82 protein-coding genes (2 of these 82 only partly in view) are annotated in these 115,343 nt (G+C 44.7%); 20 read left to right on the forward strand and 62 right to left on the reverse strand.

What is annotated here, in order from left to right:
• The 6 genes from MHI12_RS22415 to MHI12_RS22440 all read right to left on the reverse strand — a co-directional run.
• Window positions 1-982, reverse strand: partial view of a beta-galactosidase gene (locus tag MHI12_RS22415; protein ID WP_405170373.1) — the start only. The gene continues 2,057 nt to the left of window position 1, outside the view; 982 of the gene's 3,039 nt are visible here — the first part of the coding sequence; it begins with the start codon at window positions 980-982; its stop codon lies off the left edge, out of view.
• A gap of 362 nt (window positions 983-1,344) precedes the next feature.
• Entirely contained in the window at window positions 1,345-2,841 is a 1,497-nt protein-coding gene (locus MHI12_RS22420; protein WP_405170374.1) for a glycoside hydrolase family 30 protein, read from the reverse strand.
• 91 nt (window positions 2,842-2,932) lie between these two features.
• Window positions 2,933-3,778, reverse strand: a complete 846-nt coding sequence (locus tag MHI12_RS22425) for a carbohydrate ABC transporter permease (protein ID WP_017687022.1) — start codon at window positions 3,776-3,778, stop codon at window positions 2,933-2,935.
• Window positions 3,771-4,658 carry a carbohydrate ABC transporter permease gene (locus MHI12_RS22430; protein WP_036668619.1) on the reverse strand — a complete coding sequence of 296 codons (888 nt, stop codon included), beginning with the start codon at window positions 4,656-4,658 and terminating at the stop codon, window positions 3,771-3,773. Before MHI12_RS22430 ends, MHI12_RS22425 begins: the two co-directional genes overlap by 8 nt.
• 101 nt (window positions 4,659-4,759) lie before the next feature.
• Window positions 4,760-6,031 carry a sugar ABC transporter substrate-binding protein gene (locus tag MHI12_RS22435; RefSeq protein ID WP_091027983.1) on the reverse strand — a complete coding sequence of 424 codons (1,272 nt, stop codon included), beginning with the start codon at window positions 6,029-6,031 and terminating at the stop codon, window positions 4,760-4,762.
• Between the two features lie 180 nt (window positions 6,032-6,211).
• Window positions 6,212-7,240, reverse strand: coding sequence for a LacI family DNA-binding transcriptional regulator (locus MHI12_RS22440; protein ID WP_405170375.1), 1,029 nt, complete (start codon window positions 7,238-7,240; stop codon window positions 6,212-6,214).
• A gap of 287 nt (window positions 7,241-7,527) precedes the next feature.
• On the opposite strand from MHI12_RS22440, the gene MHI12_RS22445 reads away from it, so the two are divergent.
• Window positions 7,528-7,890, forward strand: coding sequence for an iron-sulfur cluster biosynthesis family protein (locus MHI12_RS22445; protein ID WP_017687018.1), 363 nt, complete (start codon window positions 7,528-7,530; stop codon window positions 7,888-7,890).
• Between the two features lie 374 nt (window positions 7,891-8,264).
• Window positions 8,265-8,690 carry a hypothetical protein gene (locus MHI12_RS22450; RefSeq protein ID WP_146117046.1) on the forward strand — a complete coding sequence of 142 codons (426 nt, stop codon included), beginning with the start codon at window positions 8,265-8,267 and terminating at the stop codon, window positions 8,688-8,690.
• Between the two features lie 83 nt (window positions 8,691-8,773).
• Here the strand turns inward: MHI12_RS22450 and MHI12_RS22455 are convergent, their stop codons facing one another.
• On the reverse strand, window positions 8,774-9,199 hold the full coding sequence (locus MHI12_RS22455; protein WP_405170376.1) for a hypothetical protein: 426 nt from the start codon (window positions 9,197-9,199) through the stop codon (window positions 8,774-8,776).
• A 114-nt stretch (window positions 9,200-9,313) separates the two neighbouring features.
• Window positions 9,314-9,784 (reverse strand): NUDIX domain-containing protein, encoded by a 471-nt coding sequence (locus tag MHI12_RS22460; RefSeq protein WP_405170377.1) that lies wholly within the window; start codon window positions 9,782-9,784, stop codon window positions 9,314-9,316.
• A 528-nt stretch (window positions 9,785-10,312) separates the two neighbouring features.
• On the opposite strand from MHI12_RS22460, the gene MHI12_RS22465 reads away from it, so the two are divergent.
• Window positions 10,313-10,891, forward strand: a complete 579-nt coding sequence (locus MHI12_RS22465; RefSeq protein ID WP_405170378.1) for a hypothetical protein — start codon at window positions 10,313-10,315, stop codon at window positions 10,889-10,891.
• Window positions 10,892-11,051: 160 nt separating this feature from the next.
• Here MHI12_RS22465 and MHI12_RS22470 read toward each other — a convergent pair whose 3' ends face one another.
• The 5 genes from MHI12_RS22470 to MHI12_RS22490 all read right to left on the reverse strand — a co-directional run bounded on the left by MHI12_RS22470 (window position 11,052) and on the right by MHI12_RS22490 (window position 13,976).
• Window positions 11,052-11,255: a hypothetical protein gene (locus MHI12_RS22470; protein WP_047843932.1), complete on the reverse strand. Its 204-nt coding sequence runs from the start codon at window positions 11,253-11,255 to the stop codon at window positions 11,052-11,054.
• A 72-nt stretch (window positions 11,256-11,327) separates the two neighbouring features.
• A complete protein-coding gene (locus MHI12_RS22475; protein ID WP_405170379.1) occupies window positions 11,328-11,861 on the reverse strand; it encodes a hypothetical protein in 534 nt (177 codons plus the stop codon).
• Window positions 11,862-11,946: 85 nt separating this feature from the next.
• Entirely contained in the window at window positions 11,947-12,459 is a 513-nt protein-coding gene (locus MHI12_RS22480; protein WP_405170380.1) for a pilus assembly protein, read from the reverse strand.
• Between the two features lie 238 nt (window positions 12,460-12,697).
• Window positions 12,698-13,342 carry a hypothetical protein gene (locus MHI12_RS22485; protein ID WP_405170381.1) on the reverse strand — a complete coding sequence of 215 codons (645 nt, stop codon included), beginning with the start codon at window positions 13,340-13,342 and terminating at the stop codon, window positions 12,698-12,700.
• A 157-nt stretch (window positions 13,343-13,499) separates the two neighbouring features.
• Window positions 13,500-13,976: a hypothetical protein gene (locus tag MHI12_RS22490; protein WP_405170382.1), complete on the reverse strand. Its 477-nt coding sequence runs from the start codon at window positions 13,974-13,976 to the stop codon at window positions 13,500-13,502.
• Between the two features lie 218 nt (window positions 13,977-14,194).
• Here MHI12_RS22490 and MHI12_RS22495 point away from each other — a divergent pair, with 218 nt between their 5' ends.
• The 7 genes from MHI12_RS22495 to MHI12_RS22525 all read left to right on the forward strand — a co-directional run bounded on the left by MHI12_RS22495 (window position 14,195) and on the right by MHI12_RS22525 (window position 20,800).
• A complete protein-coding gene (locus MHI12_RS22495; protein ID WP_405170383.1) occupies window positions 14,195-15,874 on the forward strand; it encodes a PucR family transcriptional regulator in 1,680 nt (559 codons plus the stop codon).
• A gap of 241 nt (window positions 15,875-16,115) precedes the next feature.
• A complete protein-coding gene (locus MHI12_RS22500; RefSeq protein ID WP_124115811.1) occupies window positions 16,116-16,892 on the forward strand; it encodes an ABC transporter ATP-binding protein in 777 nt (258 codons plus the stop codon).
• Window positions 16,892-17,758 (forward strand): ABC transporter permease, encoded by an 867-nt coding sequence (locus tag MHI12_RS22505; protein WP_347397636.1) that lies wholly within the window; start codon window positions 16,892-16,894, stop codon window positions 17,756-17,758. The genes MHI12_RS22500 and MHI12_RS22505 overlap by 1 nt, the downstream gene beginning before the upstream one ends.
• Window positions 17,759-17,792: 34 nt before the next feature.
• Window positions 17,793-18,824: an ABC transporter substrate-binding protein gene (locus MHI12_RS22510; RefSeq protein ID WP_405170384.1), complete on the forward strand. Its 1,032-nt coding sequence runs from the start codon at window positions 17,793-17,795 to the stop codon at window positions 18,822-18,824.
• A gap of 11 nt (window positions 18,825-18,835) precedes the next feature.
• Window positions 18,836-19,021, forward strand: coding sequence for a hypothetical protein (locus MHI12_RS22515; RefSeq protein WP_405170385.1), 186 nt, complete (start codon window positions 18,836-18,838; stop codon window positions 19,019-19,021).
• A complete protein-coding gene (locus tag MHI12_RS22520; protein WP_405170386.1) occupies window positions 19,018-20,394 on the forward strand; it encodes an amidase in 1,377 nt (458 codons plus the stop codon). Before MHI12_RS22515 ends, MHI12_RS22520 begins: the two co-directional genes overlap by 4 nt.
• A gap of 19 nt (window positions 20,395-20,413) precedes the next feature.
• A complete protein-coding gene (locus tag MHI12_RS22525; RefSeq protein WP_100529182.1) occupies window positions 20,414-20,800 on the forward strand; it encodes a RidA family protein in 387 nt (128 codons plus the stop codon).
• 99 nt (window positions 20,801-20,899) lie between these two features.
• Here MHI12_RS22525 and MHI12_RS22530 read toward each other — a convergent pair whose 3' ends face one another.
• Window positions 20,900-22,957: a methyl-accepting chemotaxis protein gene (locus tag MHI12_RS22530; protein ID WP_405170387.1), complete on the reverse strand. Its 2,058-nt coding sequence runs from the start codon at window positions 22,955-22,957 to the stop codon at window positions 20,900-20,902.
• A 276-nt stretch (window positions 22,958-23,233) separates the two neighbouring features.
• Here MHI12_RS22530 and MHI12_RS22535 point away from each other — a divergent pair, with 276 nt between their 5' ends.
• Window positions 23,234-23,659 (forward strand): hypothetical protein, encoded by a 426-nt coding sequence (locus MHI12_RS22535; RefSeq protein WP_405170388.1) that lies wholly within the window; start codon window positions 23,234-23,236, stop codon window positions 23,657-23,659.
• A 151-nt stretch (window positions 23,660-23,810) separates the two neighbouring features.
• Here MHI12_RS22535 and MHI12_RS22540 read toward each other — a convergent pair whose 3' ends face one another.
• The 5 genes from MHI12_RS22540 to MHI12_RS22560 all read right to left on the reverse strand — a co-directional run bounded on the left by MHI12_RS22540 (window position 23,811) and on the right by MHI12_RS22560 (window position 30,144).
• Window positions 23,811-24,974, reverse strand: coding sequence for an iron-containing alcohol dehydrogenase (locus MHI12_RS22540; RefSeq protein WP_405170389.1), 1,164 nt, complete (start codon window positions 24,972-24,974; stop codon window positions 23,811-23,813).
• Window positions 24,975-25,238: 264 nt separating this feature from the next.
• The gene (locus MHI12_RS22545) at window positions 25,239-26,117 is read right to left on the reverse strand and encodes an amidohydrolase family protein (RefSeq protein ID WP_405170390.1); all 879 of its coding nucleotides are present in this window, start codon (window positions 26,115-26,117) and stop codon (window positions 25,239-25,241) included.
• Window positions 26,104-29,271 (reverse strand): GNAT family N-acetyltransferase, encoded by a 3,168-nt coding sequence (locus MHI12_RS22550; RefSeq protein WP_405170391.1) that lies wholly within the window; start codon window positions 29,269-29,271, stop codon window positions 26,104-26,106. The genes MHI12_RS22545 and MHI12_RS22550 overlap by 14 nt, the downstream gene beginning before the upstream one ends.
• A 238-nt stretch (window positions 29,272-29,509) precedes the next feature.
• Complete coding sequence (locus tag MHI12_RS22555; RefSeq protein WP_405170392.1) at window positions 29,510-29,845, reverse strand: type II toxin-antitoxin system PemK/MazF family toxin; 336 nt, start codon at window positions 29,843-29,845, stop codon at window positions 29,510-29,512.
• Window positions 29,842-30,144 carry an AbrB/MazE/SpoVT family DNA-binding domain-containing protein gene (locus tag MHI12_RS22560; RefSeq protein ID WP_017687001.1) on the reverse strand — a complete coding sequence of 101 codons (303 nt, stop codon included), beginning with the start codon at window positions 30,142-30,144 and terminating at the stop codon, window positions 29,842-29,844. Before MHI12_RS22560 ends, MHI12_RS22555 begins: the two co-directional genes overlap by 4 nt.
• Before the next feature lie 396 nt (window positions 30,145-30,540).
• Between MHI12_RS22560 and MHI12_RS22565 the strand changes: the two genes are divergently transcribed.
• Window positions 30,541-31,146, forward strand: coding sequence for a DedA family protein (locus MHI12_RS22565; RefSeq protein WP_405170393.1), 606 nt, complete (start codon window positions 30,541-30,543; stop codon window positions 31,144-31,146).
• Window positions 31,147-31,351: 205 nt separating this feature from the next.
• Here the strand turns inward: MHI12_RS22565 and MHI12_RS22570 are convergent, their stop codons facing one another.
• The 6 genes from MHI12_RS22570 to MHI12_RS22595 all read right to left on the reverse strand — a co-directional run bounded on the left by MHI12_RS22570 (window position 31,352) and on the right by MHI12_RS22595 (window position 37,791).
• Window positions 31,352-32,176, reverse strand: a complete 825-nt coding sequence (locus MHI12_RS22570) for a DUF2971 domain-containing protein (RefSeq protein WP_405170394.1) — start codon at window positions 32,174-32,176, stop codon at window positions 31,352-31,354.
• Window positions 32,177-32,383: 207 nt separating this feature from the next.
• Window positions 32,384-33,583, reverse strand: a complete 1,200-nt coding sequence (locus MHI12_RS22575; RefSeq protein ID WP_405173037.1) for an MFS transporter — start codon at window positions 33,581-33,583, stop codon at window positions 32,384-32,386.
• A 307-nt stretch (window positions 33,584-33,890) separates the two neighbouring features.
• Window positions 33,891-34,928 (reverse strand): ROK family protein, encoded by a 1,038-nt coding sequence (locus MHI12_RS22580; protein ID WP_405170395.1) that lies wholly within the window; start codon window positions 34,926-34,928, stop codon window positions 33,891-33,893.
• Window positions 34,929-35,128: 200 nt separating this feature from the next.
• On the reverse strand, window positions 35,129-35,398 hold the full coding sequence (locus tag MHI12_RS22585) for a hypothetical protein (RefSeq protein WP_405170396.1): 270 nt from the start codon (window positions 35,396-35,398) through the stop codon (window positions 35,129-35,131).
• Window positions 35,399-35,483: 85 nt separating this feature from the next.
• A complete protein-coding gene (locus MHI12_RS22590; RefSeq protein ID WP_405170397.1) occupies window positions 35,484-36,410 on the reverse strand; it encodes a DUF4435 domain-containing protein in 927 nt (308 codons plus the stop codon).
• Complete coding sequence (locus MHI12_RS22595) at window positions 36,403-37,791, reverse strand: AAA family ATPase (protein WP_405170398.1); 1,389 nt, start codon at window positions 37,789-37,791, stop codon at window positions 36,403-36,405. The genes MHI12_RS22590 and MHI12_RS22595 overlap by 8 nt, the downstream gene beginning before the upstream one ends.
• A gap of 256 nt (window positions 37,792-38,047) precedes the next feature.
• Here MHI12_RS22595 and MHI12_RS22600 point away from each other — a divergent pair, with 256 nt between their 5' ends.
• Window positions 38,048-38,659, forward strand: coding sequence for a TetR/AcrR family transcriptional regulator (locus MHI12_RS22600; protein ID WP_301878187.1), 612 nt, complete (start codon window positions 38,048-38,050; stop codon window positions 38,657-38,659).
• Between the two features lie 382 nt (window positions 38,660-39,041).
• A complete protein-coding gene (locus tag MHI12_RS22605; RefSeq protein ID WP_405170399.1) occupies window positions 39,042-40,364 on the forward strand; it encodes an amidohydrolase family protein in 1,323 nt (440 codons plus the stop codon).
• Window positions 40,365-40,390: 26 nt separating this feature from the next.
• On the opposite strand, the gene MHI12_RS22610 is transcribed toward MHI12_RS22605, so the two are convergent.
• The gene (locus tag MHI12_RS22610; RefSeq protein ID WP_405170400.1) at window positions 40,391-40,648 is read right to left on the reverse strand and encodes a type II toxin-antitoxin system HicB family antitoxin; all 258 of its coding nucleotides are present in this window, start codon (window positions 40,646-40,648) and stop codon (window positions 40,391-40,393) included.
• A 120-nt stretch (window positions 40,649-40,768) separates the two neighbouring features.
• Window positions 40,769-41,362 (reverse strand): YdeI family protein, encoded by a 594-nt coding sequence (locus MHI12_RS22615; protein WP_315370892.1) that lies wholly within the window; start codon window positions 41,360-41,362, stop codon window positions 40,769-40,771.
• 261 nt (window positions 41,363-41,623) lie between these two features.
• Between MHI12_RS22615 and MHI12_RS22620 the strand changes: the two genes are divergently transcribed.
• Together MHI12_RS22620 and yidD are read left to right on the forward strand one after the other, a co-directional pair.
• A complete protein-coding gene (locus MHI12_RS22620; protein WP_405170401.1) occupies window positions 41,624-41,845 on the forward strand; it encodes a hypothetical protein in 222 nt (73 codons plus the stop codon).
• Window positions 41,846-42,140: 295 nt separating this feature from the next.
• On the forward strand, window positions 42,141-42,368 hold the full coding sequence (gene yidD, locus MHI12_RS22625; RefSeq protein WP_405173038.1) for a membrane protein insertion efficiency factor YidD: 228 nt from the start codon (window positions 42,141-42,143) through the stop codon (window positions 42,366-42,368).
• Window positions 42,369-42,410: 42 nt separating this feature from the next.
• Here yidD and MHI12_RS22630 read toward each other — a convergent pair whose 3' ends face one another.
• The 4 genes from MHI12_RS22630 to MHI12_RS22645 form a co-directional block, all read right to left on the reverse strand.
• Window positions 42,411-42,887 carry an EVE domain-containing protein gene (locus MHI12_RS22630; RefSeq protein ID WP_405170402.1) on the reverse strand — a complete coding sequence of 159 codons (477 nt, stop codon included), beginning with the start codon at window positions 42,885-42,887 and terminating at the stop codon, window positions 42,411-42,413.
• 26 nt (window positions 42,888-42,913) lie between these two features.
• Window positions 42,914-43,450 carry a DinB family protein gene (locus MHI12_RS22635; RefSeq protein ID WP_405170403.1) on the reverse strand — a complete coding sequence of 179 codons (537 nt, stop codon included), beginning with the start codon at window positions 43,448-43,450 and terminating at the stop codon, window positions 42,914-42,916.
• 67 nt (window positions 43,451-43,517) lie between these two features.
• Window positions 43,518-44,465: a helix-turn-helix transcriptional regulator gene (locus MHI12_RS22640; RefSeq protein WP_405170404.1), complete on the reverse strand. Its 948-nt coding sequence runs from the start codon at window positions 44,463-44,465 to the stop codon at window positions 43,518-43,520.
• Window positions 44,466-44,667: 202 nt separating this feature from the next.
• Window positions 44,668-48,207, reverse strand: a complete 3,540-nt coding sequence (locus MHI12_RS22645) for an S-layer homology domain-containing protein (RefSeq protein WP_405170405.1) — start codon at window positions 48,205-48,207, stop codon at window positions 44,668-44,670.
• Between the two features lie 610 nt (window positions 48,208-48,817).
• Between MHI12_RS22645 and MHI12_RS22650 the strand changes: the two genes are divergently transcribed.
• The gene (locus MHI12_RS22650; RefSeq protein ID WP_405170406.1) at window positions 48,818-49,777 is read left to right on the forward strand and encodes a hypothetical protein; all 960 of its coding nucleotides are present in this window, start codon (window positions 48,818-48,820) and stop codon (window positions 49,775-49,777) included.
• Between the two features lie 13 nt (window positions 49,778-49,790).
• On the forward strand, window positions 49,791-50,135 hold the full coding sequence (locus MHI12_RS22655) for a hypothetical protein (protein ID WP_405170407.1): 345 nt from the start codon (window positions 49,791-49,793) through the stop codon (window positions 50,133-50,135).
• Window positions 50,136-50,265: 130 nt separating this feature from the next.
• Here the strand turns inward: MHI12_RS22655 and MHI12_RS22660 are convergent, their stop codons facing one another.
• Window positions 50,266-50,727 (reverse strand): MarR family winged helix-turn-helix transcriptional regulator, encoded by a 462-nt coding sequence (locus MHI12_RS22660; RefSeq protein ID WP_405170408.1) that lies wholly within the window; start codon window positions 50,725-50,727, stop codon window positions 50,266-50,268.
• A 136-nt stretch (window positions 50,728-50,863) separates the two neighbouring features.
• Between MHI12_RS22660 and MHI12_RS22665 the strand changes: the two genes are divergently transcribed.
• On the forward strand, window positions 50,864-51,742 hold the full coding sequence (locus MHI12_RS22665; protein WP_405170409.1) for an SDR family NAD(P)-dependent oxidoreductase: 879 nt from the start codon (window positions 50,864-50,866) through the stop codon (window positions 51,740-51,742).
• A gap of 71 nt (window positions 51,743-51,813) precedes the next feature.
• Here MHI12_RS22665 and MHI12_RS22670 read toward each other — a convergent pair whose 3' ends face one another.
• From MHI12_RS22670 to MHI12_RS22800, 27 genes are all read right to left on the reverse strand, one after another.
• The gene (locus tag MHI12_RS22670; protein WP_405170410.1) at window positions 51,814-52,641 is read right to left on the reverse strand and encodes a sugar phosphate isomerase/epimerase family protein; all 828 of its coding nucleotides are present in this window, start codon (window positions 52,639-52,641) and stop codon (window positions 51,814-51,816) included.
• Between the two features lie 146 nt (window positions 52,642-52,787).
• Window positions 52,788-54,110, reverse strand: a complete 1,323-nt coding sequence (locus MHI12_RS22675) for an LLM class flavin-dependent oxidoreductase (protein WP_405170411.1) — start codon at window positions 54,108-54,110, stop codon at window positions 52,788-52,790.
• A gap of 71 nt (window positions 54,111-54,181) precedes the next feature.
• A complete protein-coding gene (locus tag MHI12_RS22680; protein WP_405170412.1) occupies window positions 54,182-55,414 on the reverse strand; it encodes an MFS transporter in 1,233 nt (410 codons plus the stop codon).
• A gap of 153 nt (window positions 55,415-55,567) precedes the next feature.
• Entirely contained in the window at window positions 55,568-56,593 is a 1,026-nt protein-coding gene (locus MHI12_RS22685) for a hypothetical protein (RefSeq protein ID WP_405170413.1), read from the reverse strand.
• A complete protein-coding gene (locus tag MHI12_RS22690; protein ID WP_405170414.1) occupies window positions 56,586-60,269 on the reverse strand; it encodes an amino acid adenylation domain-containing protein in 3,684 nt (1,227 codons plus the stop codon). The genes MHI12_RS22685 and MHI12_RS22690 overlap by 8 nt, the downstream gene beginning before the upstream one ends.
• A gap of 37 nt (window positions 60,270-60,306) precedes the next feature.
• The gene (locus MHI12_RS22695; RefSeq protein ID WP_047843969.1) at window positions 60,307-61,179 is read right to left on the reverse strand and encodes an ABC transporter permease; all 873 of its coding nucleotides are present in this window, start codon (window positions 61,177-61,179) and stop codon (window positions 60,307-60,309) included.
• The gene (locus tag MHI12_RS22700; protein WP_017686951.1) at window positions 61,176-62,156 is read right to left on the reverse strand and encodes an ABC transporter ATP-binding protein; all 981 of its coding nucleotides are present in this window, start codon (window positions 62,154-62,156) and stop codon (window positions 61,176-61,178) included. Before MHI12_RS22700 ends, MHI12_RS22695 begins: the two co-directional genes overlap by 4 nt.
• 87 nt (window positions 62,157-62,243) lie before the next feature.
• Window positions 62,244-63,518 carry an ACP S-malonyltransferase gene (gene fabD / locus MHI12_RS22705; protein WP_341008482.1) on the reverse strand — a complete coding sequence of 425 codons (1,275 nt, stop codon included), beginning with the start codon at window positions 63,516-63,518 and terminating at the stop codon, window positions 62,244-62,246.
• 30 nt (window positions 63,519-63,548) lie between these two features.
• Window positions 63,549-64,619: an HAD-IIIC family phosphatase gene (locus tag MHI12_RS22710; protein WP_405170415.1), complete on the reverse strand. Its 1,071-nt coding sequence runs from the start codon at window positions 64,617-64,619 to the stop codon at window positions 63,549-63,551.
• A gap of 58 nt (window positions 64,620-64,677) precedes the next feature.
• On the reverse strand, window positions 64,678-64,911 hold the full coding sequence (locus MHI12_RS22715; RefSeq protein ID WP_017686948.1) for an acyl carrier protein: 234 nt from the start codon (window positions 64,909-64,911) through the stop codon (window positions 64,678-64,680).
• A 35-nt stretch (window positions 64,912-64,946) separates the two neighbouring features.
• Complete coding sequence (locus MHI12_RS22720) at window positions 64,947-65,798, reverse strand: 3-hydroxyacyl-CoA dehydrogenase family protein (RefSeq protein ID WP_192133323.1); 852 nt, start codon at window positions 65,796-65,798, stop codon at window positions 64,947-64,949.
• A gap of 27 nt (window positions 65,799-65,825) precedes the next feature.
• Window positions 65,826-74,792: an SDR family NAD(P)-dependent oxidoreductase gene (locus MHI12_RS22725; RefSeq protein WP_405170416.1), complete on the reverse strand. Its 8,967-nt coding sequence runs from the start codon at window positions 74,790-74,792 to the stop codon at window positions 65,826-65,828.
• Between the two features lie 4 nt (window positions 74,793-74,796).
• The gene (locus MHI12_RS22730) at window positions 74,797-82,542 is read right to left on the reverse strand and encodes an SDR family NAD(P)-dependent oxidoreductase (protein ID WP_405170417.1); all 7,746 of its coding nucleotides are present in this window, start codon (window positions 82,540-82,542) and stop codon (window positions 74,797-74,799) included.
• Between the two features lie 28 nt (window positions 82,543-82,570).
• Window positions 82,571-94,513: an amino acid adenylation domain-containing protein gene (locus MHI12_RS22735; protein WP_405170418.1), complete on the reverse strand. Its 11,943-nt coding sequence runs from the start codon at window positions 94,511-94,513 to the stop codon at window positions 82,571-82,573.
• Between the two features lie 13 nt (window positions 94,514-94,526).
• Window positions 94,527-98,375, reverse strand: a complete 3,849-nt coding sequence (locus MHI12_RS22740; protein ID WP_405170419.1) for an SDR family NAD(P)-dependent oxidoreductase — start codon at window positions 98,373-98,375, stop codon at window positions 94,527-94,529.
• Window positions 98,376-98,395: 20 nt separating this feature from the next.
• The gene (locus MHI12_RS22745) at window positions 98,396-100,960 is read right to left on the reverse strand and encodes an AMP-binding protein (protein ID WP_405170420.1); all 2,565 of its coding nucleotides are present in this window, start codon (window positions 100,958-100,960) and stop codon (window positions 98,396-98,398) included.
• A 23-nt stretch (window positions 100,961-100,983) separates the two neighbouring features.
• Window positions 100,984-101,691 (reverse strand): thioesterase II family protein, encoded by a 708-nt coding sequence (locus MHI12_RS22750; protein ID WP_211082604.1) that lies wholly within the window; start codon window positions 101,689-101,691, stop codon window positions 100,984-100,986.
• Between the two features lie 88 nt (window positions 101,692-101,779).
• Window positions 101,780-102,586: an AraC family transcriptional regulator gene (locus tag MHI12_RS22755; protein ID WP_192133308.1), complete on the reverse strand. Its 807-nt coding sequence runs from the start codon at window positions 102,584-102,586 to the stop codon at window positions 101,780-101,782.
• A gap of 74 nt (window positions 102,587-102,660) precedes the next feature.
• Window positions 102,661-103,467, reverse strand: coding sequence for a phosphotransferase family protein (locus MHI12_RS22760; protein ID WP_047843976.1), 807 nt, complete (start codon window positions 103,465-103,467; stop codon window positions 102,661-102,663).
• Window positions 103,468-103,610: 143 nt separating this feature from the next.
• On the reverse strand, window positions 103,611-104,807 hold the full coding sequence (locus MHI12_RS22765; RefSeq protein ID WP_047843977.1) for an acyl-CoA dehydrogenase family protein: 1,197 nt from the start codon (window positions 104,805-104,807) through the stop codon (window positions 103,611-103,613).
• A gap of 92 nt (window positions 104,808-104,899) precedes the next feature.
• Window positions 104,900-105,181, reverse strand: a complete 282-nt coding sequence (locus MHI12_RS22770) for an acyl carrier protein (RefSeq protein WP_076252870.1) — start codon at window positions 105,179-105,181, stop codon at window positions 104,900-104,902.
• Window positions 105,182-105,456: 275 nt separating this feature from the next.
• Window positions 105,457-105,894: a GNAT family N-acetyltransferase gene (locus MHI12_RS22775; protein ID WP_405170421.1), complete on the reverse strand. Its 438-nt coding sequence runs from the start codon at window positions 105,892-105,894 to the stop codon at window positions 105,457-105,459.
• 242 nt (window positions 105,895-106,136) lie between these two features.
• Complete coding sequence (locus MHI12_RS22780; RefSeq protein ID WP_341008496.1) at window positions 106,137-107,036, reverse strand: ROK family protein; 900 nt, start codon at window positions 107,034-107,036, stop codon at window positions 106,137-106,139.
• A 28-nt stretch (window positions 107,037-107,064) separates the two neighbouring features.
• Window positions 107,065-108,537, reverse strand: a complete 1,473-nt coding sequence (locus MHI12_RS22785) for a glycoside hydrolase family 32 protein (RefSeq protein ID WP_405170422.1) — start codon at window positions 108,535-108,537, stop codon at window positions 107,065-107,067.
• 25 nt (window positions 108,538-108,562) lie between these two features.
• A complete protein-coding gene (locus MHI12_RS22790; protein WP_405170423.1) occupies window positions 108,563-110,170 on the reverse strand; it encodes an ABC transporter substrate-binding protein in 1,608 nt (535 codons plus the stop codon).
• Window positions 110,171-110,225: 55 nt separating this feature from the next.
• Window positions 110,226-111,107, reverse strand: coding sequence for a carbohydrate ABC transporter permease (locus MHI12_RS22795; RefSeq protein ID WP_036617174.1), 882 nt, complete (start codon window positions 111,105-111,107; stop codon window positions 110,226-110,228).
• Between the two features lie 16 nt (window positions 111,108-111,123).
• Window positions 111,124-111,984, reverse strand: coding sequence for a sugar ABC transporter permease (locus tag MHI12_RS22800; protein WP_223200008.1), 861 nt, complete (start codon window positions 111,982-111,984; stop codon window positions 111,124-111,126).
• Between the two features lie 540 nt (window positions 111,985-112,524).
• On the opposite strand from MHI12_RS22800, the gene MHI12_RS22805 reads away from it, so the two are divergent.
• A complete protein-coding gene (locus MHI12_RS22805) occupies window positions 112,525-113,601 on the forward strand; it encodes a LacI family DNA-binding transcriptional regulator (protein WP_405170424.1) in 1,077 nt (358 codons plus the stop codon).
• 119 nt (window positions 113,602-113,720) lie between these two features.
• Here MHI12_RS22805 and MHI12_RS22810 read toward each other — a convergent pair whose 3' ends face one another.
• From MHI12_RS22810 to MHI12_RS22820, 3 genes are all read right to left on the reverse strand, one after another.
• Window positions 113,721-114,539 carry a purine-nucleoside phosphorylase gene (locus MHI12_RS22810; RefSeq protein WP_036617166.1) on the reverse strand — a complete coding sequence of 273 codons (819 nt, stop codon included), beginning with the start codon at window positions 114,537-114,539 and terminating at the stop codon, window positions 113,721-113,723.
• A gap of 166 nt (window positions 114,540-114,705) precedes the next feature.
• Entirely contained in the window at window positions 114,706-114,876 is a 171-nt protein-coding gene (locus MHI12_RS22815) for a hypothetical protein (protein WP_017686928.1), read from the reverse strand.
• Between the two features lie 203 nt (window positions 114,877-115,079).
• Window positions 115,080-115,343, reverse strand: the end of a protein-coding gene (locus MHI12_RS22820) for an endo-1,4-beta-xylanase (RefSeq protein WP_405170425.1). It continues 738 nt past the right edge of the window; 264 of the gene's 1,002 nt are visible here — the last part of the coding sequence; the start codon falls outside the window, past its right edge; the stop codon is at window positions 115,080-115,082.

The following is a 115,343-nucleotide window of genomic DNA, read 5'->3' on the forward strand; positions in this document are numbered from 1 at the left end:
CATATTCGTTCAGGGGTGCATCATAGTCATAGGACGTAATCATAAAGATGTCACTGCTACCCATCGTTCTGCCGCCATATCCACCAAAGTTCGTGCCACCATAGAACATGTAGTGACTGATTCCGGTATACCCGGCACGCAGAATCTCCATAATACGTCTCTCCAGCAAAGGTGCTGTCTTCTGAATAGCCGAAGGCCCTCCCCAATTCTCGAACCATCCGGTCCAGAATTCCGTGACCATCTTCGGGGTGTCCGGCTGTTTGACTCGAAGTTTCTCATAATGCCCGTCAGCACCTGACCAGAAATTAGCCCCTTCAATCGTGCCTTCCGCCCCGCCAACGCAAGTGATCAGCGTAGCGTCAATGCCACGTTGCAACAATCCATCCCTCAGCGTATTCATATGGTCACTTGCAGCAGCGTCATCCATCAGATACCCGTATTCATTCTCCACCTGCACGAGAATGACCGTACCCCCGGCGGATAACTGGCGCTCCCGAATAATCGGCACAATCCGGTCAAAGTACAGGTTCACATAGTGCAGATACGTCTCATTATTTTCCCGGAATTTCACGCCGTCCTTCGTACTAAGCCAGTATGGAAAACCGCCAAAATCCCATTCCGCACAGATAAACGGACCTGGACGCGCAATGACCCACATGCCCAGTTCTGCACACAAATCTAGAAATTCTCCGCAATCGTTGTCCCCTTCAAAGGACCACTGTCCTTCTTCCGGTTCATGCACATTCCATGCAAAGTAGGTGTCGATGCAGTTCATACCTGCCAGCTTCGCCTTCAGCAGAACCTCACGCCATTCCTCCTTTGGCATACGGAAATAATGGATCGTGGCACTGTTCAGAAATACACGCTCTCCGTTTAGGAAAAAGCTGCGTGCATCATATGTCAATTCAGATAGAACACCGTTCTCAGCCCTGGCGATGTTCTTCTCCTGTTCCTGTAGCAAAAGGGATGCTTTCTCTGTCAAAGTTATCCCCTCCTTCTCTTTATTTATATAAATTGAACTAAAGATTATTTACACTGCACACTTCGATGACAGAACAATCTTCCGATCGCTGTTATCCCCAGATTTTTTGATTTCCTTTTCTCAAAGGGGAAAATCCGGGGATAGTGTATGCTTCCGATGTAGCTTTCTTGCAGAAAGCTTGTAGGCGACCGCTCCGCTTCTTCAGGTTTTTTCTGTCCTCTCCGTTCGGTGTAAATGTTTAGTTCAATTTATATAGGTTCATATGTCCTGTAACTCTTTTAAAATATAAGGCGAAAAATCCGTTGAACTAAAAGACAATCTACACCAGCACTACGATGACAAAATCCTTCCGAGTGCTGCTATCAGTTCCCCTGCAACGTCACGCCTTCCAGTACAACCGTTGTGATGGAATTGTCGGCCGTAGGCACTTCAAGTCCGTTGGCATACACCGGAATGTCTTCAAGCTGTTCCATGTTCCGATCCGGTGAAGTCTGATAGACCTGCGCAGTGGCTGATTTTCCATACGTATACCCTTCCAGTTCAAAAGCCGTTGTTCCCGCTGACAGTTCATTACGAATCACCAGCACCAGTCTCTGACGTTCCGCGTCATAGGCAGCCAGTGTGCGTCCACCATCCGTTGGAATAATCGTCGCGCCGGGACGAATGAACTTTGTGAACTGGGCCATACCATAATACTGTTTGGTCATTTCATACTGCTCTTCTCCGTTAAAGTTGGCATGAATGAAGCCCCAGTTATTATTGGCGCCTTCATCTTCAACGGCCTGCCAGTATACCCAGGCGGATGGCTGCATGATTTTTAGATCAAACATGATTCGCTCCGCCAACTCTTGCACCGAGGCCATATCCTCATGACTATGCGGCTCGCTGCCGCCGGTTCCGTACTCGGACATCCACAGCTTCTTGCCATGGCGTTCTGCCAGCGTGCGCAGCTCTTCCATTTTGCTACCATTATAGGAGTGGGTATTAATCTGCTGGATTACGTCCAGCGTGTCCTGATCATAAAGGTTGAAATTAAACACCGTCTCATCAATGCTGTTATCGTCCGCTGCACTAATGACGGTTCCATCCAGTCCTTTGCTCTTCAACGATGCAGCAACTTTTTTGATAATCTCGGCCTGTTTCTCATTCGTAAAATGACTGCCTTCCTGCATATTGCCCTTCTTCCACCAATCAGAGGAAGGTTCATTGAGCGGATTCAGTGTGCGGAAAGTGATCCCCCACTCGTCCCGATAATGCTTCACAACTTCGGTCAGATAGTCGGCAAATGCATCATACTGATCATCACGCAGATTATTGCTGCCATCCACGGCTCCGGTCACCGATCCACTGATCGTCATCCAGTAAGGTGGTGAATTGGAGAATGCTTCAGCAATGTTCACACCTCGCTCCATCGAGCCTTGTAATACAGCCCGCTGACCTGCATCAGCCTCCCAATCCCACTCTCCAGGTTCAGGCTGGAAGCCAGGTACATCCCCGCCGGGACGAAGGGCTTTCATCTCCGGATTTTCCTCACCGCCAATATTGTAACGAACGATGTTCAGACCTAATCCTTTCTCCGGATCAAAGACCAGATCCATCACTTCACTCACCTTCGCCTGATCCTTCCATCCGCCCAGATCGTTGGCCCACCAGGCAAGTGACGTGCCCCAGCCTTCAAAATGATCATAGGACTGATCCAGCTTCAGACGTACCGGTTCCTCTTGAAATACAAGCGTTTTGGATGATTCATTGGCAAAATGATTGATAACAATTCCTCCTCCTGCCAGCAGGGCAATCAGGGCTACACCCATGAGGATATAGCTCCGTTTGCCCCTGCTGCGTTGTTCTTTATGCGCCATGGGCTATACAATCCTTTCTCCATGTACGTTGATTATTCCGTTGACCTTGAACGTCAGGTTCAGTACATACACTAACTACAGATACCTTCTGTTACTTGATTCCGCTGCTTCCGCCGCTAATGTTGGCTTCATAGACATAACGTTGTCCGAACAGATATACCAACACCATCGGAATGGTGAGGAACAGGGAAGCGATCATCACAAGGTTCCATGGTGGCATCTGCCCACCACCTACCGTAGTCAACAGCTGCACCCCAAGTGCCAGCGGCATTTTCTCCGGATCATTGATATAGATGAGCGGCCCCATGAAGTTCCCCCAGTTATAGGAGAATGAGAAGATCGCAATAGCCGCAAGTATCGGATAAGTCAGTGGCATGATGATCTTCCAGTAGATTCCCGGGTGCCCCATACCGTCGATCATGGCGGCTTCATCCAGTGATTTTGGAATACTCATAACGAACTGCCGAATCAGGAATACGTTGAACGCTCCGGCGAAGAAGCTCGGTACGATCAGTGGGTAAAATGTATTAATCCAGTCCAAGTGACGGAAGATGATAAACTGCGGTACCATCGTCACCTCACCCGGAATCATCATCGTACTGAGCAACACAATAAACAGGAAACGGCTGCCTTTTGCCTTGATTCGGGCAAAGCCGTAGGATACGATCGAAGCTGATAATACCGATCCGACAATCGTAAAGACGGTAATGATGACCGAGTTTTTGAGATACGTGCCAAGATTGTTATTCGTGAAGATGGTATAAAAGTTCGACCATTGGAACTCCATTGGTACGAAGGTAAAGGCTGATTTGACGGTTGTTGCGTCACTTGCCAGTGCAATGGAGATCATGTACAGGAAAGGCGAAGCAAGCAACACCCCGACCAGAATCAGAAAAATATAGGATATCGTCTTCTCCACAGTCGATGGATTACTCATTGGCTTTTCCCTCCTCGTAGTGCACCCATAGCGCCGATGAACGGAATACAACGAGTGTCAACGCCATGATGATGATGAATAGTACCCAGGCAATCGCCGATGCATATCCCATTTTGTAGAATTGGAACGCATTCTGGAACAAATACGGAACAACCATCTGACTTGAATTGTCAGGTCCGCCGGCAGTGACGATGAATACCTGCGCGAAGGTCTGGAGCGCTCCAATCATGCCAGTCACGAGATTGAAGAAAATGACGGGAGTCAGCATTGGGAATGTAATATGGAAGAACGATTGTGTACTTTTCGCCCCATCGATGGCAGCAGCCTCGTACAGCTCCTGTGGAATGCCTTTCATCCCTGCAAGCAGCAATACCACGCCACCACCCACGCCCCATAAAGACATGAGAATCAATGCAGGCTTAACCCAGTTCGGATCAAGAAGCCAGGCGGGACCCTGAATACCGAAGATCGCAAGTGCCTGGTTAATCAATCCTTCAGTCGGCGCAAGCAAGTGGATGAAGAGCAATGAACTCGCAACCACTGGAACAACGGAAGGCAGATAGAACAGAATACGGAAGAAGGTGATCCCTTTGATTTTCTTGTTGAGGTAATATGCAATCCAGAGCGAGATCGACATGCCCAGCGGAATGGATATTAGCGCATAGAAGAATGTATTGCCGACGGATTTCCAGAAGATCGGATCATCGGTCAGTAGTGTTTTGTAATTGTCGATACCGATGAATTCAGGGGACTGGAACAGATCCCAATTCGTGAAGCTCATATAGATGGAAAACAGGATCGGACCCAGGGTCAGCCCCAGAAACCCGATCAGCCAAGGCGAGATGAAGATGTAGAACCATTTCCCGTCCTTTTTTCTCACGTTAAGCCCTCCCATGACGCAGAGAGCAGATGAAACCCGCATTCACGCCGATTCCACCTGTCCTGCTGTCGCTGCTATTTGTGCATGTTCAGAAAAAACCTCTATTTGTAGAGTCTTTCCAGTCCACTCTGAATTTCGGTTACGGTATCATCAAGCGAGGCTTTGTTGTTGAAGTACACACCCAGCTTATCGTTAATGAGCTTCATCATTTCGTTCCATTGCGGATTGAACGGTTCTGCATAGATCGTCGATTCACTGAACGCAGCCATGTTGATTTTTTTGCCGCCATATTCAGCATTGAGGAATTCATCACTGGACAGACCCGCTTTGGTTGCAGGAGCATCCTGACCGGCTTTGACCATTGGCATCTGTGCTTCCGGTGTGGTCAGTGCTTCGATGACTTTGAAAGCTTCTTCCTTGTGTTTGGAAGCGTTGGTAATCGTTAACCCGTTAAAGAATGCGTTCGTTTCGCCCCATACCGGAGAGATATCCCAATTAATGCCTTCCACCTTGGCAAGTGAACCGATGTTCCAGAACCCTGTCGTTTCCATAGCGATCTTGCCTTGAGCGAACAACGGATCGGCTCCGATATTCCCCATGTCGGCAATCTCGGTTGGCGTTGGTCCCGCACCGTGTGTGAAGGTCAGGTCATTCATGAATTGTAATGCTTTACGCACAGGCTCTGTATTGAAGGTTGGTTTGCCGCTCTCATCGAACAGTGAGCCACCGTTCTGGTAGATCAGCTGCATCCATTGCGGCCACCAGCTACCCGGGTAGTAACCCCATTGAACCGTTTTGCCGTTCTCCTTCACCGTCAGCTTCTGAGCTGCTGCCATCAGATCGTCCTGCGTCCAATCTTTGGTTGGGTATTCCACCCCAGCCTTGTCAAACAGATCTTTGTTATAAAAGAGGACCATTGCGCCTGCCCGATCCGGCAAACCAAATTGTTTGCCATCATACTTCATCAGGTTTGCGATATCATCGGAATAACGCTCAGACATGTTCACATTGTTCGCCTGAATCATGTCATCCAGCGGTATAATCTGATTCTTGGAGGCGTAAGCCTGATAGTTCTCGGCAATCATCATGATGTCCGGTGCCGTTCCCCCGGCGATCATGGTCTGTACTTTCTGGTCATAATCCCCTGCAACCACGTTCAGCTTCACGTTAATATCGGGATACGTCTGTTTCACAATGTCGAGTCGTTCCTGATAAATCTTCTTCTCATCCTCCGAGCCCCAGATCGTCATGCTCAAATCAACCTTGCCACCGGACTCGCCGGAAGAACCGTTTTTACTCCCGCTGCTACAGGCTGTCAGACCCATTACCATGACCAGCATCAATAACGAAATGACCTTTAGACTTCTTCTCATACGTTACGCCCCCTTGATATAATGAATGGATGACTACACTGAAACCCGTTTCATGAAATGGGTTTCATTAAGCTGAAACATAAAACCCGTTCCACTTTATGAAAGGGGTTTCATTCACGCACTCATTATATTTCACCCTTCGAGGAAATGTCAACGCTTTCTTTTCCAATTACAGGCCCTTTATCTTGCAGCAGGTCCTGTACTTTGACGCACAATCAGCTCCGGTTGCAGAATGATCTGCTTCTTCGGTTTGCCTTGGTTAATCAGCTCATGAAGCACATCCACAGCCTGTTTGCCAAGCTGATACGTGTTCTGGGATACGGTTGTCAGTTCCGGTATAACGGCACTGGCGAGCGGTGTATCATCATAACCCACAATGGATATGTCCCTCGGAATCGAGAGCCCATGCTCAATCGTTGACTTAATGGCACCAATCGCTGTATTGTCATTGACGCAGATGACTGCGGTTGGCGGATTGTCACGATCCAGCAGTTTGGACATCTCCCGTTTGCCGTCGTCGATGGAGAAGCTACCGAGCAGTTGCCGTTCTTTTGGTATTTCGAGCCCATGTTCCCGAAGTTTCTTCTGCACAGCTCTGACCTTGACCATGGTGGTGGACAACTCTTTCAGACCGCCAACAAAGGCGATATCGCGATGCCCCAGTTCAAGCAAATGCTCAGCTGCAAGGGCTGCCCCTGCACCCTCATCCGTGTACACCCGGTGGAACCCGCCTTTGGCAATATTGCCATTGACCAGCACGATTGGCATACGTTTGCCCATATCAATCAATTCCTGAGCCATGTCATCTGGACAGACCTGCATGTTGATTCGCCCGCCGAGAAAAATAATCCCGTCTACCCGCTTCTCTCGCAGGATGGACAAATATTCAGATTCCCTGCTGTAGTCGCCTGCGGTATTACACAGAAAGAAGGTATATCCCAATCCGCGAGCCTCATTCTCCGCGCCCCAGAACACTTCCGGGAAGAAAGGATTCGTAATGTCAGGCAGGATGATGGCAATGGTGCCCGTCTCTTTCTTGATCAGACTGCGCGCCTGCGCATTGGGCTGAAACTGGTGTTTTTCGATGATGGACATAATCTTCTCTCGGGTGCTTGCACGCACAGGTGCCGTATCATTCAGTACCCGGGAGACCGTCGCTACAGATACATTTGCTTCTTTGGCGATGTCGTATATGGTGATCGGTGTCATAGCGGAACCTTCCTTTTTCTCTAATTTTCCCTATTTTCCCTGCTTATCATACCAGATAAGGAATGGCGATGAAATGGGTTTCATTGACGGGCGAATGATTTCACACTGAACCCATAGAAATTCCGGGTATAACATTCATACGTAAATTGGTCGTTGCATTACGTATTAGCGTCAATATATACAGGACATGTTTGCTTTTCTTTATTTCACCTTCTAATCTGCGTTTATGGTCCATATATTAAATTGTAAGCGAATTCATTGGAGATTAGAGGAGTGTGAACAACGTCATGATCATTCAAGTCAGTCCGCTGGCAGAAGCAAGACTTACTGAAAAGCTGGGAGATCGACCAGGCTATTTCAAATTGTTTTATGATACCGATGGATGCGGTTGTGACGGAATTGCGGTACTTCTGATCTTGAACGAACCGGATAGCGATGATGTTACCGTAGAAGCGGGGTCGCTTCCCTTTGTAATCAACAAACAGCAGCAGATTTACTTTGAACCCTCTCTGCGTCTGCAATCCGAGCACAGTTTCCCTTCGTTTCGATTGAGTAGCGATTCCATGATCTATGGCAGTAACGTCAAAGTCCATGATTTACGAGATACCGCAGACGTAGCCCCACAGCCCACTGGATGGTTTGTACGATAAACGTTTAATATGCACTATAATCAAAACCTCCCAAGCCCAGATGTCATGCGGGACGGGAGGTTTTTTATCAATTTTAATGAGTTCATTAGGCATTATGTTCGTAAACATTTCATATTCGTGCAGTGCCTCTGTACCTCTGCTGCTCTATTTCCGAATATTTTTCGGGACAAAAGACGTGAAAGTTTGATTAATTAATATAGACTTTAGTTTAATACAAATAATTACAAGCAAACCGTATACTTAGATAACTACATATGAATTTGGGAGATACACAAAACGGAATACCTAATTTAAAGATATAAGTCTAGTTATACCAAAAACACGGTTAGAACATTGTATCCGTTTAGAAGTGTCTAGGAGGAAAATTGAAACTTATGAAGTTACCCACAATCCTGAACGTAGTCCGCATCTTGTTGAGTATTAAAGTTATATACCTTATTGTTTCTTTCAGTGTATTTCTCTATATTTTCAGTCAAAATCCTGAAGCCTTCGCCGGTTATCAAGTGAACGGCAATGATCTGATTAATTTCTCTAATGAAATTACTGGGAGAATCATATTTTTGATCATTCCTAGTTTGCTTGCTATCATTTGCATCACCAAACGACAATTCAGATCGACTGTTACGTTCCTGAGTATCGCTTTATTTATCGGACTACTGAATGAAGGACTATTAACTGGACTTATTCAACTATTCGCCTTGTTAGTTGTGCTCTTACATCGACCAAGTAAGATATTTTTAAAGCGCCAGGATTCAAATGACACAGAGACACAATATATCGCCAAGAAGAGCCTGACTTAAACGTCAGGCTCTCTTTGTTTTGGTTTTTCACAAACAAATCCATTAAGCGTAATTATCTACCCGACAACTCAATGTAACTAAAATTACTTCACAAGAATTTCAATTGGATTCATGTTTAATGAGATATCCCCGGTCACATCCACAAAGAGATTTTGTTTCCCTTTTTTGGTTACCCTAAATTCATCTTTAACCTCAACCACTTGACCTGATTTAAATTCAGTTACATATCCCACATCCGTATAATTACGCTCCTCGTCACTACCGGAAAAGAAAAAACGAATGATAGGTTTTCCATGGGTTATTTCAACAGGTTTAATACCTGTATATTTTAATGTTCCTTTTACTTTCAGTGCCTCACCCGTACTTATAACAGTTGGTGTTGTTACTTCAAGAACGAAATCAGATGCTACTACACGTTCAGTAATTGTATCTTTATTTTTTTCTTTTGGTGAACACCCCACAAATATTGTGGATATCACTAATACCAACATTAAGATGTTATTACTCATTTTAATAATTTCATCTCACCTCTCTCATACTCTAACGAATGATGTATAGAAAGGGTTGCTCAAATTGTTCCTTAATTTCCCTTAAATATTGTTTACTGTTAGTTCAATCATGTATCACACGAATTCAATTAACTTCCTATCTATTTCCGCGATATCACCAATCTCCGATGTACCATCCCAAAGGATAATTGAAGAAGCTTCATCGTTTTCAACAAAATCATCAAGTTGGCACAATTCACCCATGAACAGAGCTCCATACTCCGTCCGCTCGGTTCCATGAAAACTTGGCTGGAGTCTAAACTTCATTAGCCCTTTGAATTCAGCCGAATCCATATTTTGATTGGTTTCCTCAAACAATTCTCTAATTACACATTGCTCCGCATTCTCTCCAGCTTCAATAATACCACCTGGAAGTTCCCAGTTGTTTCTCCACTTATTATGCATGAATAGATACTTTCCTTGGTACTTCACCACAATTAGAGCATGTGTTAGTGGAGCATCCAGTGTGCTTGTAATGACCTTATCGTACTCGATACGAATAAATTCCAAAAAAATGTTACCTCTTGAATCTGTCATGATTGCCATTTTTACTCCTCCATTTCTTTTGTAACCAAAATAAAAAACGCGCTAGACCTAAGTCCTGCGCGTCATATATCACAGGATGGGAAGCGCGAATAGCGTTAACCCATCCCAATTTTTTTAGGAATGGATTAACGCTTTTCATGATGGTGAGATTGTTTTAATTCTTGAATTAACATCGGCCATTCTCCTAATCATCAATATATGGAAATAATACCCACTGTAGTACTTTAGAGTCAAGTATATAATTTCGCTCATTTACCAATAACGTAACCTTGCCATTAGTTGAACAAAAGCAGCCAATCACATTGATCAGCTGCTTTCTTTGGATTATTGAGCTATCGTTTCCAATTAGCTTATCAAGCTTCAAAGCTTTACCAACTTTCGTCTGATAAAGTATTGAACTTTGATTCATGGTCTCTCTGTGCGCCGTTTTGAAATTTGATGTGAGAGAAGAAGGGAATAAGTAGAATAATATTGAACAACTACATAATCATTAGAATAATTGATGAACATATAAATGAGGTTGGCAAAATGAATAATGATAGCAACTGGACAGTTTTATTTATTGGTGGAGCATCAGGAATAGGTAAATCAAGTATTGCTTATGAGATTGCTCGATATTTTGGTGTGAATGTCTTGGAAGTAGATGATGTTCACCTATCTGTAAAAACAGTTACAACTAAGGAGCATTTTCCTGTAATTCATTATTCGGATTCTGATATAGATGGGAAATACTTTGGAGTTGACGGCACGGTAAACTGGCTGATTGATGTCAGCAAAGAAATGGTTCCAGTATTAAAAGAGCTTGCAAACCGGCATATTGAAGATAAATTACCTATCATTATTGAAGGCGATTTTATCTATCCCGAGTTAACATTATCTTTTGATAAAAAACAGGTGAAATCAATATTTGTACATGAATCAGATAAAAATCAAATAGTGCAGAATTATCTAGCAAGAGAAGGTGGCGAATTACAACATGATAGAGCTGAAGTAAGTATTTCGTATGGAGAATGGATAGCAGATACCTGTAAGAGAAATGGAATTGAATTGATTGAATCAAGACCTTGGAATACTGCTTTAAACAGAGCCATAAAGTGTTTATTGTAATACGGACATTAGGATAATTTGCTTCTTGTAGGCCTATGGGGAATTAATGGCACTTTTTGAACTAACCTGCCCGTTAGTTGAATGAAAGCAGCCCATCAAATTTTTCGGCTGCTTTCTTTGTTTTATTGAGCTAACGTTTCCCGCTAGCTTAAAAGTAATTTCACTTTTTTAATTGAGTCATCTTTTTAAGGAGTACCGCGGTGCAAACAGATATAACACTGGCTAAGTATAAAAGAGCATATGCTATGGCAGCATAATATGTAAGTTCAGCTTCAATATCGGAGCTTGTAAGAAGCAGAATAATGGAAAAGCCAACAACAAAAACTACAGTACCTAACAGAACATTTTTAATTCCTTCTTTCACATACTCACCTCCCAGGGATTTTTGACAGTTCCGGCCTGCTATTTTAGCGTTTATAATTTTTCCTCCCTTAGGCTATTCTCGATTGTTATCTAGCCCTTTCCCAAAACAAGTCTTTTGGTTGTATGATTCGAAAAATTCGGAATGAATATCCCGGGTTTTAATAGTGAGTAGATATCCATTTATCGTGTTAGTAATCATTTCAATTTCAGATACATTGTATGAAGTTATATCCATTTTCGAAATGATAACTTGCTTACTAAGCACTTTTGATAAAGAAGAGGTAATTTGTTTCTTTACATCGTCATTTAAACTTTCAAACTGGAGTACAAGGTTTTCAAGGTCATCCTTGCTATCTTTCATCAAACTGTGGGATTGGATAGCACTATGCTTTGGAGATGAAGACTTGATAGCATAAATCTCAATGATGTCATCCATATTAAATTTAAAGTTTTTACCTTCTTCTGTTTCAACAACTAGGTAGCCTTCCTTTAATCCTTTAGCAACACCACGGAAAAATTCATCTCGATTATTCACTTTGAATACTACAGAATGTTGTTCTCTAACTGTCATCTCAATAAATTCTCTCTTATTCATCATATTATGCAATGTGTTCCCCTCCCTTTTAAAGATAAAGTATTCTATATGAGATAGTATGTTATTCCATTGTCCTTACACTAACCTGCCCGTTAGTTCAATAAGTTAGATCAACAGTATCGTCCGGGTCTGAACCAGCTGATCCCCATACTCCCCCTTCAACGCGATAACCGCCACCACTCCATTGAAGCAAGTAGCCTCCAGTATTCATATCTTGGGTGAAACCTTCTTTACTATTTATCCAATCAAAAGATTCCCCGGCAGCAATCGTTCTAGCGAAATACACTTTACTAGTATCTAAGTGCGTCAAACTAACATTGACTTCATGGCTACTATTGTTTTTCATAAGCAGTTTTATATGTACAAATTCCGGATTTACGGAAAAGGGTTGCTGTACCGTTGCGCCTCCAGAAGCAATAAAGTGGGAGGGTTTGCTCTCTTGTTCGCTTAAAGACTTAGAAAGGGTTGTACTTTCGGACTTGCTTGATAATACACCAGTTTTTGGATTAAACATATTCTCTTGAGTTTGACTTGTTGAATCACAGGCAGTTATGGTCGCTGTTGTTAAAGCTAATGCTACAACAGTAAAAAATAGTCTCTTTTTCTTCATTACTTCATTCCTCGTATTCTTTTATTAGTTATGCTAAAACCTATAGAATTTCCTCGTTATTAACAACGCTATCAATCAATAAAAGTTACACCTTTAATTCGTAAGATGGCATTGAGTTAACCTGCCTTTAGCTGAACAAAAGCAGCCGATCAGGTTGATCGGCTACTTTCTGAGGTTTATTGAGCTATCGTATTTCTTTAACGTAACAACTGACGACTGATATAATTTGACACTTCAGTCATCGAAAACCGAAATGCTTTTCAACTTCCAATAACATCTGATCTTTATTGGACTGAGATGTTCTCATAAACCATTTTAATTGATACTGCTCTGCTTGTTGCAGGTAATGATTCGATGCTCTAACCACCGTGTTTAATGTTTCGTCCCGTGCACGTTGCGGATCTGATAAACTAGGGAACACATCCTCCATGCCTCTCAGATGATCTCGATCCAGATACTCCGCTCGAATTAGGTCATCTTCTGCAAACATATAAACAATTCGGTTGGGGTCAACAATCTCCCTTAGATAAGCAGGTTCCATAAAAGTATCTACTACGATTGGCTTCTCTTTCCCCATCTGTAACAAATCCAAAATAACAAACTCAACGCTTTCATCAAACACTGAATTCAACCAGTGACTTCTATCGTTCCCACGCCCTAAAAAGAACCATTCCCAATCAATGAAGTGTCGCAAAATTGCTGGATGATCCTGCGGATTAGCCTTTTTTTGATAATCGAAAGTGTGGTCATCTGAGGAATAATAATTAATATCCCATTTTGAAGAAAGTAACTTTGTCATCGTGCTCTTTCCACCGCAAGGGCCTCCGCATATCCAATAAACGTGATCTAAATATTGTCTTAATAGTCGGTCTGAAATTTTCATTTTCTGAACATCTCCTAGTATAAGATTATTTTCTTATTAGGGAGAACGTCTCTTCTTGTTTGCATTACATGTCCAGGTCGCTGGCATTGCTACACCACCTTTCCGAGCTTAATTGTCTGATAAATTTATTCCTCGGAATCACTTTTCACAATCACAACTAATGATCTGTATACTGCCAAGCGTGAATCGGTGTACCTTTAGTGACTTCACCTGTCACTGTATTGATTTCTAGTGGCTCAACTAAAACCTTCCATCCATTTTCGCTTTTAAAAATTTTATACGGGAGTGGTGGTGACTGTTCGTAGTCTTGTCCTGCATACTTTTGAACCACATAAAGTTGAACTTCATCCTTGTTGGTTTGTCTGCTTTCCACAATTTCATACCCTGTAGTTGGATTAGTTTTAAGATCCTTTACATATCCTTCTTCACGACTTTTCTCATCCAAATAATTGGTATCTTCAGAATAGAACATCATTCCCTCTACATCCTTAGCAATGTAAGCCTGAAAGTACTCCGTTGCTGCTTCCATCGGAGTTTGGGCTACAACTCTTTCTGCAGTAGTAGTCGATGCTACTAAAATAGAACCAGCAACAACACCAGCAAGTAAAAGCGATACTATTCTTTTTCCTTTCATTGATTGAGAACTCCTTTTTAGTGATAGAGTTGGTAATAGTGATCAAATTTTCTTTAGATCTACTTAGTATAACGCATTGAATTATTGGAAAGTTTTTATATTTATGAGAAATTTGTTTACATCTATCTTTTAGCCTCTTTATCCAAACTCTTCTTTACGCCCACCTAACTTAATGTTAGATTTTATAACATATCATTATGAAAGCGAGTGGGTTGAAGATGGATCTGCAACAGTTATTGACTATCCCCATTCTCTACAAAGCAAAGGTTATTGCCGGGCATCGCGGACTAGATCGCTTGGTGCAATCGATTAATATTATGGACGCACCAGATATTGTCCAATTCCTGAAGCCGGGAGATATGCTGCTGACCAACGGTTATATCCTCAAAGACCGCCCAGATGCTCATCTTGGATTCATTACAGACATGCATGCCATTGGTTGTGCAGCGCTTGCTGTCAAGACACAGCGTTTCTCTCTTGAGTTATCTCCGCAACTGCTTGAGACGGCCGACAAGCTGGGCTTCCCAATCATCGAGCTGTCTGAGATAGACAATACACTTGGTGAAATATTTCAACATTCAATCAGTGCCATCCTTCAGAACAAAACCCATGAGCTCCACTACGCCTTATCTATTCACAAGCAATTTTCCACGATGGTGATGCAGGGAAAAGGCATACCATCCATCGTAGATACGTTGTCTCAGTTGCTATCCTCACCTGTACTTCTGCTTGGTTCGAAGAAGCAGATTACGGCAAGCTCCCATTATGCACAACAGATGGATCACCAGTCTCTCGCCGCGCCCTTACTGACTTTTATAGATGAGCACCCTTCCTTCCATACCGCAATCTCGATCTGCCTGCTTACTGCTGATAAATATCGACATGCCGAGCTTCATCCCATCTTCACGGATCGGCACGAGGGTTATTTGATCGCACTATACGACAGTTCCACAAGCTCTAAGCTCTCCACTCTAGCACTGGAACAAGCGGTCAATGTGATCGGTCTGGAGTTAACCAAGAAGCAAGCCGTCAAGGAGCGCTCCCGCCGTTACAAAAATGAATATTTCTCCGATCTCATTCAGGGCTTCATTCGTTCGGAACAAGAAGCGCTGCATCGCGGCAAGAAATATGGGCTGCAAGCCAAAGGAAGTTCTGTTCTGATCATCGCCAAAAAGGATGAATCCTTAGCGGGCATACCTAAGCAGAACTCTACTCCCTCCGGGGAAGAGCGGTTCATCTCGGAACGAGACGCTAATTACGAGTTGATTAAACAGGAATTCGCCAGATTGGATCTTTCCTTTGTCATGTTCACTAAGAACGACCAGTTCGGCATACTTGTCTTTTTGGCCGAAACGTCTTGGGACGAACACACCGTTGTTCAGCAGCTTGAACGGATGGCGAGCAATCTGTATACAGAGTCGCAGCTCAGCCTATCCTTCGGAATAGGTAATCCCTACACCAATGTATTGGATATTGGACTCTCCTATAAGGAGGCAGTCAAGGCGCTCCAATCCGGTTATCAGATGCGTAAGACACGCTTCGCTCATTCCTATCAAACCATGGATATAAGCCGTCTGCTGCGCATGATCCCCCACGATGAGATGATGCAGTTCCATCAAGAAACCTTTAAGCCCTTCAACGACCGAGATGCAAACGAGCGTAACGAGCTTATGAAAACCTTGTCCTCCTTCTATGAGAATCATTGCCAGATCGTCGATACAGCGAAAGAGCTGTTCGTACATCGCAATACAGTGATCTACAGATTGGAAAAATGCGAGAAACTGACCGGCAGGAACATTAAGGACCCGATGGAGAGCCTGCGCTTCCGACTTGCCTTCGCGCTTGAGTCCCTTTTGAATGTTAATCCAGCTCCTAGTGAAGCTAATCATACGTCTTAAACCGAGAATGTGTCATGTATAATGACACGTTCTTTTGTTTTCTTCTCATATTCAATTCATGTTCAATCTTCATTTGTGCATTTTAACTGATTTAATTCTATTTTTATGTTCAGAGTAACTAATGACAATTATGCAAACAGTCTATATGATTAGGAATATATTCATTAATGTCATGTTAATTAACATCAATTCACATCAAGAAACGAACTACCATCAGGCTGTAGGAAAGGGGCTACCTATCATGGCTATACAGATACAAGGCGTATCCAAATCATTTGTCAGTGCAACCGGAGAAGATATTCAGGTCCTGGCTGAGGTTTCGATGCAAATCAAGAAACAGGAATTCTTCAGTATCGTGGGACCGAGCGGTTGCGGCAAGAGCACGATTTTCAACATTATCGCAGGTCTGCTTAAGCCAACAAATGGCAAGGTTATCGTCTGTGGCGAAGAGATCGATCAGACCACCGGGCATGTCGGTTATATGATGCAGAAGGACCTCTTACTTCCTTGGAGAAGCATCCTGGACAATGTCACGTTAGGCTTGGAAGTGAAGGGGATGTCCAAAAAGGATCGCAGCGATATTGCCATGGATTATCTGGATCGTTATGGCCTGGCTTCATTCGCAGAAGCCTATCCCTCCACCCTATCAGGCGGTATGCGCCAACGTGTAGCCCTCATTCGTACCCTCGTTACCCAGCCCGATATTATATTACTGGACGAACCCTTCTCCGCACTTGATTATCAGACCAGACTCATTCTGGAAGATGAAATCTTGTCTATCCTAAAATCCGAGGGCAAGACAGGCGTCCTGATAACGCATGACATTGAGGAAGCCATCGCCATCTCCGACCGCATTGCCGTTATGAGTAAAAGGCCAACAACCGTGAAACAGGTCTACGATATTGGTCTCGCTTCGCAGTATGGCTCAGCACTGAAAGCCCGCTCCGACCAGAAGTTCAAGCAGTATTTTGAATCGATCTGGTCAGAGCTTGATATCCAAATGGGGAGGATCAGCTAATGAAGAGCACATCACCTGAAATTACCCTTGCCGGAAAACCTGCTGGAGTTGCGAAGAGCAAACGCAGACAATCTACCTTCTCCAAAGAATGGCTGATGACGATGCTGTGGCGGTTCATTATTGTAGCGGTCATCCTGGTGATCTGGGAATCCGCCGTTCGTCTGAAACTGGTTAACGGTTTCCTCATGGGATCACCAAGCGCCATTCTTGATGCCGCCATCACGATGGCCAGCTCAGGGCAGCTGCTTACAGACGCATTTGCAACGGTGAATGCCACCGTTATCGGCTTCGTAGCCGGTAGCTTAATCGGCTCATTGGCAGGACTGCTCATGTGGTATTCCAAGTCCGTCGCCCGTGTGCTTGATCCATTCATCGTAGCTATGAACGGTATTCCGAAGATTGCACTCGCTCCCATGATTATCATCTGGTTTGGCTCAGGCATCTTCTCCAAGATTGCTCTGGCCTCCGTCGCCACATTTATTGTAGCGCTGTTATCCGCCTACCAAGCGACTCATCAAATCGACGAATCCCAGATTAATCTGATGAAATCCTTCGGTGCAAAGAAATCACAAATTTTCCGCAAAATTATCGTTCCGTCCTCCCTACCATGGATCATCTCCGCCTTCCGCATCAATATCGGGTTGGCACTGGTGTCTGTTGTAGGTGGAGAATTCATCTCTTCAGATAAAGGACTCGGACATATGGTATTCGTCGAAGGTAACCTGTTCAACCTTCCGGCCGTATGGGTCGGCGTATTCATGCTTATGCTGGTCGCAATGCTCCTCTACACCTGTGTCGGGTATCTCGAATCCCGTCTCCTACCATGGAATGACAACAAGACCAGCAGCAAATCCACATCTGTATAGCTGACCTACAACGATTAAAGGGGACTGATGACTAATGCGTACATTCAAAAAGATAGCTATTCTAGCAGCGATGACACTTCTATTGACTACACTGCTCAGCGGGTGTGGCAGCAATGCCACAACACCTGCTAACGGCGCAGGTGCATCTAATAGCGAGGGGCAAGCAAATACACAGGTGGACAAAATTATGGTGTCCGAGGTGTATCACAACCTGCTCTACCTTCCCTTGTATGTAGCGAATAACCAAGGATTCCTAGAGGAGAATCGTATTGAGCTATCTTCCATCCGTGCTGCCGGAAGCGGTCCAACAGCATTGTCTTCGGTGATCTCAGGTGAGTCCGCGTTCTCCTTCCACGGTCCTGAGCATGTCGCATTTGCTAATGCAAAGGGCGGAGATGCTCGCTCACTGGTCCTTCTATCCGGCAGTGCTCCAGTATGGGCAGTTGCACGAGAAGGAGTAACCGTGAATTCGACAGCGGATTTCAAAGGTAAAACCATCGTTGTGGGCTTGGCACCTACAAGCTCGAACAGCTTACTGAGGAAACTGTTCGCTGACAATAACATCGATATTGACAAGGATGTGACGATCACTGAGGTCCAAAATGGCTCCGAGCTTGGTGCTGTATTAGCCGGCAAAGCCGACATTGCTATCGTTTACGAGCCGCAGCTGGATCAAGGCATTGCAGAAGGGCTGCATATTGTCCATGATTTCACGAAGGATTATCCTGACTTCGCTTTTGCAACGATGAATACAACTGCAAGCTTCATTGAAAAGAATCCTGATCTCACTCAGCGCTTTGTCACCTCTATTGAGCAAGCCCTGGATTACATTCAATCGAATCCTGAAGGCGCAAAAGCAGTTGCCGTGAAGGAATTCCCGAATCTGGACAAAAACGTCGTGGAGCAAGCGGTACAACGCATGATCGATAGCAAGGTATACCCTGCGGTGGGACTCATCAATGAATCAGCATTCGAGACCGCAATCGATATGCAGCGCTTCATCGGCAATCTGAAGGAAGACCTCGCTTACGAGGACATTATCGATTCAAGCTTCACCACCAAATAGAGAGAGAAAGGGTGATTACTCTGAACCAGGACGACTATCTCACACACCGCCGTACAGAAAGCGCCAAATATGCGGACGGAGTTATTACAAGCGAGGAACTTGCCCTATTTACAGCGGACTTGGAGCTGATTCGAAGCTTCAAGTTGCCAGAAGAAGTAGGTCCCAATCCCCCGCATAGGAGAGTGCCTCTGCGATGATTACGAAACCACTGAACGAGCTGACCATTGCTGAAGCCGCAAAATTGATTAAAAACAAGTTGATATCTCCTGTAGAGCTTACGAAATCCTATTTGAATCGCATTGAGAAAATAGAGCCTGCTGTGCAAGCCTTCGTTACAGTCACCGCCGAACAGGCTTTGCAGGCCGCAAGAGAGTCTGAGCGCAAGCTGATGAATGGCGAATATCTCGGTCCTCTGCACGGCATTCCCTATGGAGCCAAAGACATTATCCATACCGCTGGCATACGCACCTCGGCTGGATCAAGTACTTTTCCAGACTTCGTACCCGGAACGAATGCAACTGTCATTAATAAGTTGCAAGCTGCAGGCGCTATCCTGCTCGGCAAGACAACAACGACGGAATACGCCTTCCAAGGAGGAGAACCGCCAACCCGCAACCCGTGGAATCTAGAACATACCCCGGGCGGTTCCAGCTCCGGCTCTGCCGCTGCTGTAGCGGCTGGCATGGCTTCCTTCACACTCGGAACACAGACCTTTGGATCTCTGCTTAGACCCGCAGCTTACAACGGATTAACCTGTATGAAACCCACTTACGGCAGGGTTAGCCGTAATGGTGTCATCACAGCCAGTTGGAGCCTGGATCATATTGGCGCCTTCACTCGATCTGCACAAGATAACGCAATCGTTCTGGAAGCAATGGCCGGGCAAGATGAGCTGGACTCCTTCACGCTTCCTTATGGCAAGCCAGACTTAACAAGTGCTCTTGAGCATCCTATTTCAGGAATGGTGATCGGTCTGCCGAGCAACTTCTTCCAGACTGATGAACCGGCGATCTTGTTAGCAGTGGAGTCGGCAATCGCTATACTTGAGAAGCTGGGTATGCAATGGAAGAAAGTTGACCTGCCTTCTTATATGGAAGAGACCGTTGCTGCTCATCGTACGGTAATGCGGGCAGAAGCTGCCGCCTTCCATCAGGAACGCTTCGCGGAAGCCTCTGATCGTTACGGTCACACGATGCGGGAGCAGCTTGAACTCGGTTACCAGACGAGTGCCGTCGATTATTTGCAGGCACAACGCATTCGAACGATATTCCGGAGCGAGATGATGATGCTTTTCGATGAAGTGGATGTGTTATTGACTCCATCAACACCATATGTAGCTCCACATGGATACAAGACAGGCAGCCCGATTTTCAACGGACCGTTTACCAATACAGGTCTACCGTCCATCACCGTACCCATCGGGTTCGATACCACCTCAGGGAAGCCATTACCTATCGGCATGCAGCTTGCCGGTCCACACATGAGAGAAGACCGCTTGTTGTCCATCACTCATCATTATCAGCAGGCTACGAATTGGCATCAGTTAACACCAAATATACACACTCATTAGGAAAGGAATGACAGCTACGATGTCTACCATCATACATGCAAGTGCAGCACCCAAGTTCCCGCTTCCTTTCTCCCATGCTGTCCGCGCAGGAGATTTGGTCTACGTTGCAGGTCAGGTAGGCGTTGATCCACAGACGCTTGAGCCCATTGGCGGCATTAAGGAGCAGACTGAGCAGTGCATTCGTAATATTGAGGTGATCCTTCAAGAAGCCGGACTTACACTCGATCATATTGTGAAGGTAACCACTCATCTGGCCCGAGTCGAGGATCAGCCCGAATACAACGAAGTGTATGCGCGAATGATTAAGCAGCCCTATCCCGCCCGTATTACCGTATTCAGCGGGTTAGGCCCTTATTTAATTGAAATGGAAGTGCTGGCGTATGCGCCTTCCATTCGAGGAGAGTAACACACCACCAAAGAGCACCTGTAGCCATAGATGGGCACAGGTGCTCTTTTTGTCTAGAAACCCGGTTCTCTTTTGAGAAACGGGTTTCTTTTCGTATTCCTATTTTGTTTTGAAGCGAGATGATTCCTCGGCAAGTTGTTTGGTCAGTTCATCAATTCTCTGCACCATATCTGTCAAATGTTCCGTCATGCCGGACTGTTCCTGCATTGTTGCTGTGACTTCCTCAACAGAAGCCGACACCTCTTCACCGGAAGCAGACAAGTTCTGTGCAGCTCCAATGACGTCATCCTTATCACGTTCAATGGATTCGATCTCCGTGGCGATAGCCTGAACCTGGCTCATCATCTCATTCATATTCTCGGTGACAAAATTGAATGTCTCCTTCGTCTGGCTAACGCTGCTCTTATGCTGTTCCGCAATCGCTTCAATAGCCTGAACACTTCGGTTATTCTGCTCCACATGATCAATGGTCTGCATCACAATTCGGTTGATATCCTCCGATTGAGCTGTCGTCTGCTCTGCCAGCTTGCGGATCTCAGAAGCAACGACTGCGAAGCCACGCCCCTGATCACCTGCTCTTGCGGCCTCAATCGAAGCATTCAACGCAAGTAATTTCGTCTGATTTGCGATTTCAGCAATCGTACCCGTGATCTGATGAATGCCCGAGGAGCTTTCGGCGAGTTGCACTGTAATTTTGGAGATATTGCCCACTTCAATCTCATTCTGCCCGTTCACCGCAATGAGTGCATCAATAACTTCATGATTATTTTTGAATGCATCCGTAATTTCATCTGCCTTGAACTTCACTGCCTGCGACATTCCATTCACGTTGGCAATCTTGTTACCCACATTCATGAATTTATCCACAATGGCTTCCGTATCGTTCGCCTGGGATTCCATCGCTCGTGAAATCTCAAATGCTGTTGTCGTTGTTTCAGCAATCGTGGTCGAAGTTTGCTGAGTGGACTGTTCCAGCTCGGATGTACTTGTTTTCAGGATGCCGATGGAATGGTTCATGCTGGAGATCAGCTGTTTATTGCCTGCTGCCATGGTATTGAAGCTGTCCACCAATTGTTTGAATTCTCCGCTATATTTACCTTGAGCCTGCACCGTCAGGTCGCCGCCCGCAAGCTGTCTGAACAACACAGTTAGTCTTGTAATTGGTCTGGTTACCAGCAAAGAGATCAGAATACCCGCTACGACGGAAACCGCAATAGCACTAAACAAAACAATATACATCTGTTTTGCCATCGCACGCAAAGGCTTCTGCACATCGCTCATTTTATCTTCTACAACGACGGTCCAGTCGGATCTTGGGATTTTGGAGTAATACGCCACTTTCTCATCTGTACTAATATCACCTTGCTGTAGTTCAGCGCCAGGAGCAAGATCTATCAATGATTGGTATTCGCCGGACTCCATCTTCTGGCCTGCCAACTTCTCATCCGCTGAATCGTAGATGACCGTACCTACACGGTCCAGAATGATCACTTTTCCCTCATCATTAATATTGATATTTTGTAGCTGATTAACGAAGAACGAGGTGGATGCCGCAGATACGAGCACTCCCTGTACTTCTTGATTCTCATTGTAGATTGGCATAGCAAAAGCCGTACCAAGTTGTCCTGAGGACTTGGCTACAATCCCTTCACTAATCACGTTTTTACCCTGAATCGCTTCTTGGAAATATGCCCGATCTCCACGTTCTGCCTTGATAACTGCGGGATCATTCGCTGCAATAATAATGCCCTTCCGATCCAACAAAATCAGACTGTTGTTACCTTCCATACCTGCCAGACTGTCCGCGAGAATACCACTCGCCTTATCCAGCAGCTCATTGTTTTCCGAGAAAAAGTTCTCACCTTCCTGCCCATCCGTATTCCGAATCTCTAGCAGATCCTGAAAGGTCCGATGTGTTGTGATCAAAAAAGTAGATTGTTCTTCCAAACTTAGCGAAGCATATAAACCTGCTCCCACTCGGTCCGAGGTTGCCTTAATTTCATCCTTGCTTTTGTCGAGTGTAATAACTGCCGCTACGCTGTAACACACTACCGCAGTTACCGCCAGTACGATACACACCAGCAGACTGATCATAAGTGGTAATTTGACTCTGAACGACATGTTGCGCATGCGTTCTCTTGCCTTGCTAAATACCATGATTACATTCACCATCCATTTTCATTTTCATCATTATGAAGTCCAAATTCTATGTATCTACTTTATATCGGTCGATATCAAATAATCTGTAAGCTGTTTCCCTAGTTATACTAGGTCAAAGGCCACTGCACACGATTGGAAAATGTAGACTTTGGGTTAATACAAAATATGACATCAACATCGTATAATATATGAAATACATATCGTGCAGGAAGAGGGACAACGCATTGAATCCGGAAATGCCTACTTTATTAAATGCCGAATAGGAGAAGTGATATGGCAAAAACAGCATTACCTACGCTATTAAATGTCGTGCGCATTTTATTGAGTGTGAAACTGATCTACGTGATTGTGTCCTTTATCGTGTTCCTCATTGACTTCAACCAGAACATGGAGGCCTATCTGGGTTTCTTACGCAAAGGAGATGATCTGGCTTACGCCTCTGGCGTAATCTTAGCCAGAATGTTGTTTATCATCGGTCCCAGCCTGCTCGCTGTTATATTCATCACGAAGAGAAAGTTCAAGCTCACTGTGACGTTTCTGAGTCTGGCACTATTCGTTGCCATTCCGAATGAGAGTAACCTGTTTACCCTGATTCATCTCTTCGCCCTGCTTATCGTACTCTTGCATCGTCCAAGCAAGTTGTATCTGAAACGAAAGGATACCCCTGTCAATGAAACCGTAGTTGAACCGAAGGATTAATTCGAAAAGGGGATCACATGACATTGAAGTCCAGATAAACGGTGGAGCGCACAAGATATGATGTCATAATAAAAACAAGGACGTTCCTAAGTAATACAGGAAGGTCCTTGTTTAATGTGTCTCACTATAAAAGCGAATGTGAAATTCACAATTACAGTGCAGCTTGATAAATTTGTACTACATCTTCACGCTGCAATTTTTTGAAGAATCCGAACGGACCGAATCGCATTGCTTTATCAGCCATCGCATCAATCTGACTGTCGTCGATGTCATAGTCAGCCAGACGGCTAGGAGCACCAATTGAATTCCAGAAATGGCGCAATGCTTCAATGCCTTCTTCAGCCACTTGTTTGTCCGACTTTCCAGCAGGGTTGATATCTAATACATTAACAGCCATACGTTTGAATCGAGCTACATCCACATCCAGATTATGTTTCATCCAGTGTGGGAAAAGGATCGCAAGGCCTCCCCCATGGGGAATGTCATACACAGCCGACACGGCATGTTCAATATTGTGAGAAGCCCAATCTCCGGCAAGACCCATATTCAGGACATCGTTAAGCGCCATTGTTCCACAGTAGAGAATGGTTTCGCGCAGTTCATAGTTTTCCGGATCTTTAATCAGACGAGGGGCCGTATCAATAACGGTACGAAGAATCGTCTCACAGAATCCAAGCTGAACCGGTGTATTGGTATCCAGATGGAAATAATGTTCAAACACATGAGACATCATGTCCACCATGCCGTATACCGTCTGATCCAGAGGTACCGTGTATGTGTACTCCGGATCGAGAATGGAGAACGCCGGGAAAGAATACTCGCTGAACCATGCCCATTTTTCCTGTGTATCCTGATTGGTTATTACTGAACCGTTGTTCATCTCGGAGCCTGTCGCTGCCATGGTCAGAATTGTACCCAGCGGAAGTCCACCTTCCGGGGTTGCTTCGCGCACAACAACATCCCACATGTCTCCATCGTATTTGGCTCCTACTGCGATGGCTTTAGCGCAGTCAAGTACACTGCCGCCGCCAACCGCAAGAACCAGATCAATGTTATGTGTTCTGCATAGTTCTACACCCTTATGAACCGTAGACAGACGCGGGTTAGGTTCCACACCGGCCAGTTCCGTAACCTCTGCTCCGATCTCATTCAATTGGCTGATTACCTGATCGTACAGCCCGCTACGTTTGATGCTTCCACTACCATATACAAGCAAAATACGTTTTCCGTATTTTGGAACTTCGGTTTGTAGTGCTTGAAGTTGCCCTTTGCCAAAAATCAGCCGGGTCGGATTATAAAACTGAAAAGATCTCATAACGTATGTTCCTCCAAAGAAGTCTGAAATTTTGTGCATCCATCATTATAGTTCTCTTTATTCGTAAAAACAAATACAGGCAAGAAGGAGATAACAGATGAGTATGGAGTCTGTCACGGCTAAACACTGTTTTCCTGGACAAAAAAGCTCCTGCCAGCAAAGTGGCAGGAGCTTACATCACAGGGATTTAATATAACCATCGCATGCTTCCATAACATGCATGGTCTACGTCCCCTCAGATATTAAGAATTCGGTACTTAGGTTCTAACCCAGATCGGCAATCCGCTGTCCAATACGTGGAAACAGCCCAAAGGCATTCTCATAGAACACCTTATCATGATGCTGCTCCGGTACAAGTCGGCGGACAAATTCGGCATACAGATCGATGGGCGCAAGCGGCCAGTCGGTGCCAAACAGCATTTTCTCATAATGATCCGAATAGACCAAAGCCCGGCGGAAATGATCCATGAATAAAGGTTCGTTCATGAACCGTTCAAAATGAGGCCGATCCCCCACCACAAGACCAGACAAATCCGCATACACGTTAGGATTCTTCGCCACCACTTCAGCTGCGTCCATCACCCAAGGATCACCCAAATGACAGATCATAAAGTTCACACCGCGCTGTTGCAAGGCTAATTCATCCACCGTCAGTGGATGCGAATACTTGAGCAACCCGTTCATGGAGTACGTGTCTCCTGTATGAATCACGACAGGCAAGTTGTACTTGGCTGCGAGTTCATAGACCGGGGCATAGATTTTGTCATACACATAGTGATGATAGTATCCGGCATAGAGTTTGATTCCGGCTACTTCAGGGGATTGCAGTCTTGCTTCAATCCGGTCAAGCTCGTCCTGAGCGTTTTTACCATCTAGCGCATTGGGATTGATGCCCACGCATTCCATGAGGAATGATGGGACCTTCTCTTCCAGATCAAGCCCCATCGGGTTAGGGGAACTGGAATCCGGGAACGCTCCCTTCGTCTGCTCCGTAACCCCCATTCCGATACCCATAATAACGTCGTTCTTATCAAACTCCGCTTTAAGACCAGCGGCAGAGTAATCCACTTTGGACAGATCAATCGCTGTTTGGTGAAAGCTGTCGATGTCCGACAGGTGAATATGAATATCAATAATCGGCATGTGAAGCCTCCTTTTCATTGGTAGAAGTTGCAAAATTCAGTTTGAGAAGGTCCTGCACATCCGGTGAACTTAGCGGGATTGGCCCCAGGACAAGATATGTCGGCTCCGTCCAGACCGTCTCCCCCTGCTGGAGTGTCAGATGATGATGTACGTTCAGACCCGTCACCTGATTATTAGCAAAACCCCATGCACTCTGATTCGGGTAACGATGTACCGCATGCAGCATGTTTTCACGCGAAACCGATCCTACTCGCAAAAGGTCTTCAAGTGGCAGGCCCAAATCCACCTTGCCCAGCGGGAATCGATCTTTACCCGGTTGCTCTATCCAACCTTCCGCAAATACAGATGAAGGCTGGAGGAAACGTTCCTCCGCAAGCGAGTAATCCGTCAGCGTCAGGCCGCTTTCGTTTGTCACGGCAAGTAGCGTGCAAAGTACAGGGACACCCGGCAGCATCAGATAATGCTGATTGATCGCGATTCCCCGATTCGCTTCATGCTTTTCAATCCGGGTAGTCAGCTTTATACCCTTCCAGACGTTGCCGTATTGATCCTTGTGCTCTGTCCAGGAAGCGGCTCTCTGTTCCAACTGACGGCTGAAACCATTCATGCCCGGAATCCCCACACCCAACCCGCCATACCACGGATTCCACCACGAGCGTGGAGCCGGTTCAGGGTACGAGCTGTCCAGCCATTCTTCTCCTGCAACTTTCAGAGAGTGTACTACACTCCCGAATTCAGGAGCAACGGCGATTGACAATACTCCATTATCTACGGTGTACAGTGGTCCAGATGAACCTTCTTCAATCTTCTGCTTAACCTCTGTTCCACTCTGCGGGAACCACAGGGCCGTTCGCTCCTGAATGCGATCTTCGCCCCGGTATAGCCCACGAACTTTCCAACCACTTACGTGCTGGTGGCGGTCCGCTTCGTCTGGTGAAAATGTCAGCTTGGCGGAGTTTAGGTTCTGCTCCGAATTGAATTCCTTAGCGTTTGCCATAACCTCCTGTTCACCACCCTGTTGCACATACAGCTCCAGCTTGCCCGCAAGCGGAACCAGTTTGTGTTCAGTCAACGTTGCTTGTAGCACATCCGGGGCAAATGGATTCCCCTCACTCAGTGTCAGATCCAAATGACTGTCCAGCAACGGAATGACCGGGTTACGCTGCTTCCGTGCAAACGCACGGAAATCATGCCATTTGGCAAACGTGTTCAAAGCATATACAGTTGCTTTGGTCCGCACAACGGCTCCTGCGGCAATACGGCCAAGCTCATGCTGCAACCCCAGCGTGTATTCCGGGCGAAGCAGCTTCAGAGAAGGGTCCCAATAGATACCGCTGGCACCATACTCTTCTTTGCAGAACAGCCAGTTCTCCGTAATCTGTGAGCTATTCCAATGGCTCGGATCGCCAGCGTAAGAATCCCCCATATCCACAAAACGATCTTGGTACGGGAGGATTAACCGGTTTCCGTAGAAACCGAAGTTATTCATTAGGTACAGGTCCTCTTCCCAGGCGGTGTCTCGTGTATTTTCAACCTCGTGGTGGAATTCGACGATTCCATTCGCAGACAGCTTGACCACGGACTTAATCTGCAAGCCTGGGAAATCCTCCGAGTCATACAGTGCTTCAAGAACCTGACGTTCCCCTTCGGCATAAATATTCACTTCTTTTGCTTGTTTCTTGGATAACTCTTCGGCAAACGGCTTACCCAGCTTCGGATAAGTCCACCAGAACGAATGACGGGAACCGGGATATTCAATCCACATGTTATTATCTTGCTTGCTCATATGAAGAGAGAATGCGCCATTAACAGCCACCCATTGATCCTCAATCTGCCCACCATATTTTCCTTCGATTCCCTTCATCAGTACAGAAATTTTGCTTGTAAAAGAGATCGCATGGTTCCCCACTGGGACAGCCGTCACTTCTACTTCTTGGGAATAGAGACCATATGAACGCAAGGTGAAAGGTACTGGCACAGACATTTTACCTTTGGCTGGCACCGTAAAGCGCACCGCACGCTCCGCCCATTCAAGGAATTCATCCTCTGGCAGGTCCAAGCTGAACTCCGTTTCTGCATCCACATTATTTTCCACGTTCAGAACCAACTCAGCCGAGACGCCTGGATAAAGCTCCTTCACAGGCAGGATGGTCTTGATCTTGGCCGGGAATTTCGGGGCGATACCCAACCTGAACTCCGCTTTCTTACCGCCGATCAACCAGGTGCTGGCAATAACGGGATGAGTCTTATTGTTATTCTGTTCCTCTGTAATTGGATCAAGGTGAAACTCACCTTCTTCGATGATGGTTTCTCCCGGAGCCACTGCTCGTGCAACGTCCAGCGCAAATCGAATGTTTTTGTTATCCTCACCCTTAATCTCGACTGCCAGTTCGGACGCAGAAGTGTTTTTAATGCGATAGCGAACCTTATAGCTGGAACCGAAAACCAGATCATGATCGTCGACCTCTGTTGAGATCTCGTAATCCGGTGTTTCGAGGGCAGTCAGCCCGCGACCCGACTTTTCAAATTCAGCCCGCAGGGAGATATCTCCCTTTTTCCACGTGTAGTCAAAGAAATCAAAACCGCGCTCCCGTCGGCCATCCGGCTCGATGACGAGTTCACGCGTGCTGTCTGCATACCAATCCAACTCCTCGAAATAAGGAGCGAGTGCTTCGGTCTGCAAGATGGTGGGTATGAAATTCATCAGATGCACATTATCATCTTTTTTCTCCCAGAAGAATCCACATTTCTTGTACATCGGTACAGCCTTCGTATTCCCTGCCCATGTGAACAGATCCAGGCGAGGCCATCCGGCCTCTACGGTCTTGCGCACAGCATTCAGGATCAGATTACGTCCAACCTTGTAACCGTGATAGTCGGGGCGTACGTTAAGCAGCGGTACATATAGCGCTCTCTCGTCATAGCGGTAGTGGGCAAAACTGCAGAAGCCAACAACCTCTTTCTCATGAACAGCTAGAAACGCATAAAGATTGGACGAACTCTCCATCTCCCGGCGAACTGTTTCCTCTGTTCTAAGGTTGGTGCCACCTCCCCAGCTTTCATTACTACGGTTCCACATATCCGCGAGTGCGGCAGCGTAAGAGGGATTGTATTCAATAATATGGATCTGGTCGATAATCGAAGTTACGGTCATGTTCTGATCTCCTTCTCTTTATGTACAGGATGGTGAAGAAGCTAGTGATAGTCTTATCATACTATAAATGGAAGCATTTTCAGAGAATTAAAAATCTTTCTTTCCAACTTATATGTGCCTTTCGGAAGCTCTTGTTAGAAGCGTCAAGGATGGACGAATCTATTTAGGCATGAAAGAAAAAATCCACGTCTTTTAGTTAGACGTGGATTTAGGAATATGATCAGCTACTAATTTTCAATTATGCCAATATAGAACGGACATTGCGTAGAACTGATTTCATAAATTCAGAGGTTGGTTCGGCATGCCCCGCAATTTGGATACGTCGTTGCCGCACATCAAGACTCTTCAACTGATCCGTCAAAACAACACCTGAAAATGGCAGCTCTTCTGGTAGTGTAACTTCAAAAGGATAATCCTTGGCTTGGCTCGTTATGGGACATACAACGGCAAAACCCGTTATTTCATTGAATTCAAGTTCCGATAGAACAATAGCCGATCGTCTCCCGGCTTGCTCGTGACCCGCTTGAGGATCAAAGTCAAGCCATATCAGATCGCCTCGCTTGGGAATAATCAAAGTAACTCGTTCCCTTCAGTGCCAAAGTCTATTTCTTCATGTCTTGTATCCTGTTTCACTTTAGAGAGCAAAGTCTTTAGATGGTTACGTAGTTCCTCATTGGACTCTACAGGCTTGGTTTTTGGACGCAACAACAATTCATTATCTTCTGTCACCAAAATCTCAATTTCCGAGCCTTCTTCCAGATTAAGACGCTTAAGCAATTGGTTAGGAATGCGAATTGCACTGCTATTTCCCCATTTGCTAAGTGTGGCTGTAGTCATGGCAATCCCACGCCTTTCGTTTGATTGATGCTCCAATTATACCTCACCTCCCTACAGTTGTATATCTATATGATATACATGAAACAATCAAAGGATACATTGTATTCAACCATAATATGGATCTGGTCGATAATCGAAGTTTCGGTCATGTTCTGATCTCCTTCTCTTTATGTACAGGATGGTGAAGAAGCTAGTGTTAGTTTTAACACGCTATAATTAGAAGCGTTTTCATATGATTATATCATTGCCTGGTATCCACTTCTGTATTAAGTGTCAATGAATCCATGCCTTATGTACGGGTAAACATATTGCCGCAGTGTGTCCTGAAATGGCCTTTCATGTGAACTTTGACAAGCTCTATTCGCTATTGTTACTCTTTGTACAGGAGTGTTTCTTTTATATATAAAAAAGATAGATTCATGGAGGGAAAGCATGACAGAATGGATCACGCAATTTATACTCTTTTTTAAAGATTTGTCATACGCAGGTCTGGTCATTGCCTTGTCGTTTGAATTCGTACCTGCTGAACTTGTACTGCCCATGGCGGGATATTGGGTGTATCTTGGGGATATGAAGCTTTGGCTGGCGATTCTGGCGGGTACCGTAGGCGGAACGTTTGGACCTCTGACGTTGTATGCCCTGGGACGATACGGCGGCAGACCGATGGTCGAGAAATACGGCAAGTATTTCTTGATCCGCCCCCACCATCTGGATGCTTCCGATAAGTTCTTCGAGAAATATGGCAGCGGGGTAGCTTTCATTGGACGTTTTGTACCCGGCATTCGGACCGTGATCTCGATCCCTTGTGGTATGGCGAAGATGAATGTGTTTAAGTTCAGTATCTTTACATTCTTGGCCATGCTTCCGATCACCTCATTGTACATCTACTTAGGCTTCAAATTAGGCTCTCAATGGGAGCACGTGGATGAGATTGTTAAACCTTATATCGTTCCGGCAGCGGTGGTTTTCTTAGGTGCTTTTGGATTGTATGTGCTGTTGAAACGTTGGAAAAGAAGAGCGGCTTTGAACAAGTCATAGCTTTGGTGAGGTAATGGGGGCTGTCTAGTAGAGTGGCTGGTATATGATGAAAAAATCCTTACTCTACATGGCTTGTGGTTATGATTTATTAAAATACAAGTGAAAGATGATATACCGCACTAATCTACTCGTATATTCATATGCAAAGCCCCACCGATCATGGCGATCAGTGGGGCTTTGAGAATTCAGACAACTTAAAATTAGCTCATTTATAAGAACAGGATGATACTTTTATTTTAATATTGTTGGGATCGTACCCCTCAGAGTAAAGAACTAGCTTTATGTCTGCTTCACTCACTTTAGACTTCGGTCCAATTACAACACTCTTAATAAGCTCCTTCTTAATCTTTGAAAAGTCTAATTCCATATACGAAATTAAACGTGTACCATCACTTCTCATTTTAATTTTTGAAAAATTAGCTTTTATTCTAGGCTCTCCAATAGTGTTATAATCAAGAAACGAACTCGAGTTTTGATAATAAACAAGCCGCCATTCCTTTTCTTCTTTAAAGGCAGGATTCTTATAGTAAGGAATGTTAAATCTTTCATTAGCATAAAAGTTAGGGATGGCAGAAACTATAGAATTATTATGAAGACTTGAAAGTATTGTTTCTATATACTCATTCTGTTCAGATTTACCATATACTACTTTCTTGAATGCAGTGAAGTGTTCTACTACTAGTGAATTTAACACTTTTTTAGAAAATCCTATCGCTAAACCTTCTCCATCCTGTGAATATCCTCTCCATTGACTTAATAAGTCTGCTTCGCTAGAAAAACAGGCTATATATGTATTAGAATCATAAGAAACAACTGTATCCCAAAACTCCTCAAAAAAATTGGTGGATTTATTGTTTTGTTGAGGTAATAATTGCTTTCTTATTTCTAAAAGAATTTTTTCAAGTATCCATCTTCGCTCTTTGAAGTCATTAACTTTATTTATATCAGAGAGTCTCAGTGTTGAATTGTGCAAAATACTGAAGAACGTATCTACACTGCAATAATGATAAACCAAATCGCTATTACTCATTAATATCATACCTTTCTTAAAATATTGACATGTTTCTCAGAATGCTACTTAATCATTTTAAATAAATTCAACCCAGTTGAACATATTTATTATACAACACTGAAAAGTACTAAAAATATAAATTATTCCCCCCTTCCCTATTAGCACATTCTATATTTTCAATTCAAAATAGGTTATCTCATTGAAAAAAGATAACCTAGATAATATCTAAATCAATTCCTGCCTTCTCTTCAAATACACATACAGCACTACTCCAGATGCCGCACAGATCACCGCACATAAACCGATGAATCCATATCCCGCCTGAAGTCCGCGTAGTAACCCCAACTGAGTCGTTGAACCGTACATATTCTTCACACCTTCAATAACCCAGCCAATCACATAGTTACCGATGACACTACCAACCCCCATCAGGGTAACCGTGAACGTAATCGCCGTGTCACTGCCGTTCGGATATCTGCGTGCGATAAACGCCATAACGGTTGGATAGATCATCGCTATACCCGCACCCGAGATGGCAAAGAAGATGGCGAGACCCTCTCCTCCGGCAAGCGCAATAAACGTACAAATGGCCGAGAACGCAGAGAAGATTATCAGCGACAGTACAAATCCGATCCGGTCTGTTAGAGGGCCCAGCAGCAAACGTCCAAGCGAGAACGTGAGGAAGAATGCTGACAGTAAACCCGAAGCTTTCACCGTGTCCCACGTGTAGGCTTTCTCCAGGAAGTTAACGAGCCAACCCCCAACCGCCAGTTCCGATACCACGCCAAAAGAAAGAATGAGCACCATCAGCCAGATGGCAGGATCACGTGTTAACGTCCTGAGTGAAGTCCGATCCTCATGAGGAAGATCATCCCCCGGAAATTTGCTGCGCAGTGCCGCAATGATCGGAAGCAGACAGAGCGACAACATCACCAGATACATGCCGCGCCAGTCCAGTACGTGCCCGAACACGCTCAACGACATCACCCCTGTCGCCAGTAAAGGCGCCACTGTTGAACTAAGCCCATAGAAGAAATGGGACAGGTTCATCATCGTACCTGTGTTTTTCACAAAGATCCGCGCACCCAGAATCGCCAAGGCAATCTCCAGCATGCCGTTTCCGATATACATGAAGAAGTATGAAGAAGCAAAGAGCGGATAGTTATGAGACATGTAAATGAACACACCCGAAAGGATCATCGATGCAAATGAAATGATGCTAACCGCCTTGATGCCCCATTTGCGTACCAGGATGGCGGTGAAGGAGCAGGCGATGAGATACCCCAGTGCATTCAGGGACAATAACGTCCCGAGCTGTTTCTCATCCAGATTGAAGTCGAATTGAATGCGCGGAATGGCCGGCCCCTTAATATTTTCCGATATGCCGAATACGATAAATCCCAGAAAGATCGTCGCCAGTTGCATGGCGTACAACTTGTTGAATTTTCGTTTGTTGCCTTGTGTACCTGCTTGCTGATTCAAAATAAGTTCCTCCAGTGTGTTCAGGAAAATGATTGCACGTTATAACTACGATTGCAGTACCATCTTCCGACCACTGTTATCCCTGTATTTTTTTGAATTGTTCCTAAAGGTGAAAATACAGTGATAAAGGCGTTCTTCAGATTGGTTCTGCCCTCTACGTTATCGTGTCAATAATTTGTACATTTGAGGCAGGAAACATGGTTAAGCTTTATTCCTAAAAATAGAATACTCGTAAAAGCTCCTTTTTCCTTTACCACTGCTTCTCAACCACCTGAATGCGGTAGGTCAGGCTCTCCAGTGTAACAGCGACTAGTCCAGTCACATATTCGCGCCGAGTGTCTCTTTGGATGATCAACTCTGGCATATGCTCCTGTGGGATCAGGTGATCCAGACAGCCTTGTAACAGGTCATTCCGCATAGCCGTGTCCATAGTATCGCCCGTAACGACAATCGCTGCCGGGTTGATAATCGCAATGATGGAAATCAGCGTCTTTGTGACGAGTTCCTGCAACCCTTCCGTCGTTTTCAACATTCGCAACTGCTCTTCCCGTGACACACCAAAAGGTAAGAAGGACACCTCGCCCCCAAATTGCGTGTTCCCAGTCAGCGGACGACCATCAATGATAAAGCCTGCACCCGGAAAATGGTTCTCTGGGAAAGTCACCACCGCAAAGTTCTTCTCTTCCTCAAACTGCTGCTGGTTGTAAAGTCCGTAGACCGTCAGGTTCATGTCGTTACCAATGACCACTTCCACGTCTTCATATTGTTCCTTGAGCCTTGGGCCGAGCGGCTGATACATCAGCTCCGGTACGTCGCAAATTCCAATAACGCCGTTGTGTGCCACCCCAGGTATGCCGATACCAATCGCCTGCACATTGTGATGTTGTTCAATCAGGTTTGCAATTAGATCCTCTACCACCGTTACATTAATCTCTTCCAAAATGAGCGTCTGTTCGTCCGCCATCTCTCCGTTCAGATTGGCATATGTATGTGTGATCGAGTGAACGCCGCCCTCTGTTCGAATAATCAGGCACAGTACGCTGGCGTAGTCCGCATTGAATTGATACCGACTCGCCGGTCTCCCCCCGCTCGATTCATCCGGGCCCAGATCGATAATTTCACCCGTTTGGAGTAATTCGTTCAGGATTGTGCCGCATGTCGCCACACTGAGTTTAGTCAGGTTCGCAATGGAAGCTTTCGTGCCTATGCCCATGGATCGGAGCGTGTTCTTCACAAGTTCAACGTTGATTCGCTTCACCTGTTGGGTGTTGTGTGATGTAGGTAACATGGTTAAGATGTATGCCTCCTTTCGTTCATTTCGAACCATTCAACGAATGTTTTTAAAAGTATTTTAATAATTGAAGTGTAGGGGGATTTGGGAGGAAAGTCAATGCTTAATTGGAAGCGAAAAACGTTTGGATGGAAAGACAAAAAGACAGTTCAAGATCATCTTGTGTGATCCTACACTGTCCTTTAGTTGAGGTGGTTTTATGTAGACTGGCTCATTTGATTCGCTAAGATGCTCTTCTCCAGTCGGACTTCAAATAACTTTCGGTTTAGATCCTGTTCCATGGCATGTAGGTGATACGCAGCCTGTTTCACCGTGTCCATATGCAGCACCCCTGCTCGCTTGGCGATGATGTCCATGGCGTCCAGGATGAGTTTGTTACATGTGACCAGTTGGTCGACATAATCGTCTTCGCGTTCAATGAGTTGTGCGTACTCCGAAGCGAGGTCTTCGCTGTTGGTACTTGTCATGTCACCACTCCTTTGTTAAGAAGAGATTAACATAACAAAGATAGGAATGTGGTACGTCATTACGTAGCACATTCCAGATCAAGGGCTAACCTGCTGTTGCATTGTTAGCATCAGAGTCAACCACTGAAACAAGTTCTTCTACTTTACTTTTAATATAATCGAGTTCTGACAAATCACAATTCGCAACTAATATATTAATAAAATCTCTATCGGAAATAGTGCCTCTGTCCGAGTGTTCTAATAAATATCTCTGAAATATTCTCAACAATTGTTTACCAGGTAGTAACCTCCATGAATCTTCCTTATATAGATGATCCAAATCTCTTTTTATTATTTTAATTGCTTCTTTGATTTTGAGTGTGTTTTTTGCCTTGGTGAAATCCTTAATCAACTGATAGTATTTTAATATCTTCTTACGATCCATCTGCCATGAATTATCTTTAATAAAGAACTCTGCCTTTTGTACAGTGTTTGGGATACCTAATCCCAGTTTTTGGACCAACATAAACATAATTAATAATTGTCGATAATCGTATTGCAGAGCTTTTATCCATTGGTTAAAATCAATTCTGGATTTACAATTTTCTAATCCAATATCAGTCCTACCGTTTACAAAGGAAGCACCGCTTAAATGATCAACTAAATAATTTTCAATTGAGTATCTCTTTAAATACAAAAAATTATTTGATCTTACTAGACTATTCTCAAATAAGATAAAATCAAAATCCATATCTGCAATAAACAAACATGGTTTTGTTGTTTGCTTCTGTGATAGTTGGTGTAATTCTAATAACTTAGGTTTTCCTCCAGTTGGAATTATGTTTTCATATTTAATTCTATTGCCCAGCATTCTTCTGAAAATCACCTCATAAATAAATAGTTTAGAAGTATCCTCAATATAAATTAATATATCAACATAATAATCGTAGATAATATCAAAATTTAGATATGCATCAGATGAATATTCTGGAATATCAATAATACTACCTTGCAGTTCATTTGACCTATGCATATGATAAATCACCTCTTACATTTTTACATTTATCTCTATAAGGCCCTATGATTTCTGGGGAATGAGTGGCAAAAATAAATTGTAAATTTGGAGCTGCCTCCATAATTGCTCTACATAATTTTTTTTGCCAAGATAAATGAAGTGAAAGCTCCGGTTCATCAATTATAAAAACCCCACCTTTTTCAGGATTTATTTTAAATATTAAATAGGCAAAAAAAACAATAATTTGTTTTTCCCCTGAAGACAATTTATTTAGAGGTAACTTAATCTGAGGATCATTATGATTTATGAAAAATAATTTTCCTTCAATATCATTGTAATCTATCTCTTTTCCTCCGAAGCTCCCTCTTAAAAAATCATTAACAATATTCAAAAACATATCAATAGGCTTATATTGATGGCTTTTCATTTCATTTGTCTGTTGAACTATATCAAGCCACTTTAGATAGTTATCAATTAAAGGTGCATTGGTAAAAAAAGACAGCCAATTAGGCCTCTCGGTGAGAACATATTTTATTCTTTCTGAGTCATCCTCTTTTTTTGACAATTCTTTTTGGGCAATTCTTAAATTATCAAAAAAACTATCTAGAGCTCCTTCGTATTCTACTTGAAGTAAATTCATGTCGTAAAATGCTCTCTTTAAGTCAGCAACTCTAGAGTATTCTATTGTCAAATTACTTATAACATTCATAATACTTCCAAAATCATTTACCGGATTGCTAAGATATCCTAGAGATGCCTGAATCATTTTTTTTGGCATATCCTCATTTAACTTTTCATACTCATGCATAATTTTTCTGTGTTTCTCTTTGATCAAATAATTAACCTGAAGTAATGATTCATCTAGATAACTCAATGAATTGTTCTCATTCTCCATTTCATTATGTATGTAATTTTTAGAAAAATAAATATCATGCTCTTTTTTAATGTCGAATGGTCTATTGTCACGCGATAGTGGTAAATATAGCAAATTTAACTCACTCGATATCTCTTCGAAGAAACCAGATACATCATCTTGAATATTTAGAACATCACTGGATGTAAATAAATTAGATGATAACTTTCTCTTATGAGACAGAAACCTAATTTCTTCATAATCTATATTTTTTGATCTACCTTTCCATTCAACCTTTATGTTGTATTCTTTCTTTATAATCTTCAATTTTTGTGCTCTTTCTTTATAAATGTAATGAATCTCTAAATCTCTAAACTCATATTCAAAGAGACTACTAATGTTACCTGTTGCAATAAATGAAATTATATTTAATACCGTAGTTTTACCAGAACCATTCGGACCAACTATTAAAGTCAAATCTCTATTAAAATCAACTTCTATATTTCTACTTCCAAACAGTTTTCTTATATAAAATTTTGTGATCAAGTGATCTTCCCCCAATTTTCTTATCATCATATAAATAGCTTCCATTAAGTTTCCAAAATGTACAATATGTATTGGTAACTTTTTCAATTTTACAAAGAAAACTAAGCACATTCAAGTTTATTTTTTATAAATTATTATTTCAAAGCACTCCTCATTTTTTACATGTAATTCTCGTTCTCTGTTTTAATTGACAACCCCTACAAAAAGGTCTATCCTAATAACGAATCATTCATTCACTATTAAGGAGTCGTTCCCGATGGTGCAAGCCAAGAAAGACGAAGTCAGGAAAGAGATTGAATACGCGGCACTCAAAGTCTTTTTTGAAAAAGGCTATGTGGATGCCAAAATGAGCGATATCGCGGATGAGATCAATATTTCCGTGGGCAATATCTATACTTATTTCAAAAACAAGAAAGAACTCTTCTACGCCGTCGTGCCGCCGGATCTGGTGGATTATCTGAAAAATGTGCTGGTCGAGACGATTCACTTTGATAATCAGACCCTGTTCGAGGAAACGGATAGCGAGCGAAAATCGGCACTGTTGCAGGAACAGGTGGATGTATTACGTAAATACCGGAATCAGATTGTGATCATCTTCGAAAAGAATAAAGGCACCATCTACACCAACGCCAAGAACGAACTTGTCGAGCTGATGATCGAAACCAAGAAGGCCTACCTCAAGAACCAATATAAACGGTATGAGATTGGCACCGAGGAGAACTTGATCTTGCTGAACATCCTCGCACACAACGTGATCGACATGAACCTGGAATTATTGAAGCGGGATATGAGTGAGGACAGCCGGAAGCAAATTTTCGAAGCGTTGTATGTATACAGACTGTACGGTATGAAGAGTCTCAACGAATAACGCTCCATCTCATCACTTATGCCGTGCAGACAAAGCTTGCAGATCAGATCAACTCACTTGGTTTGCACGCAAAAAAACACTAACATTAAGTCACTCTATTTTTTTGGCCCAAAAATGAATTTATAATTCATTTTTAAGACGGATATTTACCATTTACCAAACTATTTAAGTTGAACCCATATTTACACGATAACGGAGAGGACAGAAATAACCAGAGGAAGCGAAGCGTTCGCTTTTATCACCGGATTTTCCCTATTAAGAGGGAATCAAAAAAATCTGGGGATAACAGCGATCCGAAAGTTGTTCTGTCATCGGAGTGGCAAGTGTACATACCCTCTTTCAACTTATATAATCCCATCCATATTCTAAGGAGGAACACAACATGAACACCGCTTACGCATTGAAAAACGTCCATCTGATCCACGGCGACTCAAGCCGCAATCTGCAAAAAAACATGACCATTCTCATCAATGAGCAAGGTCTCATTCAGGATATCGTCCGAGATCACGAGCTGAATATCCCTAGTCACTACACAATAATCGACCTCTCAGGGAAATACGTGATGCCTGGATTAATTAATGCCCACGTACACCTCTTTGCAGATGGTAAACCGTTCAGTCTCTCGGTCAGTAAAGAATTGTTGCAGTTCGCATATGATCGGATATTGAACACGAAATTCGGCAGAAACGTTTTGAAAAAACGAATGAAACGCAATGCGCTGACCGCACTCCATGCAGGTGTAACCACGATGCGCAGCGTGGGGGAATTCTTTTACACGGACGTCCAGCTGCGGGATGAGATTAATAACGGCGACTTTGTCGGTCCTAATCTGCTTGTCTCTGGGTTTTTCCTAAGTGTCACAGGCGGACATGGTGCTCCATTCCTCGCTCTGGTGGGCGATTCCCCGTGGGAAGCACGGAAAAATGTACGGCTGAATGTGAAACACGGCGTAGATCTGATCAAAATCTGTGTGACGGGTGGCGTGACGGATGCGAAAATGGTGGGCGAAGCTGGTCGTTTACAGATGACGGTGGACGAAGTTTCGGCGATCTGCGATGAAGCGCATAAGATTGGCCTGCGGGTGGCAGCACATGTGGAAAGCACGGAAGGCGTAAGAGTTGCTTTACAAGGTGGTGTCGATACCATCGAGCACGGTTCGGAGATGGATGACGGAATCATTCGTTTATACAAAAATAATCCCAATGCCCTGAATGGCTACACCGCACTCATCCCAACCCTGCAAGCTGCTTATCCATCCGCTTCACTGGATACCAACGTAACGAAGGTAAGTGCAACGGTAAAAGAGAATTCAAGACTCGTCTACGATTCCATGCTCAAAGGCGTAAAACAAGCGATCGAAAACGACATCACCATCGGAATCGGCACCGATGCCGCTATGCCTTACGTGACTCACTATGATATGTGGAGAGAGATGGACCACTACATGAGACAGGCCAACCTGAACAACAAACAGGTCATCGACATGGTGACCCGAACCAATGCGAAGATCCTCGGTGTTGACGATGTAACAGGAACGGTGGATATCGGGAAACATGCTGATCTGATTATTATGGAGCAAAATCCGCTCGAACATATCGAGGCCTTGTCAGACATCTCTATGGTCATGTTCAAAGGAAATCTAATTCAAACACCATCTGTCACAAGAATCAAAGAAGTCGACGATGTCCTAAACTCAGTTTGGTGAATTCAGATATATAAACATAGTGTCGATCAGTAATACGTAATATTGGCTTCAATTAAATACGCTTTATCTTTAGAGTTCAATAATTCAGACATTATGCTTTGAGGTGGCAGAATATCTTCAACAGGTTCTCCATCCAAAAATAATTCTAGTGCTTCTTTCGCCATCACTAATGCTTCATCAATTGATTCGCCACAGGTGATACATCCGGGCAGATCAGGAAATGTAACATTAATTCCATCTTCAGCAAAATTAAAAATTGCGTAGTATTGGTAAGTTCGAATCATATGGGACACTCTCCTGTTATCTTTACTTTTAGCAAAAACAGCAAAAGCCTTTCGAATTATATCTGAAAGGCTTTCAACTCGTTTTAACTCTTAATTTCCCTCAAATATATTGTTATAAGATTAATCATTCAATCCTTTGCCCTCCAGGATCGGCTGCATGTACTTCTCTATTCGTGACACTTTTGTTTTGGATTGCTTCGGTTGTGAGAAATAATAGAGATATGCCCGCTGACGTCCGGGTGTCAGTGCTTCAAATGCATCTCGGAAAGCAGGATTCTCATCGAATTGCTGCTGAAGTTCCTCGGGAACGCTATATTCGGCAGTCTTTTTCATTTCCACTTGCAGTCCGGCTTGTTCCACTTCAATCGCTTGCTGGATATAGGCTTTGATCATAGCCTCCTGCTCCACAATCTGCTCCAGACTGGTGAAGCGAAGCTGGCGTTCTGCCTGTACATTCTCCGTTTGCTGGACCAAAATGCCGTGTGTATCCTTCAGTAGAGCACCTTTGAAAAACAGAATAGCCACGTATTCTTTGAATCCATGGATTAAGACGATGTTTTTCCCATCCAGCATGTAACAAGGATGCATCCATTTCATATCCTCTGTCAGTTCAAAATCCCGAATAATCTCTCTCAGCTTCGTGGACTCTTCCTTCCACGTTTTGAGTTTCTTTAGATAGCCGTCAACTTTACGATTCCCACTTGTATCCGTCATGGAGAAATACCTCTCTTTATCTCATGGTTTTATAGGTTCAATTGTACTGGTTTTCAAGGGATTGTACAGCGTTGCTTACAGAGCTTTTATTGACTTTTCTACTTGAATTTAAACCTTAATAACAACAAAGACCATCCTGTTAGATGGCCTATCATTTAATCCAATCCCATCTAATAAGTTTCAATCGACAGTTTACCATCCCCATAGTAAAATAATGGAATGTCTATTGCCATAATTCCAACATACGAAAGGAAGATTTAAATGAGAGAGTACACAGTTGTTCCAGGTCCGAAAAATGTTCAAGTAAACCGAGGTGATACTCAGGCTGCTGTTAATTTATTTGCGGATATCATTAATCACAAAGCACAATCTGGATGGACCTATCAATCGATGGAGTCGCTATCCATCACTGAGAAGCCCGGTTGTCTCCAGCAACCTGTTACAACGCATCATTATATGCTTATTTTCTACAGAGAGATTTAATAATAGTACAACAATCATGAGAAACTCAGAATCTGAGGAACTGATATTTAATAACATGCCATCCGAAGAAGAACTTATTAGACTCTTACATACACATCATGAAGAAAACGATCCTCGAAGCAGTTTCTATATAAGAACTCATGTTATTCCAGAAATCGATTGGTTGAAGTCTTTGCTTAACGTTTCACTTGCATTATTCGCAGGGCTAATCATCTCTATGATATGTTTTTATCTCTTGAATCCATTCATTCCAGTATATGCTTTGCTAAGTGCACAGATTGTTTTCATAGCAAGTATGTTCTTCATAGTTCTACGACGTGTTAGAGTGATCCTGATATGGAGTATTAGAATTTATCAACGTTTTGCCCCCATTGAGGTGAGGAACAAATGTCGTTTTGAACCAAGCTGTTCTGTGTATATGATTCAAGCTATTGAGAAATACGGGGCGATTAAAGGTCTTTCCTTGGGAATCCATCGTCTTCGTAAATGTAATATCAACGGTGGAGGATATGATTATCCATAAAGCAAAAAGGTCCATAGACAATCTATGGGCCTTTTGGTTTGGTTAACATCCCTGGCTTAAGCTAATATCCAGTAGTGACTGTGTCTCATCTTCCAACATGGAGGATGCTATCATCATGAAGTCTTCAGCTCCAATTTCAAATTGACCTTTACGAAATGGAAACCCCCAATTGCGATTTCCGCGTGTAAAACTAAGTTGGTCTAACAACGTTGCGATCTTTACTTCTTGACACGGAAGATAACGGAGATCTCGGCGAAAGGGTATAAAGGATTCAGACATCTGATATTGGTATATCCTGTCATCGGTAATTTGACCAATAGCGGTAAAAGCCTGAAGTGGCTTGCCAGTTGATATGTCTGTGCGTGGAGAATAGTATATCAGCCAATCACCCGGGGACATCTGTCGCAACAGCGCTGACTTGCCATGGCACAACTGCGCAAACCCTCCCTCTACGGCTACATTTACATGAGAAGCAGATACAACGCCAATCCAATATCTGCTGTCCTGATTTGGTTTCATGAATACATCCCATCCCCTTCTCTTGTTTACCTTTCCAGATTCGATTTCAATCGATCCAATTGTAAAAAATGATGTCTGTAGTGCATCTCTATCAACAAAAACCACTCCTGAGCATTTAGAGCGCCAAGCCTTGGATGACGTATTTTGTTGTTTACGGACGCTTGGGGTAGAACAGATGCCGTACTCCTCATCCGTTCCACGACCATGTGAAGCCCATCGATCAAGGACTCCATGCTCTCGGGTGGTTGCGGGGTGTACTGAGGGGAAGCAGGAACCTTTACGGGAATGGGAGGGAATTGTCCTAATTCAAACACTTGCCTACCCAGTTCTGTTTTTTCCTCCCCCAAGTTTAAAGTCGAATCCTCACTACTCAAACACTGCTCAATATTATGCAGATGCAAGAAAAGCGCTGATTGAATCAAATGTACATACATCTGTCCAATGGACCATTCCTCTTCACTTTGTTTTTTAAGTAAGCTACCCATATCCAATTTGTTCAGTTCTGCCAAATATCGTTCTACTGCCGTTTCAAATGATTTCAATACTTCCGTTGTACTTCTCATCCTTCAACCCACTCCTCTTGATCTGTGATATACCAAAGTATAAAAAAACACTACTGACAGGTGTATGTCAGTAGTGTTTTAAGATGTTTTTGGCTACTTCCTGCATTCGGAAGCGCAAAGACTCCGGCTCCAAGACCTCGATATCTCCACCCCAGCCAAGTAAATAATGCAATATTTCTTCCGGGTAGCGGACACGAAAATGAAAAATGAAACCTTCCTCTAGCTCCTCAAATGCATCCATATAAAAATGTAGGGCCTCCATAACTTTGTCAGCAATTTCAGGTTTTGCTCTGATTAATACTTGTTCGTTACGGTCGTCAGGAGGTCGATAACTGTTTAGATCAAAATCCGGTGGCAAAAGGAATTGATCCTCCAGCACGGAAAGTTCAGTCATCCGTGACAAACGAAAATGACGGATGTCTTGTCGCATATCACAACGTGCAATTAACATCCAATTCTCCTGAACCAGTGAGAGTCCGTAGGGTGAAACCTCACGCATATTATACCGATTGCCATCCGTTCCTGGCATTTTTTTCAGGTACATAAAACTGATTTTACGTTGCTCCAGAATAGCATTACGTATCTGGTTAAGGTATGTCTTCACCCGCGCTCGGGTTAAAGGTTCAACCGTATGAAGCAGTCGCATCGTTTCCCGAACACGTGTGGATTCGTCACGAACGGATTCTGGTAAAATCGCTTCAATTTTTCGTTGAGCCGACTTAGCCTCCATCGCGTATTCTGTATCCAATCTCTGTTCGATAAAATCAGCTCCCATGAGCAGGGATACGGCTTCTTCTGCGGTGAAGCTTACTGGGGGCAGAAAATATCCTTCCATGAGGGAATACCCATGACCCGGAGCTCCCATGATCGGAACACCAGCCTCACTTAATGCCTGTATATCTCGATATATCGTACGTACACTTATCTCCAATTGAGCAGCTAAATCTTCTGCTCGTAGCATCTTCCTTCGCTGCAATTCAAGCGTAATCGCAAGTTGCCGCTCCGTTTTGTTCATTTTCTAGCCCCCACCGTTTCATCATCCAAACCTAACTTATTCTAACACAGTAACTTGTCTTTTCGTTTCGTGAATTAAAGCAATGGCACGTCTCAAATATCATCCAAGATGAGATAGTCTTAATCCCAAAAAAACTGATACCCCAAAAGGATATCAGTTTTTTTTATCTGCTTTATATACGGTTAATTCTATTCGTTACTCCTTACACATACATGGCCAGCAACAAGTTATAGATCATCGTCGCAGCTTCCGCTCGGGTCGTTTCACTTCCTGCCCGAACCGTATGGTCCGTATATCCACTCACAATCTTGGCCTGCACCGCTGCATCCAGTGCTTCTTGTGCCCAAGATGGCGTCTGCGATGCATCGGTGAAACTTGGTTTAACGGAGGTATTACCGGACATTCCGGCTTGTGCATCTGAACTTACTTTCAGCGCATTCGCCATCATGACAGCCATCTCGGCACGGGTAATCGTCCGATCAGGCTTGAATGTGTTGTCACCGTAGCCTTTCACGATTCCGACTTGTACGGCTGCGGCAATATCACCTTTTGCCCAGTCTGGCAGACTGCCCTGATCTGCAAATGTCAGATCCGACTCCACGGACTTCAATACCAGCGCCTTACTGAGCAACGTAACAAACTCTGCCCGTGTGATCTTCTTCGATGGTTGGAATGTACCATCTGTGTAACCTTGAATCACGTTCATGCCCAACAAACGATCTGCGTAGTCGGAAGCCCAGTGTCCATTCAGGTCAGACAGATTCACCGGTGTGTAACTGGACACAACGAATGTACCCAGATGATTAACATTGGCCGTTATGCTTCCTGCTGCATTCATCTTGCCACCGATAAATACCCAGCTCTGACGAGCTTCATTATAGTAATAGATTGCAGGTTGGGTGCCATTAGGCAACACTGCCGAATCCACATTCAGGCTCAATGCCGCCTGCTCATTCAACGTTCTTCCGCCACTGCGGCTGATCTGTACAGCTTGTCCAAGTACATTCAGGGAAGCTGTATTCTGCAACTTGTCCTTGGTAACCACAGACACTTGCAGCGTATCCTTGGAACCAATGGCTCCCGATGGAACATTGAATTGCACGATGTCTTTCAAACCCGTTTGGACCGGCTGATTCACTTCCACCTCTACCTTCACTTCAGTGGATGAATCTGACCCCGTTTCCGGGTTCGTTGGTGTGGTTGGAACGGTTGGCGTTGTTGGTACACTTGGTGTACTTCCTCCAGAATTCCCACCAGAGTTGCCTCCATTACCTCCACCTGAACCCCCGCCGCCATTGCCTGAGCGGGCTTGTACAGTTACGGTACGGATAACTTCCTGTGCAGCATTACCAGCGATATCCTTCACGTTATACCGAAGGGTGTAGATTCCTGCCGCTTGTGTGTTCACCGTGCCATCCACCTGCACGGAACCACGGATGCCGACATTATCGGAAGCCTGTGTTCCAGGCTCGTTGTATGTGTCTCCCACATTCAGCGTCATCTGGCTGCTACCTTGCAGGGTGATGACGGGAATCTCACGGTCTATTTCAATGACCAGAGGTAAAGTATACGTTTGTTCCAGATCATCTGTTGCTCGGAATAAAAGGTTGTGCTCTCCCGGCTCCGTTATCTCCAAAGGTGTATTCTCTGCATATGCTTCGTACGTCTGCTCTCCATCACGAGACAACTCGATGATCGCAGAAGTAGCAGGCGCGTATACTGCGCTGGTTACACTAACGGTTACAGACTGGTTCGTCCATGTATCCGTGTGATACGGCTGGCCGTCAGCGGTTGTCATGTTGCTTTTTAACACCAGCGCCTGATTATTCGTGCCTTCCACAATGACAGTGAACGTTTTGGGTTGAGATTCCGTGCCACGTTGCACGGTTGCCGTCAGTTCCAATCGCTCATTATTGTCCGGTTGCAATAGCAGCTTGCCCTCGTTATTCATTAGTTCCGGCTTGGAGCTGGACCAGCTAATGGTTGCACCATGCTTCCCTTCAACAGGAAGGGTAAGATCGGAATGGACCGCGTTCAGATCGCCCAGATCGATTGCTTCAAGCGTATCGGTTACCGCCTGTGTGTCACTGTACGGTGTGGCACTCACGAAGATTGGGTTGGAGTAGAACCACAGATCGCGATAGTTGCTATCGTTAATTTGATTAAAACGGGTCGTTGCATCAGCTGTCGTATTCTTTTGATCGAGTTGTGGTTCACCGTCTACAGTCTCACCTGTCACGTTCATGCCCAGATTGGTACCGCGCAGGCGGAAATACTTGTCCTGATCTGTGGCTTTGATCTTGTACGTGATGACATTATAGCCTTCGGCATCTGTCGTCCAATCGTTGGATGTGAAGGTAGCCAGTACTTTGGTAGAGTCGTTGGTGTCTTTGTTATATGCGGCTGTGCCCTTCTGTGCCTTGGCTGTCACATCCCCAGCGATGAGATCGACATGATCCACCACGGGTACTTGTCCAGCGGACGTGCCGCTGTTGATTGGATTTTCATAGTTGTTGCTTGTCGTTGGACTCTTGAAGCGGATCTTCAGCTCAACTTCATCGCCTTGGGTCACATTCAGGTCTCCGCCCATCTCAACCTGAGCACCCGCTCCGGAAGCAGTGAAGTCCAATGCGTTGATCAGATCACCGAATACGGAAAATGATTTCCCCGAACGCAGTCCATCCAGTACTGCCTGCATGCCTGTGCCCTCAACCCAGGAATACGTCTTGGCATATTCGCCCGGAAAATAACCACTGGAATTCGTGCCAATCGTCTTGAAATGATAATCCGAATTGCCATAGTTCCAGAAGTGACGTCCTTCTCCCAGCAATGCATCCCATAGTCCGCCAACCTTGGCGACCATATAGTCTACACCGCCGTATGTACGGTATTTGTATCCATCATCTGCGGTCGGATTAGCCACATTGTAGATTGTGTTGTACCCTCCACGATCCGGTTCCATCTGGTTACCCAGCATGCCTTCGATACCGAATACCACTTGTGGAGCCAGATCGTTGAACTCACGGAAGTCCGCGATCGTATATTTGTTTTTGCCGCGTGAAGGGTGGTTGATCATCGCATAACTTGTCATTGGATAGTTCGTTGCAAGCCAGTTGATGGCAGCCAACGCATCCTGATGAGACGTGTAAGCACGCCCTCCGTTCTGATCCCATTTCGCTACGTCCGCCGCATTAAACAGGTTCGCTGCGCGATTCGTGAAGCGGTACTCGAATTCCTTGGCAGCGTTAAGCGCTTCGGTTGAGTTCGGCTCATCCGTAAGAATCCCCACCCCAACGTGTTCATGTGTTGGCATGTCCCATTCGAAACCGGAAAAGATCGTTTTACCTGTGTATTTGCCTGCATCCTGAAGTGCCTTGATCTGTGGTACCTGATATTCATTCATTCCTTGAGACATGGGGATTGACCCACTTGGAATGTCTACGCCGTTGTGATCTCGCTTGGATAACCGCAAATGATCCGTAAGTGCGATCCAGTCCAGCCCATATTTGGTTAAACCCGCATCGAGCACGTTCTCCAGTGAAACCTGTGCATCATCAGACTCAAACGTATGTACATGCAAATCTCCCGTTTGCCAAGAACCTGTTGCCGAGCTGTTGACTGGCGAGCTATCTCCCGCATCTGCATACGTTATCTCAGCAGGGAAAGCTCCCATGACCATCCCTGTAGCCAAGGGTATAAGTGTAAGTATAGCGAGCATTTTCTTGCCTGTATTAATGAACAAAATCATCCCACCACCCGTTCTGAGTTGTTGTGTCGGGAGTAAATATAAGAAACTTTTGGGGGCAGGGTCAACGGCCTGGAAGCATGTATTTAAAATTTTACATATACCTGCATTCTTTCATATTCCGTTAAAGGTTTTTCTAACTTATCCTAACGAAGTTATACTCTATACTGCTCCATATTGGGGGAGTGAATCTAGGGATAACGCAGCAATTAGGAGGTGATGCAAAATTCAGAGATTGTTCACGATTCAGGAAAGTTCCACCACTGCTGTGGATCATTAGGAGGAGAACTGGCGTAGGAGGAATGATGATAAGGAGAAAATAGTGGGTTGTGTAAAAAGATCAGGGTTACGTATACGCTGAGTATAGAAAAAAAGTACCCACGCACTACAGGCATAATATGCCATGAAGCCGCAGGTACTTTGGGTTGAGCGGGATTTTGTATCAGCCTTTACATCTTTACTTTTGTGAAATGGGGGCGAGTTGTTTGTGAAATCCGACCTATCTCCACTTTATATTTAAACTGGAAAAATACGATACATAAACCGATAATGTTGAAGATGGCAAAATAACGCAAAGATCATTATTCATTGAAGGAGTTGCACACTTTTGAAAAGATTCTATCTAGGTTTTGGATTAACGATTATCGTCATCATTGTACTATTATCAAGCTCTACTCCAACAGAAGCAGCATCGAAGAAAGTAAACTTAAAATTGTCAGATGGAGCGACGTACTATGGTGAAGTTTTAAACGGGAAACCTCATGGTAAAGGAACCGCGAGATGGGGAGAAACCGAAGTTTACTCTGGAGATTGGGTGAGTGGTAAGCGGCAAGGAAAAGGCAAGTATACATATACATTAGTTGAAGGTGGAGGTGTCCCCTTTGAGGATTACAATGAATCTAATATGGGCCATGGAACAGGTGAATTCACTACAAAAGCCTACACCGGATCATGGATTAATGATACATATCATGGTAAAGGAAAAGAAATTACGCAATGGTTAGAAGTACAGTATCTTACTTCTGATGGCAAGGTTTACCCTGTACATGACCGTTACAACAACACCATTAACGATGGAACATTCAATCAGGGCAAGATGTCTCAGGGATATTACGCAATCCACTCTTCAGATACTGTCTCACTAGGATATACCGATCATACGACTACGATTGCTCTCAAAAATGATTATTTCAACGAAAAGTTAACCGGGGATAAGGACTTTTTTGACACGATTATCAATTATAACAAGAAACACGGTTCTTCAGAAAAATATATCGGGATTAAACCATCCGAATTCTCCAAAGGCACATTAACTAGTGGCAAATTCACGGGGGTTACGCATCTAATCGATTATAGTAATTCAGTAAGTTATTCTAAACAAGTCATAATGAACGATAACGTATTAAAGGAGCATCACATAACATCTGTCGTCTTTGATAAAGATCGCAAGAAAACCATTAATGAATTCCTTCAAGCTATTAAGCCCTATTCAGTCAAAATCAATACCATCTCTGACGAGATTATGTCATTAAAAGACATTAACTATGAGGGAATGATCCCTAGGTAGTGGAGGTCACAAAATGAGAAAAAAGCGATGGATTGTGAGCATAGTCATTTTGATTATTATACTTTTCATGAGCGAATTGATGATGTTGTCCTCAGGAAAGGTTGGAGTTCTCAACATAACGCAGAGAGTTATTTCAGGTGCACCTCATGTTATCGTTCAAGGGCAGACACTGTCTTACCAAGGTAAGGTTCATTGGGAGGATATGCAAAATAGTATCGAAGAATATTCCGTAAGCGATGAAGGGAATGTCTTGTATAAAGCACTAGGCACCCCTGTCCCACCACCTTGGATATATGTGAGAAAAGAAAAGAATGAGGGTTTCCGATATAAAATCCCGCAGCTTCCCTGGAAACTATAAAATGATCTGGGAACTTCTCGAGCGGACATCACCAGATGTTCGCTTTTGCTATGAATTTGTAGTCTACCTCGCTCAATGGTGACATGTCCTATGGTTCAGGTATCAAATACAATCCACATTATTGTTCCTCTCACTTTTCTTCCAATCCATTAAACTGCCTGAGCATGGCGGTGAAACGCTCCAGTTCCCTATCATTCCATCTGGATATACGGTCATAAAAAGCTGACTCTTTCTCTTTGAGTGCACCAACCGTTGATTGTTGGCCAAGTTCCGTAAGAGACAGTAACACCCCGCGGCGATCGTTGGGGTCTTGCTCTTTGCTAACATATCCTGACTTTTCGAGTTGTTTGATTAATCGGCTGACCGAGCTGCGGTCCATTGCATTCGCTTCTGCCAAAGCCGCGGCGCTTGTTGGGCCATAGGAGTAGAGCCACCGAACCAGTTGAAAAGCGGCAGGTTGCAGGTTCGCATCAAAACGCTCGGCAGATCGAACGTTAAGCGCATGCGAAGCACTGATCAGTGCATGAATCTGCTCACCCAGCGCTAGCTCGAGGGTTGCTCTATCTTTGGTTTTGACTAGATTTTCACTCATTATTGTTAACTCCCTCTCCCAGATACATGAAAGTAGACTTCTCGAAATGTAGTTGACAAATATCAATTAATATTTATAGTTGATTTATGTCCATTATATAATTTCGAATCTATTTGTGTCAAAAGGAGATCTTCTCATGAAAACTAAACATCCCATTATTGTAATTACCGGAGCAACAAGCGGTTTAGGGCAGCTTGCTGCCACGGAACTCGCCAAACGCGGGGCACATCTTATACTTACAGCTCGAAGCAAGGAACGCGCAGAGGCTACCAGGTACAAAATCAAGGAAATCATACCTTCTGCTAAAATCGAATTTTTCTATGGAGACTTGTCCTTACTGAGTGATGTAAAACGTATTGGGTTAGAGATTGCAGCCGCTTATCCGCGTATAGACGTACTTTTGAATAATGCCGGACTTCATGCTTTTGAACAGAGAGTCACGTCCGAAGGATATGCCGAGATGATTGCCGTCAACTATTTGGCACCTTGGCTGTTAACGCACACATTGCAATCTTCCCTGATTCAGTCGGGCCATGCCCGTGTCGTCAATGTTGCATCTGAAGCTTCGCGGAATCACGGCACCCTGGTGTTGCCAGATGACTTAACGGATATCACTCCTTTTACTGCACGCGGTTCCTCTCCAATCTATGGCAAAACCAAACTCCTCAATATTATGTTTACTGGTGAACTAGCCAGACAATGGCGTGGAACCGGAATTCGCGTAAATGCCTTGAATCCTGGCTTTAATGTTACGGGTCTAGGACGAGAGCTATGGTTTGCAAGTGTGCTTGAACGCATGTTAACCTTTTTGCACATTGGCGACCCGCGCCGGGGTGCGGATATCATTAGTCAGTTGGCTGTGGATTCGAAGTATGGCGAGGTTTCGGGAGGATATTTCAATGTGGGAACTGGAGCATCTATTGTTCCTATCCATCCTGGCGGAGATGAGGCCATGCAAAACAGACTGTGGATCGTTACGACACAACTGATGAAAGATCACGGCGTACTGGATTAATTGTACAAGAACAGGGGTGTTCCATAAGCCACAAACATAGCTAGGAACACCCCATCCTTTTTTTCAGTAACTTAGATTGCGGCAAACACCTTGTCAAAACCTGCTTTCGACTTAGCCAATATTTCACTCAAACTTAGATTCGATGCCGGTGCCAGTACTTCCTGAGCCACCACGCCATTGTAACCAATCGCCTGCAGGTTTCTCAGAAACCCACCCAGATTAATGACCCCTTCGCCGGGGTACAAACGCTCATAATCCAGCAATTCCTCGATCGGCAAATCATAAGCATCGTTGATATGCACATGAACAATCTGCTCTTTCTTCAACTTCAACAGATCTTCCATCGGTAAACCATTTGTATGCCAGTGATAGGAATCTACCAGTAAACCTACGTTAGGCGCATGGATCGTCTCGATCCAGTCTAGCGTATCTTCCACACGCCAAATAAACGGATTCTTCCATTGCGTCCGCAAATGATGGCATCCCACAAACTCCAGCCCCAACTTAATCCCGTAAGCGTCCAAGATATCTGCGCAGAGTCTCAAGCGTTTCGTAGCCGCCGCCATAAATTGTGCTGCCGGTTGATCCGTTGAGGGTAAAATATACGTGCAACAGCTGTAACAGTCCAGCGAAGCAGAAGCTTCTGCCATAGCGACCAACGATTGCAATCCCTCACGAAACTGCTCATCTGTCGTCCGCCACTCTACCGTCAGGCCCGATGAACCGATGATCACCTGATTACTTTCCAGCAGATGTTTTGCCTGTTCTTTGCCATACGTTTCAATCAATGAGAGCGGATTCAAATCTACAGATCCGAATCCGTGTTTGACCGCATCTATGATATATTGTTCATCAGACTCGATGTTGCCCAGTCCCGCATTTGTTAACCCTCTAATCATCCCAATCTCCTCCTGTGACTCGTCTGGAATTACGGCTTGTATATCATTTTCTTTATCATTTTATAATAGCAGTACTCTCCGAAAAAGAAACCATTAAAAAAGAGCCGCAACAACGTTATATTAACGTCATTACCGCTCTATCTTTTCTATCTTACACTCTCTAACGTATACCGGTTACGCGGGATCTTAAGACCCAGATTCTCCCGTAGCGTCTCATGTTCATACTCCGTACGGAACAGCCCTCGTTCTTGCAGAACCGGGACAACTAGCTCCACGAAATCTTCCAAGCCATTGGGTACCACGGTACGTACATTGAATCCGTCTGCCGCTTCGCCTTCAAACCATTCCTGAATCCGATCTGCGATCTGATCCGGTGTACCAATGAACGATGTACGTGGAGTGGATGCCAGCAATGCCACTTGGCGCAGGGTTAGCCCTTGTTCTCGTGCCTGCTGCTTGATCTTGTCTGTTGTACTGCGGAAGCTGTTGCTCCCAATCTCCCCAATCTCGGGGAAAGGTTCGTCCAGCGCGTGCTGGGAGAAGTCATAATGATCGAAGTACCGGCCCAGATAATTCAACGCCTGATCAATACTCACCAGTTCGGCAATTTCCTGATACTTCTGCTCCGCCTCTTCCTCCGTTCTGCCCACAATGGGACCAATGCCAGGGAAGATCAGGATATCCTCTGCCTGACGTCCATATGCAACCGCTCTTGCCTTCACATCACGGTAGAACTCCCTTGCTTCTTGCAGCGTCTCATGTCCTGTGTAGACGGCATCCGCCGATCGGGCGGCCAGATCTTTACCAGATTCAGATGAGCCCGCTTGGAAAATGACCGGATGCCCCTGCTTCGAACGCCCCACATTAAGTGGACCCTGTACCGAGAAGTGCTCTCCCTTGTGATTTAGCGTATGTAGCTTGGCAGGATCGAAAAATACGCCCTGCTCTTTGTCTCCGATAAAGGCATCGTCCTCCCAGGAATCCCAAAGGCCTTTGACCACATTCAGATGTTCTTCCGCAATTTCGTAGCGTAGCGCATGGTTCGGATGTTCGCCTTTGCCAAAGTTAAGGGCCGAACCTTCCAGAGGTGAAGTAACCACATTCCACCCGGCTCTCCCACCGCTTAATTGATCCAATGAGGCAAATTGCCGCGCAACCGTGAAGGGTTCACTATAGGAAGTAGATAATGTAGCAACCAGCCCGATGTGGGAAGTTGCCCCGGCGAGTGCGGACAGAAGCGTCAATGGTTCGAAGCGATTGAGAAAATGAGGATTGGACTTCTCGTTGATAAAGAGACCATCTGCAATAAAGAGCAGATCAAACTTCCCTTTTTCCGCGATACGCACCTGCTTCTTGTAGAACTCCAGACTAACGCTCGCGTTAATGGGAATATCCGGGTGACGCCAAAAGGAAATGCTGTTACCCACTCCGTTTAGATTAGCTCCCAATTTCAATTGTCGTTGCGACATATATATTCCTCCCTAGATTGTAGTGATGACCATTCAGTTCGAGTATCCTTTTATCTCTGAGAGTCGTTTCGTCATTTCTTTATGCTGTTTCCGCCAGCTTCTGCTGCTGCCATGCCTAATCCCCGTTTATCCGCCTGTTTCACATCACTAACTCTGACTGCCCAAGCCGCTCCAAGCAATACAATCCCTGTGAAGAGAAAAATATACGGAATGCCGATCCATCCACCGAGAAAACCACCGATTAACGGTCCAAGCACAATACCGAACTGACTCGCCGTCTGACTCAGACTGACAGCCCTCCCACGAAAATCGTGATCAGCATACTTGATGATCAACGCATTAAGCGCCGGATATACTGCGGCAAAGAATAAACCATAAACAAATCGCAGGCTGCCAAAATAAATCAGATTATTTGCTGTCATTTGCAGCAGACTGCCAATTCCGCCGCCAATCAGACCAATAAACAGTGTTTTCTCGTATCCGATCCTTCCACCAATCTTCCCCCAGCGCGGCCCCATAATGACCGTTGCCACACCAATCGCCGAGAAGACAATCCCTGCACTAAGTGTTGCACTGCCAACATCTCCACCAATCTGGACCACATAGAGCGTCAGCACCGGTTCGATGATAAGTACAGAGGTCGAAACTAGCAGAATCAAACCGTAGATTCGCATCAAGCCGGGCGTGGAAGCCGCTCTTTTCAAATCCCCTATGATCCTCGTTGGAACGATCGTACGAGCTTGTCGTGACTCCTTAACACCGAGGACCATTAGAACCGCGAGGAACGTAATGACAGCTGATGCAATAAAGCATCCCCGCAGTCCGATCCAATGACTCAACACACCACCGGCAAGAGGACCAAGAATCCCGCCCGCAGCGCTGGCCGTGGAGATTACGCCAAGTGCATAACCCACCTGTTTCTCCGGAGTATTGGTACCGATCAGTGTAATCGAGGCGGGATGAAAACCAGCCATGAGTCCCTGAAAGACTCTCACCGCGATAAACGTATATGGATCGTACACAAAGAAGTTAGCGAGATGCGCAATACCTAGCCCCACTCCTGAACGGACGAGCATCAGTTTGCTGCCATATTTATCAGCCAGTGATCCCCAGAAGGGTGCGCATAATCCACTGATCAGAAAGCTGATGGAGATCGAAATACCGGACCAAGCTTCCAGACCGCTCTGGATACCAAGATCATTTTGCAGGAATATAGGAAAGAACGGAACGGACAGCGAGTACGCCATATGATTGAAAAACAGGCCGAACCACAGAATATACAGATTTCTCTTCCATTGTGGCATCTTGGCATTCTCCATACTATATAATTCCTATATAAAAAGTAGGTTATTATCCATATTAGGGTAACGTCATCGGAAAGTATAATAGAAAAGTTCAATAGACCCATTCAAGAATTAAATGAATGGGTCTATCTTATCGGCGATACATCGTATTAGTTATTGTCCTAACTGTGATTGATACTCGTGTTCGAATACATGTTTCATAATAGCCAATTCCATATTTTTCAATTCAATGATTTTATCAAGCATGACATCATACTTTTTGTATACACCCTGCTCCATGATGAATTGATTCATATACATGACCAGATTACGGAGTTTTAAAGCTTCGCTAACCAGCTCTTCTAACCTTATTTTTATCGAAGGATCGGGGAGAAAGTCAAGTATGGCTTGGGCAAGCAGTTGTTTATGTTCGTAGAGCAGGTGAAAAGGATGTATAGCAAACGGTTGATTTTGCATCCCTTCCTTCTGCATACCCAGCATATCAATCATCTTATCGTATATTTCACTTCCAAGATAACGGTGATCCTTTCTCAGAATACTGCGAACTTGATTAGTCTCTCCTACGTATTCTTTCAAAATATTCATTAGATCCTCTTTGGAAAACTGTAGAACCGTTTCATAATAATATTCACTGGGTTCCTTATACTCATCTGTCTTTTCAATGGCCCATATTCCGTTCAGGTAATCCGTAGACCATTCAGCATCGAAATTCGAATCTTGAATAACAGTGTTCTCATCATAGGGAAGCCATTTCTCACCGTAGAATCCATCCCAAAAATCATGGCACAAAAACTCTTTACGATCCGAATCAAATCCAGAGATGAATACCTCATGTTTACCCCCGCCAGGAATATTTCTCAGGAAATAAATATAATTATTCTTTTGAATTAGTTCCACTATAAAATCTTGCAGTTCCCACTGTTTTAAAATCATATCTCTATCGTACACCCTTGTAATCAACATAGGGCATGTCGACATTTTGAATTTGTGCCAAGGATAATATTGTGAACAGACGTCCAATCCATAGCCCCCTTCATCATTGTGACTCAGGATGACCAATAGAAAATTATGATAAATCCAGCTACGTGAACGCTTGTCCAAATCTAGCATGGAAAAGAGACTCGCATGATGTGGGTAGGTAGTCATTAACGGCTCGTTCATTTGCAATTTTTTAATCATGACTGATCTCCAATCCTGAGCAATTTATTAAGTTATGCTTCTCCAGTTCATGAATGGCTTCCAGCTTGCTTGTGAATTTTCTCCACTGATTATGTGTCATATTCTCCCGATATACCGCCTTCGCCAGCACGTTACGTAACTCACTCCAATGATCCTGTATTGCCTGAGCAGCAGAAACAAGATCGGTATGTTGTTCGTATAACCGTTGCATACGATAGGTTTCGACCTTTTTGGCATTCACAATGTCTACAATGGATTGTAGAACAAGTTCAGCATAGACCATATCAGGTGAATCTTCTTCATTGAACTGATACGTCTTCTGTATGAAGGACAGAAGATGACTCATTTCCTGATTAATCTCCTCTGGTGTAACGCGCACATGATCAATAAACATGTCACGCAGTTCTCCCAGCATGATGTTGTTTCTTTTGTGTGAGACCGTTTCACAAGCTGAAAATGCGTAGAACGTGGGTACTTCTTCTTCCTCCATAAAAAGCCGCACGAATCCTTCATAAGCTTGTACAATGTCATTCATAGGCATCTCCATCGGTTGATACGTGAGATTGTCCCGGTGATCATGTTCTATTACATGGAACACTTGCCGCTGGAGATCATACCCATAGATTAATAAGGAATGAGGCCAGTGGGTACGTAAATACATGTCTTTGCGCAAGGACTCGTAATAACAGTCCACTCGGATAATTACTGGGCGGTTCACTTTAACCGCCTCCATAATATCTTTTCGTACATCCTCGCTGTAGGTCTTCGTTTCATAAGTTAGCCCCATACGTTCAATTAGCTGGGCATCTGATAATACAGCTTGATACTCTAATCGGAGTATGCCCTGATGTTCATCGAATCTATAGTGCATTCGGTCGTTGATCATCACAGGCAGTACACCAATCGAATAGAATTTCAATACGGGAAAGAGTGAATTATAGAAACAGTTTTTGTAGAAAACATCATTAAACGGCTCTATTCCTGCGATGATAACTATTGGCCTATGGGAATGATGTAACATAAGATGATCCGCTTCCGCTGTTGCCCCGACTTCTTCGGTAAATTGCTCCATTGCACCATCTGTCTCTGGCATATCCTGCTCTTCAAGAAGTATCTCTTTTTCAGAGTTATGCTCATCCGCTTCATACCCCTTGTTTCGAAGCACTTCAGCCAGTGATGCAATAGTCTCATACCGCATCACTTCATCAGCAGTAAGCGGAATACTCTGCCTCTCCATATCGGCCTCAAGTTTGATGACATTCAGTGAATGCCCCCCAATTTCGAAGAAGCGGGCATGAACGTCAATCTCTTTCAATTGCAATAGATCCGACCACAATTCGGCGAGCACCTGCTCTAATGCATTGCGTGGAAGTGTAATATCTGTCCCTTCTCCCTGTAAGAGCAAGGGGTCTGGAAGAGCTTTTCGGTCCAACTTCCCATTGGCCGTATATGGCATATGATCCAACATGGTGTATCTGGAGGGCAGCATATATTCAGGCAACTCTGTCAGCAAAAAAGATCGCAATTGCTCCTGATTGATACTTTGGCTCTCCGTTACTGTGTAATAGGCACATAACAGGGACTGCCCATCCTGATCGGACTGAACTGTGACCGCAGCAGCCGTGATAGCCGGGTACTGGAGCAACCTGTTCTCGATCTCCCCGAGTTCGATCCGATAACCACGTATTTTCACTTGAAAATCGGAACGACCCAGATACTCCAGATCTCCATTAGCATTGAGACGTGCGAGATCTCCCGTTTTATACATATAAGCGCCTTCATGAAAAGGATCTTTTACAAACCTCTCGGCCGTAAGCTCAGGTCTGTTCCAATAACCTCTGGCTACTCCATCTCCTGCGATGCATAACTCTCCCGTTGCTCCGATTGGCATATGCCGATGCCGCTTATCCAGAATATAAATACGGGTATTGGCAATTGGATGACCAATCAAAATTGTCGTGGTAGGCGAAAGTTCCTTAATGCTCGACCATATTGTTGTTTCTGTGGGACCATACATATTGTAGATTCGGGCAGAGGTCATCCCCGCGACCTCCTCATACAAGGCATACGGTAGAGCTTCCCCTCCAATCATCAATGTTTGAATTACGCTCCACACCGGTGAATTGACTGTAAGCCCAATCTGAAGCATTCGCAGACGAGAAGGAGTTATTTGTATTAATTCAATGTTGTGAGTAACAATTAGATGCGCAATACGGCTTGGACTTAACTGATCCTCCTCTACCGCCATTATCAGTGTTAACCCATTAGCGAGTGCCCCAAGCGTTTCCAGTACAAAGATATCAAAGGAGAATGTTGTGAGGGCGAGAATTCGTTTGCCAGGTTCAAAAGGAATGCTGCGGGATACACCTTCCACAAAGTTTCTTAGTGCCAGATGTTCAATCATGACCCCTTTTGGCCTGCCTGTAGATCCGGAAGTATATATCAAATAAGCCAACTGCTCCGACGAAACAACCGGCAGAGAGATATGTTGTTCATCCCATTCTTCCATGCGAGAAATATCGATTATTTGGCCTGTGTATATGAGTGAGCCGATCAGATCGGGCTTCGTTAGCACAATCGCAGCCTGGCTATCCTCCAGCATGAACTGCAACCGATTATTTGCATATGCTGGGTCCATTGGCATGTAAGCAGCCCCCGCCTTAAGTACACCCAGCATAGCCAAGAGCATGTCTTCCGATCGGGTTAACAGAATTCCTACAACGGCACCTGATCTTACTCCCTGAGCTAACAGGTATTTCGCAAGCTGATCTGATTTGCAATCCAAGCTTTGATAGGTAAGGATATTATCTCCGCAGATCACTGCGGGAATATCCGGCTGTTGTGCAGACCAAGACTGAATCATCTGGATGATTGAACGAGCTTCAGGAAAACGTATCTCCGTATCATTCAGATGTTGAATAACCAGGTCTTCCTTGCGCGAGAGCATCTTTATATGATGTAATCCCTCATCTGGATGGGCTGTACACATCGAGAGCACACGCATCACATGGTCTACAATCTGTTCAATGCTTTCTCGAGAATATAATCCGGCATTGTAATTCATGCGTAACGCCAGCCCTACTTTAGACATTTGAAGTGAAAACACCATATCTGCTAGGGAGCCTGTTTCTTGTAGATTCTCCTGCAAATTGTCCATTCGAACTACAGTGGCCACCCTTGGCAAGTCTGTCCCTTCATGACCAAGCAATTCAAGAATTTTCTCCAGCGAAAGATGGTTAAACTTTCTGGCTGCACCCACAAGGGTCCTGAGCTGAAGAACGAGTTCCTTAAAAGAACACTCTTCACCAAAATTGATGCGAATAGCACGTAGTTGACTTGAATTTGCTGCACCAGACGAAGCGGGAATACCTACTGTTATATCGTCATTGTCCAGATAACGGTGTAACACGTATGTGACACCTGCGAGAAGAAGAATAAATGCCCCAGCTTCGGTATTCCCGGAGATACGAAAGATTTGTTCTGAAACAGGTTGAGGAAATGCAAGTTGCATCTCCTCAAACACTTGCTCACCCCATGTTCCCCTCGTTTTTTCACTAGGGAACATGCTAAATTGAAGGTCCCCCGAGAGATGGTTTAGCCAATATTGCTTCTCCTCTTCGAACTTTCGGCTCGATAATAGCAAATTTTGCATGAATGCACCTGGCTCTGCTGACAATTAGCACGCCTCCCATTCTCTTTGGGATCAAAAATAATCAGATTAGGTTGAGACCTTTTTTCTTTGCCATCTTTTCTACCTTGCGCAGCATAACGATTGAGATGATTGTATACGAAATGGCAAAAAAGATGAGGATGCACCATTCCATCCAGATCGGTGCAAGGGGTACCCAATCTGTTTTGAAACTGTAATAACGCACCATATCATACCCCCAGGTATAAGGCAGGAGATATGCGATCCAACGAACGACTGCCGGAAACTGGTCCACTGGGAAATAAGCACCTGCTACAAATTCAAACATGATAAACAAAATACCCACAATGGATGACACCTGGCGGTACAGAATCCCCAGTAGTGCAATCATGACGCCAAGCGCCATTAATGCAACGATGACCACAAGACAGGTGACTAGAATCATCATGGATTCAGCAAAGTTGAGACCTGCGTACAGAACAAGCAGGATATACATCGGTATGAACACAATGACATTCATTAATGCACTGGCTACAACCGTCCCTACATAATACGCGTAACGAGAGATTGGATTGCAGTACAGATACTCCAAAGTGCCGTTATGGAGATCATTCGTCACGGCACCGAGCGGTGCGTTTAACGCTACTCCGTAGAACAGCCATACAAGTATTGCACCCAGGTAAAAGATAAACAGGTTATCTCCTTGAAGTACATTCTCTCCCTCGTATACAACAAACGTGGACATCAGCAGGAAAAAGAGTACTCGTAGACCCAACTGTAGGAAGTTACCGAAGAAGTTTGGCAGATACCTTACAGCAATCTGCAATTCCTTCACGGTTGTTGCCCACACGACGGTGAAAAATCCGGTAGGTTTACCTATGGCTTGTAGCTTTAGCGTTTCCTGACCTGTCCCGGTTTTAGCGTATTCGATACTCACTGTTCTCTGCCTCCTGCCAATGTGTACTCTAAATTCTCATCAGACTTCACATAGAGCTGAACAAACAAATCTTCAAGTGTTAGTTGTCTATGCTGAATGGTCGTATGGATATTGCCTTCTTTTAATTCACTAATAACCGCGCCCATCCCGTCGTACAGGTTCGTGATTCCGAAGGAAACAGTGTCTTCCTCCTCACGAATAATAGTGGAAGTTACCTCCGGCAGAGCAGTGATTCGCTCCTGAATGGAAGGGGGCAAGTCTGCTCTGGGAATGTCGATGAATTCGACTGCGCCCAGATTGGATTTTAGTTCGGCAATTGTACCTGTTTTAAGGAGCGTTCCTTTGCGCATCAGGGACACCCGGTCCGTCATGTCCTCTACCTCAGTCAGAATGTGAGAGGTCAGAATAATGGATTTCCCCTCATCCCGCACATAACTTTTAATGAACTCGCGTACACGTCTGGAGATCACGGGGTCCAGTCCCTTGGTCGGTTCATCCAGATATATCACTTCAGGATCATGCAGCAGGGCTCGCATAATGACAACGGTTTGCTTTTGGCCTCCCGATAATTGCATAAATTGCTTGTTCAGATGTTCCGAGAAATCCAGATACGTACTTAATTTGTCGATCTGGTTTGAAATCTCTTGTTTGCTAAGTCCGGTAAGTCTTCCAAAGAATATCAAGTTCTCTCGAACAGTTAATCTCGCATAAGCAGAGCGTTCAGTATCTTGACCCACGTATCCGATTAGTCTCCTGATGATGTTCGCATCGGTATCCAAATCGTAGCCGCCGATATTGACAATTCCGGAGTCCTTGGTCAACAGAGTCGCCAAGACTTTAATAAAAGTTGTTTTACCTGAACCGTTGGTCCCCAGAATTGTGTGGATCTCACCCTTGCGAAGCTCAAAGGACATGTTATCTAACGCTAGGTGTTTACCATAGGACTTAGTGACGTTCTCAGCGGATAGCACTCTCACTTGTTCTCCCCCTTTATGTATTGCCTGTATTGCTGAATACATGGGAGGGCGAATACGCTATTGCAGCGCATTTCGCCCCTAATGTAATCACTTTACGCCGACAGCTTCGTGTACCAGATACTCCGCCAGTTCGTAGTAATGTCCAGTATCATCAATGATATGATTCATCCACTGATTTCTTTCTTTAACAGGTAACTTTTTGGTTTCAAAGATGCCCTTGAGCAGTTCCAACGCTTCTATCATTTGCTCTTTTGAAGGTTTGTCCCCTGCATTTTCAACCTGCTCCTGAATTGCCTGGATTCGTTTGTAACGCTGAACAACACCTTGTTGATACTCTGCTTCATCCCAATTCTGGTTCGGCGTTGCCACTGCAATTGCTAAACATTTAGTTATGACTGTGGGTACTCCTTTTTTCTTCTTGCCATCCGATTGAAACATGCTGATCAATTTTTGACGTTCCGCTTTTTCGCCAAAGCAGAGCGAATTGATATCAGGACAGTTCGTTTTGGTCAATTTATTCAGTACATTTTTGGGTCCCATTTCGATGGCAAGTGTTACACCAAAACGCTCAAGGTATTGAAGAATCCGTGTCCATTGCACAGGTTTGACCATCTGATCTGTCAGCAATCCCGGAATTCGCTCCACATCACCATAAGGTTGACCTGTAACATTGGATAGTACCGGCCATTTGAACATATTGTACGAATACTTTGCCAGTTCTTGGCCGAGCCGCTCTGCATCTTCCGCCATCAGCGAACTATGAATGGGTGCACTGGACATTAGGGGAGTAACCTGACCATCGGCATCCAATACGGCTGCTTCGATCTCCTCCAGTACGTATTGATGACCGGATACGGCAGCTTGTGTTGGCGAATTATAACAGGAGACCACAGCTACACCTTGCTCGCCGCTGTATTGTTCACAGAGTTGCTCCACGATGGATGCGTCAATACCGTCCATAATGGTCATTGATCCTGTGCCCCGATCAATATGAATCTGCATCATCGCACCACGCAATTTGGTGATTCGAACAGCATCGGAAAATGTCATGGCGCCTGAACATACCAACGCCGAATATTCACCCATACTGTGACCTGCACAGAATTGTGGTCGAATCCCCACTTCTTCCATATACACTCTGAAAGCCGCTACATTCGTTGCCAGAAGAGCAGGTTGCATGTTCTCATTCTGATTCAGTTCAGATAGACTTCCTTCAAAACATAGTTTTGCCAGATCCACACCTGCAACGTCACTCGCTTCCTCGTACGTTTGCTTGGCAATGCTATATTGATCATAGAAACTCTTTCCCATACCTACATACTGAGAACCTTGTCCCGGAAACAGCAGTGCTATTTTTTCCATGTCGTAACCTCCATTAATAGGGTTGGTGTATTAATTATTAATAATGTTCAGTTCCACATATGAAGGAATTTTCTGAATATAGCTCATGTCGTGTTCAAAAATGACAAGGTCCTCTTCCTGATGGATTTCTTTGAATCCGCCAAATTTATAGGTCAGATACATCATCCGATTACGATCGGTCATTTTGAATTCAGCCCGTATCTTGACCCCGGCTTCTTTCGCCTGTTCCAGGATATAATTCATGAGAATCGTGCCTACCCCTCGTGACATTACACGGCAAGACATCAGCAGCAGCTTCACGGTCCAGTACTCCTCTTCCATCTCAAGCAAAGCGAGTCCAATTTTTCCATATGCTCCATACTTGTCTTCCAATCCTGTAATGAGAAGTTTGTGATTAGGAGATTGACTGAGTTGTTCCAGATCTTCATAGGAATAGGTATACCCTGTGGTGTTCAGCTGATGAGTCCGCACCGTCAACTCTTCTGCACGCTGCAGATCATCTCCCTTGAGGGGTGAAATCGTGAATGTCATGCCAAGTGAAGCCAGAAAGTCATCTTTGGGACCTGTGAATTCATCTTCCGCCTTATTACGGATCTCATCGCTTTTGTACATTAAACGGCGAAGTTTGGAGTCCTCCGTAATAAATCGGGGATTCATCATCTCCATGTCGGGAATGTCCAGGTACTGGGCAGCATCTATGCATCGAACTTCAGCATGCTCAAACTGTACCTCTTCCAGCTCAAACATCTGATCATCCACAAAAGCAACCGTATTCGCTCCGATATTAATGGAAGTTATGATGGATTGAATGGAGCTCGACTTGGAATTCCAGTGAATCTGGGGGTATAGGAAATATTCATGAATTCCGAATTCCTCAAGCTTCTCCATGGCTGTCTGATGGTCATTTTTACTGGCGATGGATTGTAGAACTCCACGCTCGTCCAGTGTCCGAATCACATCCATAATTCCCTCTCTCAAGACAACATTCTCATCTTCCAGAAGGACACCTTCCCAGATTGTATTATCCAGATCCCAGACGACCAGCTTCACCTTCTCTTGCTTTTGCTTGTCCATTACCGAACTTACCGATGGATCACCCATACCTGAACCCCTCCTTGGCATATTGTTCCAAACTATTGCTTCAAGACCATCAAGCAGTCTATGCTGTCTTTCGTTCAATCAGTTCATTAATCTTGTTCAACGTACGGAAGTTGCTCAGATCCATATCCTGGGTCTCAATCCGAATGTTGAATTCTTTCTCCAGAAACATCACCATCTGCATCGCAAACAGGGAATTGGCAAAACCCAATTCAAAAATATCCTCATCATCCTGAATTTCACGTTTGCGATAGAAACGACTCAGAAATGTTTTCACTTTGACTTTGGACTCCATGCACAGTCACCTCGTATAATTTATAGTCGATACACTTACAGAATCACGTGCTCAAAGAAGCCTTGACCGCTTTTTGCGCCTAACAATCCGGCATCCACCATCTTGCGAAGCAAGGGACATACTCTGTATTTCGGGTCCTGATAACTCTCATAGAGTACATCCAATGAATGAACTACAGTATCCAAACCAATCAAATCCGCTGTGTGAAGTGGACCCATCTTATGTCCGAAACATTTGACGAATATGTCATCCACCTCTTCCGGTGAAGCTACCTGATCCTGAACGACAAAGGCAGCTTCATTCATTAGTAGATGGGATATTCGGTTAGATACAAAACCGGGAAGATCTTGTACCAGTATGGCTTCTTTGCCCATGGTATGGAGCAGGGATCTGGTCGCTTCAATCGTTGTATCCGATGTGTGATAACCCTGGATAGCTTCGACTACGGGCTTTAACGGGACCGGATTCATAAAATGTACACCGATGACCTTGTCAGGTCGTCTGGTGATGGAACCAACTTTTGTAATCGAAATGCATGATGTATTGACCAAATAAATGCAAGAATCGGGGCAATAGTTTTCAAGCTGTGCATAGACCTCTTTTTTCACATCCCATTGCTCAGGCACGTTCTCAATAATAAAATCAGCATCGCTGAGCGAGTCATAATGTGTCGTAAACTCCACACGCGAGAGCACCGTTTCCGGGTCTTCGGCCTCGGTATCCTTGTTGTAGAATCCCGAAAATCGGATATTGGTAAACAAGGCTGTTCTCGCCTGATCCAAAACTTCATCACTCACATCGATCAAAACCACGTTGTGCCGGGACTGGGCAAGGCTCTGCGCAACCCCTTTTCCCATGACGCCTGCTCCGATTACACCAACCTTCATTCCTATCAACGCCCCTCTGTGATCTGGCTAGAAATTGAAATTCACTTCTTCATCTACAGCTTCATCCGTGATATCCGTGACACGATCAACTTCAATATCATAGATCAATGTATCCGGCTGCTCTGAAACTATCTCAAGAATTTTCACAAAATCTTTGGCGATATATTCAGCTGTGCTAGGCAAGAACAAGCTTGTATTATATTCCAGAATAAACTCGATCGTACCCTCCCGCTCAATCGCATCCAGTGCCAAATCAAACCTTGAAACTCCACTGTCATAATCGATTAATGTGCCTTTGAAAGCCTCAATCTCTCCGGTGTACATCCCTACATTTTGCAGTGCAAAATACACATCAAACAGCGGATTTCTGCTCGGATCACGTGTACTATTCACAAGCTGTACAATTCGGTCGAATTGACAGTCCTGATGTGCAAAAGCCGATAACGTACGCTGCTTCACGTCCAGAAGTAACTCCCTGAATGAGTCATCAGGCACAGGTTCGTTTCTCAGGACGATTGTATTCACAAACATGCCAATGGTGGCATCAAAGTTACCCTGTTGGCGACCCGTTACTGGTGAACCGATGAGTATATCACTCTGGTTCGTATATTTATGCAATAGGACATTTAAGGCGGATAAGAGCAACATATATAGCGTGGTTCCTGTACGTGCTCCGAGCTTGCCTATACGAGCAGTGAGTACTCCGTCGGCATAAAAAGTCATTTTGGCTCCATCATAGGTTTTTCGATCAGGCCGTGAAAAGTCTGTTGGAAGTTGCAGTGTGGGCAACGGCCCTTTCAGCGTTTCCAGCCAGAAGGCTTCCTGTGATTTAATCGAATCCGATTGCTGATACTGGTTGCTCCACTCCGAGTAATCCCTATACTGATAAGGAATATTCGGTAGAGGTGAACCACTGTACATTGACGTGATTTCGTGCATCATATTGTCCATCGACATTCCATCTGTAACCAAGTGATGCACATCGAACATCAACAGATGGCGACCGTCATCCAACGAACCAACAATCATGCGGATCAACGGTGCTGCTTCCAGATCAAACGGTCGGACAAACCGCTTCACTACATCTTCCACTGCTTCCGTTCCACGAATAACATCTGGCAACGTTTCGATCGAAAAATCCACGTTCTCGTGAATTCTCTGAATCGGCTCTCCTTGTTCCCAGTGAAATGATGTACGGAACGATTCATGGCGCTGAATCAGAGTGTTCATATAACCGTTCAACGTGAATGGGTCAAAATTCCCCTCCATAATCAACGCTTTGTTCAGGTTATAGCTGATGTTGTCCGGGTCCTGAGTGCAAAGGTAGAATATCCTTTTTTGAGCTGATGAAAGTGGATATTTTTCTTTGACTTCTGCATGAGGGATAGACTGTTGTCCGACTGTTGCATTCTCCACATCGACCAGAGATTGCAGGTGAACTCCCAGTCCCCAGATCGTCGGATATTGCAGCACATCTGAAGGATTAACCTGTATCCCCGTTTCCCTGTATATATCCGATGCCATCTTGAGCCCAATAATGGAATCTCCACCATATTCGTAAAAATCATCATACAGATCCATTTCTGTCAGTCCCAAATGAAGTGACCAAATCCGGGATAACATCTGTTCCATGGCTGTATATTGACCATCATTGCGGCCGTGTAATGAGACTTCTTTGTTCAGCGTTGCCTTTCTCATCTCCACTTCAGCAATCACGCTGGCACTTTGATCTTGAATCGTGTTGTATACGTCCTCCGACATCATCATTGGCATATCACCTACGTAGGCCATATATTCCGAGTCATAATTCAGTTCGCCGATGATAGATCGATGCACTTTACGCTGAAAAGCCTGGTCAAAGGCCTTTAATGCAGACTTTGTTAAAACAGACTTGAACACCATGTCATCATTTACGCCAAAATCTTTGGCCATCCCGGTCTCTTTCCAGGCCACCCAATTGATCGTTAACGTTCGTCCGCCCCTGCGATTGCGATACGCTGCATAAGCATCCAGATAACTATTCGCTGCTGAATAATCTCCTTGACCCGGAGAGCTGAATAATGTTGAAGTGGTTGAGAACAGAACAAGAAAATCCAGAGAGTCTTGGGCTGTTGCCTGATCAATATTCCAGGTTCCCTGGACTTTCGGAAGCAACACACGGTTAAAGGTCTCCGCATCCTTGGATGCAAGGAATCCTTCACCGGCTACTCCTGCACCATGAACAATGCCATCCACTTTGCCGTACTGCTCTCTGATGTCCTCCATGAGTCTTGATACTTGTTGAAGATCACCTGTATCCACGCTGTAGAGACCTACTGTGGAACCTCTGGTCTCAATCGAATGTATCCATTTAATTTTGTTGCATTGCTCCAGATCCTTGTTATCCTCCAAAATGGCTGGCCATGTTTCCCGATCAGGGAAATCCGATCTGCCTGCAAGAATCAAGGTAACGTTGTGTCTGTTGGCAAAATGTTCTGCGAATGCTCGGCCAATGCCGCCCATTCCGCCAGTGATGAGATAGACCCCTTGCTCCTTAATGGTTACATCAGAGAGCTCAGCTCCCAACAGATCTGTCTTCCTAAACTCTTCCACATATCGTTGACCCTTCCGATAAGCAGTGGAGTAGAAAACATCATCTGCATTCATTGCATTGAGCAAAATAGGAATAGCGGTGTCATCATCTATATCCATGACCTTGCATTCCAGCTGAGGATGCTCTTGTCCAATGGCTTTGCCCAAGCCAAACATCGTTGCGTATTCAGGAGCAAGATGTGATTCGTGGCCGCTAACTTCGTGAACGTACTGGGATAACAGCACAATGTGCATTCGATTTCGCAATCCTGCACCTGCAATGGCTTTTGTGAGGTAAAACAAGCTATGCACCCCTCGGCATAAGGCATCCTCCAGTTCCTTCGGACTCTCGGGTGCTGTATAACCGTTTATGGTAAAGGTGTGAATAATCTGATCTATTCTGTGGTTCTTCGTAGCCTTCAATAATTGCAGATACTGCTCCTCCGAGCCATCAATCTGATAATGAACCGGAGAGATCTTCGCATATGTTGCACCAAGCGTAACTTCAATTACATGTGCTCCACGTTCAGTAAGTTCCCGGGAGAGACTGTCACATAACGGAATTGTCCCCTTCAAAAGCAAGACAGTTTGCGGATTCGGAATGAGCCGCTCAGGATTACTCGCTTCCACCCAGCCAATGGTGTAATGCATCGTTGGTTCTTCCTTCTGCACAACGGATGGTTGAACCGCAACTCGTTCGGGAATATCAATCCAGCAACGATTGCGCTCGTAAGGATACGTTGGAAGATGGAGCCGGAAGGTTTCCTCTTCTGCGTACAATCTGGACCAGTCAATATCGGCTCCCTGTGTATAAAGAATCGATATTTCCTCCAAGTGCTGATCTTCCCATCCGTGCTCGTTAATGAGCCTCAGTACCCTGTCTGACTGCTCGTTTAATTCACGAAGTTTTTGTTCCGTCAATTCACCAACACCCGGCTCCTTCGTCTCAGGAACCATTCGATGTTCAGATGCATAAGCAACGGGCGGTTTAATCTCGCTAAACGGGCATCCACGCAGCTTGTCCAATCGGGCCACCAGCTCTTCTTTGTCTTTAAAAGCAATGGCGATACGCAACTTGTAGTGTCCTCTTCCCTGAGCGGCTGTTCCACACAGGCTTAACAAATCCAGTTCATCGTAACTATCGAGATAATCATGATAAGCTGCAATCAATCTGGACAGAGAGTCTTTACTTTTGGCGGAAAGAGGCAAAATATAAGGTCTGCGTTCCTCTGCTTGGACAAATGTCTGTACCGGGGCCTCTTCCAGGATAACGTGACAATTGGTTCCACTAATCCCAAACGCGCTGATCCCACAACGTCGCGGTCCTTCCTCGGAATGCCAAGTACGAAGACGGGTATTCACAAAGACCGGTGAATTGGAAAATTCAATAATTCGATTAGGTCGATTAAAGTACAGTGTCGGAGGAAGCTTTTTCTCACGCAGCGCCATGACCGCCTTCACCAAACTAATCACTCCAGCAGCCTCCGAAGAATGCCCCAAGTTGGTCTTGATGGAACTCACCGCACAGAATTGCTTGCGATCTGTGTAGCTCGACAGTGCATCGGATATGCCCTTAATTTCAATCGGATCTCCCAATGTCGTGCCCGTGCCATGAGTTTCAATGTAGGTGATTGTCTCCGGTTCAACTCCTGCATCCTCCAAAGCAGATATAATTACCTCTGTTTGAGATGCCGGATTAGGTGCCGTGATGCCTATTGAACTGCCATCCTGATTCACAGCCCCGCCTTTAATTACAGCATGGATCGAATCATGGTCATCCAATGCCTGCTGAAGTGATTTCAGCAGTACCACTGCAACCCCTTCTCCAATACCTGCTCCATCTGCTTCATCATCAAAAGCTTTGGAGCGATGATCTGTAGACTCGATACCAAGTTTCATATTTTCATCATCCACCGGGCACAGGTTAATCTTGATTCCACCAGCCAGTGCATAATCACATTGTCCGCTACGAATAGCTTTGCAAGCCATGTCTACAGACACCAATGAAGATGAACAGGCCGTATCAATAACCATGCTTGGACCCTTTAGATCCAATAAATATGAGATCCGGGCAGACATCATTGCTGTCAGATTACCCACCATGGAGCTTGATCCGCTCCCAGGATCAACTTCATATAAGAGACGTGCATACAGATCTCGCAAGGTTGCCGCATATCCCAGATATACGCCTGTTTTACTACCGCTCAATCTGGTGCCGCCATACCCTGCATCCTCAATTGCAGTCCACGCAGCTTCAAGAAATAATCGCTGATTGGGATCCATTAGACTTGCTTCCTTAGGCGATAACCGAAAGAAACCTGCATCAAACTTGTCTATGTCTTCCAGATACGCGTTCTCGTTGTATTTCATCTGTGCCTGGTCATGACCTGTGAACGCAAAATGCTTGTCAATATCCACTTTTCTCGATTCCGGAAACGACCGAACCAGATCCGTGCCGTTGACGAGATGTTCCCATAACTCCTCAGGTGTGGAAGCAAGCGGCACATTCACAGCCATGCCGATAATCGCAATATCTCCATCTCGTTCTGCCACAGTACGCTTCTTGAGATGCATTGCAGGAGAAGGACGCTGTTCCTCCTTCTTGTTTTTTCCACTGATAAATTTTGCGAGATGATGTACATTCGAGTATTCGAACAGGTCCGTAACATTAATGGCTCCTGGAAAAATTCGCTCAATCTCACTCTGAATTTTCATTAGCAGAATAGAGTCCGCACCTAGTTCAAAGAAGTTGTCGTGAATATCAATTTGATCAAAACCTAATATTTTTCTGCAACATTCGGCCACACGTTTTTCCGTATCACTAAACTCTTCGTTGAGACTTCCTGTCAGACTTACTTCTCCTGCTGGATTTGTTGTTACACTCTTTGCTTTGTTCGCTTTTTCCTGCTTCTTTTTTTCCTTAAATAGTTCAATTTGCGCAGTCAGCACAGGAGAGAGCATCACCCCTGATTTTTCGAGTAGGAAGACTCCACCGTTCTCATAATTGAGATAACCTACAAGTGCTCTCGGTACATTATGGGATAACACCTGCTCAAACCCATCAAGAGCCTTACCCGTTGGCAACGTCTTAAAAATGGTATCGATTGTGAAACCACCTTCAAGAGCCATACCGGTTTCTTTCCAGGTCGTCCAGTTCACCACATGTGTCCTTCTGCCAAGCTTGTTCCGATATTCCCCGTAGGCATCCAGATAAGCATTGGCTGCGGTATAATCTCCTTGAACAGCTCCGCTAAACATCGTTGCTACTGAAGAAAACAGAATAAAGAAGTCCAGATCATCCGAATGGGTAACTTCATCCAAAATGCGTGTACCCATTACCTTCGGATTGAAGATGCTTTTAAACTGGTCATCCGTACGATTCATCAATAAGTCGGATCTTCCGATTCCCGCGCCATGGATAACCCCCCGGATCTTCCCATGACGTTGACGCAGCTCTTCTACAATTGGAACTACCTCTTCTTTTTTGGAAATGTCAGCGCTGTATATTTCAACGGTAGCTCCCATATTTTCAATATCAAGCACTCCCTGAATCTTTCGGCATAACGACTGATCCTGCTGTGCTTCCAAAATTGCTTCCCATGTTCTCCGAGGTGGAAAGGCAGTACGATTAATCCAGGCCAGATGTACCTTGTCCCTGCCGGCCAAATATTTGGATACTTCAATCCCGATACCTCCGGCTCCACCAGAGACAAGATATATCCCTTCTGAATGAAGAGCCGGAAATTGTCCATTGTTACTGTCCGACTCTGCAACAGGCTGGAGTGTACCGAATGACTGAATATACCGTTTGCCCTCTCGAATGGCGGTAAGGAAGTGATCTGTTTTTCTGAAAACAGACTCTGCACTCCCTTTGCTCCATAGCATATCTTCCAGGTCGATAACTCGACATTGTATGTTCAGATGCTCCTTGCGTATGACCTTGGCAAGACCTTCTAGGGGTGCGAGCTCGGGTCTAAGAACCTGTTCTTTGCCTGTGACATGATGGACACATTGGGTCAAAATCACCATATCCATATCATAATCAATACCATGTCTGGTCAAAGAACGAACCAGATACAGCAGGCTGTAAACGCCGCGTTCCTGTGATTCATTCAACTCCACCAGATTCTGAACAGAAGTGTCCGAAGCAAAGGTAGGTGCATAGATGACCTGTGACCATGCTTTTGAATCCAAAGCATTGACTAAAGAATCAAAATCGACCTCACTGGAACCAATTCGAAAATCAGTATCGTTCCGCTGTTCAAAGTAATCTCCCGGGCAAACCATAATGACGTCCTTACCCGATTGTTGCAAAAGCAATGCAAGGTCAGCCCCACCTTTGTCATCGGCTGTAAAGAGTACAACTCTCTCGCTTGAATGAACTTCGTTATCCTCGTAATCTCCCTCAAGCTCATGCCACGTAAGAGAAAACAATCCGTTGACATGGTGGACACTCTCTTCTGCTGGTCTGCTTCCCATGTCAATCCAGCACTTCTGCGAATCAAAAGGATAACCCGCCAGAGGTACGGTCTTCGTAGACTTGCCCTCATACAGACGCCACCAGTCCACGGATGCCCCTTGCACGTAAAGAGTACACAGGCGCCCCCAGTCGAATGTAGCCTCATTCATCTGGTTCAATTCTTGCCGGACCTCTTCACTTAACGCACGAACGTTTTTCTGAGTAATATCATGTACCCCTGAAACTTCCCGATTGTCGCTGATCAGTCGGTGTTCCCCATAATGAAACCAAGATGCTGTGAACGTATGAATGTCTCCAGATATAACCTGGGTCAGCTTAATGCGCAAATCCTCCAAGTGTTCAGCCAAAATGATCACTCGGTGAGCATAATGTCCGCGACATGCATTGGCTGTTCGACACACATCCAGTAATGAATACCTGTCGGGGAAGGTAGATACTCCGTCCAGATACTGTTTCATCAGAACTTGAATTCCATTATCTGATCCCGCAGACAACGTGAATGGATGAACACCCTTATGCCCATCATGCGTAACGTTCAAAGTGGCCTGTACAGGAGCTTCTTCCAGCACTATATGACAATTCGTTCCGCTCAAACCAAATGTACTTATCCCGCATCTACGCGGATCAGCACCTCGCTCCCACTCTCTTAACCTTGTATTGACATAGACGGGTGAATTCCCGAAATCAATATTCAGGTTTGGATAATTAAAATGAAGGGAAGGCGGGAGTTTCCGATGATACAACGATAAAAGTCCTTTAATCAGACTGGCCATACCTGCTGTTTCATACAGATGACCGACATTGGTTTTGACCGAACCAATTGCACAAAATTGCTTTTTATTCGTATATTTTCGGAAAGCACGCTCCAGCCCCTGAATCTCGATAGGGTCACCCAGATTGGTTCCTGTTCCATGGGTTTCAATATAGGCCAGGGACTCCGGGTGGATGCCTGCTCGCTTCCACGCCTCCTCGATTACTTCGGATTGAGCAACCGGATTGGGGGCCGTGATGCCCATGGACGTTCCATCCTGATTCAAGGCGATGCCTTTGATTACACCATAGATGTGGTCTCCATCCTTCTGAGACTGACGAAGCGGCTTCAAAATTACTGCAGCCACACCTTCGCCCATACCGGACCCATCTGCTTCTTTATCAAAAGCTCTTGTCCGGTAGTCGGTGGATTCAATCCCTATCTTCAGAAAATCATTATCCACTGGCAAAATATCCAGCTTAACTCCTCCGGCAATCGCCATGTTGCAATCCCCGTTCATCAGCGATTTACAAGCCAGATAAACGGATACCAACGAGGACGAACAAGCCGTATCCACTACCATGGTCGGTCCTTTTAGATTAAGCAGATACGAGATGCGGGTTGGAAGCATTGACGCGATATTTCCAGTCATCGCAATAGACAACTCTTCCGGATTGGTATCCTTGATCATTTCCTTATAGTTGTTGCTATTGGCAAATCCGGTAAAGACGCCGGTATTGCTTCCTGCAAGCCTTTGCCCGCCGTAACCGGCATCTTCGATGGCATGCCATGCCGTTTGCAAAAACAAACGATGACAAGGGTCCATCAGACTGGCCTCTTTTGGCGAGAGACGGAAGAACTTATAATCGAATTGATCCACTTCATCCAGAAAAGCTCCATCCAGATATTGAAGGAATTCGTCTGAATATCCGCTTAGTTTGAGGTACTCATCCGTTACAGATCTTCGATCAGATGGATAATCACCTATGCAATCAATCCCCTGCTCAACAATGTGCCAGTATTCCTCCGGACGATTCGCATGGGGAAATTTAAGGCTCATGCCTATGACTGCTATATCCTCTTGATGATTTGCTTCTTCCTGCTTCAGCAGATTGATGACCTGAATCCCCGTCACTTTGTCAATTTTGCCGGAGGCTATGTTTTCAACAACATGTTTGTAGACTTTCTCCACAAGCTCACTCCCCTGGCCGTATTTCATCCAAACGATGAAGAATGTCTTCGACAGATACTTCCCCGTCCTGCAACTTGTCCAGCATATGGCTTAATGAGTCATTCCAATCTCCGTCCTGCTCTTCTGATGCGGATGTTATCGGTGCAGCTTGCAGGATATGTTGCTCATTGCCTGCAATGTAATTGCTGAGTTTGTCTACGGTTGTATATTCGAACAGATCTACCAGTTTGATCTTATTGGGGAAATGCCGATCCAATAACTCATGCATCTGGCCCAACATGATCGAATCTCCCCCTAATTCGAAGAAACTGTCATAAATATTGATTTCACTGAACCCTAGTACCGAACCGAAGATTTTGGCAATCAGATCCTCAGCATCGCTATATGCTCCTTCTCCTGTCCTGCCGTCCAGAGTAACTTCCGCATAACCGGTCTGGTTCTGAGTTTCAGGAAACACAGTTTTCTCATCAGTAGCCAGGGATCTCAGGTCATCCGATAGTCTCACAGCAACACTTGACATCATGCCAAGCAATTTGCTTTCACGATTGATCTCGCCGACGATTACCCGATTCAAGGTCATTCCCATCGCACGATCCAGCCATGCAATGCCCTGCTCCGTAGGAATGGCGGAGAATACGCCATCCACATTGATGCCGTAACGAACGCCCATCCCCGTATCTCTCCATGTGTTCCAATTCATAGTTAGTGTTCGTTTCCCGAGCTTGCTTCGATATGCAGCAAATGCATCCAGGTATGCATTGGCAGCAGCATAGTCCCCCTGGCCCGGAGCAGCAAACACCGAAGAGATCGTGGAGAAAAGCAGGAAGAAGTCAAGACTATCCTCAAGTGTGACCTGATCAAGCGCCCATGTTCCTTGGACTTTGGGACCAAACACCGCTGAGAACTGTTCCTCCGTCTTACGCATCAGCATGCCTTCACCAGGTACACCGGCACTGTGGACTACGCCACGAATGGGTCCGTAGTTTTGTCGAAGTTCATCAAATACCTCACGTAGCCTATCCAGATGCCCGATATCCACTTGATAAAATGAACATGAAGTTCCCTTCTTCTCCAGATCCATCACCCGGTTTATCGTCTCGCAAACTTCCCTGTCTCTGTTCTGATCAAGCCATTCAGTCCACTGGTCACGCGGCGGAAAAGGTGAACGGGCCAGCAAAGCAACATGTCCTGCTCCCTTGTCAGCCAAGTACTGGGCAACTTCCAGTCCAATGCCTTTTGTGCCGCCAGTAATCACGTATACACCGTCATTTTGAATTGCTGGCGAATGGCCGATCACCGTCGTATCGTTCAAAGTCTCGAACTGCTCCTCATAACGGGTACCTTCCCGGTAAGCAACAAGATACAAATCAGACTTTCGGCCGATCTCTTGTAACACATCTTCAGCAGAGACAACATCATCAACGTCCAGGAACTTGCAGGATATGCCCATCAATTCCTGACCTACAACTCGTCCCATTCCCATGAAAGGAGCTTGTTGTGGCTGAAGGACACGTTCATTACCTGTCACTTCGTTCACATAATCAGATACCAGCGTAAGGCTCAGCCCGCGTTCATAACCCACATGTGCCAGCGCCTGTGTAAGATACATCAGGCTGCGAGCCCCACGTTGCTGGGTCACCTCTAATTGTTCGATACTCTCAGGAAATACTGCTTGCTCAGTCGTTGACATATGGATAATATGTGTGAATTGATACTCGGATTGAAGATCTGTTAACAAGTCCTCATACGCCTGTTTATTTGAATCAACGCCATACCATCCATCGCCTGGAGTAGAATCCTTTTGAAGTCCAATCTCTACTCTTACAACCTTCCGACCCGCAGCTAGTAATCTCTCATAGATCGATGCCGAAAGAGCGGTTTTTCCTGTGAACAATAACACATCTCCAGATTCGGAGGACATCCATGATGTCCCATCGTTGGATGGCGTGTTAACCCAACGAATAACATGAAATGGTTGTTCCATACGTTCCACTTTTACCGGGGCGACTTCGGGTATGTCCAGCCAGTGTGTCTTACGCTCGAAAGCATACACCGGGAGCCGCACTTTACGAGGTGCCTGTCCGTCATTCCATAATAATGGTGGCAAATCTGCACCCGCCGAATACAACTCACTAATTTTGACCTGCATGGATCCGTCCCTGTACAGGCCGTCCCTCCACGCTAATGCCACTTCTTGAATTTCGGTGTTCAAACTTTCCTTCTGAACCAGAGTAAGATCATCCGGACGTCTAATCCCATCCGTACCTGATACCAATCGGTGTTCTCCATAACGATAGAAAATCTTGCCTGTTTCGCCCAGTTCAGACTCCCAAAAGTAGAGCCGGTTCAATTCATTCAAACGGGAAACAAGTTCCATTGTCGTATTCACTGCAAAAATTAATCGATGCGGATAATGACTGCGCCCAGCCTGGACTGTGTAACAAATATCCTGCAAATCCATTTGTAATAATTGCGGACCATATGCAACGTACCTCGTAACAAGTTGCTGCAAACTCTCACGTGATTTGGCCGAAAGCATGAACAACTGTGGCCCAACGTGAGGAACATGGTCAGGCAGTTCTTTATGGGTATAGTCCGCCGGTGGCTCTTCCAGCACAATATGGGCATTGGTTCCGCTCATGCCAAACGCACTGACGCCAGCTCGCCGCGGATGGCCTTCAACCTCCCACTTACGAGTAACGGTGTTGACATATATGGCAGAATCGTAAAACGGGATATTTTCATTGGGTCGATTAAAGTGAATCGTTGCAGGCAATTCCTTGTTTTTAAGTGCCAACGCAGTTTTGATCAACCCGACGATTCCCGCTGCTTCAAGCAGATGCCCCATATTGGCTTTGACAGATCCAATCGCACAGAAATTTCGTTTGTCGGTGAACATACGGAATGCATTCGTCAAACTGTTTACTTCAATCGGATCCCCTAAAGGTGTACCCGTCCCGTGGGCTTCCACATAACCAATGGTCGCAGGATCAATGCCAGCATCATCCCATGCCTTGCGAATCACGTCTTCCTGAGCTGCCGGATTTGGTGCTGTCATCCCGGCAGAACTGCCATCCTGATTGGATGCTGATCCCTTAATGACCGCATAGATTTGGTCGCCATCCTGTTTAGCTTTTTCGAGTGGTTTGAGCATGATTACACCGATGCCTTCGCCAAAACCCGTTCCTTCGGATTCCTCATCAAATGCACGCGTGATTCCATCCATAGATTCCATGCCTATTCCCATGCGTGTATTCGTGTGATGAATTGGCATGGTATGGATTTTAATCCCACCAGCTATGGCCATTTCACATTTGCCGCTACGAATCGATTGACATGCAGCATCTACAGCAACGAGGGAAGATGAACAGGCTGTGTCTACGATAATCGATGGCCCCTTCAAGTCCAGCATATAAGATACTCTTCCAGAGGTAACTGCTGCTGTGTTGCCCACCATAGCGCTGGATAGCAGAGTCGGATTGGTTTCATAAATAAGACGTGAATACATATCGCGAATATTCGGCGAGTATCCAACAAACACCCCGGTATAACTTCCACTAATGTCTTCTACACAACCGGCATCTTCAACTGCTTCCCAGCATGCCTGCAGGAAGAGACGCTGATGTGGGTCCATCAGGCTTGCTTCCTTGGGAGACAAACGGAAAAAGGTACTATCGAACTTATCAATCTCATCAATATAGGACCCTTCCACAAGAGCAACGCTGCCCTCAGGAAACTGTTTATATCGAATATAGCGATCAATGGCATCCTTTCGTTCTGCAGACAATGCGGTCCTGCAATCCAACCCGTTACGAATATTGTCCCAGAATTCATCAGTGTTGTTGGCGTTAGGCAGTTTGACAGAAATGCCAATAATGGCTATGTCCTGTTCCGTTCCTTTCATCGTTGCATGATGTGTCATGTTGTTGCTTCCCTGGCGTTTATCTACCAGAAAACGGGCCAGTTTATAAACTGTTGCGTGCTCAAACAAATCCGTAATCATAAGTGAACCTGGATCAAGCAGTTCCAATCTGGCATGCATCGTTTTTAACAAGAGGGAATCGGCTCCCAGTTCAAAGAAATTTTCATGGATGTTAATTTCATCGAAACCCAATACCTGTCTGCAGACATCAGCGACACGTCGTTCTGCTTCGGTGTAATCCTCTTTTTCTTTTCCCGTGAGGATCACCTGACCCGTGCCATGTTGTGAAAGTGATCGGGTAGAAGCCATATCTGCTATAGACCTGGTCGTAGACTTCATTCTCTTCAATCGTTCGAGCAAATGTGGAGCAACCCGAATCCCTGAACGTTCGAGTAAAGGAATGCCCCCACCATCTATGTTTAATTCCCCGATAATAACGCGGTCTACTTTTTGAGTAACAACGTCTGCGAGACTATGGATCGCCTGTTCAGGTAAAATGGCCTTAAATATAGTATCCGCCGTAAAACCCGAACGTGCTGCCATTCCCCGCTCCCTCCAGGTCACCCAGTTAATGGCGAGTGTGTGAAGTCCCTGCTTGGTTCGTTGTGCAGCGAACGTATCCAGGTAGGCATTGGCTGCGACGTAATCTCCCATAGTCAACGTGCTGAATGTTGTAGCGATAGAAGAACATAACAGCATAAAATCAGGCTGATCTTGTCGGGTAAGTTGATCAAGCAGCCATGTCCCCCTGATCTTGGGAGCCAACGTGCGCTTGACGTCATCTTCACTCTTCTGATCGGTAGACAGATCACTGCCCGTTCCTGCACAATGCACAATTCCACGTATAGAACCAAACGTTTGTCTAATAACATCCAACGTATGGGTGAGACGCATTTCATCGGATACATCTACGCTAAAATAAGTTACCATCGCTCCGAGACTTTCCATGGCATCTATTTCACGAATAATCTGCTGAACAGCCGTTTGGTCTTTCCCATTCTTACGAAGCATTGGCCATTGCTCTCTGTTGGGTAATTCAGTCCGTCCCAGTAGGACAATTCGTACCTTTGCCTGACCAGCCATCCATTTCCCAATCTCTGAACCTATCCCCCCTGCTCCACCCGTTATGATGTATACTCCATCTTCAACCAGTTGCCAGCCACTATTTTCCTGAGTCTCTGTGTTCCATTCATCCAGCTGTTCAACATAACGAATCCCATTCCGATAGGCAAAATTCTCGTTGGAGATGCCTGCGCCACTAACCAACTCCGGAATAGATTCAAGTGAACTATGTTCATCTCTGTCAATGCACTGACACCGGATATGCGGATATTCCTTTCCTATAACCTTAGCCCAGCCGATCAAGGCAGCGTGCTCAGGATACAGTTCCACTTCGTCCCCCGTCACTTGATAAGCAGTTGTCGTAGCAATTGATATGTCTACAGGGCCAGACACCGCTCTCTGCACAAGGGATTTGACCAGTCTGAACAGACTCAGAGGACCCTCTATTTCCGCCTGAGAAAGATCCGCCAGATTATGCACCTGCATTCTGGGCATTGAACTCAGTAGATGAATAATCCGGGTTATATCCTTGAAAGGCAGTGCACCAAGCAGGTGATCATAAACATCTTCTGAAGAAAGTTGCACTAGACCTGAGAGTCCTTCCATAACGGCAACATCTCCGTCAAATGTCACGGATACCAGCTTTCTTCCCAGATTCCGCAAGGTGGTTTCAAGCCTTTCGCCTTCAAGGTCTTTATCTTTTCGCAATATCAAGGTTATCCCATCATCAATTGGCTGCTTCGCCTCATCGGGTATGGATGGTTCCAAAGAATCCACGATCCAGCGTGTTCTATACATGCTCCGATACATGTCATCTGTCTGCCGTTGATCCATATCCGATTTCCAGTCCAGCCAGCATATGTTCGGTTCAAACTGGTATGACGGAAGTGGAATCCTGCGCACAGACTTTTCTCTGTACAGATCTTCCCAACTCACATCGGCTCCCTGAACATACAAATCACAAATGGCCTCCAACAGCACTTGTCTCGGATGAACATGAGGTTCAGAAAGCCATGCTTGGGCCTTCTGTCCAAGTAGTCTGACCTCCTGCTCCGTGATTTCCCCTGTACTTCGTGTGGACTCCCCTGCACCGGCTGTTATTATCCGATGTATGCCTGTGTGTACTCCGTTTATCTCGAGATCAGGACCACAATTTGCGTCTGATACAATCTTCAATTTTCTTTCCAAATCCTTGCGATCACTGTAAGTGATCGCAAGCCTTTGAGTGTAGTGCCCTCTTCCGGTATTAGCCGAGAATGATAGATCTGCCAGCGAAAGTTCAGGATTTGAAACGAGCAAGGCCTGATACGCTTGCACCAGCTTTGTTAAGCTGGCAGCACTTTTGGCAGAGATCGTTAAAATTTGCATATCCGGGGTCACTGCGGTATCTGCCCTGTGATAACGTGGCGGCTCTTCAACTACAATGTGACTATTGGTTCCACTTAGACCAAACGCGCTGACACCACATCTGCGTGGAGCCCCTTCGGCATGCCATATTCTAGGACGTGTGTTGAGATAGACTGGAGAATCTTCAAAGTTGATTTTTGAGTTTTGACGCTGAAAATGAAGTGTGGGTGGCATCATGCCTTCACGCATTCCCATAATGACCTTGAAAAGCGAAGCCATGCCAGCTACACAATCCAAGTGGCCCACATTTGTCTTCACTGAACCGATAGCACAGAATTGTTTCTTGTTCGTAAACTTTTGGAACGCTCTGCGAATGGCCTCAAACTCAATGGGATCTCCCATATCTGTCCCTGTACCATGTGTTTCAATATAATTTAGCGTCTCCGGGTTAATCCCCGCATTTTTCCATGCTTTCACCAGCAATTCTGTCTGTGAAGCGGTATTCGGCGCTGTGATGCCTACGGAAGTTCCATCCTGATTCACAGCACTCCCTTTAATGACTGCGTATATATGATCTCGATCCCTGAGTGCTTTGTTCAAAGGTTTGAGGATAATAGCGGCAGCGCCTTCACCCCACACCGTCCCATCCGAATCTGCATCGAACGCCTTCACTTTGCCATCTGGCGCTTCCACACCAAGCTTGTTCCCTTCATCTAGGGGAAACAAACGTATCTTTACGCCACCAGCGACAGCCAGATCACAATCCCCGTTTCGAATGGCCTGGGACGCGAGATGAATGGCTACGAGAGAAGATGAACATGCTGTATCAAGACAAAGGCTCGGCCCCTTCAGATCCAGCAAGTAAGAAATCCGGCTAGCCAGAATGGAGGCCAGATTACCTGGAACTGCACTGGGATCTGCCTGAGGTTCCAAGTCAGTGATTAATCTTTTGTAGTCATATACTTCATCGTTTCGAAACCCAACGTACACACCTGTGTTGCTTCCTTTAAGTTTCCCGCCCCCATATCCCGAATTCTCAATGGCATGCCAAGCCGTCTCAAGAAACAACCGCTGATTGGGGTCCATGAGAGAAGCTTCACGGGGAGACAGGTTGAAGAAACGATAATCGAATCGGTCAATATGATTCAAAAACCCAGCTTTGGTATACGCGACCGACTCTCCCCGTGTCTTCATATAATAATCTGTGAAAGATTGTCGTTCTGCGGGAAAATCGCTGATACTGTCCACACCGTTAACCAGATTGCTCCAATATGCCTCGAGTTCCTCTGCACCCGGGAATCTGCCGGACATTCCAATAATGGCAATGTCCTTAGTCGAAACACTTTCGATATCGACCGATTCTGCCCCGGATTCCAGGAGATCATCCAGTTTAATACTTCCCATTAATCCTTTTCTCATTTTGCTCTCCTTTACAGTCGGCTTGAGATCATTCGAGTATCGGGTTCAGTAGTTTAAAGTAGAGTTGCAAGAGTGACTCGACCTTGCTCTTCCGCCATTTCATTGAACGGAATCCACATACAAAGTGCAGGCTGTGCTCCTGATGAACCACTTGTAACGTTAAGTCGTACAGTTCAGACACCGGCACTCCCGAAGCAACTGCACCAGCGTTATAGAACAAAGGTAATGTTCCTGTACCGGGCTCCTGCAAGAGTGTACTAACATGCTTGGTGTGGAAGGTCTCTCTGCCATCTTGACCCTTGGATTGATGGATAAGCTGGAATAATTCATTAAATTGTTCCAACGAGCCGAAATCCAGATCAAATACTTGAATATAGTCGGACTGCCCAATGGCTGCATGCACACTTATCCGATCACTGTTGGAGGTCTGTGCGAGAAGGTACGCAAAGCCGGCAAATAAAATATCATCTACCTCCACGTCCCACCTGCTGGCAGCATTCACCACACGATCATAGAGTTCTGCTGATAAGGCAAACTGCAACTCTTCTGTTTCGTTTGATGTTGAATCTCCTTCCACGAAATAATCCATGGACAAGGGAATGTGGGAGCGGGATACATGGGTTACATCCATCTCGTCCAACTGATTCTCGATAAATGCGGTAATATCCGAAATAGTTGGCAAATTAAACATGTCGGTTATTTTCACAATTCCTGGATATTGGTCATCAAGTCTGGCATGTGCTTTGATCATCAGTACAGAATCGCCGCCGATCTCAAAGAAATGCTGATTCACACCAATGTGAGCATTGCCAAGTACTTCGCTCCATATCTGTACCAATTGTTTTTCAATATCATTGACGGGAGCCTTGTACTGGACCTGAGCTGTGTGTAGAGCTGTTGGTTCAGGTAATGCATTACGATTGATTTTTCCATTTGCTGTTAGAGGGATGGCTTCCAACCGGATAAAGAATGAAGGCACCATGTACTCTGGCAATCTGGATATCAGAAACTCTCGCAATTCAGCAATGGAAACTTCTTGATCAGAGACATAATAGGCACACAGATATTTTTTCTTTTGCTCGCTCTGCCTGTCCATTACATACACACGCTTCAAGGCGTGGTGCTGAATGAAGATGGCTTCAATTTCACCGAGTTCCACGCGATGCCCCCTGATTTTGATCTGGTTGTCCTTTCTGCCCAAAAATTCAATGTATCCCTCTTTGCGCATGACGCCATGGTCTCCCGTTCTATACAATCGACCAAGGAGCGGATGCTGAATGAATGCTTTCTCCGTTTTATCCAAGTCATTCACATATTGATTTGCAAGACCTAATCCGCCGATAAACATCTCACCTGGAACATCAACCGGACATGGACGCAGTTTATAATCAAGCACATGGAATGTTTGATTCGCCAACGGATACCCGTAAGGGATACTGTTCCACGCATCAGATATTGAATTAATAGGGTAATAAATGGACCAAATACTAGCCTCTGTTGCACCACCGAGACTCACAATGCTTGCATCAGGACACAGATTTCTGACTTTGCCCGGTAACGATAGAGGTATCCAGTCACCGCTGAGCAGTATAAGACGAAGACTGCTTTGATGGTTACCCTCGTTTGTGATGTTTACTGCTCTTTCTATATCAGAACTTTGGATATTTAACTTAGCCAGCGGAGCGGTCTGTGCACCCAGGACTGCTACGGAACGTTCCGATAATAGGGATCGGTCAGCAGCCATTGGGTTTTCGCCATAGGTTACCGATACGCTTGGACTTTGTCTGATATAATTTCTGCTGCTCCATTCTTCCGGAGAAGCCATTTCATCGTCTGGCTTCAATCCTGCTTCCACCGTGTGAAGCCAGATCTGATTTTCATTTAAATTGAATAACGGTTTTACTTTCTCAAAAGGCATATCTCCGATCGAACACATCCCAATGCCCAACATCTCTCCAACACTGTTTAGTGTGGATACCATAATTCCGGTATCGATAAGGGAGTATAAATAACCTTGCGCGCCATATTTCGGCATGGTTGCTTCCGCGTTGTAAATGAAGAAAACAGTAAACGCTGAAGACTGATAAATGGACCTGTTCGTGTAATAGTGCATTTCATCAGTGAATGACTGATTCCCATGAATAAGGCGTACCGTGTAATCCACTGGACTAAAGTAGTACAAGCCCGCCTCCATTCCCGCAACTCTTCCTTCCTTCACATACACAAACACATCTATCGGGTATAGTCCTCCCGCAGAAGGATAGTAATAACGAATTTCCTGTCCTTGATCATACTGAGCGAGTACTCCCATCAGATCAGAGAACTGTTTCATGGTGACAGGCTGATCCTCCTTAAAGGAACGATGAGAACGTCGGTTGGAGATGAAATCAGGATATTCAACACCACGCTCCAGTGAGACCTCAAGTGTGGTGTTCTCACCGAAATTACGATGCAACTGTATTTTTTTAAATTCCTCGTATGCCTGTGCATCGTATGCCACCTTTTCGTCATACGGATTGCGGAATAACTGCGTCTGCTTCTTAAAGATTTCCGCTGGCTCCATAAGTCCGCTGACCAAAGCACGTTTACGAATGAGCAGTTCCATAAGGGAATTCACTTCACTAACAGGTACATTCGGGAAGAAAGAAGCAATCTCGGATTGCCGGATCCCCTTTTGTGCCAGGAAATACAATTCGGGGAACATACCTGTTGCATATGCAGGGCATTTGAACTCATCCACGTAGATATGCTTTCCATCCATTCGCCACAGCGTGGAGAATGACCAATGGTACACCGATTCTACTGACTCTTTCTCCACAGCCAGTTGGGTTGACGCCTGAATCTCTTCATCACTTGCCCAGCGGTAGCTTCGTCCAGCATCGGATTCCAGTCGATCCATGAACATATCCATAATCGCTGGAACCGAATTCCAGATTGTAACCTGATGGCGATCAACGGCCTCTTTCATCATTCGGATATCTCTTTGGTCGGATACAATTACGAGAGCTGCACCCGAGGAAAGTGCACCGAACACGTCATATACGGATAAATCGAAACACATGGAAGATACGCCAAGCATGCGATCCTTCTCATGAACACCGAACTTTCTGTTCATATCCTGAATCGTATTCGTTACAGCCCCATGAGTAATGGCAACACCCTTCGGTCTACCCGTACTTCCCGAGGTATAGATTACATATGCAATATCATCAGGTGTTCCAGATGGCTCACCTTCGAGTAGAGGATAACCAGAAGCCGAGACCTGATCATAGGCGTCCACGTCCAATACAATTTGACAATCACTATTTTTAAGCATGTAAGCTTGCCGATCTTCAGGATAATCCGGATCAAGTGGTACATATGCCGCACCAGTGCGAAGTATAGCCATTACATTTACAATGGTCTCCATACGGCGCCTTGCTACAACGCCAACTCGATCCCCTCGCCCGATCTCCTGTTCAAGTAAATATCCTGCCAGTTGACCAGATCTTCGGTCGAGCTCCGAATACGTCATCCGTTCATCCTCAAACAACAATGCGTCCTGATCTGGATAATGTTTAGCCATGCGGCTAAACAAATGTTGCAATGTTGTTGGCATGATATTTTCTTCTGATTGGTTATACCTTTCCAAAATGCTGCGATCGACTGAAGGAATGTCAGGCCCCGTAATCGTTTCTCCTACAATTAGGCCATCCAGCAGTGCAATATATTGCGCAAACATCGTTTCGATCACCTGTTGATCAAACAAGTCATCCACGTAATCCCAGGTTAGCGTTAGCTGCCCTCCCGCATCCGAGGCCTGATGATCCAGATATACCTGCGATGTTTGGCTGACCCCAGTTCGAACCTTTCCAATCAGTCCCTGAGTTGCTTCAGATGTCTCACGTTCATTAAAGATCATACTTGTGAAGACAATTGGCATTACGGTCTTGTTCCCCATTTGATGATGCTTGGAGAGATCACGTATGAATTCGATTCCTTCATAATGCCTGTGCTCCAGCGCCTCCAGTATACTGTCCTGAACATGACGCACATGCCCCATAAAATCATGCCCCGAAGCCATGTCCACATCTATTAAAATCATGGAAGTAAAGTCCCCAATGATATCCTGTATGCTTGGGTGGAATGGATAACGATTGAAGACTGTCAGGTTCAGTGCAATCTTCTGTTGATTGCTCCAGTACGATAAGATCTGGGCATAGGCTGCACAGAGAAGCGCTGAAGGTGTTAGCCCGTGTCCATTAGCAACCTTTTTCAATATCTCCCAACGCTGTGGTTCAAACACTTCATTAAGTCGCTTGAATTTTGGTTCGCTGATCTGTGCAGGATCTGTTTTCAATGGGAGTGCAGGTGCTGCTGGGAACTCCTCTACTCGGGCAAGCCAGTATTGTTTGTCAGCCAGGTACGTATTCGATTTACGGAATTCATTGTAAGCAAGAATATAATCGCGGAATGTAAATGGATTAGGCTCCGGATTAATCTCGGGATGATGATAGAATTTCAATAGATCATTATTGAAGATCTGTATGCTTGCCCCATCAGCAATGAGGAGATCATATCCAAACAATAGCAAATGTGTATCCTTAGATATTTTTTTCGCACGTATTTCAAATAATGGCCATTGCTCCAATTCAAAAATATGATGAGACATGCGTTCTCTTTCGGCTATGATCACCCGTTCCATCTCGTCAGGACTCAAACCACTGATATCTTCAATATCCATCCGGTATACCGGTACATGTGGCAGGATTCTTTGCTCTCCGGTAGGCAGGATAATTGCCCGCAACATAGGATGATGTTCAATCAGCTTGATTAGTGCTTCATTGAAGCGCGTCATCTCCAGTTGAGTTTCGAATTCGAGGTACCCGTGTGTCGAAGTGCCCCCCATTTCAAAAGCCTGACTTCTTCCTGCGACATAAGCCATCTGTACCTCGGTCAGCGGGAATGGTCGTCCTTCAGGATCAGGGCATGGATCATGCTGCGGATAATGAATTGTTCCCACTGACTCTTCATTTTCCACAGAGCTCTCAAGCAGAGCCGCCAGTTCATAAATATCTCTCAGGGCCATAAATTCCTTGAAGCTGAGACGCTGATTGAATTCCTGCCCAATTCGATTTACCAGCTGCACCATTAGAATTGAATTGATCCCCATCTGGAAAAAGCTGTCGTGAGTTCCTATTCCATTCATACCAAATACCGATTCACAGAGTTCAATCAGCTTTTGCTCCGTTTGGCTTTCTGTTCCTGCAAGTGCACTGGACTGTTGTCCAAAAGTTGGTTCCGGTAACGCTTTCCGATCAATCTTTCCATTGGGTGTAAGTGGAAATTCAGACAACTGGATTAAATGCTGAGGAACCATGTAATCCGGAAGTGCTTTTGCCAAAAGACGCTTCATCTCCAATTCGTCATAGCTGCGCTCCGCTGAGTAATAGGCCACCAGTACCTTTGTTCCTTGCATGTCCACTTTATCTATAACGACAGCCTGCTTCACGCTAGGAATTGTAGATAGTCGGCTTTCAATTTCTCCAAGTTCAACCCGATAACCCCTGATTTTCACTTGGGAATCCCGTCTGCCAAGGAATTCAATGTACCCTTCTCTTCGCAAGACTCCAAAATCACCTGTGCGGTATAAACGTCCCAATTCCGGATGATTAAAAAATGCATTGTCGGTCCTCACCGGATCATTAAAGTATCCTTGAGCCAATCCTACTCCACCGATACAGAGCTCACCAATGACATCGACTGGACTCAGGCAACCCGTGTAGTCAAGCGTATAGAATGTCTGATTCGCAAGTGGTCTTCCATAAGGAATGCTCCTCCAATCCGACTTGACAGTATCAATGGGATAATAGATAGACCAAATGGATGCCTCTGTCGCACCTCCCAAGCTGATAACCTGTGCCGAAGGAAAACGCCCATGTACTTGCTCTGGCAATTTCTTTGGTATCCAGTCTCCACTGAGCAGGATGAGCCTTAATTGTTCATTGGTTTGATCGGTTACGTAATCTGCCATCAGTTGCATAATGGCTGGAACTGAATTCCAGATGGTTACTTTATGCTGTTGTATCGCGTCGTACATGTCATGAATATCACGCTGATCAGCAATGATCACAAGTGCTGCACCCGTCGCAAGTGCACCGAAAATATCATAGACTGACAGATCAAAGCACATTGAAGATATACCAAGCATCCGATCTTGATCCGTCACTTCAAACTTCATATTGATATCCCGAATGGTATTCATTGCCGGGCCATGGGCAGTAGCTACCCCTTTTGGAGTTCCCGTGCTGCCAGACGTATAAATAATGTAGGCAAGATCGTCAGGTGCTGCGTTATTTTCCAGTGGCTCCACCGGCAATTCAGCCAGTCCCTCAAACGTATAAAGTTCGGGTAATAACAGCATTTTGCAGTTACTATTTTGTAAAATGTATTGCTGACGATCTTCAGGATAATCGGGATCAACAGGCACGTATACCGCTCCTGCTTTGAGAATACCGATGGTATTCACAATTGTCTCCATACCACGTTTGGCTAACAACCCCACTCTGTCTCCCCGTGTTATTCCTTGTTGCGCCAAGTAATGAGCGAGCTGATTGGAACGTTCATCCAGCTGTTGATAAGTCAATTGCTGATTACCGTAAATCAATGCTGTCTGATAAGGAGTCTTGGTCGCCTGCTCCATAAAAGACCCATGCAGTGTAGATATAGGAAATGATTGTGCTGTTGCATTAAATGCATTCCAGATGGCCTTATCCTGTTCAGGCAAACCTGGTAAAAACTCGATATCCTCTTGCTCACACAGATGAGTAATCATCGCTGTATAATCATCGAACATGGCGGAAAGTGTATCGTAATGAAAAAGATCCTGAATATAGTCCCAGTTAATGGTCAGTCTCCCGTCAGTCTCCATTACCTGATTATCAAGGTAGACTTGGGAGGTCTGACTGATACCCATTTTCAGATCTCCGATATGCTGCCAGCTTCCGATGGCATCCACAAATAATGTGCTGGTATATACAATCGGCATAATGGCGGAAGTACCCGCTTCTCGATGACGGGCCAGTTCTCGAATGAACTCCACGCCGTCATAATGTCGATGTTCCAACATATTGAGCATGCCACTCTGCACGTCTCTTGCTTGTTCCCAAAAAGGCTTGTTTTTTTGTTCGTTAATTTCGAGCAACATGATGGATGTAAAATCACCGATAATTTGATTGGTTTCTTCATGAAATGGGAAACGGTTGAACGCCGCCAGATTGATGGCAAGTCGATCCTGATTGCTCCAACGGGCCAAAACTCGAGCAAAGGCAGTACATAGAAGCGCGGAAGGTGTTACATTTTTTTGCTGCGCCTTATGCTTTAATTGCTCCCACGGATCTTGTTCCAATATCCAGCTTAGCCGTGAAAATTGTGGTTTCTTGATATGTCTGGGCTCCTGCTTCAGCGGAAGTGCTGGAGCGGAAGGGAATGTGTCCAGCTGATCCATCCAGTACTTCTTGTCACGTGCGTACATCTCACCTTTTTTCAGTTGTCCGTATGCCATCATATAATCCTTGAACGAAAACTTGAGTGCAGGAAGTTCCTTTTCCGGATCACGGCAATAATGCACCAGGTCCTCTCCAAGGATCTGGATACTCGCACTATCACAGATCAGCAGATCATAACCGAATAACAGGTAATGCCGTGTATCATCTATTTTAAAAGCTTTGAATTCAAACAGCGGCCATTGGCTCGGCTCAAACACATGATGGGACATTCGATCCCGTTCCACCTCAATGTGTTTCCACTTTTCCTGCTCATTCAGATGGCACACATCAACGATTTCCAGTTGATAGTCTGGTACCTGTGGCAATATTCGTTGTATGCCCTCCGGCAATATGACCGCTCGCAGCATTGGATGACGCTGAATCACTTTTTGCAATGCAGTCCGGAAATGCGTCATGTTCAATTTGGTTTCCAATTCCAGATAATAGTGAGTCGATGTTCCCCCCATTTCAAACCGCTCGTCTCGACCTAACAGATAAGCCATCTGTACTTCTGTCAAAGGGAAGTCCTCATACTGGGTCGCCGGTTCCGGCTCTTGCTGGGGATACTCGGATATCGCTCCAGTTTCCTTGAGTGCACCAATCAGATGAATTGCAAGCTTTGCCAGATTCATACCTTCAAAGAACGTGTGGTAGTTTAGGTGAACATGGTAGCGTACCCGTATTTCAGTAATAATGCGCATCATTGATATTGAATCAACGCCGAGTTCAAATAAGTTGTCGTATACATCTAACCCGGTAAACCCGAGAACGTGTCCAACCAGTTGGGCAAGTTCCTTCTCCGTAGTTGTATATATACCGTTATCTCGTCCGTGCAGTTCAACCTTTTGTTCATATTCAGTTATCGTCAGCTGGTTGTTATGATAATTCAAATGATTACGTTCCTGTTGAATTCGAGCTGTCATGGCTTCCGAAAATTGGATAACCCTTGACGACTCTAACAACGGTAGGAGTTCACTCGCATAATTGGGCTCACCGATCAACACTCGGCGTATACGACGGCTCAATACCATGTCAAAAGCACTGATCGCTTGATGAGTTGCTAATGTCTTGAATGCTGTATCCACATTCAGACCAAATCTGGCAGCCATCCCGGTTTCCTTCCAGGCAGGCCAGTTAATGGTTAGCGTTCGGCCCGACCCATTTGCACGGTAAGACGCAAAGCTATCCAGAAAACAGTTTGCAGCAACATAATCGCTCTGCCCCGGTTCTCCTAACATGGATATGCCAGAAGAAAACATAACGAAGAAATCGAGTGGTTCCTGCGCTGTTACTTGATTCAGAACCCAGGTTCCCTGAACCTTCGGTCTCAGAACCTCTTGGAATGCAGTCTCTTCCTTACGGATAATCAAGCCATCATTGGCAACACCAGCGCTATTAATTACCCCATAGATTTGCCCATATTTTGTTCTCAACCTCTGCACAACCTGAGTCATCTGCTTCAGATCGGAGATGTCTGCACTGATTAATTCAACACTTGATCCTCCGGCTTCAAGCTCCATAATGGTTTTCATTCGTTCAATCATTTCCATGGATATTATCTTTGGATCTTCTTCTTGAATAAGCTTGTCCCACACAGTGCGATCAGGCATCACCGTACGACTGATTAGTGCCAGACGAATGCAGCGTTCATCAGCCAGATGCTTCGCGAACTGCAAGCCAATTCCGCCTGTTCCACCAGCAATAAGATATAAACCGTTCTCACGAATAGTCACTTCCTCATGACTGGCTTCCAGAATGTTGGCAATATCCAATTCTTCAACGTATGACTGATTATGGCGATACGCCACTTGGAAACGGTCATGGGAGCTATTCAATTCTGCATAGATCGTATCCGCATCGGTATCTGAATCCACATCAATGAATCGGCAGGATATTTCCGGATACTCCTGTTCAATGACTTTTGCGAATCCGTTAAGCGTTGCATTTTCCGGTCGTACCTGACTTTCATAACCCGTAACTGCATTCGCTAGAGAGGATATGAATTGAAGCTGAAGTCCCTCTGTCATATGATGATGTAGAATCGCACGGGTCAAGTAGAATGCACTCTGAATTCCACGGTCCTGGCTTAACTTCAATTGTTCCTCGCTTTGTAAATAATCATCTGAATCATTCTCTGCCAGAGTAAACCCGTGAATAATACGGATTAGCCCCCGACCCTTCATATCATCCAATAACTGAATGTAATCACTTTCATCACCACGAATCACATAGTGCGAATCATCATACTTCTCGTAACGATCCCCCCAGGCTACCTGAATGACTCGTGCTTCGGGCTCACGCTCCAATTGGACCGTCAAGGCAGCACTGACTTGATCGTTTCCGCGGAAGAGAAGTACGGTGCCTTTCATTTTTGTGACGACAGAATCGCGAGATACGGGCGTGTATCGTTGCCATACAGCTTGATAAAACATGCCCTCTGCCTGTACCTTTTCCAATCTTCTGTTCCGTTTTGGAATGTCGATCCAACATCTGTGCGTCTGGAATGCGTAAGATGGCAAACTGACCTTGAATACACTCTGGTTCGCATAAAGCGCTTCCCAGTCAGCATCGCCCCCAGAGACATAGAATGAAGCAGCCTGATGTAACGCATTGATGTCTTGCTGCCCACTGTTCATGAATTCTCCAAGAGCTTGTCCCAGCGATACGCTCATCTCATGCCTGGATGTGAGCGACATTCTGAATTCCTGATCCGCTGCCTCCTCATCTTGAACCAGCTTGTGAAAGCCTGTATAGATGTGCGAACCATGTGAAGTACCAAATAGCTGTTTTGAACGCTCCAACTGGGTAAGTTTCTGATGCAAATCGATGTTGCTGTTCATTATGATTGCTACCCGATATGGAAACTTCCCTCTTCCCGTGTTGGCGGTATAACATATATCTTGTAATGTTGGCAGTTCATTTTTTTCAAGAAAATAGATATACTTACTGATCATCTGACGTAGCGATTCCTCAGACTTGGCGGACAACGTCAGAATGGATGGACCTGTTACAGAAGTGTTCGCTTGATGCGCTGCAGTTGCCCGATCAGGTGCTTCCTCAAGCACGAGATGACAGTTGGTTCCCCCAATGCCAAAAGAGCTGATACCACACCGTCTTGGAGTTGTTCCATCCGTGGTCCACTCTCGCAGTGTAGTATTCACGTAAACGGGTGATCCACTGAAGTCAATCGCTCTATTTGGCTTTTCAAAGTTCAAGGTTGGAGGGAGTTTTTTATTTTTCAACGCCAGAATTGCCTTAATTAAGCCAGCAGTTCCAGCTGCTTCGTACAGATGACCGATATTGGTTTTAACCGAACCGATCGCACAAAATTGTTTCTTGGAAGTATATTTCTTAAACGCGTTCTGAATTCCCTTAATCTCGATGGGATCTCCCAATTCTGTCCCCGTACCATGCGGTTCGAAGTACGATATCGTTTCGGGATCAATGTTACCGTCCTCCCACGCTTTTACAATCAACTCAGCCTGAGTGGACGGATTTGGTACAGTCAATCCGCCAGAACTTCCATCCTGATTGACGGCCAAACCTTTAATTACCGCGTAGATCTGATCACCATCACGCATTGCAGCGTCTAATGGTTTCAGCAACAAAGCAGTGACCCCTTCACCCATTCCCGCCCCATTTGCAGAATCATCAAATGTTTTGGTCCGGTAGTCTGGAGATTCCATCCCGATCTTCTCATTCTGATTCTCGCGTGTCATGAGATGCAGTTTCACACCGCCCGCGATTGCCATATCACATTCCTTGTTCCGGATAGCCTGGCATGCCATGGCGACAGCTACGAGCGAAGAGGAACACGCTGTATCAACAACAATACTGGGTCCCTTCAGATTCAGAAGATACGAGATTCGATTGGATAATATGGAAGCCAAATTCCCAACGATGGACAGTGCACTTGTCTGCATCGTTTCGGTAATATATCGCATATACATATCTTTGATATTGTTGGAAAAGCCTACATAGACACCTGTATTGGTGCCCGATAATTTATCGTTACCGTATCCTGCATCCTCCATGGCATCCCAAGCCGTCTCCATAAACAAACGCTGATTAACATCCGTTAAACTGGCTTCTTTGGGAGGCAAACGAAAGAATTCATGGTCGAATTGGTCAATATTGTCCAGGTACGCCGCCTCGTAATATTGAATATCTCCCTCAGGTATATCCATATAAGAGAGAATAGCGTCCATATCCGATTTTCGTGTCTTGGGAATGGGACGTATGCAATCTACACCACTCTGGATATTATCCCAGTAGTCATCCAGTGTTTCCATATTGGGCAACTTGGCTGAAATACCGATAATGGCGATATCCTTAACGGGTTTCTTTTCCCCTTCTTTTAGCATTTTCACGATCTGAGCCGCCGTTGTTTTGTTCATCTTCTGGTCCTTGACACTCTCTACCAGGAGCTTCAGAATTTTCTCCACGCTTCACGTCCCCCTACATCTTTTGAAGGTTGATGATTGCTTCATCCAGATCCATTGCTCCACGTTCGATCTCATCGAACAGATTCTCAAGATCTGTATCCCGTTCCTCTTCGAAAGTTTCCTTTTGAGGAGACTGGTGAGGCTTCTGCTTTTCTGTGGTGCTCATATAAGTAGTTAGTCTGGAGATACTTGGATATTCAAACAGATCGGTCAGTATGAGTTTTCCAGGGTAAGTTTTGTCCAATTTCAAGAAAATCTGTTTAATCATAATAGAGTCTGCACCGAGTTCGAAAAAGCTGTCATGTACATTCATCTCTTTAATGCCTAAATATTGTCCAACTATATTCGCAATAGTCCGGTCCATCTCCACGGATGATTCCAATTCAAGTTCATACTCTTCCGTTGGGATCTGAACAGTAGAAGCGGATTCCTTACTCATTGATATTTGCTTTGCTCTCTCCGGCATTCTCATCCATTTTTGTAACCTTTGTCCGATGTTGGCATCAAGATGAAAGTGGTAGTTATTCAAAATGTTTAAATAGGGTGAATTCCAGTTCATTTCCCCCACCAGCAGACGGTCGGTCTGTTTTTCCATTATTTCGAACAATCGATCCAATGCCCACTCTTTGGGCATCGCTTTGAATAAGGTGTCAAAATCAAACCCGGCTCTGGAAGCCATGCCTACCTCTTTCCAGGTAGTCCAATTCAGCGTTATCGTACGCATCCCTTTGCGGTTCCTCATTGGGGCATAGGCATCCTGATATGCATTCGCGGCGGCATAAGCAGCCTGTCCAGTAGAACCAAATAACGTAGCGACGGACGAGAACATGACTAGAAAATCCGGCTGATCTTCGGCTGTTAGCTGATCCAGTAGATGAGTCCCCTTCACTTTCGGAGCCAGCATTGCTGTAAACTCTTCCTCAGTCATCTGGTCAGCTTGTTGTGTACTCCCAACGCCTGCTGCATGGATGATGCCACGTATACAACCAAATCGACTTCTTAATTGTTCAATGGCTTGACTTAACTGATTTGCATCGGCAACATCAGCTCCAAGATACATCATCTGTCCGGCCCGTTTCTCCATATCAAGTAACCGAAGAAGCTTACTTTTTAGATCTGGTGAAGTATTTTTTGCATTTAGAATGATGTCCCAATTGTGACGTTTGGGCAGTGGCGTTCTTGCAATCAAAGCCAGATTCATACGTCCAAATGATAGCAAGCGTTCAGCGATCTCCATCCCCAGACCACCAAGTCCACCTGTAATAATGTATACGCCGTCTTCTTTCCAGTTCATCTCAGCATCAGGCATGGAACCCACATCAGCAGGTGCGAATTCAGCTTGATATGCTTGTCCATTTCTAATCGCCAAAGACTTCTTCTCCAACGGCCCCAAAATGTAACGCATATACTGAGAGGTATCCCAATCTTGGTCAACATCTATACAGAAGCATTCGAGATTCTGAATCTCACGCTGTACCGTATGTCCGAAAGCCAGCATCGCTGAATTCTCCGGATACAGAACTTTCTCGTCACCCGTCACTTCATTAGCAAAGCTTGTCACCAAAATCATCTCAACCTGCTCTGCAAAGACGTGTGAGCATGCCTTGGTAAGTCTCCATACAGACATAAGACCTTTGTCCAGCCTGTTCTCCTTAATTTCTGTATGGTCAAGTGATGCTATATGCACGATCCGATAGGGACCTCCAAAGGACACTTCCTGCAAAAGTTTGATATAATCACTCTCGTTATTTCGAATTACATATGTCTGTGCATCCTGTTGAAGGTAAGATGTTCCCAATATCACTTCGATAACTGCTACTCCAGCTTCACGAATTTGGTTCACCAACTGGGTTGCATGTAGCTGTGTATCATTTCGTATTATTAAAACACGTTCAACATTATGGATGATGGATGAGTTAGTCTTGCCGATCTCGCTCCAAGGCTTCCATGACAATGAATAATACATCGCTTCTTCCTCAGTCTGTACCGAATTATCGGGGTTAGTATCAATCCAGCACTTACTCTCCTCAAATGAATATGTGGGCAAGCTCAACTTGTTATAGGTCACATCTGGATAGATTCTTGACCAATTAATCTGAGCTCCGCCTTGGTAATGTGTGCACAACTCCTCTAGCACGTTTGCTCTATCGCATACTTCGATATGCCATTTCGAGATAAGTTCTTCCGTAGTGAATATCTGATTACTTTTTCTGAATGTATCTTGTTCATATCTACCGGTCTTGGGTTCTGCAAGAAAGTCGTTTAAATGCTGCAGCAATTGATCCAACGAATTGACCACCCACACCGCTCGGTGTGCATGATGCTGTCTTCCAGTAGCTGCTGTGCAGCATACATCCCTCACATCGGCCTTCGGGTTCTCATTGATCCACTTCACATATGATTGCACCTGACGGGAGAGATTTCCGGATGATACGCTGGAGATCAAAAAGGGATATTGGTCATCGCGCCCCAATTCCACTGATATGTTCGGAGCTTCTTCCAGTACGACATGACAATTGGTGCCGCTTAACCCAAATGAACTGACTCCACATCTTCGAGGAGTGGCCGCTTCCCACTCCCTTGAAATGACATTGACATAGACTGGTGATTTATCAAATTCGAATTTTGGGTTTGGCTTATTAAAATGAAGTGTAGAGGGAATACGTTTGGATCTGAGTGCCATAATCGCCTTCAGCAGACCCGCCAATCCTGCACTGTCGTACAAATGGCCCACATTGGACTTAACCGATCCTATCGCACAGAATTGTTTTTTGTCCGTAAATCTGCGAAAAGCCGATTGGATACCTTCCAGTTCAATCGGGTCCCCAATGAGCGTACCTGTTCCATGTGCTTCCAGATAGGAAAGACTCTCTGGATGAATTCCAGCATCACGCCAAGCATGCGTCAGTACTTTTTCATGAGCTACCGCATTGGGCGTTGTAATCCCTGCCGAATACCCATTCTGATTCACAGCTGTGCCTTTTATGACTGCATACACATGATCATGATCCCGCAATGCCTGTTCCACAGGTTTTAGTACAACACTTACTACACCCTCACCCATTCCTGATCCATCCGCATCTTCATCAAAGGTTCTTGTTGCTCCATCACTGGATTCAATACCGATTTTGTAATACTCTTTATCCAGTGGAATCATATTCAGCCTGATCCCTCCAGCGATAGCCATATCACAACTTCCTTCACGTAATGCACGTACTGCCATATCCAGAGCAACCAGCGAAGAGGAACATGCTGTGTCTACAACCATAGCCGGCCCCGTCAGATTAAGTAGATAAGCAATTCTTGCAGGAATGATGGACGAAAGATTACCTACGGTGGCGATTGGTAACATGTCCGGACTTAATTCCTCGACCATCTGTTTGTACTTGTAACCTTCTTGATCTCCGATTACACCCACGTACACCCCAGTTGAACTTCCAGCCAAACGGTCACCACCATAACCTGCATCCTCAACCGCACGCCATACCGTTTGCAAAAACAATCGTTGGACCGGACTCATCAGCTTGGCTTCCTGTGCACTCATACGGAAGAAGGAATAATCAAATTCATCGATTTCGTCCAGATAAGCTCCGTTCAAATAACGCACATGCTCCAATGAACCTTGCTTGTGAAGCAAGTATTGATCCAACTGGCCCTTTCGATGATTGGGCAATTCACGTATGCAATCAATTCCATAATCAAGCATCTTCCAAAATTCATCCAGCGACTCTCCGGTCGGCAACTTCGCACCGATACCTATAACAGCTATATCATGTCTATTATCCGTTGTTATATCCAGTTCAATAGTAGTGTCCTGGTCATCTTCTTCCCATTGCTCTCTGTCGAACAACTGATCAAGCATGGCCGTCCCCCTATGAAATTTCATTTCAATTCCGGTTGTACCAATAGTTGAAGTCCTCTCACATAATTGGCAATAAGACGCTTCACACGGCTCTGTTTTAATTTGCGTCCATTAAAACGACAATTGCACTGCAGAGTATCACCTTCGTCCGACACCAGGATAATCAGATCGTAATAGTCCAATACATCGTCCGATGCCTTGAACAGATGCTGTTCACCATATAAAGGATTAATTGCCCACTCCGTGCTGCTTGTTCTGATCTGGCCCATCTGCTCGACGGGAAACGCTCGATCTGAAGGCATGGTTATGATCTGTTGATGAACATTTTGAAAGAGCTCTTTCATTGTCTTGTATTGATCGAAATTCAATCGTACAGGTGTAATCATTCTCGCTGTACCATAGGATACGTGCATATCAATAGAGGGTTGTTCTGACAAAGTGTGTAACAAGTAAGCATACATAGCTGATGCCAATACATGAATACTGATCGCTTCAGATTGTGCAATCAGTCGCATATCCTGTACCAATGAAGCTGGGAGAGTGAATTGATACGACAAGGCTTCGTAACCTCGATCCGTATGGAAAAAGCTCCGATCCATCTGTACAGACTCCAGTTCCACTCTATCTTGTCTGATCAGATTCGCCCATGAGACAATAGAGGTATGTGAATACAAGCTGGAAATTGCCATTTTGTTTGGAAATGCATCATCGATTGCCTGATGAATCTGCGTTACTTTTAGCGAATCGAATCCAGCTTCAGCCAGGTTGTCCGTTACTCCGACATTCCTAAGTCCCGTTACGGACTCAACAATTTCAATCAGCTTTTGTTCGATATGATCACGAGCTGGTTGTACTTCTTTGATCTCCTGCATATGGCTTAACATGCTCTGAATAGATTGTTCGATTTCACTAAATTCTCCTGTTTCGTACCGCTCCTGAAGCCTGTAACGTTGAAATTTTCCACTCGTCGTTTTAGGAATTTGCTTAATGGGCAGCACGGACTTGAGTTCAATCCCCATCCGCTGCTGAATATGTGCTTTGGCTTCTCCAACTCTTGGAATAAAAGATGGCAAGTCCTTTTTATACAGTACAAACATTACAACGCTTTCCGATCCTGTAAGTGGATTGGAGACACCACATACAGCGACTTTCCCCAGATCAAACTGCTCCAGTTCCTCCGTTACACGTTCAATATCATGCGGATATACGTTTTGACCATTGATGAAGATAATGTCCTTGGTTCTGCCCGTAATGACTATTGCGCCATCATTCATAAATCCAATATCTCCAGTACGAATCCATCCATCGGCTGTACTTGCTTTTTCCGTAGCTGCCGCATTGTTGTAATACCCGCTTGTTACACTCAATCCTTTAATTTGAATACTGCCCAGCACCAATTCCTTGACCGGCTTATCATAATCATCACATATTCGTACATCACAATATTGAACCGGCTTGCCTACTTCCACAAAAGAAACAGCATGTTCTGAGCCCGGTTCAACTTCTATGAATGGTTTCCCGGTCTCCAAATATCTTCTGTCCAGTACATAACAAGTCAAATCACCGACGTTACCAAAGGAAACACCAACAGTTGCTTCGGCCAAGCCGTACGCCGTCAGCATTGTATTGGAGGCCAGCCCATAAGGACTCATCGCCTCCAAAAAATTGAAACAAAGTGCCGGAGATATCGGCTCAGCACCGTTCATAATAAAACGTACCGAAGACAAATCGGTTGATGAAAAGGTTAGTGGATTATATGAATCCAGAAAATATTTATAAGCAAAATTTGGAGCATATAGTTGGGTGACACGGTGTTCAGAAGTTTTGGTTAACCATAATGTAGGGTGACGGATGAATAAGGAAGTCGGCATAATAAACTGTTGCAGGCCTTGGAAGGTACTTGTAAGATGAAACGCAATCAGACCCATATCATGGGTCAGGGGTAACCAACTCAAAGAACGGTCATTAGAGGAGATTTGGGTTGCTATATTCATAGCTTGTATATTTATCATGACATTGCGGTGTGTAATTACTACTCCCTTGGTTTGTCCCGTAGAACCTGAAGAAAATTGGATAAAGGCTATGTCATCCGGCTGGATGCTAGCTTCAATTCCCTGAACAATAGGTTCTTCTCGTACGTTCGAGATGCCCTGTACTATAAAGATTCGGGCATGCATTTCGCGGACAACCTCTTCCAGTCCATTCTTCCGGGCAAACTTGTCCAAACTTTCCGTGAGATCCTGATCAGCAGCAATATACGGATGGTTCAACGTTTTCCACACATTGTAAAGCTTCATTCTTTGCTCCTGATTTCCGCCTACGGTTATCGGAACCGGTATGATTTTTCCAAGCGTGCAAGCCCAAAAGGTGACAATAAACTCTTCTTCCGAGTTCAGTTGGAAGATCAATTCATTACCCGGCTGCATGCCGAATGCTTGAAGTTCTCCTAATCGGATTTTGGCTGATTGCAGAAGGGATTGGTACGATACAACCTTTTCTTCTTTGCTGCCATTCAGAAAAGTAATACCTCTGTCTGTGACTGAACCAAGGGAGTTAAATAATTGAGCCAAGTTATCCATGCTCATAACTGGAACACACTCCTTGTCAACTAGATTACGTAAGGTTGCAGCTTTTCATTTATAATTCTCGTTGTTTCCTGAATATTTTCCTGGATATAGAAGTGTCCTCCATCCAATTTGACAATGTCACATTGTGAACCAGCGTACTTTTTCCATCCGATCAGATCGCTAGATTTCACTCGGGTATCGCTTCTGCCAGTTAACACGGTAATATCACTCTGAACCTTGAAAGGTTTAGGCTGAAAACGATAGAGTTCGACAATCCTGAAATCGGCTCTAAGTACAGGTGCAAATAACGAAAAGAGCTCTTTATTGGTAAAGACCTCATCCGACGTTCCACCCATGTTCTGAATCGTCTCTCTGAACTCTTCGTCTGGCAATGTGTGAATATTCTCATCCTTGAAAATATGTGGTGCACGATTGCCTGAAAGCATCATATGTTCAGGCAATTGTTTCGTTGACTGTGCAAGTCGGTAATATAGTTCGAGCGCCATCCAGCTTCCCATGCTATGTCCGAAAATAGCATAAGGCCCATGAATTAGCGAGGAAACCGTGGGGTAGATATCCTCAATCGCTTCTTCAAAGCTTTCATAGAACGGTTCTCCCACTCGAGCGCCTCTTCCTTTTAATTCGATCGGTATTACGTCAATAAAAGGGCTTAAAGATGATTTCCAGCGATGAAAAATCATGGCTGATCCACCTGCATGAGGCAAACAAAAAAGTTGAATTTTCTTCATTAGCCCTATCATTCCTCGTATTCTTATTTTTATCGTAATTTATCATTTTACGTAAAAAAATACAATATTTTCTGTGTTATTGAATACATTATGTAGATTGAATAGATAGGGACAAATCTCCCTTGTTACTTCTGAATTGATTGCGATGTTCGGTCGGACTTTTGCCTACTTTTTTCTTGTACATTGCACTAAATTGTGTACTAGAACTGTACCCTAGCTTCGTTGTAATTTCAGAGATTGGAAGATCCGTCTTGGTTACGTATTCCTGTGCCTTATCCACCCGAATCTGCTGTAGGTACTTCAGTGGCGAAACATTGAAAACCTTAGAAAACAGATTACACAGATACACTGGATTATAACCAACCATATCCGCCAGAAATTGCAGAGTAATTGGCTGTTCATAATTGTTTTGGATATACTTGCATATCATAACCAAGTTGCGTTTGACCGAGTCCTCCCGATCCGTTTCCGGTCGCATCAAATTAGCCAGATTCGTTTGATAGTAACTGGAGTATACTTCAAGAAAATCTCTTTCAGCTATTTCGATGTCTTCTCTACTCTCTACCGTTCGGTTCAACAGGCTTACAGCAAGATCATAGTGTTTACTACCATTCTCACTTAATATGTGACAGCTTGGCAGTCGCTCAAGCAAATCCGATCCAAAAATAATACCTCTCATTTTCAGAACAGGTTTATCGTAATTTTGCAGTCTTATTTTATTTGCCAGCAACACAGCCCCTGCCTTAACCTGCACCGTTTTGCTAAACACACTGATTTCCAATGCATCCATAACCTCAAATATGGCAATCTGTCTTCTGAGAGACAAGTCAAATAGATGTTTTTTTTCACGGACGACCATATCATAAGAAACAACAGAACGTAGTTGGAAATCCATTATCGTTAACCTCCTGATTGTTTTTCGGACGGTTTTGACAAGTACGGTGCTATACATTCATCCCTAATCTTGATCTAAGTTGTGTTGAATTTTTTAAGCTGATTACGAATGTAATCCAATAAATCTTTTTTTTCCTCAGGTGGTATCCACTCCGTTAGTCTGGCTGCAGCAATGGGAAGAACCCAGCGATGTATCTCGCGAATGTCCATGCCCGAGAGAGACAAGTAATACTCAATATACGCTTTACTCATCCTGCTTTTGATTATCTTCAGCAGAACTTTCATCATCAATGGAGCGCCTTTGGGCAAATTTCCGTATTTCAATAACACTAGCGTCCTTGCCACATCTGCTGCTGGACAGCCCGATGCGCCTGTCATCCAGTCTATGATCCAGGATTCTTTGCCTGTAATCACATTATTGGGATGGAAATCCCCATGACATAGAGATCTGCCTTCCGGCAAACTATGTACATAGTCCATAATCTGTTGCTTCTCAATGTCCGATAGATCACTTGCGTTTGATATATTCTTCTCTAATACAGTCTTATGCTTTTGTTGAATCCGTTCACCCGATTGCTGGTGTATTTGATGATGAAGTGCTGCCATCTGCCTTGCTCTGCGCTCAATGGACCATGGTTTAATAATCATCTCTTCCAAAAGTGTCCTTCCACTGGCCAACTCAAATATGATACCTTTACGATTATTGATCGTCACCATATCAATTGTTTGTGGGCATTTAACTCCAAGTTCCAAAACGATTCGAGTATTATCAAACTCATGCTGAATCGCTTCCGCAGAGAAATCTTCTCTGAAAAGTTTCAAAATTGAAGTTTCACCATGTCTGAATATTTCCGCTGTCTGTCCCTGCCCAATCCGTTTCAATCCTAATCAGCTCCGTATCTTTCCTAAATCAATTATGGTAAAACATCAAAGAACCTAATGATCAAGCCCTTTTTTCATAGCATAATGAATGATCCTGCCTAATGCAAAAAAAGGGCTCTTCCTTAGGTCCTGCAATGCAAAATCTAAACGTTTCGATTCGCGCTATCCTTAACTTTTTCCGCTTTATTTGAACGTCTCATTTCACGGCGGTGTGTTACAACCTCCTGTGTTGCGATTAAAATCTCATGCATTTGAGTCGTGCCTTCGATAATCTCATTGATTCGGGCATCCCGATAATATCTCTCTACGGGATAGTCTCGATGGCAACCATTGGCACCATGAATCTGCACCGCATCACTGGCAACTTTATTCACCATGGTTGAAGCAAAATATTTGGCAGTCCAAGTTTCCATAATGCTCTCTGGATCACCCACATCTCTTAAATATCCTGCTCTGTAACACAGCATCCGTGCCGCTTTCATATTCACTGACATTTCAGTGATCATTTTTTGTATCATTTGATTCTCGCGTATAGCTCTTCCGAATTGGATTCTGGAATTGGCATAATGTACTGATGCATCCAGACATGCCTTGGCTAAACCGACACAGCCACAAGCGATCGTGTATCTTCCATAATCCAGACAAGGTAAAGCTACATGTGATAACCCTGTACCAACTTGACCCAGGAGGTTTTCCTTCGGAATACGACAAGAATCCATTTTCAGTTCAGCAATCATTGATGCTCTCGCTCCAAGCAACCCGCTCATAGGTTCAACGCTGAACCCAATGGAATCTCTCTCCACGATAAACGCTGTCGGCTTGTTCTCACATTGGGCAAGAATCAAAAATACGTCTGCAAGCTGCCCCATAGTAATCCATTTTTTATGACCGTTAAGTATGTATTCGTCTCCGTCTAATACGGCCGTTGTTTCAATGCTTTTGGCATCGCTTCCAACACTCGGTTCTGTCAATCCGAATGAACCCAAAGTTGTTCCCGTAGCTAATGCTGGCAACCAGTATTGTCTTTGTTGCTCCGTTCCCCAACGCAAGATCGCTAAACCCACCATCCCCTGAACGGTTAACAAACTTCTAACAGAGGAGCAACCACGTCCAACCTCTTCGTTAAGAATCCCGATAGTGATATTGTCCAGTTCCATCCCGCCATATTCTTTTGGCAACATGGAGCCCAGATAACCAGCCTCAGTTATTTTCGCAAGGAGTTCCGGATGAATTCGTTCTTCGCTGTCGTTTAAACTAGCGTATGGAATAATCTCGCTGTCTACAAAATCCTTGAATTGTTCCTGCCACATCAATTGCTCCGCATTCAGTTCAACTTTCATCACATATCACTCCTGATTTTGAGGTTATAAGTCCAATAAACGGAACTCGATGCTGTGATTGTCTGATATGAGCTTGTTTCGTCATTTTCCCTTTATGACTCATTGGGAATCTCATAATTGATGCACTTACGCAAACTGTCTTTCAGATGTTGCAATGTTGTGAAGTTCTCCAATTCAAGATACTCATCGTCCATCTCAATATTGAATTCGTTCTCCAAGGCAATGATCAGTTTGATAAATGAAATGGAGTTTAATCCAAGAACTCTTAAATCCTCATCCAACGCACTTACATCCAGCTTTTGTTCAGAAAACATTTCCACGACCTGATAGAAGTGAATATCAAACTGATCATAAGCCACAGGATATTCTTGCAAAAAAGATTCCTCCTCCATATGAGACATGTAATCTTTGAAAATCCATTTTTGTGACACCATTTCTGTGATCAGAATCTGGTCGAACGTTTGCCTAAGAGTATAGGAATCGGAATAAAAAAAGTCCTACATTTTGTAAATATTCCATATATTCTCTGACTTCGATACTATCATAATCTTCCTGAGTCAAGCAATCACTATTGCCATGTATTCACAAATATTTAATAGGTTTCCACCTTCGAGATGATATCCCTATCTTGCGACAAGGATTCATTCTCTCAAAGGTGCTTTGACATAAACACATCGACCTCATCTTCACTGTCCAATATAAATCCAAACCGTTCATACAATCGCCGAGCAGGGCTTCCTTGCAAAACATTTAAAATAATCCGTTTCCCCTGAACTTCATCCTGTTCCAGCAGCATGTTCAGTACCTGAGTTCCTATTCTCTGGCCTTGATAATCGGGATGTATATAGAAATGTTCCAATAGATATGCCTCAGACTTGGGCTTCAACGCTACACAACCTACCATTGAACCCTCCACTTCAATAATCCGCGTATGGGCAGGGTCGAATGTATTCCGGAAACGTTCACGCACCTTCACATCATCGTACCTTCCCAGTCTGGTTAGATCATCGTATAATACCAAGGCTCGCAAATCAGCGAGTTGTTCTTGGTCTGCCTGTACAGCTTGACGCATTGTTATTGGGTTCATTGGTTGAATTCCTTTCCATTAGAGACACGTTAATTTCCGAATGTCTTATCGCACTATAGAACACTAAAAATCATACCTTTGGCAGCGCACTTGAGCAACATCGGATTTTAGAACGCAATATTTTTTTCAAACTATTTAACTCCGCAAAAAATAAAAAAGCCCAAAAAGGGCGGTGCAGTCTTGCTTATAGAAATAAGCGAACCCGCAGCCATCCCTTCTGGGATGTAGATTACTATAGAAAACTATGAAACATGTGAAGCTTGTGCTGCAAGTTGTAATGCTTCCAGACCCAATGCTAGCGCACCACACAAGCCTGCATGCTGGCCCAATCCGGGCTGCACAATGTATTGGTCGATATGTTGCGTGATTGGGGCAGCATTTACATAACCATTGAGATTCCGCACTACCTGCTCCCGGATCATAGGAAACAGATGATCTTGCTGCATCACACCACCACCCAAGATGATCTTCTGCGGTGAATGAAGCAAGATGGCCGTAGTAATCGACTCCGCAATGTAAAAGGATTCGATCTCCCACGCCGGATGATCTGCCGGCAGTTCACTGCCAGGGATCTGCCAGCGTGCTTCAATGGCTGGTCCTGCAGCCATTCCCTCCAGGCAATCGCCATGATACGGGCATAATCCGGCAAAGTGATCGTCTGGATGGCGTCTTGTGCGAATATGCCCACCCTCGGGATGTAACAATCCGTGTACTCGTTGGCCCCCTGCCACAAGTCCGACACCAACGCCTGTGCCAATCGTGTAATATACACAGTTATCCAGCCCTTGCGCTGCTCCCCACGTCACTTCACCGAGCGCGGCAGCATTCACATCCGTATCCCATCCAAAAGGAACCGGAAATTCATGCTTCAAGGTTCCAATCACATTACAGTTTCCCCACCCAGGCTTAGGTGTGGTCGTAATATAACCATAGGTGGGACTATCCGGTTGCAGATCAATCGGACCAAAGGAGCCGATCCCTATGGCTTCCACGTCTTTATCCCTGAAATAGTCGATCACCTTGGCAAGAGTGGTCTCCGGATGTTCTGTTGGAAAGCTAATCCGATCTTCAATCTGTCCATGCTCATTCCCTACACCACATACAAACTTCGTTCCGCCCGCTTCTATAGCTCCAATACGCATCGTTCTGGGCTCCTTTCCTTCATTACAATTAACCTGTAGCCTTGGTTGGTGATATCTCATAGATATGAAGTGAAGAGAAGACCAGATCAGTATTTTCGGAATGAGCAGAGATGCCCTTGGAATCCCCATCCGGATAGATCAGATCCGTAATAACGGCCTGACCATCATTTGCAAATACCTCCACAGATGAATGATCTACAAAGATACGCAAACTTTGATTCCCATTTACATCTTTTAACTCAGCTGTATGGCGGCTCAGGAAATGTTCATGAAAATCGCCGATACCCGATCCACTACGATCGATATATACTTCCCCTCGGTTGGCGTCTACGCCAACGAGCGTTTCGTTGTCAGCTCCGCTTCTTAAGGCAAAATGGAACGACTGATCCTGAGCCCACTCTGCATGGATCTCATAGTTCACTAGTTGCAAAGCGTTCAACTGCTCACTCACTTGCTGAATCGAAGCATCCTGTAGGGACAATACTGGCGTACGTGCTTGCTCAAGTTCACGTGCAGGACGTTGAATCAGTATGACTTCTCCGGATCTTGTCTCCAGTGACAGCTCCCGGGCAATGGTCATTGCTCCACGATAATCATTGGTTGGCGTCTGATTGGCATACATCCAGTTGCTCATCCACCCCATAAACAGGCGTCTTCCGTCTTCAGCCGGAATGTCAGACCAACTAACTCCCGCATAGTTATCCCGGCCATGATCAATCCAGCGAATCGTATGGGATGCCTCATCTGGAACAAATGTACTTCCATCAAAATCTCCGGTAAAATATTGCGTTCTGGACCCTTCTATGAATGCAGGATCTGCACCGATGCTAACGAGCATCACCCATTTCACCTGCCCTGAATCTCCATCCACTGCAAGTGGGAACAGGTCCGGGCATTCCCACACGCCATCGTGTGAACCTATCCCTTCGCCAAATTCACTTCCTAGCGTCCAATCCTTCAGATTGGGAGATCGGTACAGACATACCGTTTGACCACAAGCGATAATCATAATCCATTCCTTGGTCTGCTCATGCCAGAACACTTTGGGATCACGGAAATCAACAAAGGACTCATGCGTTAATACCGGATTCCCCTCATATTTGGTCCAGGTTCTGCCGTTGTCTTTGCTATACGCCAGACTCTGACGCTGTACAGGATGATCATTTGGTACTTCCAGATGATGTGTAAAAATGGCTACCAACCCCGGCTCATCTTCGAAAAATCCAGAAGTATTGTTCCAGTCCACCACCGCACTGCCGGAGAAGATCATGCCATGTTGATCCGGTGCCAGAGCTACAGGAAGTTCCTCCCAAGTGACGAGATCTCGGGTTACCGCGTGACCCCAATGCATCGGCCCCCATGTGGTACCAAACGGATGATACTGATAGAACAAGTGATACTCCCCATTGAAAAACACCATGCCGTTCGGGTCGTTCATCCACTTCTCTTTCGGTGAAAAATGGTATTCATTTCTGTAATCTTGTTTAAGAATTGTCGACATTATGGTTTCTCCTCCGTACTTTTCTTTATTTGTTATTACGGTCATATCCCGCTTGTTTAATCTGTAGCCATTCTTGCAATCCAAGGCGATCCAGCTCTTTCAAGTAAGCATCCCATTCCTGATCTATTTTCCCGTTTTGATACCATTCTGTACGCAGACGCAGTACGTAGGCGAAGAGATCGGTCTCAATCGTGGACAATCGATCCAGTTCATCAATGGAGAAAAACACACTTGGATATACGTTCTCCGCTTTCATATGCGGAACCATAACCTTGTCGAGAAGTTCCATCCGCCAAGCCGCATCTTCCGGTTTGGTTGTGTATTTGTCATAATAACTGTCGAGAATGGCCAATGGTCCTGCGATACTGGTTTTTTGTCTGAGTTCCACAGGTGCAGATCCTTCCAATGGAAGATGCTTCAGCATGCCTTTGGCTTCATCGAATTCAAAAATATTTTGCTGACTCTCGTCTCCATAGGTACCCCAGTTGTTCTGTACGGATTGGAGCGGATCGTACAATTGGTCTACCCACTTGGCTGTGGATTCCAGGTTTTTATTGCTGCTGGTAATAACCATGCGACCACGATCAAGCCCAATCCCGTTTGTTCTTGTGACATTGACCTCTCCGTTAGGCCCGGCAACCGGAGGCAGAACATCATACGTATCATTCATGCCTGTTATGTTAGCCTTATCCCATGTGAAGTACATGCCGTACTTATTATCCTTGCCTTTCGCCAGGTACGTGTTCCAATCCTGCTGATACGCTTCCACATCCACGAGTCCTTCCTGAACCAGTTCATGAATGTATTTAACCGCTTCCTTGTAGCCTTCCTCAGCTGCCGTGAAGACCACTTTCCCATCATTGGTTACCACGGTATGATCCCAGTTCTCTCCGAGTCCAAATGCCGCAAAGAGAAATGTCAGATCTTCTCCGCCCGGTTTATTAATGAAAGACAACGGAATTTCGTCGGCCTTGCCGTTACCGTTTGGATCTTGGGTTTTGAACGCGATCAATACTTCTTTCAGTTCTTCGGTTGTCGTTGGCATCTTCAGTCCAAGCTTGTTCAGCCATTCCACATTAATCCAGGGCAAGTTATCCACTGCCTGAATCCGTTGTTTGCCACTTCCGAGTTCTTCAATCCATGGGAATGAATAGATATGTCCGTCTGGAGCCGTGATCATGCTCTTGTATTCGGGAGCTTCCTCCAGCACCTTTTTCAGATTGGGCATGTGTTGTTCAATCATGTCCTCAAGTGGAATGATCGCCCCGTCCTTCGCCAGTTTCAGGAGATCATAGTCCCCGTAACCTGCATCAAAAATGGCATCCGGCAAATCACCGCTGGCAACCGCTAGGTTTCTTTTTTCTGCAAAGACATCACTCGTATAGTTCTTCCAGTTGATATGCACATTGGTTTTCTCTTCGAGTCGCTTGTTAATCAACTTGTCGTTTGGATCAGCGGGAGCCAGTGGAGAGCTCTGTGTTATAAAATTCAATGTCACCTTGCCATCAGGGGATTGCGCCTCACTAGCCGCGCCGCCTCCACCCCCGCCACAGGCGGTTAGAAAGAGCATTGCAGATAACATGGAAATGGACGCCGTTGTAACGGCTTTTCTGGACTTGTTCACTTTTTTCATAATAATGACCTCCATGAGTTGGATTGGATCAACTTACTGTATCGCAGGCTGTTCACTATTTGAGGGAACCGACCATGACACCTTTTTCGAAATACTTCTGGAAGAACGGATACATGATGATGAGTGGCAGACTCGAAATGACAATTGCTGAGTATTTAATCATCTCGGAGAGCCGTTTCAGTTCTGCCATCGCGAGTTGATCACTGATCATGCCAGGTGCAGCCTGATTCTGAATCAAAATGGAACGTAGAACGAGCTGTAACGGATGCAGGTTCGGATTATCGAGATAGATCATTGCATCAAAATAGGAATTCCATTGCCCAACGAACGCATAGAGCGCAAGTACAAAAATGATCGGTTTCGACAACGGAATGACGATCTGGAAGAAAATCTTCATCTCAGAAGCGCCATCCACGTTTGCAGCTTCTTTCAGTTCTCGAGGGACTCCTTTGAAAAAGGTTCTGGAGAGAATGATGTTCCAGACGTTAACGGCTCCAGGGATGATGATCGCCCACACCGTATCCAGCATGCCGAGATTACGTATGAGTAGATACGTAGGGATTAATCCCCCGCCGAAGAACATGGTAATGATAAAGATAATCATGAAAAATCCACGTCCCGCGAGCCTATCATCCGACAATGCATAACCTGCAAATATGGATACGGTCACGGTGATCAGTGCAAAGGAAACCGAGTACAATACCGCATTTGCAAACCCCCGAATCATGGCTGGATTGGACAAAATCATCTGATATCCGTCCAGGCTCCAGTCCGATACATTAAAGGACAGTCCACGATTCAGTAACACCGTGGGGTCCATGAATGAGGCGATAACAATATAAATCAGGGGAACAACCACAACCAGTACAGCACAGGTGAGAAAAATGGCATTGAGTGTGAGGATCAATCGATCCATTCCCGTGTGTTTAACAACCATGGATAATACTCCTTTCCTAATAGAGGCCTTCGCCTTCATTCAATTTCTTCACGATCAGATTCACCGTTACTAGCAGAATCACATTGATAACCGAGTTGAACAATCCAACTGCCGCAGAATAAGCGTAATCTCCAGACTGTAGTCCCACCTTGTAGACATACGTGGCAATAATCTCGGAGGAAGGCAGGTTCATGGACGTCTGCATCAGATAGGCCTTCTCAAATCCAATGGACATAATCCCGCCAGCTGCAAGGATAAAGACGATGGCCATAATCGGACGAATCGTTGGAAGGTCAATGTGGCGAATACGCTGAAGGAGATTAGCTCCATCCAGATTAGCCGCATTGTGAAGCTCCGGATCAACATTGGCCAAAGCCGCGACGTATATGATGGAAGCCCAGCCGGCTCCGGTCCAGATATCGGACAAAATGTAGATCCAGCGGAAATATTCCGGTTCAGACATGAACATGATCGGCTGACCTGTAATCCATGTGGCTAATTGATTAATTGGCCCTGTCGGTGAGAGGAAGATGAACAGCATACCCACAACCACAACAACCGAGATGAAATTGGGTGCGTACAGAAACAATTGAATATTTTTCTTGATGCCAGCTTTGCGTACCTGATTCAGCATGAGTGCCAGTAAAATGGGCACCGGGAAACTGAATATCAATCCCAAAAAGCTGAGTTTAAGCGTATTCATTAATATGATATCGAAATTGGGTGAAGCTATAAATTTCTCGAAATGCTTCAGTCCTACCCAATCACTTCCCATGATGCCTTTGATCGGACTGAAATCCTTAAACGCAATGATGGCTCCGTACATCGGAATGTACTTGAAGATAAGAGTCAAAATTAAGGCCGGTGCAAGCAACATATATAAAAAGTAATTTTTTTTGAGCTGCTGTAACCTATGACCGCTTGTCGTCCTCACTTTCAGTACCCTTCCTCCGCCCTTTTTGCTGTCGGCTATGTTATCCAACACGATACCCCCGTTCATTCTAGAAGTTGACAATTGTTTTCAGTAAGGGCTTTCAATATTTACAATTGCCTATTTGATAATTTACAATTTATCAGGTTTCAACAGATTTAGTCAATACGTTTTGTAAAAAAATATTTGTGCATTTGATCATTTTATCTTTGCATTAATGTAACTAAAGAGGATTAAATTTGCATATATACAGCACTGAATCGTTAATACCCGCATAGATATTTCTATATCATTACTGTAATAGATTATCATTGTTACACTAATTAACAAAACTTCTGGAACAATTATGAAAATAGAATTCGACTATCTAAATGTAAATGCAATTGTGCATTTGTAAAACAGAGATTGCTATTTGTCCCGTTCTATTATACATTTGACTTAGAGAAGAATATGGATAACTATTGATGATTAGAGGTGAAGCATTAGATGGCAAAGGAAAAAGTCACGATACAAGACATTGCTGATGCTTTGGGGATTTCCAGGAATACGGCTTCCAAAGCATTAAATGATAGCGGAAACATCCCGGATGAGACCCGAAATCGTGTAATTAAAAAAGCAATTGAACTTAAATATAAACAGTTTGCCTATATGGAAAATGAGCATGTTCTAACCAAGGCTCCGGGCAATATCGCCCTGTTAACTGAAAACCTGCCTAATACATCTCACTTTGGTTCGTTGTTAATCAGCGGTTTGGAGAAAAGAATCAGTGCGGAGGGATATAATCTCTCGATTCACATCGTGCGTGAAGACGATCAAGATGCACTTACACTTCCCAACAATTTTGATATAGCCAAAGTAGACGGCATCATTTGCATTGAATTATTTGATCTGGAATATACACAGCTGATTACCGATCTGGGCATTCCCACCATCTTTATCGATTGCGCTTCCAACATATGTTATCCCGAATTCCAAGCAGATCTGCTACTCATGGAGAATGAACATAGCATCTATCAGTTAACCACAAAATTAATTGAGAGCGGCTACACAAGTATTGGATTCGTCGGAGATTACAATCACTGCAAGAGCTTTAATGAACGATGGGTTGGATATCAGCGTGCTATGCTGGAGGCGGGGTTGCAGGTCGACCTGTCCCATTGCATCGTAGATAATGATCGCCTGTGTTTCTCCAAGCCAGGATGGTTGAACCAGCGAGTGGCAGAGCTGGCCTCCCTACCTTCCGCTTACGTATGCGCTAATGACTTTATAGCAGTTGATCTGATCAGGGCGTTAAAAGACAGAAATGTCGCTGTGCCACAGGATATTGCGATATGCGGATTCGATAATGCACCCCAATCTCGAATTATTGAGCCAGCATTAACAACGGTTCATATTTATAGCAATGAGATGGGCATTAAGACTGCGGAGATGCTGTTATCCCGGATTAATAGCCCGACACAGCCGTATCAGGTCTCCCACATTGTGACCAAACCCATCATCAGGGAGTCCACACCAGCAATCATGGACGATCATTCTCAGATGGTTCATAGTTCTGCAAAATAAAAAAAACGTATGTCTCACGAGTAACAACTCGTGAAACATACGTTTTTTTGTGGTTTCGATTTGGCTGGATGAAAACTCTATCCTATCCATCGTGGCCTAGATAAAAAATCATCTCGCGATTAGATCTCTTTCAAAATGCCTTTCACAAGTCCGATAAAGGTTGTTTTCACTTGCGCAGCCACTTCAATAACTTCATCATGACTTAACGGCTGATCCAGAATACCACATGCCATGTTGGTCAAACAGGAAATGCCTAGTACCTTCATACCGCCATGAATGGCAACAATGGCTTCAGGTACCGTGGACATACCCACTGCATCCGCACCCATCGTACGAATCATGCGAATCTCCGCTGGTGTCTCATATGCCGGGCCACTCCACCATGCATAGACACCTTGCTGCAGGCCAACATTCTGCTCTTCTGCAACCTTAAGGGCAATACTGCGCAGTTCGCGGTTGTATACCTGTGATACGTCTGGAAAACGAACACCCAGTTCAGCATTATTCGGTCCCATCAACGGGTTATTGCCTACCAGGTTAATATGATCTGTAATGAGCATTAGTTGACCCGGTTCAAAGCTTGTGTTGATGGCTCCGCATGCATTGGTGATAAGCAATTGCTCGACACCCAGCGCCTTCATGATACGAACGGGGAAAGTCACTTCGTCCAATGTAAAACCTTCATAATAATGAAGGCGGCCTTTCATCGCTACAACCGTTTTGCCCATCAGTTCACCAATAACCAATTCATTGGCATGACCGATAGCCTCCGATTGGGCGAAATACGGAATATCTGTATACGGGATAACGGTCGCATTTTCAATCTCGTCCGCGAGCGCTCCCAGTCCAGAACCCAGAATCATGCCTACGGCAGGTTTGGTATGGATTCGGTTTAATATGTAATCTCTTGCTTCCTGAATATGTGCGGATTGATGCATAATGATATCCTCCTGATGATCTGAATTGAGTTAACGAAAACTGAGTTAATGAGTTGCTACTCATCAAGTGTAATGAACAATGGTCATGATGTAAATGGAAGCTGTTCTATATACAATAAAAAAAACGACCCTATGCTCCAGAATCGTTTAAAAACATGGACATACCCTATTCCAATGTATATTTGTTTCTACTTTTCATGTAATCGATTGTCATGATCAGTAACAGCATGAATGTTGCAAACATCAGCGGTTTGGCAAAAGTACCTTCTTCAAAGATATAATACGCAGCGACCAAGTTTCCTGCAAATATTAACAGATAATTGCGGGTGCGATCCATCTTCTCAACTCATTTCGGAAAAGAATATTGTTCGAGATTGCCTTTCTTTTACCCTATCATAAACTTCCATAAAAAACCATATACTTATCATCCACACAAATCAACGCCTCAATCATGCACGAGATGGTCGTACTGTACAATCTATATTGAGTACAGCAAAAAATCGGCCACATCGTGACCGATTCTCTCCACTTATCTGATGTTCAGGACATAGGGTTAATGATACGCCAAAATGATTCCTTTGGCTGCAACTGCTGATCAAAAACAAAGGGCCAATTTTTGCGCCCACGAACCGGGAAATGGTCGAGCCAGGTATAATTGTCCGCTACTCCCCAGAACGTCACAGAGGTAATGGATGATTTATACTCACGGAACAAATTGAAGATTTCCTCATATCGACGCTCCTGTAGCTCAGCCATCTCTGAAGTTGGCGCGGTGAGGTCCGTTCGACGATCCTCATAACGAAA

Origin of the sequence: Paenibacillus sp. FSL H8-0280, assembly GCF_045040665.1 — a bacterium.
Lineage (GTDB): Bacteria > Bacillota > Bacilli > Paenibacillales > Paenibacillaceae > Paenibacillus > Paenibacillus xylanexedens_A.

Excerpts from the sequence above, each read along its gene's own strand:
- MHI12_RS22495 (WP_405170383.1), top strand. The coding sequence starts at position 14,195 with ATGGATCTGCAACAGTTATTGACTATCCCCATTCTCTACAAAGCAAAG.
- MHI12_RS22635 (WP_405170403.1), bottom strand. The coding sequence starts at position 43,450 with ATGAGAAGTACAACGGAAGTATTGAAATCATTTGAAACGGCAGTAGAA.
- MHI12_RS22780 (WP_341008496.1), bottom strand. The coding sequence starts at position 107,036 with ATGCGTATTGGAGCTATAGAAGCGGGCGGAACGAAGTTTGTATGTGGT.
- fabD (WP_341008482.1), bottom strand. The coding sequence starts at position 63,518 with ATGGAAAAAATAGCACTGCTGTTTCCGGGACAAGGTTCTCAGTATGTA.
- MHI12_RS22610 (WP_405170400.1), bottom strand. The coding sequence starts at position 40,648 with ATGATTCGAACTTACCAATACTACGCAATTTTTAATTTTGCTGAAGAT.
- MHI12_RS22570 (WP_405170394.1), bottom strand. The coding sequence starts at position 32,176 with ATGAGTAATAGCGATTTGGTTTATCATTATTGCAGTGTAGATACGTTC.
- MHI12_RS22795 (WP_036617174.1), bottom strand. The coding sequence starts at position 111,107 with ATGGTTGTTAAACACACGGGAATGGATCGATTGATCCTCACACTCAAT.
- MHI12_RS22490 (WP_405170382.1), bottom strand. The coding sequence starts at position 13,976 with ATGAAAGGAAAAAGAATAGTATCGCTTTTACTTGCTGGTGTTGTTGCT.
- MHI12_RS22585 (WP_405170396.1), bottom strand. The coding sequence starts at position 35,398 with ATGACAAGTACCAACAGCGAAGACCTCGCTTCGGAGTACGCACAACTC.
- MHI12_RS22520 (WP_405170386.1), top strand. The coding sequence starts at position 19,018 with ATGATTACGAAACCACTGAACGAGCTGACCATTGCTGAAGCCGCAAAA.
- MHI12_RS22540 (WP_405170389.1), bottom strand. The coding sequence starts at position 24,974 with ATGAGATCTTTTCAGTTTTATAATCCGACCCGGCTGATTTTTGGCAAA.
- MHI12_RS22575 (WP_405173037.1), bottom strand. The coding sequence starts at position 33,583 with ATGCAACTGGCGACGATCTTTCTGGGATTTATCGTATTCGGCATATCG.
- MHI12_RS22485 (WP_405170381.1), bottom strand. The coding sequence starts at position 13,342 with ATGAAAATTTCAGACCGACTATTAAGACAATATTTAGATCACGTTTAT.
- MHI12_RS22670 (WP_405170410.1), bottom strand. The coding sequence starts at position 52,641 with ATGATTAGAGGGTTAACAAATGCGGGACTGGGCAACATCGAGTCTGAT.
- MHI12_RS22580 (WP_405170395.1), bottom strand. The coding sequence starts at position 34,928 with ATGTTACCTACATCACACAACACCCAACAGGTGAAGCGAATCAACGTT.
- MHI12_RS22605 (WP_405170399.1), top strand. The coding sequence starts at position 39,042 with ATGAACACCGCTTACGCATTGAAAAACGTCCATCTGATCCACGGCGAC.
- MHI12_RS22525 (WP_100529182.1), top strand. The coding sequence starts at position 20,414 with ATGTCTACCATCATACATGCAAGTGCAGCACCCAAGTTCCCGCTTCCT.
- MHI12_RS22785 (WP_405170422.1), bottom strand. The coding sequence starts at position 108,537 with ATGTCGACAATTCTTAAACAAGATTACAGAAATGAATACCATTTTTCA.
- MHI12_RS22675 (WP_405170411.1), bottom strand. The coding sequence starts at position 54,110 with ATGTCGCAACGACAATTGAAATTGGGAGCTAATCTAAACGGAGTGGGT.
- MHI12_RS22715 (WP_017686948.1), bottom strand. The coding sequence starts at position 64,911 with ATGGAGTCCAAAGTCAAAGTGAAAACATTTCTGAGTCGTTTCTATCGC.
- MHI12_RS22535 (WP_405170388.1), top strand. The coding sequence starts at position 23,234 with ATGGCAAAAACAGCATTACCTACGCTATTAAATGTCGTGCGCATTTTA.
- MHI12_RS22465 (WP_405170378.1), top strand. The coding sequence starts at position 10,313 with ATGAATAATGATAGCAACTGGACAGTTTTATTTATTGGTGGAGCATCA.
- MHI12_RS22480 (WP_405170380.1), bottom strand. The coding sequence starts at position 12,459 with ATGAAGAAAAAGAGACTATTTTTTACTGTTGTAGCATTAGCTTTAACA.
- MHI12_RS22730 (WP_405170417.1), bottom strand. The coding sequence starts at position 82,542 with ATGAGAAAAGGATTAATGGGAAGTATTAAACTGGATGATCTCCTGGAA.
- MHI12_RS22545 (WP_405170390.1), bottom strand. The coding sequence starts at position 26,117 with ATGCCGATTATTGATATTCATATTCACCTGTCGGACATCGACAGCTTT.
- MHI12_RS22810 (WP_036617166.1), bottom strand. The coding sequence starts at position 114,539 with ATGCATCAATCCGCACATATTCAGGAAGCAAGAGATTACATATTAAAC.
- MHI12_RS22790 (WP_405170423.1), bottom strand. The coding sequence starts at position 110,170 with ATGAAAAAAGTGAACAAGTCCAGAAAAGCCGTTACAACGGCGTCCATT.
- MHI12_RS22590 (WP_405170397.1), bottom strand. The coding sequence starts at position 36,410 with ATGCATAGGTCAAATGAACTGCAAGGTAGTATTATTGATATTCCAGAA.
- MHI12_RS22655 (WP_405170407.1), top strand. The coding sequence starts at position 49,791 with ATGAGAAAAAAGCGATGGATTGTGAGCATAGTCATTTTGATTATTATA.
- MHI12_RS22750 (WP_211082604.1), bottom strand. The coding sequence starts at position 101,691 with ATGAAGAAAATTCAACTTTTTTGTTTGCCTCATGCAGGTGGATCAGCC.
- yidD (WP_405173038.1), top strand. The coding sequence starts at position 42,141 with ATGTTCTTCATAGTTCTACGACGTGTTAGAGTGATCCTGATATGGAGT.
- MHI12_RS22745 (WP_405170420.1), bottom strand. The coding sequence starts at position 100,960 with ATGAGCATGGATAACTTGGCTCAATTATTTAACTCCCTTGGTTCAGTC.
- MHI12_RS22815 (WP_017686928.1), bottom strand. The coding sequence starts at position 114,876 with ATGGATCGCACCCGCAATTATCTGTTAATATTTGCAGGAAACTTGGTC.
- MHI12_RS22765 (WP_047843977.1), bottom strand. The coding sequence starts at position 104,807 with ATGAAAGTTGAACTGAATGCGGAGCAATTGATGTGGCAGGAACAATTC.
- MHI12_RS22455 (WP_405170376.1), bottom strand. The coding sequence starts at position 9,199 with ATGAGTAATAACATCTTAATGTTGGTATTAGTGATATCCACAATATTT.
- MHI12_RS22450 (WP_146117046.1), top strand. The coding sequence starts at position 8,265 with ATGAAGTTACCCACAATCCTGAACGTAGTCCGCATCTTGTTGAGTATT.
- MHI12_RS22800 (WP_223200008.1), bottom strand. The coding sequence starts at position 111,984 with ATGTTGCTTGCACCGGCCTTAATTTTGACTCTTATCTTCAAGTACATT.
- MHI12_RS22600 (WP_301878187.1), top strand. The coding sequence starts at position 38,048 with ATGGTGCAAGCCAAGAAAGACGAAGTCAGGAAAGAGATTGAATACGCG.
- MHI12_RS22710 (WP_405170415.1), bottom strand. The coding sequence starts at position 64,619 with ATGGGTGATCCATCGGTAAGTTCGGTAATGGACAAGCAAAAGCAAGAG.
- MHI12_RS22530 (WP_405170387.1), bottom strand. The coding sequence starts at position 22,957 with ATGGTATTTAGCAAGGCAAGAGAACGCATGCGCAACATGTCGTTCAGA.
- MHI12_RS22665 (WP_405170409.1), top strand. The coding sequence starts at position 50,864 with ATGAAAACTAAACATCCCATTATTGTAATTACCGGAGCAACAAGCGGT.
- MHI12_RS22620 (WP_405170401.1), top strand. The coding sequence starts at position 41,624 with ATGAGAGAGTACACAGTTGTTCCAGGTCCGAAAAATGTTCAAGTAAAC.
- MHI12_RS22630 (WP_405170402.1), bottom strand. The coding sequence starts at position 42,887 with ATGAAACCAAATCAGGACAGCAGATATTGGATTGGCGTTGTATCTGCT.
- MHI12_RS22440 (WP_405170375.1), bottom strand. The coding sequence starts at position 7,240 with ATGACACCGATCACCATATACGACATCGCCAAAGAAGCAAATGTATCT.
- MHI12_RS22435 (WP_091027983.1), bottom strand. The coding sequence starts at position 6,031 with ATGAGAAGAAGTCTAAAGGTCATTTCGTTATTGATGCTGGTCATGGTA.
- MHI12_RS22460 (WP_405170377.1), bottom strand. The coding sequence starts at position 9,784 with ATGGCAATCATGACAGATTCAAGAGGTAACATTTTTTTGGAATTTATT.
- MHI12_RS22755 (WP_192133308.1), bottom strand. The coding sequence starts at position 102,586 with ATGGATTTCCAACTACGTTCTGTTGTTTCTTATGATATGGTCGTCCGT.
- MHI12_RS22500 (WP_124115811.1), top strand. The coding sequence starts at position 16,116 with ATGGCTATACAGATACAAGGCGTATCCAAATCATTTGTCAGTGCAACC.
- MHI12_RS22615 (WP_315370892.1), bottom strand. The coding sequence starts at position 41,362 with ATGACGGATACAAGTGGGAATCGTAAAGTTGACGGCTATCTAAAGAAA.
- MHI12_RS22565 (WP_405170393.1), top strand. The coding sequence starts at position 30,541 with ATGACAGAATGGATCACGCAATTTATACTCTTTTTTAAAGATTTGTCA.
- MHI12_RS22445 (WP_017687018.1), top strand. The coding sequence starts at position 7,528 with ATGATCATTCAAGTCAGTCCGCTGGCAGAAGCAAGACTTACTGAAAAG.
- MHI12_RS22510 (WP_405170384.1), top strand. The coding sequence starts at position 17,793 with ATGCGTACATTCAAAAAGATAGCTATTCTAGCAGCGATGACACTTCTA.
- MHI12_RS22425 (WP_017687022.1), bottom strand. The coding sequence starts at position 3,778 with ATGAGTAATCCATCGACTGTGGAGAAGACGATATCCTATATTTTTCTG.
- MHI12_RS22775 (WP_405170421.1), bottom strand. The coding sequence starts at position 105,894 with ATGAACCCAATAACAATGCGTCAAGCTGTACAGGCAGACCAAGAACAA.
- MHI12_RS22685 (WP_405170413.1), bottom strand. The coding sequence starts at position 56,593 with ATGATTAAAAAATTGCAAATGAACGAGCCGTTAATGACTACCTACCCA.
- MHI12_RS22720 (WP_192133323.1), bottom strand. The coding sequence starts at position 65,798 with ATGAAGGTTGGTGTAATCGGAGCAGGCGTCATGGGAAAAGGGGTTGCG.
- MHI12_RS22805 (WP_405170424.1), top strand. The coding sequence starts at position 112,525 with ATGGCAAAGGAAAAAGTCACGATACAAGACATTGCTGATGCTTTGGGG.
- MHI12_RS22680 (WP_405170412.1), bottom strand. The coding sequence starts at position 55,414 with ATGCCACAATGGAAGAGAAATCTGTATATTCTGTGGTTCGGCCTGTTT.
- MHI12_RS22640 (WP_405170404.1), bottom strand. The coding sequence starts at position 44,465 with ATGAACAAAACGGAGCGGCAACTTGCGATTACGCTTGAATTGCAGCGA.
- MHI12_RS22420 (WP_405170374.1), bottom strand. The coding sequence starts at position 2,841 with ATGGCGCATAAAGAACAACGCAGCAGGGGCAAACGGAGCTATATCCTC.
- MHI12_RS22660 (WP_405170408.1), bottom strand. The coding sequence starts at position 50,727 with ATGAGTGAAAATCTAGTCAAAACCAAAGATAGAGCAACCCTCGAGCTA.
- MHI12_RS22740 (WP_405170419.1), bottom strand. The coding sequence starts at position 98,375 with ATGCTTGATCAGTTGTTCGACAGAGAGCAATGGGAAGAAGATGACCAG.
- MHI12_RS22550 (WP_405170391.1), bottom strand. The coding sequence starts at position 29,271 with ATGACCGTAACTTCGATTATCGACCAGATCCATATTATTGAATACAAT.
- MHI12_RS22505 (WP_347397636.1), top strand. The coding sequence starts at position 16,892 with ATGAAGAGCACATCACCTGAAATTACCCTTGCCGGAAAACCTGCTGGA.